This window comes from Flavobacterium hungaricum (genome assembly GCF_015182285.1).
Classification (GTDB): Bacteria; Bacteroidota; Bacteroidia; order Flavobacteriales; family Flavobacteriaceae; genus Flavobacterium; species Flavobacterium hungaricum.
Genome location: NZ_PRDM01000005.1, coordinates 172,137 through 287,479, shown reverse-complemented (window position 1 = coordinate 287,479; position 115,343 = coordinate 172,137). Strand labels below are relative to the sequence as shown.

105 protein-coding genes and 1 pseudogene (2 of these 106 cut by a window edge) are annotated in these 115,343 nt (G+C 34.5%); 62 read left to right on the top strand and 44 right to left on the bottom strand.

The genetic code is table 11. The annotated features are described in order from the left end of the window. The 4 genes from C4F50_RS20750 to C4F50_RS20735 all read right to left on the bottom strand — a co-directional run. Window positions 1–2,672, bottom strand: partial view of a TonB-dependent receptor gene (locus C4F50_RS20750; protein WP_194140558.1) — the 5' portion only. It extends 19 nt beyond the left edge of the window; 2,672 of the gene's 2,691 nt are visible here — the first part of the coding sequence; its start codon is at window positions 2,670–2,672; the stop codon falls past the left edge of the window. Window positions 2,673–3,035: 363 nt separating this feature from the next. Further along, on the bottom strand, window positions 3,036–4,031 hold the full coding sequence (locus C4F50_RS20745) for an NAD(P)H-dependent glycerol-3-phosphate dehydrogenase (RefSeq protein ID WP_194140557.1): 996 nt from the start codon (window positions 4,029–4,031) through the stop codon (window positions 3,036–3,038). Window positions 4,032–4,579: 548 nt separating this feature from the next. Beyond that, on the bottom strand, window positions 4,580–5,737 hold the full coding sequence (locus C4F50_RS20740; RefSeq protein ID WP_194140556.1) for an iron-containing alcohol dehydrogenase: 1,158 nt from the start codon (window positions 5,735–5,737) through the stop codon (window positions 4,580–4,582). A gap of 175 nt (window positions 5,738–5,912) precedes the next feature. Next, a complete protein-coding gene (locus tag C4F50_RS20735) occupies window positions 5,913–6,677 on the bottom strand; it encodes a type 1 glutamine amidotransferase domain-containing protein (protein WP_194140555.1) in 765 nt (254 codons plus the stop codon). An 85-nt stretch (window positions 6,678–6,762) separates the two neighbouring features. Here C4F50_RS20735 and C4F50_RS20730 point away from each other — a divergent pair, with 85 nt between their 5' ends. The 19 genes from C4F50_RS20730 (at window position 6,763) to C4F50_RS20640 (ending at window position 22,626) form a co-directional block, all read left to right on the top strand. Beyond that, on the top strand, window positions 6,763–7,668 hold the full coding sequence (locus C4F50_RS20730) for a LysR family transcriptional regulator (protein WP_194140554.1): 906 nt from the start codon (window positions 6,763–6,765) through the stop codon (window positions 7,666–7,668). Window positions 7,669–7,776: 108 nt separating this feature from the next. Next, window positions 7,777–8,469, top strand: a complete 693-nt coding sequence (locus C4F50_RS20725) for an NUDIX hydrolase (protein ID WP_194140553.1) — start codon at window positions 7,777–7,779, stop codon at window positions 8,467–8,469. Between the two features lie 74 nt (window positions 8,470–8,543). Continuing rightward, a complete protein-coding gene (prs, locus tag C4F50_RS20720; protein ID WP_194140552.1) occupies window positions 8,544–9,371 on the top strand; it encodes a ribose-phosphate diphosphokinase in 828 nt (275 codons plus the stop codon). Beyond that, the gene (locus C4F50_RS20715; protein ID WP_194140551.1) at window positions 9,368–10,186 is read left to right on the top strand and encodes a TIGR02452 family protein; all 819 of its coding nucleotides are present in this window, start codon (window positions 9,368–9,370) and stop codon (window positions 10,184–10,186) included. Before prs ends, C4F50_RS20715 begins: the two co-directional genes overlap by 4 nt. 24 nt (window positions 10,187–10,210) lie before the next feature. Further along, the gene (locus C4F50_RS20710) at window positions 10,211–10,678 is read left to right on the top strand and encodes a nucleoside 2-deoxyribosyltransferase domain-containing protein (protein WP_194140550.1); all 468 of its coding nucleotides are present in this window, start codon (window positions 10,211–10,213) and stop codon (window positions 10,676–10,678) included. A 13-nt stretch (window positions 10,679–10,691) separates the two neighbouring features. Then, a complete protein-coding gene (locus C4F50_RS20705; protein WP_194140549.1) occupies window positions 10,692–11,531 on the top strand; it encodes an ADP-ribosylglycohydrolase family protein in 840 nt (279 codons plus the stop codon). Between the two features lie 348 nt (window positions 11,532–11,879). Next, window positions 11,880–12,215: a hypothetical protein gene (locus tag C4F50_RS20700; RefSeq protein WP_163395432.1), complete on the top strand. Its 336-nt coding sequence runs from the start codon at window positions 11,880–11,882 to the stop codon at window positions 12,213–12,215. Window positions 12,216–12,217: 2 nt separating this feature from the next. Beyond that, window positions 12,218–13,087, top strand: coding sequence for a hypothetical protein (locus C4F50_RS20695; protein WP_194140548.1), 870 nt, complete (start codon window positions 12,218–12,220; stop codon window positions 13,085–13,087). Between the two features lie 158 nt (window positions 13,088–13,245). After that, on the top strand, window positions 13,246–14,331 hold the full coding sequence (locus C4F50_RS20690; protein WP_194140547.1) for an adenylosuccinate synthetase: 1,086 nt from the start codon (window positions 13,246–13,248) through the stop codon (window positions 14,329–14,331). 9 nt (window positions 14,332–14,340) lie between these two features. Beyond that, a complete protein-coding gene (ybiA, locus tag C4F50_RS20685) occupies window positions 14,341–14,868 on the top strand; it encodes a riboflavin biosynthesis intermediates N-glycosidase (protein ID WP_194140546.1) in 528 nt (175 codons plus the stop codon). 7 nt (window positions 14,869–14,875) lie between these two features. Further along, complete coding sequence (locus C4F50_RS20680; protein WP_194140545.1) at window positions 14,876–15,289, top strand: ADP-ribosylation/crystallin J1; 414 nt, start codon at window positions 14,876–14,878, stop codon at window positions 15,287–15,289. 111 nt (window positions 15,290–15,400) lie between these two features. After that, window positions 15,401–16,870: an O-acetyl-ADP-ribose deacetylase gene (locus tag C4F50_RS25860; protein WP_348537025.1), complete on the top strand. Its 1,470-nt coding sequence runs from the start codon at window positions 15,401–15,403 to the stop codon at window positions 16,868–16,870. Between the two features lie 65 nt (window positions 16,871–16,935). Next, window positions 16,936–17,406: a macro domain-containing protein gene (locus C4F50_RS20670; protein ID WP_194140544.1), complete on the top strand. Its 471-nt coding sequence runs from the start codon at window positions 16,936–16,938 to the stop codon at window positions 17,404–17,406. A 102-nt stretch (window positions 17,407–17,508) separates the two neighbouring features. Next, window positions 17,509–18,144 (top strand): DUF4291 domain-containing protein, encoded by a 636-nt coding sequence (locus C4F50_RS20665; RefSeq protein ID WP_194140543.1) that lies wholly within the window; start codon window positions 17,509–17,511, stop codon window positions 18,142–18,144. Window positions 18,145–18,149: 5 nt separating this feature from the next. Then, on the top strand, window positions 18,150–18,704 hold the full coding sequence (locus C4F50_RS20660; RefSeq protein WP_194140542.1) for an RNA 2'-phosphotransferase: 555 nt from the start codon (window positions 18,150–18,152) through the stop codon (window positions 18,702–18,704). A 63-nt stretch (window positions 18,705–18,767) separates the two neighbouring features. Next, window positions 18,768–19,328, top strand: a complete 561-nt coding sequence (locus tag C4F50_RS20655) for a prolyl hydroxylase family protein (RefSeq protein WP_194140541.1) — start codon at window positions 18,768–18,770, stop codon at window positions 19,326–19,328. A 3-nt stretch (window positions 19,329–19,331) separates the two neighbouring features. After that, on the top strand, window positions 19,332–20,063 hold the full coding sequence (locus C4F50_RS20650) for a metallophosphoesterase family protein (protein WP_194140540.1): 732 nt from the start codon (window positions 19,332–19,334) through the stop codon (window positions 20,061–20,063). A gap of 2 nt (window positions 20,064–20,065) precedes the next feature. Continuing rightward, window positions 20,066–21,007 carry an ADP-ribosylglycohydrolase family protein gene (locus tag C4F50_RS20645; RefSeq protein ID WP_194140539.1) on the top strand — a complete coding sequence of 314 codons (942 nt, stop codon included), beginning with the start codon at window positions 20,066–20,068 and terminating at the stop codon, window positions 21,005–21,007. A gap of 149 nt (window positions 21,008–21,156) precedes the next feature. Continuing rightward, window positions 21,157–22,626: a nicotinate phosphoribosyltransferase gene (locus C4F50_RS20640; RefSeq protein WP_194140538.1), complete on the top strand. Its 1,470-nt coding sequence runs from the start codon at window positions 21,157–21,159 to the stop codon at window positions 22,624–22,626. Between the two features lie 324 nt (window positions 22,627–22,950). Here the strand turns inward: C4F50_RS20640 and nadD are convergent, their stop codons facing one another. The 4 genes from nadD to C4F50_RS20620 form a co-directional block, all read right to left on the bottom strand. Then, window positions 22,951–23,532, bottom strand: a complete 582-nt coding sequence (nadD, locus tag C4F50_RS20635; protein ID WP_194140537.1) for a nicotinate (nicotinamide) nucleotide adenylyltransferase — start codon at window positions 23,530–23,532, stop codon at window positions 22,951–22,953. A gap of 109 nt (window positions 23,533–23,641) precedes the next feature. After that, a complete protein-coding gene (gmk, locus tag C4F50_RS20630; protein WP_053473399.1) occupies window positions 23,642–24,214 on the bottom strand; it encodes a guanylate kinase in 573 nt (190 codons plus the stop codon). A 92-nt stretch (window positions 24,215–24,306) separates the two neighbouring features. After that, the gene (locus tag C4F50_RS20625; RefSeq protein ID WP_194140536.1) at window positions 24,307–25,167 is read right to left on the bottom strand and encodes a YicC/YloC family endoribonuclease; all 861 of its coding nucleotides are present in this window, start codon (window positions 25,165–25,167) and stop codon (window positions 24,307–24,309) included. A 210-nt stretch (window positions 25,168–25,377) separates the two neighbouring features. Continuing rightward, window positions 25,378–25,728 (bottom strand): arsenate reductase family protein, encoded by a 351-nt coding sequence (locus C4F50_RS20620; protein WP_194140535.1) that lies wholly within the window; start codon window positions 25,726–25,728, stop codon window positions 25,378–25,380. A gap of 78 nt (window positions 25,729–25,806) precedes the next feature. Between C4F50_RS20620 and C4F50_RS20615 the strand changes: the two genes are divergently transcribed. Continuing rightward, a complete protein-coding gene (locus tag C4F50_RS20615) occupies window positions 25,807–26,262 on the top strand; it encodes a DinB family protein (protein WP_194140534.1) in 456 nt (151 codons plus the stop codon). 34 nt (window positions 26,263–26,296) lie between these two features. On the opposite strand, the gene C4F50_RS20610 is transcribed toward C4F50_RS20615, so the two are convergent. From C4F50_RS20610 to uvrC, 17 genes are all read right to left on the bottom strand, one after another. Beyond that, window positions 26,297–26,788, bottom strand: a complete 492-nt coding sequence (locus tag C4F50_RS20610) for a septal ring lytic transglycosylase RlpA family protein (protein WP_194140533.1) — start codon at window positions 26,786–26,788, stop codon at window positions 26,297–26,299. Window positions 26,789–26,879: 91 nt separating this feature from the next. Beyond that, window positions 26,880–27,302, bottom strand: coding sequence for a hypothetical protein (locus C4F50_RS20605; RefSeq protein ID WP_194140532.1), 423 nt, complete (start codon window positions 27,300–27,302; stop codon window positions 26,880–26,882). A gap of 107 nt (window positions 27,303–27,409) precedes the next feature. Then, the gene (locus tag C4F50_RS20600) at window positions 27,410–30,187 is read right to left on the bottom strand and encodes a TonB-dependent receptor (protein WP_194140531.1); all 2,778 of its coding nucleotides are present in this window, start codon (window positions 30,185–30,187) and stop codon (window positions 27,410–27,412) included. Window positions 30,188–30,508: 321 nt separating this feature from the next. Then, window positions 30,509–32,152: a glucose-6-phosphate isomerase gene (gene pgi / locus C4F50_RS20595; protein WP_194140530.1), complete on the bottom strand. Its 1,644-nt coding sequence runs from the start codon at window positions 32,150–32,152 to the stop codon at window positions 30,509–30,511. Window positions 32,153–32,277: 125 nt separating this feature from the next. Next, complete coding sequence (locus tag C4F50_RS20590; protein ID WP_194140529.1) at window positions 32,278–32,814, bottom strand: GNAT family N-acetyltransferase; 537 nt, start codon at window positions 32,812–32,814, stop codon at window positions 32,278–32,280. A 4-nt stretch (window positions 32,815–32,818) separates the two neighbouring features. Then, the gene (locus tag C4F50_RS20585; RefSeq protein WP_194140528.1) at window positions 32,819–32,974 is read right to left on the bottom strand and encodes a hypothetical protein; all 156 of its coding nucleotides are present in this window, start codon (window positions 32,972–32,974) and stop codon (window positions 32,819–32,821) included. An 88-nt stretch (window positions 32,975–33,062) separates the two neighbouring features. Then, on the bottom strand, window positions 33,063–33,683 hold the full coding sequence (locus tag C4F50_RS20580; protein WP_194140527.1) for a hypothetical protein: 621 nt from the start codon (window positions 33,681–33,683) through the stop codon (window positions 33,063–33,065). A gap of 26 nt (window positions 33,684–33,709) precedes the next feature. Beyond that, window positions 33,710–34,315 (bottom strand): SMI1/KNR4 family protein, encoded by a 606-nt coding sequence (locus C4F50_RS20575; RefSeq protein WP_194140526.1) that lies wholly within the window; start codon window positions 34,313–34,315, stop codon window positions 33,710–33,712. Between the two features lie 33 nt (window positions 34,316–34,348). Continuing rightward, window positions 34,349–35,572: a peptidoglycan DD-metalloendopeptidase family protein gene (locus C4F50_RS20570; protein ID WP_194140525.1), complete on the bottom strand. Its 1,224-nt coding sequence runs from the start codon at window positions 35,570–35,572 to the stop codon at window positions 34,349–34,351. 25 nt (window positions 35,573–35,597) lie between these two features. Then, the gene (locus tag C4F50_RS20565) at window positions 35,598–36,539 is read right to left on the bottom strand and encodes a tryptophan 2,3-dioxygenase family protein (protein ID WP_194140524.1); all 942 of its coding nucleotides are present in this window, start codon (window positions 36,537–36,539) and stop codon (window positions 35,598–35,600) included. Further along, on the bottom strand, window positions 36,539–37,309 hold the full coding sequence (locus C4F50_RS20560; RefSeq protein ID WP_194140523.1) for a DUF3108 domain-containing protein: 771 nt from the start codon (window positions 37,307–37,309) through the stop codon (window positions 36,539–36,541). The genes C4F50_RS20565 and C4F50_RS20560 overlap by 1 nt, the downstream gene beginning before the upstream one ends. Window positions 37,310–37,606: 297 nt before the next feature. Next, window positions 37,607–38,767 carry a 4-hydroxyphenylpyruvate dioxygenase gene (hppD, locus tag C4F50_RS20555; RefSeq protein WP_194140775.1) on the bottom strand — a complete coding sequence of 387 codons (1,161 nt, stop codon included), beginning with the start codon at window positions 38,765–38,767 and terminating at the stop codon, window positions 37,607–37,609. A 60-nt stretch (window positions 38,768–38,827) separates the two neighbouring features. Beyond that, window positions 38,828–39,190, bottom strand: a complete 363-nt coding sequence (locus tag C4F50_RS20550; protein WP_194140522.1) for a four helix bundle protein — start codon at window positions 39,188–39,190, stop codon at window positions 38,828–38,830. A 159-nt stretch (window positions 39,191–39,349) separates the two neighbouring features. Beyond that, complete coding sequence (locus tag C4F50_RS20545) at window positions 39,350–40,507, bottom strand: homogentisate 1,2-dioxygenase (protein ID WP_194140521.1); 1,158 nt, start codon at window positions 40,505–40,507, stop codon at window positions 39,350–39,352. 285 nt (window positions 40,508–40,792) lie between these two features. Then, the gene (locus C4F50_RS20540) at window positions 40,793–42,985 is read right to left on the bottom strand and encodes a patatin-like phospholipase family protein (protein ID WP_228012097.1); all 2,193 of its coding nucleotides are present in this window, start codon (window positions 42,983–42,985) and stop codon (window positions 40,793–40,795) included. Window positions 42,986–43,213: 228 nt separating this feature from the next. Then, the gene (locus C4F50_RS20535) at window positions 43,214–43,744 is read right to left on the bottom strand and encodes an XAC2610-related protein (protein ID WP_194140519.1); all 531 of its coding nucleotides are present in this window, start codon (window positions 43,742–43,744) and stop codon (window positions 43,214–43,216) included. A 6-nt stretch (window positions 43,745–43,750) separates the two neighbouring features. Then, complete coding sequence (gene uvrC, locus C4F50_RS20530; protein WP_194140518.1) at window positions 43,751–45,550, bottom strand: excinuclease ABC subunit UvrC; 1,800 nt, start codon at window positions 45,548–45,550, stop codon at window positions 43,751–43,753. 136 nt (window positions 45,551–45,686) lie between these two features. On the opposite strand from uvrC, the gene C4F50_RS20525 reads away from it, so the two are divergent. From C4F50_RS20525 to C4F50_RS20515, 3 genes are all read left to right on the top strand, one after another. Continuing rightward, complete coding sequence (locus C4F50_RS20525) at window positions 45,687–46,667, top strand: succinylglutamate desuccinylase/aspartoacylase family protein (protein WP_194140517.1); 981 nt, start codon at window positions 45,687–45,689, stop codon at window positions 46,665–46,667. Next, window positions 46,654–47,226 (top strand): 5-formyltetrahydrofolate cyclo-ligase, encoded by a 573-nt coding sequence (locus tag C4F50_RS20520; RefSeq protein ID WP_194140516.1) that lies wholly within the window; start codon window positions 46,654–46,656, stop codon window positions 47,224–47,226. Before C4F50_RS20525 ends, C4F50_RS20520 begins: the two co-directional genes overlap by 14 nt. Window positions 47,227–47,649: 423 nt before the next feature. Then, a complete protein-coding gene (locus C4F50_RS20515; RefSeq protein ID WP_194140515.1) occupies window positions 47,650–49,203 on the top strand; it encodes a YfbK domain-containing protein in 1,554 nt (517 codons plus the stop codon). 448 nt (window positions 49,204–49,651) lie between these two features. Here C4F50_RS20515 and C4F50_RS20510 read toward each other — a convergent pair whose 3' ends face one another. The 8 genes from C4F50_RS20510 to C4F50_RS20475 all read right to left on the bottom strand — a co-directional run bounded on the left by C4F50_RS20510 (window position 49,652) and on the right by C4F50_RS20475 (window position 59,161). Continuing rightward, window positions 49,652–50,398, bottom strand: a complete 747-nt coding sequence (locus tag C4F50_RS20510; RefSeq protein ID WP_194140514.1) for a tetratricopeptide repeat protein — start codon at window positions 50,396–50,398, stop codon at window positions 49,652–49,654. 85 nt (window positions 50,399–50,483) lie between these two features. Next, window positions 50,484–52,235, bottom strand: coding sequence for a BatD family protein (locus C4F50_RS20505; protein WP_194140513.1), 1,752 nt, complete (start codon window positions 52,233–52,235; stop codon window positions 50,484–50,486). A gap of 131 nt (window positions 52,236–52,366) precedes the next feature. After that, entirely contained in the window at window positions 52,367–53,134 is a 768-nt protein-coding gene (locus C4F50_RS20500) for a tetratricopeptide repeat protein (RefSeq protein WP_194140512.1), read from the bottom strand. 107 nt (window positions 53,135–53,241) lie between these two features. Further along, entirely contained in the window at window positions 53,242–54,276 is a 1,035-nt protein-coding gene (locus C4F50_RS20495; protein ID WP_194140511.1) for a vWA domain-containing protein, read from the bottom strand. Between the two features lie 143 nt (window positions 54,277–54,419). Beyond that, a complete protein-coding gene (locus tag C4F50_RS20490; protein ID WP_194140510.1) occupies window positions 54,420–55,421 on the bottom strand; it encodes a vWA domain-containing protein in 1,002 nt (333 codons plus the stop codon). Then, the gene (locus C4F50_RS20485) at window positions 55,421–57,055 is read right to left on the bottom strand and encodes a hypothetical protein (protein ID WP_194140509.1); all 1,635 of its coding nucleotides are present in this window, start codon (window positions 57,053–57,055) and stop codon (window positions 55,421–55,423) included. Before C4F50_RS20485 ends, C4F50_RS20490 begins: the two co-directional genes overlap by 1 nt. Before the next feature lie 144 nt (window positions 57,056–57,199). Continuing rightward, the gene (locus tag C4F50_RS20480) at window positions 57,200–58,063 is read right to left on the bottom strand and encodes a DUF58 domain-containing protein (protein WP_194140508.1); all 864 of its coding nucleotides are present in this window, start codon (window positions 58,061–58,063) and stop codon (window positions 57,200–57,202) included. A gap of 93 nt (window positions 58,064–58,156) precedes the next feature. Further along, window positions 58,157–59,161 carry an AAA family ATPase gene (locus C4F50_RS20475; protein WP_017497457.1) on the bottom strand — a complete coding sequence of 335 codons (1,005 nt, stop codon included), beginning with the start codon at window positions 59,159–59,161 and terminating at the stop codon, window positions 58,157–58,159. A 212-nt stretch (window positions 59,162–59,373) separates the two neighbouring features. Between C4F50_RS20475 and C4F50_RS20470 the strand changes: the two genes are divergently transcribed. The 3 genes from C4F50_RS20470 (at window position 59,374) to C4F50_RS20460 (ending at window position 62,404) form a co-directional block, all read left to right on the top strand. After that, a complete protein-coding gene (locus C4F50_RS20470) occupies window positions 59,374–60,249 on the top strand; it encodes an aldo/keto reductase (RefSeq protein WP_194140507.1) in 876 nt (291 codons plus the stop codon). A gap of 160 nt (window positions 60,250–60,409) precedes the next feature. After that, a complete protein-coding gene (locus C4F50_RS20465; RefSeq protein WP_194140506.1) occupies window positions 60,410–61,165 on the top strand; it encodes an SDR family NAD(P)-dependent oxidoreductase in 756 nt (251 codons plus the stop codon). Between the two features lie 93 nt (window positions 61,166–61,258). Further along, window positions 61,259–62,404 (top strand): ATP-binding protein, encoded by a 1,146-nt coding sequence (locus C4F50_RS20460; RefSeq protein WP_194140505.1) that lies wholly within the window; start codon window positions 61,259–61,261, stop codon window positions 62,402–62,404. Between the two features lie 215 nt (window positions 62,405–62,619). On the opposite strand, the gene C4F50_RS20455 is transcribed toward C4F50_RS20460, so the two are convergent. Continuing rightward, window positions 62,620–63,363, bottom strand: coding sequence for a DUF3298 and DUF4163 domain-containing protein (locus C4F50_RS20455; protein ID WP_194140504.1), 744 nt, complete (start codon window positions 63,361–63,363; stop codon window positions 62,620–62,622). A gap of 159 nt (window positions 63,364–63,522) precedes the next feature. Here C4F50_RS20455 and C4F50_RS20450 point away from each other — a divergent pair. Further along, window positions 63,523–64,674, top strand: a pseudogene (locus tag C4F50_RS20450) (cystathionine gamma-synthase); the annotation flags it as partial. An 81-nt stretch (window positions 64,675–64,755) separates the two neighbouring features. On the opposite strand, the gene C4F50_RS20445 reads toward C4F50_RS20450, so the two are convergent. Beyond that, on the bottom strand, window positions 64,756–65,550 hold the full coding sequence (locus C4F50_RS20445) for a THC0290_0291 family protein (protein ID WP_194140502.1): 795 nt from the start codon (window positions 65,548–65,550) through the stop codon (window positions 64,756–64,758). A gap of 325 nt (window positions 65,551–65,875) precedes the next feature. Between C4F50_RS20445 and gdhA the strand changes: the two genes are divergently transcribed. From gdhA to C4F50_RS20420, 5 genes are all read left to right on the top strand, one after another. Then, the gene (gdhA, locus tag C4F50_RS20440; RefSeq protein WP_194140501.1) at window positions 65,876–67,219 is read left to right on the top strand and encodes an NADP-specific glutamate dehydrogenase; all 1,344 of its coding nucleotides are present in this window, start codon (window positions 65,876–65,878) and stop codon (window positions 67,217–67,219) included. A gap of 128 nt (window positions 67,220–67,347) precedes the next feature. Further along, a complete protein-coding gene (gene porZ / locus C4F50_RS20435) occupies window positions 67,348–69,630 on the top strand; it encodes a type IX secretion system anionic LPS delivery protein PorZ (RefSeq protein WP_194140500.1) in 2,283 nt (760 codons plus the stop codon). A gap of 82 nt (window positions 69,631–69,712) precedes the next feature. Further along, entirely contained in the window at window positions 69,713–70,426 is a 714-nt protein-coding gene (gene recO, locus C4F50_RS20430) for a DNA repair protein RecO (RefSeq protein ID WP_194140499.1), read from the top strand. 130 nt (window positions 70,427–70,556) lie between these two features. Then, on the top strand, window positions 70,557–73,958 hold the full coding sequence (ileS, locus tag C4F50_RS20425; protein ID WP_194140498.1) for an isoleucine--tRNA ligase: 3,402 nt from the start codon (window positions 70,557–70,559) through the stop codon (window positions 73,956–73,958). Window positions 73,959–73,965: 7 nt separating this feature from the next. Next, window positions 73,966–74,346, top strand: coding sequence for a TraR/DksA family transcriptional regulator (locus C4F50_RS20420; RefSeq protein WP_110307084.1), 381 nt, complete (start codon window positions 73,966–73,968; stop codon window positions 74,344–74,346). Between the two features lie 241 nt (window positions 74,347–74,587). Here C4F50_RS20420 and C4F50_RS20415 read toward each other — a convergent pair whose 3' ends face one another. Next, on the bottom strand, window positions 74,588–74,968 hold the full coding sequence (locus C4F50_RS20415; RefSeq protein ID WP_194140497.1) for a hypothetical protein: 381 nt from the start codon (window positions 74,966–74,968) through the stop codon (window positions 74,588–74,590). Between the two features lie 32 nt (window positions 74,969–75,000). After that, a complete protein-coding gene (locus tag C4F50_RS20410) occupies window positions 75,001–75,357 on the bottom strand; it encodes a roadblock/LC7 domain-containing protein (RefSeq protein WP_194140496.1) in 357 nt (118 codons plus the stop codon). Between the two features lie 181 nt (window positions 75,358–75,538). Here C4F50_RS20410 and C4F50_RS20405 point away from each other — a divergent pair, with 181 nt between their 5' ends. The 8 genes from C4F50_RS20405 to C4F50_RS20370 all read left to right on the top strand — a co-directional run bounded on the left by C4F50_RS20405 (window position 75,539) and on the right by C4F50_RS20370 (window position 87,081). Next, window positions 75,539–75,754, top strand: a complete 216-nt coding sequence (locus C4F50_RS20405) for a hypothetical protein (RefSeq protein ID WP_194140495.1) — start codon at window positions 75,539–75,541, stop codon at window positions 75,752–75,754. A gap of 119 nt (window positions 75,755–75,873) precedes the next feature. Beyond that, window positions 75,874–76,470: a lipoprotein signal peptidase gene (locus tag C4F50_RS20400; RefSeq protein ID WP_194140494.1), complete on the top strand. Its 597-nt coding sequence runs from the start codon at window positions 75,874–75,876 to the stop codon at window positions 76,468–76,470. Between the two features lie 153 nt (window positions 76,471–76,623). Next, on the top strand, window positions 76,624–79,782 hold the full coding sequence (locus C4F50_RS20395) for a UvrD-helicase domain-containing protein (protein WP_194140493.1): 3,159 nt from the start codon (window positions 76,624–76,626) through the stop codon (window positions 79,780–79,782). Between the two features lie 82 nt (window positions 79,783–79,864). Then, window positions 79,865–81,058: a glycine C-acetyltransferase gene (gene kbl, locus C4F50_RS20390; RefSeq protein ID WP_194140492.1), complete on the top strand. Its 1,194-nt coding sequence runs from the start codon at window positions 79,865–79,867 to the stop codon at window positions 81,056–81,058. Window positions 81,059–81,171: 113 nt separating this feature from the next. Further along, complete coding sequence (locus C4F50_RS20385) at window positions 81,172–82,635, top strand: OmpA family protein (protein WP_194140491.1); 1,464 nt, start codon at window positions 81,172–81,174, stop codon at window positions 82,633–82,635. Window positions 82,636–82,698: 63 nt separating this feature from the next. Next, entirely contained in the window at window positions 82,699–85,464 is a 2,766-nt protein-coding gene (locus C4F50_RS20380; RefSeq protein WP_194140490.1) for a PD-(D/E)XK nuclease family protein, read from the top strand. Between the two features lie 903 nt (window positions 85,465–86,367). Continuing rightward, window positions 86,368–86,688, top strand: coding sequence for a roadblock/LC7 domain-containing protein (locus C4F50_RS20375; protein WP_194140489.1), 321 nt, complete (start codon window positions 86,368–86,370; stop codon window positions 86,686–86,688). A gap of 18 nt (window positions 86,689–86,706) precedes the next feature. Continuing rightward, on the top strand, window positions 86,707–87,081 hold the full coding sequence (locus C4F50_RS20370; RefSeq protein WP_194140488.1) for a hypothetical protein: 375 nt from the start codon (window positions 86,707–86,709) through the stop codon (window positions 87,079–87,081). Window positions 87,082–87,372: 291 nt separating this feature from the next. Here the strand turns inward: C4F50_RS20370 and C4F50_RS20365 are convergent, their stop codons facing one another. Continuing rightward, complete coding sequence (locus tag C4F50_RS20365; protein WP_194140487.1) at window positions 87,373–88,155, bottom strand: alpha/beta fold hydrolase; 783 nt, start codon at window positions 88,153–88,155, stop codon at window positions 87,373–87,375. 229 nt (window positions 88,156–88,384) lie between these two features. Here C4F50_RS20365 and C4F50_RS20360 point away from each other — a divergent pair, with 229 nt between their 5' ends. Then, the gene (locus tag C4F50_RS20360) at window positions 88,385–88,741 is read left to right on the top strand and encodes a hypothetical protein (RefSeq protein WP_194140486.1); all 357 of its coding nucleotides are present in this window, start codon (window positions 88,385–88,387) and stop codon (window positions 88,739–88,741) included. A gap of 88 nt (window positions 88,742–88,829) precedes the next feature. Next, on the top strand, window positions 88,830–89,348 hold the full coding sequence (locus tag C4F50_RS20355) for a ferritin (RefSeq protein WP_194140485.1): 519 nt from the start codon (window positions 88,830–88,832) through the stop codon (window positions 89,346–89,348). 60 nt (window positions 89,349–89,408) lie between these two features. On the opposite strand, the gene C4F50_RS20350 is transcribed toward C4F50_RS20355, so the two are convergent. After that, window positions 89,409–90,701, bottom strand: a complete 1,293-nt coding sequence (locus C4F50_RS20350) for an aminopeptidase P family protein (RefSeq protein ID WP_194140484.1) — start codon at window positions 90,699–90,701, stop codon at window positions 89,409–89,411. A gap of 648 nt (window positions 90,702–91,349) precedes the next feature. On the opposite strand from C4F50_RS20350, the gene C4F50_RS20345 reads away from it, so the two are divergent. Then, window positions 91,350–91,901: a hypothetical protein gene (locus C4F50_RS20345; RefSeq protein WP_194140483.1), complete on the top strand. Its 552-nt coding sequence runs from the start codon at window positions 91,350–91,352 to the stop codon at window positions 91,899–91,901. A gap of 451 nt (window positions 91,902–92,352) precedes the next feature. Here the strand turns inward: C4F50_RS20345 and C4F50_RS20340 are convergent, their stop codons facing one another. Further along, window positions 92,353–92,760, bottom strand: a complete 408-nt coding sequence (locus C4F50_RS20340; RefSeq protein WP_194140482.1) for a helix-turn-helix domain-containing protein — start codon at window positions 92,758–92,760, stop codon at window positions 92,353–92,355. 235 nt (window positions 92,761–92,995) lie between these two features. On the opposite strand from C4F50_RS20340, the gene C4F50_RS20335 reads away from it, so the two are divergent. The 12 genes from C4F50_RS20335 to C4F50_RS20280 all read left to right on the top strand — a co-directional run bounded on the left by C4F50_RS20335 (window position 92,996) and on the right by C4F50_RS20280 (window position 101,163). Further along, window positions 92,996–93,478: a hypothetical protein gene (locus C4F50_RS20335; RefSeq protein WP_194140481.1), complete on the top strand. Its 483-nt coding sequence runs from the start codon at window positions 92,996–92,998 to the stop codon at window positions 93,476–93,478. 16 nt (window positions 93,479–93,494) lie between these two features. Further along, on the top strand, window positions 93,495–94,130 hold the full coding sequence (locus tag C4F50_RS20330; RefSeq protein WP_194140480.1) for a hypothetical protein: 636 nt from the start codon (window positions 93,495–93,497) through the stop codon (window positions 94,128–94,130). A 67-nt stretch (window positions 94,131–94,197) separates the two neighbouring features. Next, window positions 94,198–96,186, top strand: coding sequence for a bactofilin family protein (locus C4F50_RS20325; RefSeq protein WP_228012096.1), 1,989 nt, complete (start codon window positions 94,198–94,200; stop codon window positions 96,184–96,186). Then, window positions 96,164–96,733 carry a hypothetical protein gene (locus tag C4F50_RS20320; protein ID WP_194140479.1) on the top strand — a complete coding sequence of 190 codons (570 nt, stop codon included), beginning with the start codon at window positions 96,164–96,166 and terminating at the stop codon, window positions 96,731–96,733. Before C4F50_RS20325 ends, C4F50_RS20320 begins: the two co-directional genes overlap by 23 nt. A gap of 14 nt (window positions 96,734–96,747) precedes the next feature. Then, the gene (locus tag C4F50_RS20315) at window positions 96,748–97,323 is read left to right on the top strand and encodes a hypothetical protein (RefSeq protein WP_194140478.1); all 576 of its coding nucleotides are present in this window, start codon (window positions 96,748–96,750) and stop codon (window positions 97,321–97,323) included. Window positions 97,324–97,352: 29 nt separating this feature from the next. Continuing rightward, a complete protein-coding gene (locus tag C4F50_RS20310; RefSeq protein WP_194140477.1) occupies window positions 97,353–97,964 on the top strand; it encodes a hypothetical protein in 612 nt (203 codons plus the stop codon). 3 nt (window positions 97,965–97,967) lie between these two features. Then, on the top strand, window positions 97,968–98,405 hold the full coding sequence (locus tag C4F50_RS20305) for a GNAT family N-acetyltransferase (protein WP_194140476.1): 438 nt from the start codon (window positions 97,968–97,970) through the stop codon (window positions 98,403–98,405). Between the two features lie 211 nt (window positions 98,406–98,616). After that, window positions 98,617–99,066, top strand: a complete 450-nt coding sequence (locus C4F50_RS20300) for a GNAT family N-acetyltransferase (protein WP_194140475.1) — start codon at window positions 98,617–98,619, stop codon at window positions 99,064–99,066. A 16-nt stretch (window positions 99,067–99,082) separates the two neighbouring features. After that, window positions 99,083–99,823, top strand: coding sequence for a LytTR family transcriptional regulator DNA-binding domain-containing protein (locus C4F50_RS25855; RefSeq protein WP_194140474.1), 741 nt, complete (start codon window positions 99,083–99,085; stop codon window positions 99,821–99,823). Window positions 99,824–99,922: 99 nt separating this feature from the next. Further along, window positions 99,923–100,471, top strand: a complete 549-nt coding sequence (locus C4F50_RS20290) for a hypothetical protein (protein WP_194140473.1) — start codon at window positions 99,923–99,925, stop codon at window positions 100,469–100,471. Between the two features lie 64 nt (window positions 100,472–100,535). Then, window positions 100,536–100,907 carry a hypothetical protein gene (locus C4F50_RS20285; protein ID WP_194140472.1) on the top strand — a complete coding sequence of 124 codons (372 nt, stop codon included), beginning with the start codon at window positions 100,536–100,538 and terminating at the stop codon, window positions 100,905–100,907. A 79-nt stretch (window positions 100,908–100,986) separates the two neighbouring features. Beyond that, entirely contained in the window at window positions 100,987–101,163 is a 177-nt protein-coding gene (locus C4F50_RS20280; RefSeq protein WP_194140471.1) for a hypothetical protein, read from the top strand. A 240-nt stretch (window positions 101,164–101,403) separates the two neighbouring features. Here C4F50_RS20280 and C4F50_RS20275 read toward each other — a convergent pair whose 3' ends face one another. Next, on the bottom strand, window positions 101,404–102,765 hold the full coding sequence (locus tag C4F50_RS20275) for a hydroxymethylglutaryl-CoA synthase family protein (protein ID WP_194140470.1): 1,362 nt from the start codon (window positions 102,763–102,765) through the stop codon (window positions 101,404–101,406). Between the two features lie 357 nt (window positions 102,766–103,122). Between C4F50_RS20275 and C4F50_RS20270 the strand changes: the two genes are divergently transcribed. From C4F50_RS20270 to C4F50_RS20250, 5 genes are all read left to right on the top strand, one after another. Continuing rightward, a complete protein-coding gene (locus tag C4F50_RS20270) occupies window positions 103,123–103,788 on the top strand; it encodes a succinate dehydrogenase cytochrome b subunit (protein ID WP_194140469.1) in 666 nt (221 codons plus the stop codon). A gap of 11 nt (window positions 103,789–103,799) precedes the next feature. Then, window positions 103,800–105,800, top strand: a complete 2,001-nt coding sequence (locus C4F50_RS20265; RefSeq protein ID WP_194140468.1) for a fumarate reductase/succinate dehydrogenase flavoprotein subunit — start codon at window positions 103,800–103,802, stop codon at window positions 105,798–105,800. 21 nt (window positions 105,801–105,821) lie between these two features. Continuing rightward, the gene (locus tag C4F50_RS20260; RefSeq protein WP_194140467.1) at window positions 105,822–106,196 is read left to right on the top strand and encodes a four helix bundle protein; all 375 of its coding nucleotides are present in this window, start codon (window positions 105,822–105,824) and stop codon (window positions 106,194–106,196) included. 46 nt (window positions 106,197–106,242) lie between these two features. Further along, complete coding sequence (locus C4F50_RS20255; protein ID WP_194140466.1) at window positions 106,243–106,989, top strand: succinate dehydrogenase/fumarate reductase iron-sulfur subunit; 747 nt, start codon at window positions 106,243–106,245, stop codon at window positions 106,987–106,989. Window positions 106,990–107,430: 441 nt separating this feature from the next. After that, window positions 107,431–109,881 carry a hypothetical protein gene (locus C4F50_RS20250; protein WP_228012095.1) on the top strand — a complete coding sequence of 817 codons (2,451 nt, stop codon included), beginning with the start codon at window positions 107,431–107,433 and terminating at the stop codon, window positions 109,879–109,881. A gap of 157 nt (window positions 109,882–110,038) precedes the next feature. Here the strand turns inward: C4F50_RS20250 and C4F50_RS20245 are convergent, their stop codons facing one another. Further along, window positions 110,039–112,336, bottom strand: a complete 2,298-nt coding sequence (locus C4F50_RS20245) for a family 20 glycosylhydrolase (RefSeq protein WP_194140464.1) — start codon at window positions 112,334–112,336, stop codon at window positions 110,039–110,041. A gap of 177 nt (window positions 112,337–112,513) precedes the next feature. Between C4F50_RS20245 and C4F50_RS20240 the strand changes: the two genes are divergently transcribed. Together C4F50_RS20240 and C4F50_RS20235 are read left to right on the top strand one after the other, a co-directional pair. Next, complete coding sequence (locus C4F50_RS20240) at window positions 112,514–113,287, top strand: DeoR/GlpR family DNA-binding transcription regulator (RefSeq protein ID WP_194140463.1); 774 nt, start codon at window positions 112,514–112,516, stop codon at window positions 113,285–113,287. Window positions 113,288–113,355: 68 nt separating this feature from the next. Next, the gene (locus C4F50_RS20235; protein WP_194140462.1) at window positions 113,356–114,123 is read left to right on the top strand and encodes an amidohydrolase; all 768 of its coding nucleotides are present in this window, start codon (window positions 113,356–113,358) and stop codon (window positions 114,121–114,123) included. Here the strand turns inward: C4F50_RS20235 and C4F50_RS20230 are convergent. Further along, the gene (locus tag C4F50_RS20230) at window positions 114,120–114,569 is read right to left on the bottom strand and encodes a cytochrome c oxidase assembly factor Coa1 family protein (RefSeq protein ID WP_194140461.1); all 450 of its coding nucleotides are present in this window, start codon (window positions 114,567–114,569) and stop codon (window positions 114,120–114,122) included. The genes C4F50_RS20235 and C4F50_RS20230 overlap by 4 nt on opposite strands. A gap of 21 nt (window positions 114,570–114,590) precedes the next feature. Beyond that, window positions 114,591–115,343, bottom strand: the end of a protein-coding gene (locus C4F50_RS20225) for an Ig-like domain-containing domain (RefSeq protein WP_194140460.1). Its footprint extends 936 nt past the window's final position; only the last 753 of its 1,689 coding nucleotides appear in the window; the start codon falls outside the window, past its right edge; it ends in the stop codon at window positions 114,591–114,593.

The following is a 115,343-nucleotide window of genomic DNA, read 5'->3' as shown; positions in this document are numbered from 1 at the left end:
CGGGTTCCAAAGGAAAAGTTTGCTATATCTGACGGATATCTTTCGCCATTTATATAGTAATAAGGCTTAAGATTTAAAAAATTGGTAGAATAGAATGAAACGCTGAATCCGTTTAAGAAATCTTTAGAAACTCGTAAATGAAAATTGTGCAGCATTTTATCAAGTTTATATTGCGTCGTATCATAATCTTGAATAAGATGTCCATATTTTTGTAGATCGGTACGTTCTTCTTCTGGAATTTCGTGATAAACCAATTCAGTGTCTAAGTAACCATTTGGGAAATTACTCGTAGGTGAATTGCTGGTTTTAAGTAAAATATGTTCACTTCTTAAAGACAAGACTAGCCCTGCTTTTGGAATATGATAATTGAAATTAAAACTTGCCGTAAAATTTTCATTTTTTACAGGTCGTGAATTGTAAATGCCATATTTTTCAGGAGATAGAAGATTTGATGATTTTACATAAATTGACGATCCGCTAAAATCACTCGATCTAACATAAGAAGTATTCATGCTTATGTCAAGATTTAACGCTTTTATCTTTTTGAAATTGATAATAGATTCGATACCAATATCTTCAGAAGTGTTATTGTTTGCTACACTGTTAGTTAAATAATAGAATTTTTCAGTTCCCTTGATTTCATAAGTTGGAGTTTCAGAACCAACAGCGTTTACAACGGCTTTTGGTACCTCTTTGTACACAGGAAGCTGCTGATTGATAAAACCGTCAAAAAGCTTATTATAATATCCCGTTAAATTAATATTAGCAAAAGGAAGACTGATATCAATTCCTCCCTCTGTTTTGTAAGATTTAGAAGATTTTAGATTTAAATTATCTCCAGGAGTTATAATGGTTTGAATCCATGCTTTCTGGTAAGCTCCAGGATAAACATAAATTCCATTCCCTACTAATCGATCAATATAGCGTTCTCCAGTATATAATTGATTCAGTGATGGGGCTTTTGATGATAAACCAAATCCACCTCTAAATCTAAAAGTTTTATTTATAGAATACGAAGAGTTTAAACGAGGCTGTAGTGATATATTTCCTCGCTGATTTTCATAACGCAATCCAAAATCAATGTTTAAAATCCGATCTTCTTCGAATTTTTTATAGATTCGATCTTCAAAGTAAGCCGATATTTGGCTTTCTGTTTTAACCCTATTAAAATCATAATCTCTGTACCCCAGTTTACTATCTTCTCCTTGATCCAAGGTGTAAAAATTTTGTAATCCGCTTACGCCGCTTTTCCTGCCTGCGCCTTTGTTAGAACTTGTTCTTCCAGACATACCAAAGACTAAACTATGAACCCACTGTGCCTTATTAGTAATTGCTTTTGTAGTTTCGATACTTACAAAAGAGGAAATAGGAATTCCTTCTACTGTGCTAACACTTGTATACTGTGAAGGAAGAATATAAGCTTCATGAATTCCTTCTTCTAATGAATTAGTTGCAGCCGAAAGTGATCTATTCATCCATTGCTCTTTTCGAGAGAATTGTTTGTCATAAGAAAAACCACTGTTTATGTTGATACCGTCAACCCATAAATTGTCCAGTTTCCACATAAAATTATCCGAGATAGAAATGCCTTTTTTATCATTCTTAACCACAGCATCACTAATATCATCTGGATCACTTTTAGCATCATCCAAATTGGTTCGAAATGTGGTGCTTAGTGTGTTTTTAACCTTCGACGAGTTGTTTTTGGTCTGCCATGAAAGATTTGCATTTACTCTTTGATAACTTAAAAGATTATTTCTGGGATCAGTTTTAGAATCCAGATAGTTAAAACCGATATTCATTGAATTGTTTGCATTGAATTTTACACCTTTTGTAAGGTTAAATTCTGTAGTTGCATCACGTATGGAAGCTGATACGCGATAAGGACTATAACCAACTTTTGTCGTTATCAACACAAGTCCAGAAGTTAAATCACCATATTTTGCAGAAGGAATTCCCTGTATAACTTTGATTTCTTCAATAGTATTAGTTGGAATTTCTCTTAAATCAACACCGTAATTGGCATTGGTAAACACATTTTGGTTTGATTCTGCGAAACTGTTTGGACGATGATAACCGTAAGGTCCAGTGGAATTTGGATTTAGGGCTTGCATATTTTCGTTGTTCGAAAGTGGAATGTCATTTATTACAAATGAAGTTCCGAAAGCCTTAGAATATTTAGAAGAAGATAAATCAGATGCTGTACGAAAAACGATATTTTTGAATTGATTCAAATTAAAATCTTCAGTAGTCTGTCCAGGAAGCTGCTGTAAAACATCATCAAGCGAAAAGGCCTGAACATTATTTATCGCATTTGTTCCAAGCGTTAATTCAGAATACTGGCGTTTTTTTTCGGCTGTGACGACGACTTCTTTTAGAAAAAGCGTATTATCTTCTAGATAAACCGTAATCGAGTTTTGATCGTTTTTTAAAGTTTGATTAATTTCTTTTTTTCCAAGAATAGAAAAGTTAAGCTCGATATCCTGAAAGTAGGGAAGTGTAATCGAGAAATTTCCATCTTTATCCGTAATGGCCCAATTTTCTGTTTTGGTATCGCGGACAAAAACGCTCGGTAAAGCCGCTGAAGTTTCTTTAGACAAAACTTTACCAGAAATTACCTTTTGAGAAAAAATGATTTGACTGAATAAGAAAAAGAATATAATAAAACGCATCTGTTTTTAATTAGAACGAATAAAAATAGTGATGCAAAACTATCATTTATTCTTTGTCACGCAATAACAAATAAGGAGTTTGTTACAATGTGTGCATGCTGATTTGTGAGAAATCAAGTGATTTTATATTTTAAAAATATGCTGTTATAATGTTGTGATACAGTTAGATGTTTTTTGCTGTTTTGTAAGATTAAAAGATTAACTTTTTTTTGGGAAGATGTAGGTTTGATGTGTTTCGAAGTAAAATATTTCTCGTTAATTCGTTTTGATTTATTGGCTGATTAAATTTTAAAGACACTTGTAAACAAAAAAAAGAGCCGGAAATACTCCGACTCTTTTTTGTATTCTATTCTCTAAAAAACTTTAATCTAAAGATTCTGTTAGTTTCTTAAATACCGATTTTGCATCTTTTCCTTCATATAAAACTGCATAAACGGCATCGATAATTGGCGTTTTTGCTCCGTAACCTTGATTTAGTTTATAGGCACTTTTTGTGGCATAATAACCTTCGGCAACCATGCTCATTTCCATCATGGCACTTTTTACAGTGTAACCTTTTCCGATCATATTTCCGAACATTCTGTTTCTGGAGAATACAGAATATCCTGTAACCAATAAATCGCCTAGGTAGGCCGAATCATTAATGTTACGTTTCATTTTGTGTACTTTTCTAATGAATTTTTTCATTTCACGGATTCCGTTACTCATCATCACCGATTGAAAATTATCGCCATAACCTAAACCATGAGCAATTCCGGCAGCGATAGCGTAAATGTTTTTCAACATCGCGGCATATTCCGTTCCGATAATATCATCTGAGATTTTTGCTTTAATATAATTTCCAGAAAGAGATTTGGCTACAATTTTAGCCTTGTCCGGATCACCGCAGGCAATTGTTAAATACGAAAGTCTTTCTAATGCCACCTCTTCGGCATGGCAGGGACCTGTAATTACACCAATATTGTAGTAAGGGATATCGTATTGAATGTGGAAATGCTCACCGACAATTAAGCTCGTTTCGGGAACAATTCCTTTGATAGCAGAAAAAATAATTTTATCCGCTAGTGAAACTGTAAGATTTTGAAGTTCAGCATCTAGAAACGCAGACGGAATCGCAAAAATGATATAGTCTGCATACGCTACAGCTTCGTTAATATTATTCGTTAATTTAAGTTTGTTAATATCAAATTCGACTGAACTTAAATAGTTTGGATTGTGTTTGTATTTCAGAATGTGCTCTATTGCAGCATCATTACGCATATACCACGAAATTTCGGAAAGATTTACACACAACATTTTTGCAATTGCCGTTGCCCAGCTTCCACCACCAATTACTGCAAATTTTAGATTTTCGCTCATTATTTTAATAATTTAAAACAAAAGTACTTAATAATGTGCCAATAAAGCAAAATCTGATTTAAGAAATTTTAAACAGCCCTTTAATTATAATAACATTAAAAAAGTTTTAGAATCCATGCAAAACCCTTTGGAGCAGTAATGTGTGATGTTCTCTAAACTCTAAATTGAACCGTAATCCTGAGGACTTTCAGAAGCAAAGTTTGATTATTATAACATTGTCATTGTAAATAAAGTTCGCCAGAAGAATCTAAATGAGTTTTTGCGAATTCCTTATGTTTTCTAGAGATTTATCTGGTAAATAAGCATTGCATTTCTTTGGGTTTGAAAAAAATAGAATTTTTTTAACGCTTTATACAATAAATATTTTTTTCCTGCGTTATTGCTATTGTACATTAAAAAATTTTAATGTTGACAAAAACTCAGTTAGTTAGTTTTGTTTAGTAGTATTAAAAAGGCGTTCTATAGTAGTATGAACGCCTTTTTTTATGAAAATTAGAAAATATTGAATCGAATATTCTCCTTAAGATTGAAACTTAGAATTTATCTTTTTAGTAACTAAGCTCAACAATCGATTTTACTTTGTCTAAAGTTACCAATTGTTTTTCTCCCAGACCTTTCCAGCCTCTTTCGTCAAAACGTTTTACGATAAAATCTGCTGTTTTAGAATAATCTTCTGTGTATTGCGAAAGTTTCGTATCCATTCCCATCGTGTGAAAAAATTCAACCGTTTTGCTGATCGCTTCTTTTGCCACTTCTTCATCAGAACCTGTAAGGTTGAAAATTCTTCTTCCGTATTGTGCCAGTTTGCCTTTTTTGCTTTCGAACATTACCGTATATAAACTTGGGCCGATAATCGCCAAAGTTCTCGCGTGATCAATTTCGTAAAGAGCTGTCAATTCATGACCAATCATGTGCGTTGCCCAATCGCTTGGAACACCTTTCTGGATCAATCCGTTTAAAGCCATAGTACAGCTCCACATAAAGTTGGAAGCCAAAGTATAATCGGTTGGATTTTTTACAATTCCAGGGCCGACTTCAATTAAAGTCTGCAGCACGCCTTCGGCAATTCTGTCCTGAAGAAAAGCGTCAGTAGGATACGTTAAATACTGCTCCATAACGTGCGTATACGCATCTACAACACCATTTTCGATTTGTCTTTTTGGTAAAGAAGCAATAACCGTCGGGTCGCAGATTGAAAATTGTGGAAACAAAGCGCTTCCGCCAGAAGACAATTTTTCCTGAGTCGCCTCAATCGTTACCACATATCCAGAATTCATTTCGCTTCCCGTTGCCGGAAGAGTCAAAACAGTTCCAAAAGGCATGGCATTTTCTTTAATCAGGATTCTTTTTTGAAGAATGTCAATCGGATTTCCTTCAAAATTAACAGCAGCTGAAATAAATTTCACACCGTCAATTACAGAACCGCCGCCAACAGCCAAGATAAAATCAATTTTTTCAGCTTTAATAACAGCAACCGCTTTCATCAAAGTTTCAAAACGCGGATTTGGTTCGATACCGCCAAATTCAACAATTTCAAAACCTTTTAGTGCTGCAGTTACCTGATCGTAAATTCCGTTTTTAAAGATACTTCCCCCGCCGTAAGCCAAAAGTACTTTTGCGTCTTTTGGAACCAATGTCGAAAGTTTTTCAATTTGTCCTTTTCCGAAGATTAAATTCGTCGGATTGTATAATTCAAAGTTGAGCATTTTTTTTTAAGGTTCTAAGCTGCTAAGATTGTGAGGTTCTAAGGTTTTCCTCTTTAAAGCTTAGCAGTATGTTATTTAATTTTTTTAAGATTCTGATTTGCAAAGATTCTGAGTTACTAAGCCACAAAGTTTGTAAAAAACTTAGCAGCTTAGCATCTCAGAACCTTAGTGTCTTTTATTTACCCAATTTAGCAAGCAATTTTCCAGCTACTAATTTAGACGAAGCTGGATTTTGGCCTGTAATTAAAAGACCATCTTCAACAGCATAAGGTGCCCAGTTTGGTCCTTTAGAAAAAACGCCTCCGTTTGATGATAAAGCGTCTTCTAATAAAAACGGAACCACTTTTGTCAAGCCGACAGCTTCCTCTTCTTCATTGGTAAAACCAGTTATTTTTTTGCCTTTTACCAAATATTCCCCTTTTACTTTTACGTTTTTCAATACAGCTGGTGCGTGACAAACAAAAGCGACAGGTTTATTGTGTGTATAAAAAGATTCTATTAAGGCGATAGAATTTTTATCTTCTACCAAATCCCAAAGCGGACCGTGTCCTCCTGGATAAAAAACAGCATCATAATCTTTCTGGTTAATTGTAGAAAGTTTTAAAGTGTTTTTTAATTTTTCTTGTAACGCTTTATCAGCGTCAAAACGTTTGGTGTCTTCTGTTGCAGATGACGGATCAGCACTTTTTGGATCAATTGGCGGCTGGCCTCCAAGCGGAGAAGCAATCGTAATTTCAACTCCCTGATCTAATAATTCATAATATGGCGCAGCAAATTCTTCTGACCAAAATCCTGTTTTCTCTCCTGTGTTGCCCAGTTTATCGTTGCTGGTCACAACAAATAATACTTTTTTCATACCTTTTTTATTTGATTTTTGAGCCAAAGCCGATGTGCTTACGACTGTAAATGCAATTATTGCGAGTAATGCTATTTTCTTCATAATATTAAATTTCGAACAAATTTACGTCTTATGTGATATCAGTAAAAATAAAATAAACTATGTTTGTTATAAATAAATTTATGTCATGGTAAATCTCGAATGGTACAGAACATTTAAGGCAGTCTATAAAAACGGAAATTTTTCGGTGGCGGCAAAAGAGTTGTTTATGAGTCAGCCTGCCGTTAGTCAGCAGATTTCAATGCTCGAAGCCCATGTTGGAAATAAATTATTCAACAGGAAATCAAAAGGAGTTGAGCCAACGGAATATGCTAAGTTACTGAATAATTTGATAATAGACGCGCTCGATCGTCTTGAAAGTGTCGAAACTGGTTTTCGCGCCAAAGCAGAAGATGCAAACCGATTAATTTCTATCGGAATCTCCAAACATCTTTTTGACTGCGTTGGAAATCTTCTCATTTCAAAATTTGATTTAATCGATTTTACTTTTGCAGAAAATGACGAACTTTTTGCTTTAGTAGATTCTAAAAAGCTGGATTTTGCCATTACCACAAAAAGGTTTGATACTTTTGATACGACTTATGAAATTGTCGGAAAAATTAAACTCATCATGGTTGCGCCCACAAATTTGGACATAACCGATTTCCGTTCTAAGTTAAAAGCAGATAATTATACCGAAATAGAAAAATGGCTTAACGAACAAAAATGGTACAGCCATGATGCCAGAATTCCGCATATCAAATTGTTCTGGTTACATGCTTTTAATAAAAAAAGACCATCAATGGTTCCTAATTATATCATTCCATCAGAATCTGAAATGTTACGGCTTTTAGCCAAAAATGAAGGTGTGGCAGTAACGTGGAACTGTAACGCGAGAAATTACATCAAAGAAAATAAACTGCAGTTAGTTTGGAATAGTTTTCACGTTCCAGAAGAATTTGTGTATTTGTTAGCTCCAAAAAACAATAATGTCAAATCAATTTTTGATGTGATAGAGAAAGAACTCAAATTGTTTTTTGGAAATAGATTATAGTTTTTTTAGCCACTAATTATACGAATTCCACTAATTTTTTTGCCATCAGCTATAATTAATTCGTGAAAATTAGTGCAATTCGTGGCAAACAATATAAATAGTATGATTATGGAAAATCTACAAAATATTCGAGTAGCTGTTGATGCCATTGTTTTTGGCTATCAAAACAGTCAGTTATATGTACTGTTGATTCAGCAGAAATTTGGTTCTACCAATTCGTATTGGGCTTTACCCGGCGGATTGGTAAAAAATGATGAGTCTCTAAAAGATGCGGTAAAGCGAGAGCTTAAAGAAGAAACCAATGTCGATGTTGATTATTTTGAACAATTGTTTACGTTTGGAGATGATGTTGAAAGAGATCCTAGAAACCGTGTGGTTTCGGTGGCGTATTTTGCTTTGGTTGATCCTTCAAAACTAGAAATCAAAGCCGATTCTGATGCCGAAAAAGTACAATGGTTCAAGATTAATGAAGTTCCCAAACTGGCATTTGATCATAACAGCATTCTTAAAAAAGCAGTAGAACGTTTAAAATCCAAGCTGACATATGAACCAATCGGTTTTGATCTGCTTCCGAAAGAATTCCTTTTTTCTGAGCTTGAAAACTTATACTGCACGATTTTAGAAAAAGAAATCGAACGCAGAAACTTCCGAAAAAAAATCCTCAGTTTCGGAATTGTCGAAGAAACAGAAAATTATTCGCCAATAAAAACAGGCCGTCCAGCAAAATTATTTCGATTTAACAAATTGAAATATAATGAATTAGCTAAAGAAGGGTTCCACTTCGAAATAAAGTTTGCGTAATTTTTACACAAAATAAATTGTTTATTAAAAATTAAATTCTACATTTGCGTATAATTAACGCAAACCTAAAAACTATGATACTAAATCTCGACCCAAAATTCGCTCCTTTTCAAAATCAGGAAGAAATCAAATTTCAAAGTTTTACTTTCTCTGGAGGAGAACCGCATATTAAAATCGCCCCAGATTTTGATCCCAACAGAAAAGTAACCATTACACACCGATTAAATTCTTTTAACGATTTAGGATTATTGTGTGTTACGGTGGATGCTTTACGCAGAATGGATGTTAAGATTATCGAGTTGTTTATTCCGTATTTTCCGGCGGCGAGACAAGATCGTGTTATGATTCCAGGAGAGCCATTGTCTGTAAAAGTGTATGCCGATATCATCAATGCGATGCAATTGCATAAAGTTTATGTTTTTGATGCGCATTCAGAAGTGACTCCAGCACTTTTAAATAACAGTACTGTAATTCCAAATTATAGTTTTATAAAAGAAGTGATAAGCAGAATTGGCGGCAATGTAAAACTGATTTCTCCAGACGGCGGCGCTTTAAAGAAAATTTATAAAGTATCTGAGTTTTTAGGCGGTGTTGAAGTTGTAGAATGCAGTAAAAGCCGTGATGTAAAAACTGGAAAATTATCTGGTTTTAAAGTGTATGAAGACGATCTGCAGGGGATCGATTGTTTAATTGTAGATGACATCTGCGACGGAGGAGGAACTTTTGTAGGATTAGCGGAAGAATTAAAAAAGAAAAACGCCGGAAAATTATACTTAGCGGTAAGCCACGGAATTTTCAATAAAGGTTTTGAAGTTTTAAACTGCTTCGACGGTATTTTCACAACCAACTCTTTTAAAGATTTTGAAGGAGAAAACGTCGAGGTTGTAAAATTAGAATTATGAATAAAAATGATAGAGCAGCAATAGCAAATAATACCTTAGAAATCATTAAAAATGGTTTTTATGAATACAAAGGAAAAAAGATCCTTATAGAAAAAGAACTCGAAGAGTCGAATAAAAATACGTTCACCATTGCGCCAGAGGATTGGAATGCAATTTTAAATACACCAATTGAAAATAAGTTTGAAACAGAAATTGTAATCAAAAACTGTTCTACAATTGAAGCTCTTGTCGAAGAGAAAATCGGTAAAATCGGGGTTTTGAATTTTGCTTCTGCAAAAAATCCGGGCGGCGGATTTCTAGGCGGGGCATCTGCACAGGAAGAAAGTCTGGCAAGATCATCGAGCCTTTATGAAACGCAGATTAAAGACAAAACAATGTATGACTTTAACAGAAATCAGTCTTCGTTTTTATATTCAGAGTACATGATTTATAGTCCGAAGGTTTTGTTTTGGAATGACGATAATGGCAATTATTTTGACAAACCATTTGTCGCAGACGTGATTACGGCACCAGCACCGAACAAAGGCGCGATGCTGCAGCACAACAGGAAAGAAGAAATTGCTAAAACAGAAGAGGTTTTTAAAAACAGAATGGATAAAGTCTTAGCAATTGCAGTAAAACAAAATATTGACACCCTGATTTTGGGAGCCTGGGGCTGCGGGGTTTTTAGAAATGAGCCTAAAGATGTGGCGAAGATGTTCAAAGAAATTATCACAGCAAAATATGCAGCTGCTTTTAAAAAGGTTGTTTTTGCAGTATTTGATAGTTCTGAAAAGAAAACAAACTTTAAGCAGTTTGAACAGATCTTCAAATGAAAAAATTGAATTAAATCAATTGTTATGAAAGTACTTTATCCAGTCAGTGAAATTGAAGAAAAAGGAATCAAAATATTTCTGGCTGGAACAATAGAAATGGGAAATTCTGAAGATTGGCAGCAAAAAGTAATCGATGATTTCCAGCATTTTTACAAAGAAAAAGAAATTGTTGTTTTAAACCCAAGAAGAACCAATTGGGATTCGAGCTCGGTTCAGTCCATCGAAAACAAACAATTCAGCGATCAGGTGAATTGGGAACTAGACGCCTTAGAAAAATCAGACTTCATTATCATGTTTTTTGATAAAAACTCTAAATCGCCTATTTCAATGCTCGAACTCGGATTGTTTGCCGATTCCAAAAAGATGCTGGTGTGCTGTGAAGAAGGTTTTTGGAGAAAAGGAAATATTGATATTGTCTGTAAACGAAAAGGAATTCCAACTTTTGAAAACTTAGAACAATTAACAACAGCATTAAAGAATTTAATCCATTAATAAAAGCCAAAAAATGATATTAGAAGCAGCAATAGGAGATGCATACGGTGCAGGATTTGAATTTCAGGAGTTAGATTACATAATTAAAAACAATGATGTAACGCAATATCTTAAACACGGTATGTATACTGAAATCTACAAAAGATATACTGATGATACACAAATGGCAATTGCGATCACCGAACTTTTGTTAGAAGAGGATAACTGGAATGAAGTTAAAGTGGCTGATAAATTTGTAGAAGTTTTTCACAGAGATAAAAGAAGAGGTTATTCTGATCGTGTTTATAATGCCTTAGATGCCAGTAAAAACGGAAATGATTTCTTGAAAATCATTGACAATAGAAGCAGCGGGAACGGCTCTGCGATGCGAGCCTACTCAATCGGATTACTGAAAGAGATACCACAGATACTTGATTTTTGCGAGATTCAGGCCAAAACCTCTCACAATACGGCAGAAGGGATCAGTTGTGCCAAAAGAATTGCTTTAGCCGTTCATTTTTACAAATATCAATTGGGAGATAAAAGTTCGTTAATCGATTTTGTAAACGATACTTTAAAAGAAAAAGAAATCTATAAAGTGACTTCGCCCATTGACATGCACGGTTATTTTACCACGCAGGCTGTTCTTAAAATCGTTTCTGAAGCCGATTCAATGCAAGATTGTTTGAAACAAGGAATTGATTTTGGGGGCGACACCGATACCGTAGCCGCTTTGTGCATGGCGATTTTAAGTCAGAAAAAAGATTGCGAAAAAACACTGCCACAGTTTCTGTATGATGAGTTAGAAAACGGCACCTACGGAAAAGATTTTCTGATCAGTTTAGATAATAGATTGGTAGAGAAGTTTCGATAAGAAAAATTCAAGTTTCAGGTTTTAGGTTTCAGGTTTCAGGTTTCAGGTTTCAGGTTTCAGGTTTCAAGTTAATCGGAGCATCTGAAACTTGAAACAAAGAAAATCTGAAATAGAACAAAAAAGCTATTAACCGTTTCAAGTTTAAAACCAATTTTCAAGTCATTTACACAACCTGAAACCTGAAACCTGAAACAAAGAAAACCTGAAACAAAGAAAACCTGAAACAAAGAAAATCTGAAACAAAACAAAAAAGCTATTAACCGTTTCAAGTTTGAAAACCAATTTTCAAGTCATTTACAAAACTTGAAACCTGAAACTTGAAACAAAATTTAAACAACCACAAAAGCTATGAGTGATGATTTAAAACCAAGATTTATTGAATCTTTAAAAAGAAACAATGATCAGATTAGAGAAGACAGAGCCAAAGTTATTGGCGAAGATTCTGAATTAATTTACAGAAGAAGAGTCGAAGATATTGAATTAAAAATCAAAAGACTCGAAAGAGAACAAGAAGGACTGATAGATATTAGTCCGCTGGATAAAAACAGTTTGACCTTTGCCGATTTTCAGCCCGAAGCCTTTGTGCAGAAAGATATGGAACTTTCGCTGACCATCAGAAATTTAAACATCCAGTTTGAAGTTACAAAAAAGAGATTTGAATATTTATTTGGAAAAACATTTTAGTCATGGGAGGAACAAGATATGATTTCGGTGCTCGCGAAAGCAGAGCAAAAAAAGTAGGTTATGCTAGTAAATCAGCTGGCGAAATTTTTACACAAAATGCATTACGAGTGGCTCACGAATCGATGAACCCAAACGGAGTGATTTTGAGAGAAGCAAGAGATTCTGAAGTGCATCCTAACACCGTTCCAATCATTTTAGGTTTGGACGTTACAGGAAGTATGGGACATATTCCGCATGAATTGATCAAAGAAGGACTGCCAAAATTAATGGGCGGTATCATTCAGGGTGGTGTTCCGGATCCAGCACTTTTATTCTTAGGAATCGGCGATCACGAGTGCGACAGATATCCGCTTCAGGTGGGACAGTTTGAATCGGGTGACGAAGAATTAGACATGTGGTTGACGAGAACCTATATTGAAGGTGGAGGCGGAGGAAACGCTGGAGAAAGTTACCTTTTGGCTTGGTATTTTGCAGCATTTCATACCAAAACCGATGCTTTCGAAAAAAGAGGCCAAAAAGGATTGTTGTTTACCGTGGGTGATGAGCCAGGTTTGAAAACACTGCCAGCTTCTTCGATCAAAGAAATTATGGGACAGGGACAGCAGACCTATACGCATCTTGAATTGCTGGCAGAAGCGCAAAAAAAATACGATGTGTATCACATTAGTGTTTTGCATTCAGGTCAAGCCATTAATGCCGATGTAGAATGGAAAGAACTGTTAGGACAAAATTGTCTTTCAATTGAAGATCACAGGGAAATTCCAAATGTAATCAAGAAAATAATCTGCGATAAACACAAAAGTACTGGATTAGGAACCATACCAGTTTCTGATGCAAATGATACAGGTTTAGATAATATTGAAATGCTTTAAAAACTTTGCGTCTCTGCGTCTTTGCGAGATTAACAAATAAAGTTTTTTAGCGAAAGAAAATTTGCTCGCAAAGACGCGAAGTCGCAAAGATTATTAAAATAAAAACTTAAAAAGACTTTGCGATTTAGCGTCTTTGCGAGATTAAAAAATAAATAAAAATGAAAACAGCGCAAATAGTTATAGGTTTAGGATTTGGTGATGAAGGAAAAGGCATAACAACAGATTTTCTGGCAAAACAAAACCCTGAATCTATAGTTATTCGCTTTTCGGGAGGCCAGCAAGCCGCACATACAGTTATGATCGGCGACAGAAAACACGTGCATTCGAGTTTTGCAAGCGGTGCACTTCGCGGTCTGCCGTCTTATTACAGCGAGCATTGTACGATTCACCCGCTCTTTTTATATAACGAAAGAGAAGAATTAAAAGAAAAAAATGCCAATCTGGATTTGTACATTCATCCCTTAGCAAAAGTTACAACGCCTTTTGACGTTTGGCACAACAAAGGAAATGTTCGCAACATTGATCACGGAACCTGCGGAAAAGGCATCGGTTCTACGATGAAAAGAAACGAAGGACCGTATAAATTATTCGCCATCGATTTGATTGCACCGCGCGAGATGCTTTTAGAAAAACTAAATCAAATCGCTAACTATTATGGTTTTTTAAATGAAAGCGAAATCGACGAGGAAGTAACACAATATCTGGAAGCGATTGATAAATTAGAGTGGAATATCGTTGATTATATGTTCCTGAACAATTATGAAAATCTAATTTTTGAAGGAAGCCAGGGAATTTTACTCGACATGGATCACGGCGTTTTTCCTAATGTAACCTATGCCAATACAACTTCAAAAAATGCAATTGAAATTTGTAATAAACTGAAAATTGAAGACGTAGCGGTATATTATGCAACCAGAAGTTATACCACCCGCCACGGACACGGCTGGATGCCGAATGAAGGAGAAATAAAATTAAAAAACAACGAAGAAGAAACCTGTGTTTTCAACGAATTTCAAAAACATCTGCGATTTGGACATCTAGATTACAAACTGTTGAATTACGCTCTACAACTCGATGCCGCTTACAGCCCAATGGCAAAACGAAATTTGGTTGTAACCTGTATGGACCAGTTAGAAGAGCAGGATTATGAGTTTGAAAGTCTTACAACAGAATTTAAGGAAATCTACGGATCATTTTCACCCGATTCAAAAGATTTCAAAAACATCACTTCTTTATATCAATAAATAGAAAAAATGAAATACAATATAGAAAATATAGCTCCAGAAAGTAAATTCTTGTTTTTCTGGGGACATCAGCCAACAAAAGACGGAAGCATATCTAAAACCTGTTTCAGCCAGTGGTGGTTAAGTTCTTTTGAAGTAGATAACGTGACTTACAACACAGCTGAACACTGGATGATGGCGAAGAAGGCAGAACTGTTTAAAGATCAGGAAATTTTAGCTAAAATCATAGCATGTAAATCTCCAGCGGAAGCTAAAAAACTGGGGAGAAAGGTTAGAAATTACGATGACAAAATCTGGCTGGAAAACCGATTTGAAATCGTAAAACAAGGGAACTTCCACAAGTTCAGTCAAAACCCAGACTTGAAAGAATTCCTGATTAATACAAATGAAAGAATATTGGTAGAAGCAAGTCCCGTAGATCCCATTTGGGGAATCGGCATGGCGGGCGATCACAAAGACGCGCTGAATCCTGAAAAATGGAAAGGCTTGAATTTATTAGGTTTTGCTTTGATGGAAGTTCGAGATGAATTGAAATAGATTTAATATGGAAACAACAAGATTATACCGTCCGGTTGGATTGAAAGAAATGGAATTAATTGCAGCGTTAGATTACAATGCATTTCCGCCAAGATTAGATTGGCAGCCTATTTTTTATCCCGTAACGAATCAGCAATACGCAGAACAAATTGCTTTTGAGTGGAATACAGTGGACGAGTTTTCAGGATTTATAGGAATCATTACAGCTTTTGAAGTCAAAACCGCTTTTTTAGAAAAGTATGAAATTCAAAATGTCGGCGATAAGAATCATAACGAACTCTGGATTCCATCAGAAGATTTAGAAGCTTTTAATTTTAACATAGTAGGCGGTATTCAAATAGTAAATGTCTATTTTACAGAGCGTTCATTGGTAAGTAAAAACGAAGAATTGAATATTAAATTAAACAGTTTTAGAAAATAAATCAAAAAAGATTATCAATGAGTAATTGTTCCGTAGGAACATCTCGTCGGTAGAAAAATATCCATCAGATTGATTTACGTTCCGTAGGAACGTTTGAATACATTAGAAAAAATGATAGTAGAAATTGTAAAAGGAGATATAACCGAACTAAAAGTTGATGCAATTGTAAATGCAGCCAATACATCTCTTCTAGGAGGCGGTGGTGTTGACGGAGCAATTCACAGAAAAGGAGGAAAAGCAATTCTAGACGAATGTGTTCAAATTCGTAATAAACAAGGAGGCTGTAAAACAGGAGAAGCGGTAATTACAACAGCGGGAAATCTACCTTCTAAATATGTTATTCATACGGTTGGACCTGTTTGGAATAATGGTAAAAGTCGTGAAGAAGCATTACTGCAAGATTGTTATTTGAATGTTTTACAATTAGCTGTTGATAATGATATCAAAACAATTGCTTTCCCAAACATAAGTACAGGAATTTATAAATTCCCAAAAGAATTGGCCGCGGAAATTGCAATGGATGTTATTGAACGATTTGAATACAAAGAACAGATTGAGAAAATCATTTTTGTTTGTTTTGATGACGAAAATTTCAAGATTTACAATGATATAGTTAAGGGTGATTTTGCTTATAGAGTTAAATCGGGTCTTTTTGGTCTTGCGGTTGGAGATGCTTTAGGCGTTCCCGTAGAATTTGAATCGAGAGCTTATTTGAAGGAAAACCCCGTTACAGAAATGTTGAGTTTTGGAACCCATAATCAGCCAATCGGGACCTGGAGTGATGACAGTTCGCTTACTTTTTGTCTGGCCGAAAGTTTATGCACAGGTTATGATTTGAATGATATTGCCAAAAACTTTGTAAAATGGTACAGCGCCCAATTATGGACGCCGCACGGAGAAGTCTTCGATATCGGAATTGCAACCAGAAATGCGATTCATAATATTGGAAAAGGGGAACAGCCGGAATTGTGCGGCGGACAAGAAGAAAAAGATAACGGAAACGGTTCTTTAATGAGAATTTTACCGTTGGTCTTTTATCTTCAAAACGAAAAAGATATTGAAGTCATTTATCAAAAAGTAAAAGATGTTTCGTCTATAACGCATGCTCATTTTAGAGCTGTATTTTCTTGTTTTATTTATGTCGTTTACGGTTTAGAAATCTTAAAAGGAATTGATAAAGTAGAGGCATATCAAAATATGCAGAAAAGGATAGGTGCTTTTTTAATGGATAAAAAATTTGATGCTGTAGAAATTAAATTGTTTGACCGGATCTTAAAAAATGATATTTCAAAATACCCAGAAATAAATATTCATTCTTCAGGATATGTTTTGGATAGCTTACAAGCTGGTCTTTGGTGTTTCCTAAATTGGAATACTTTTGAAGGAGCTGTTTTAAAAGCAGTAAACCTTGGTGAGGATACGGATACAACGGCGGCTATAACCGGAGGTCTGGCTGGAATTTATTATGGATTTAATGCCATTCCCGAAAAATGGATTGACGTTTTGGCAAGAAAGAATAATATTAATGATTTATGTAAAAGATTTTCATCAAAGCTGAAAATAGAAAAAAGCGAAAAGTAAAAGGTATTCCAAAAAAAAGAAAACCACATATTGTTCCGTAGGAACATTTCATCGGTAGAAAAAAAATGAAAGACATTCAATATACAAAAGGCGATGCAACGTCGCCTCAAACATCAGGAAATAAAATAATTGTTCACGTTTGCAATGACATTGGCGGATGGGGAAAAGGATTTGTAATGGCGATTTCGAAAAGATGGAAAAAACCAGAAAAAGAATATCGCGAGTGGTTCAAATCTAAAGAAGATTTTGAATTAGGAAAAGTCCAGTTTGTTCAGGTTGAAGAAGATTTATGGGTTGCGAATTTAATTGGCCAGCATAAAATAAATAAAGATGAAAATGGCGGCGCTCCAATTCGATACGATGCGATTGAAGAAGGATTAAAAGCCGTTTCTGATTTTGCACAAACAAACAATGCATCGGTTCACATGCCGAGAATCGGATGCGGATTGGCAGGCGGGAAATGGGAAATGATAGAACCGATCATTCTTAAAACGCTGTCTGATCAAGATGTGGAAGTCGTAGTTTATGACTTTTAAAAAAACAAAACAAATCAAAGGGTAAACCATAGAGTATACTTTATGGTTTTTAAATATTTTGTGTTGAAAATAAACACAATAAAGATATTGTGTACTTATAAAATGAAAATAGAATTAAAAAAATATAACGAGCAATTAACCGAATGGCCTCAGACAGGTTATCATATAATGGCTCAGCATGACGACGAAAAAATAATCGTTTATCAGTCCTACAGAAAAGAAATAGGCGATTTTGCCGTAAAAAATCAGTTTTTTGGAGGCGCTTTCAGTCTCGACAGAATGACTTGGATCAAACCCAATTTCCTGTGGATGATGTACAGAAACGGCTGGGGAACAAAAGAGGGGCAAGAAGTAGTTTTGGCAATTCATCTCAAAAGAGATGCCTTCGAAAAATATCTTCAAAACGCTGTTTATTCTTCTTACAGTCCTGATCTAGGAATTAGCAATGAAGAATGGCAGGATCAGGTAAAATCATCATCGGTACGATTACAATGGGATCCCGATCATGATCCTTACGGAGGAAAACTAGAAAGAAGAGCGATTCAGATTGGTTTGCGAAATGAATTTACGAGATCTTTTGCCAAAGAAGATTTATTGCTGATCGAAGATATTTCGGATTTTGTAAAGGAACAATACGAATTGGTTCAGAAAAATGAATTAGATAAACTGAATATTCCCGCAGAGAAACCTTTTCTTTTTAGGGATGAAAAATTGAATAAAAAATTAAAAATAGCATAGAAAAGATGAATGAAAAAACAGCAAAAAGCGTCAGCAAATTTTTGAGTCTGGTGCTTAGACATTCGCCTGAAACTATCGGATTGCAATTAGACGAAAATGGATGGGCAGATGTGGAAGAATTAATTGTAAAATGTAATAAGAAAGGGAGCCAGAATCAGATGACGGCGGAACTTTTGGATTATGTTGTAGAAAATAACGATAAAAAGCGATTTGCTTTTAACGAGGATAAAACCAAAATCCGTGCGAGCCAAGGACATTCTATTTCGGTAGAACTGAATCTGGCAGAAACGGCGCCTTCAGAATATTTGTATCACGGAACAGTGGGTAAATTCATGGAAAGCATTCGCAAAGAAGGTCTGAAAAAGATGAGCCGTCAGCATGTGCATTTGAGTAAAGACAAAGAAACGGCGGTCAAAGTAGGAAGCAGAAGGGGCGTACCGCAAATTTTAACCGTAAGAAGCGGTGCCATGCACAGAGACGGATTTGTATTTTATTTATCCGAAAACAATGTCTGGCTTACAGATGAGGTTCCGGTGAAATACATTGAATTTACATCCTGATAAAAAGACCATTTTAGAAATAAGACTTTCAAAAACTATTTTAATAATCCTAAATCTATAACCATGCCGACTATTATTAATGAAGAATTGGAAATTTATACCATCGATAATTTTCTCACCGTTGAGGAGTGCAACAAGTTAATAGAAAAAAGTGAGCAAATCGGTTTTCAAGAGGCAGCAGTTAGTATTGACGGCGCCCAAAAAATGATGAAGATGGTTCGCGATAACGAACGCATCTTATACGAAGATGAGGAATATGCTTCTTTATTGTGGAAAAAATTAAAGTCTTACGTTAAGTCCGAAGTAGAAAACAGTACAGCTGTAGGATTAAATGAAATGTTCCGATTTTATAAATATCAACCAGGACAGCGCTTTAAAATGCATCGTGACGGCAGTTATAAGCGCAATGAATCTGAATTTAGTTATTATACATTTCTAATTTATTTGAATGATAAGTACGAAGGCGGTGAAACAAAATTTGCTTCGGGCGAAGTTATCAGCCCCAAAACCGGAACAGCGCTTATTTTTGAGCACAGCCAGCGTCATGAAGGAGCAGCTTTGATTTCGGGAATAAAATATGTTTTAAGAAGTGATATTATGTATAAACGTAAAAGTGACATTTGATTAATGAAAAGAACATTTGTTTTTGGAGATATTCACGGCGGATTAAAAGCCTTGACTCAGTTAGTAGAAAAAATAGATTGGTCTGAAAATGACCGGCTGATTTTCCTTGGCGATTATGTAGACGGCTGGAGCGAATCGGCGCAGGTTGTTGATTTTCTTATTGATTTATCGCAAAAACAAGAATGTATTTTTATAAGAGGAAATCATGATGTCTGGTGCCACGAATGGCTTATGAGTGATTTTGTAAACGAAATCTGGTTTATGCACGGCGGAAAATCGACCATAGAAAGTTATCAGAATATGGAACTTTCAAGAAAGCAAAAACATCTGGATTTTTTCAGCGGGATGAAAGATTATTTCGTTGATGAAAACAACAATTTGTTTATTCATGCCGGTTTTTCATCCATGCACGGACCAGAGAAAGAACATTACCAAACTAATTTTTCCTGGGACAGAACGCTTTGGGAAATGGCGTTAACAATGGATAAAAGAATCCAAAAAAATTCTCTTTTATATCCAAAAAGATTATTGCTTTATAAGGAAATCTTTATCGGCCACACGCCGACACTTCATTATAATGTCGAAATTCCGATGCAGGGCTGTAATGTTTGGAATGTTGATACTGGAGCAGGTTTTTACGGAAAACTTTCCTGTATTGATGTCGAATCCAAAAAATATTGGCAGAGTGATGCTGTACAGACTTTTTATCCTAACGAAAAAGGCAGAAATAAATAAAAATGAAAAATACGATAAAATCAGGTTTTCTTGGTGTCGCAATTGGTGACGCACTTGGAGTTCCGGTAGAGTTTAAAACCAGAGATTATTTAAGACAAAATCCCGTTCAAGACATGCTGGAGTTTATGTGCTGGCATCAGCCTCGCGGGACATTCAGCGATGACAGTTCACTCGCCTTTTGTACCGCCGAAAGTTTGTGCCGAGGTTTTGATATAGAAGATATGGCACAGACTTTTGTAAAATGGATGCTGGAAGGATATTGGGGAGCACATCATAAAGTGTTTGATATTGGCGGTACAACCAAGCATTCTTTGCTGAGAGTTGCTAAAGGCGAATCGGCAGCTTTTTCTGGTAATTTTTTTGATGAGGATAACGGAAATGGCTCTTTAATGCGTATTTTGCCATTGGTTTTTTATCTTCAAAAAGAAAAAGATATTGAAATCGTTTATCAGAAAGTCAAAGCAGTTTCGTCTATAACGCATGCACATTTTCGTTCTGGTTTTGCCTGTTTTATTTACGTTGTTTTTTGTTTGGAAATTCTAAAAGATAAAGATAAATTCGAAGCGTACAAAGACATGCAAAATGTACTGTCGAAGTTCTTAGAAAATAAGAGTTTTAATCCAGTCGAAATTCAGTTATTTGACAAAGTTTTAAAAAATGACATTTCGAAATATGACGAAAGCAAAATAGAATCTTCGGGTTATGTTTTGCATAGTTTAGAAGCCAGTATTTGGTGTTTCTTAAATACGGATTCTTATGAAGAAACAGTTTTAAGAGCAGTAAATTTGGGCGGCGATACCGATACAACAGCTGCAATTGCCGGAGGTCTGGCAGGAATTTATTATGGACTGGATGATATTCCGCAAAAATGGATCGAGAATTTAGTCAGAGGAAATGATGTAAAAGATTTGGCAGAACGATTGGCTGAAAAGTTGAGGCAGTAAATAAGCAGATTTAGAAGAGGATTGGAATACTGTCATAGAATTGGAACTTTACAAGAAATTGCAATCTAAATCGACTGAAGTCAAGAATACTTGATTGGTCTTTGAAATTGGATGCTTTATACGAACATTTAAAAATAATACCGCAAAATATGAACCCATTATTATTAACCGACGGTTACAAAGTTGACCACAGAAGACAATATCCAGACGGAACAACATTAGTATATTCTAACTGGACACCGAGAAAATCACGTATTGAAGAAGTGGATGAGGTAATCTTTTTCGGATTACAGTATTTCATCAAAAAATATATCATCCATGACTTTGAAGAATTTTTCTTCAAAAAGCCGAAAGAAGAGGTTGTAAAAAAGTATTCCCGCAGGATTAATAACTATTTAGGCGAAAATTTAGTCGGAATCAAGCATGTCGAAGATTTACACGATCTAGGATATATTCCGATGGTTTTTAAAGCATTGCCAGAGGGAGCTAGCGTTCCGTTAAGAGTGCCAATGTTTACCATGTACAATACGATTCCAGAATTTTTCTGGCTGACTAATTATTTTGAAACCCTGCTTTCTGCAGTAGTTTGGCTGCCTTGTAACTCAGCGACAATTGCCAAAGAATACAGAAAAGTATTAGACAAATTTGCAGCAGAAACTTCTTCTGTTCCAGAATTTGTAGACTGGCAGGCACACGATTTCTCAATGAGAGGAATGGGTGGCATCGAAGCGGCATTGACTTCTGCAGCAGGACATTTATTAAGTTTTACAGGATCAGATACCATTCCGGCGATCGATTTCCTGGAGGAATATTACAACGCCAACTCAGACCAAGAATTAGTAGCAGGTTCAGTGGCAGCAACAGAGCATTCTGTTATGTGTATGGGAACTACAGAAGGTGAGTACGAAACTTTCAAAAGATTAATTACAGAAGTATATCCAAAAGGAATTGTTTCAATCGTTTCAGATACTTGGGATTTATGGAAAGTACTAACGGATTATCTTCCGAGATTAAAAGAAGCAATCGTTTCTAGAGAAGGAAAAGTTGTAATTCGTCCTGACAGCGGTGATCCGATTTTAATCATCTGCGGAAATCCAGATGGAAAAACAGAACAAGAGAAAAAAGGAGTTATCGAATTGCTTTGGGATGTTTTCGGCGGTACTACAAATGATAAAGGATTTAAAGAATTGGTTCCGCAAATTGGAGCTATTTACGGAGATAGTATTACAGTTGCAAGAGCAACTCAAATCTGTGAAAAATTAAAAGCGAAAGGATTTGCTTCAACAAATGTTGTTTTAGGAATCGGATCTTTTACATACCAATACAATACCAGAGATACTTTCGGTTTTGCCATGAAAGCAACTTACGGAGAAGTAAACGGGGAGGGAAGAGCGATCTTCAAAGATCCGATCACTGACGACGGAACGAAAAAATCGGCTAAAGGATTGATGAAAATTGATTTGATTGATGGCAAGTATCATTTAACCGATAATGTTTCTTGGGAAGAAGAAAAACAAGGCGAATTGAAGGAGGTTTTCAGAGACGGAAAACTTTTAATTGATCAATCGCTAAGTGAGATTCGAAACCGAGTAAAAAGTGAAGTTAATGTTGAAGCATAATTAAGACAAAAGATATATTTCGCTCCACTAGAGCTGTCTGAACTAAATAAGGAAAGCCTGAATTTTTAAATTCAGGCTTTTTTTTATGCTTAATCATATTCCGTCGGAATATCTCATCGGTAGAAAAAAAATAATATAGTTTGCGTTGTGTCCTGTAGGGACACTTGTTTTTATGGAAATGGTAAGCCCTATCAAACGTTCCTACGGAACGTATCATCATATTTCAAATTGAATTCTACCGATGATACATTCCTATGGAATGATTTTTTTGAAAATAAAAAACCTCCAGTTAAAACTGGAGGCAATTCAAAATTTTGATAATTTTTATTTCTTGTAAAAATTATTATGATCAATATATGCCCAGACTTTCGGAGGAAGTAACGGCTGAATATTTTTCCCTTCTTTAATGCTGTTTCGAATAAAAGTTGAAGAAATCTCTACAATCGGTGCATCGATTACATGAATTTTTGGGTGTGATTTTAATTCGGCGTTCTCAGGTTCATCAGAAATGCGAGGATACACGTAAATATCATGATTTTCCAGAATAACTTCATAGTTTTTCCATTTATGAAGCGTTTTCAGATTGTCTTCCCCCATAATCAATGAAAATTCATGGGTTGGATATTTTTCCTGCAAATGAGCCAGCGTGATTACAGTATAACTCGGCTGAGGTAATTTAAACTCAATATCCGACGGTTTTATCTTCGGATAATTTTCTGTTGCCAGAAAAACCATTTCCAATCGCTGATGATCGTCTAAAAGCGTTGATTTCTTCTTCAACGGATTATGAGGTGTAACGACCATCCAAATCTGATCTAAATCGGCAAATTCTGCCATATGATTGGCAATAATCAAATGCCCGACATGAATTGGGTTATATGTGCCGAAATAAAGACCTATTTTCATTTTTTGGAAGTTTCGCAGAAAGTCGCTAAGATAACACAAAGATTCGCAAAGTTTTTATTCAACTTGGCGAATCTTTGTGTTTTTGTTTTGTGAATTTCTGCGTAATAAATTACTTATTCACGAAATCTTTTACTAGCTGATGTGCTTCTTCTAAAGCTACAGGCAGATCATAATTTTTGATAATTACATCAAACTGAGGAGCAGTTGCCAATTCAACAGAAGCTTTTGCAATACGCATATTGATTTTGTCGTCACTTTCTGTAGAACGTTCTTTTAAGCGGCGTTTCAATTCGTCTACACTTGGTGGTTTTACAAAAACGGCTAATGTCTGTTCTGGGAATTTATGTTTGATACGCAATCCTCCTGCTACATCAATATCAAAAATCACATTTTTTCCTAAAGCCCAGATTCTTTCAATTTCCGATTTTAAAGTACCGTAAAAGTTATCGCGGTATACTTCTTCCCATTCCAGAAAATCTTCTGCTTTAATGTGTTTTTTGAATTCTTCCAACGAAATAAAATAATAATCTTTTCCGTGAACTTCCTCACCACGCGGATCACGTGACGCTGCCGAAATCGAAAATTCAAGATTTAAATCTTCTTGTCCTAATAAGTGTTTTACGATAGTTGTTTTTCCCGATCCCGATGGTGCCGAAAAAACAATTAGTTTTCCTTTGTTCATTAATTTATGCTTTAGGCTTTAGGCAATACGCTTTAAGCTCTCTTACTTTATGTTTTTTTTGCTTAAAGCCTACAGCTTAAAGCTTACGGCTTTTAAAGTACATTCAAAACCTGCTCCTTAATTTTCTCTAATTCATCCTTCATCATCACCACCAATTTCTGCATTTGCGCATGATTCGATTTAGAACCCATAGTATTGATTTCACGACCCATTTCCTGAGTAATAAAACCTAATTTACGGCCATTAGCTTCGGTGCCTTTTATGGTTTCTAAGAAATAATCCAAATGATTTGTTAAGCGCACTTTTTCTTCTGTAATATCTAATTTTTCGAGATAGTAGATTAATTCCTGCTCAAAACGATTTTCGTCAACATTCACTTGTAATTCCGCAATTGCAGTTTGCAGACGGTCTTTTATTGCCTGCACACGTTCTGGATCAAGCGCCAGAGCATCATTCATATACTGACGAATATTTCCAATTCTTAAGTTGAATTCCTTTTCAAGCGATTCTCCTTCGTCTTTTCTAAAATTTAAAATATTCTGCAAAGCCTCATTAATGATTACCTGAATTTGATCCCAGTCATTTTCATCAATTTCCTCACGCTCTGTTTTTAAAGTATCAGGCATACGAACCGCCATTTTCATCAGTTCTGTTTCATCTGCATCGGGATTCACCTCTTTAAGCTGCGCGATGTAATATTTTACAACAGGTACATTTACTTTCGTCGAAGTCTGCTCGGCAGTATTTTCTATATAAATAGCAAAATCAATTTTTCCTCTTTCCAGCTTAGTCGAAATAAGGGTGCGTAAACCAAGCTCCATTTCGCGGTAAACCGACGGCATTCTTACATTTAAATCTAAACCTTTGCTATTTAAGGATTTTACTTCAACGGTAATTTTTTTTGTAGGCAATTGCAAAGAAGCTTTGCCAAACCCTGTCATAGATTGTATCATATAATTGAGTATAAAGGCGCAAAGATACTAAAAAACTTTACAGCACGGTTTTCTAGTTTTTTACTGCCTAATTTTAATAGCGTTTGGGCGTTCCCTTCGGTCGGGCTATCCGTTCCAATTTTTTTTTTGTCTCGTAAAAAAACGAGACAAAAAAAAGGATTTCCACTGCTATCCCTAACGCATCAGCATCCAAAAGCACGTTTTGTGGAATTATTTTGTCAAAGCCGTAATGACTTCAGCAACATTTTTCTGGCTGTTGCCAATGTAAATTTTGCCGTCAATAATAAAAACCGGACGGCTTAAAAAGGTATAATGTTCCAGAATGTATTTCTTAAAATCAGCTTCAGTAAGCGATTGATCTTTTAGTCCCATCGATTTGTACAATTGCGCCTTTCTGCTGAACAACGCTTCGTAGCTTCCAGAAAGCTTGTGCATTTCTTCTAATTGTTCTTCGGTGATAGGATCTTGTTTGATATCCTGAAAAACCAAATCATTTTTTGGTAAACTTTTAATGATTTTTCTGCACGTATCGCAAGAGGCTAGGTAGTATATTTTGTTCATGATTTCTGAATTGAATTAGAATACAAAGAAAATCCATTTGAAATTGAAAAATGATTAATTTTAGAAAAAAAATAAACGATGAACCCAATTTTTGAAGTACAAAAAACGATTAGAGAAATCCTTTTAAAGATTTTAGACAATCATTCATTAGAGCAGTTAAATAAGATTCCGCAAGGTTTTAATAACAATATTATTTGGAATATTGGACATTGTGTTGCCGCACAGCAGGGATTAGTTTATAAATTGTCGGGGCTTCCTGCAATGGTAACCGAAGAATTTATTTCAAAATACCGAAAAGGAACCAGACCGGAAGGCGATGTTTCTCAAGAAGAAGTTGATGAGATTCGTATTTTATTAAAGGCAACATTAGAAAAAACTAAAAATGATTTCGAGAGCAGTCTTTTTGTTGATTATACTGAATATACAACCAGCATGGGATTTACGCTCCGAAATGTACAGGATGCTTTACACTTTAATAACTATCATGAAGGAACTCATACCGGAATTATAATGGCTTTGAGAAAGTTAGTTTAACAAAAAAACGTCCCGAATTTTCGGGACGTTTTTTTTATTCTATTATAGTTTCTATTGTAACTTTCATAGCTCCGGCACCTTTGTGTTTGGTGATTTCCATAAAAGCTCTTTTTGAAAGATCTATTTCACGGGTTTTTACAAACGGGCCGCGATCTGTTATTTTTACAATTACAAATTTGCCGTTGGCTTCGTTTGTTACTTTGACTCTTGTTCCAAACGGAAGTTTTTTATGAGCCGCGGTGTATTTGCTGTTGTTGAATCTGCTTCCGTTCGCCGTTTTTCTTCCGTTAAACTTATCGGAGTAGTAAGAGGCGTGAGCATTTTTTTTATACGTTTTTAGCTTTAAACCTTTGTCTGTAAATACCGAGTCTGTAGGTAATGCAATAATATTAGGTTTTACATTTTTTACTGTGTCCTGAATAATTTTGGGCTCAGTAGCAGGTTTGGTTTGGCTGATAACGTATGTAAAGCCGCTTAGTAAGGTTAAGGCAATAGTGGCGAATAAGATGTTTTTTTTGTTTCTCATGGGTTATTTTTTTTCAGACTTGGGGGAGTTTGTACAAATAATATGCCGAGATAAAAAAAGCCCTGTACGAGGGCTTTTTAATTGGTATTTTCTAGAACCAAAGGTTCCATGGAATTCTGCTTAAAATAAGCAATAATCCTAATCCGTAAAAGATAGCAAAGGTTTTAAATTTAGCTTCGCTGTTGATTAGTTTTTTATGTTTAGACCATCCAATAGTAATTAGGACGATAGCAATTAAATTAATTAAAGGGTGTTCTAATGATGTTAATCTCAATTCTGCATTAGACATTTGCCCGAAAGCTGCTTTTCCTAACGGAGAAACAAAATATAAAATCAGGCCAATCAATAATTGTGTGTGAGTTCCAATTAAAGCAAATAAAGCGATTTTACGATCTTTAGCAGTAAAGTCTTTTTTTGACGTAAATCCGATGATCGCATTTACAACCGCAACAAGCAAAAGAAGCAAAGCTAAATAAGCCCATCCGGAATGAAATTTTTGTAGAAAATTATACATAAACCTTGTTTTTTGTTTAAAAACAAATATAACAAAAAGGACCATAAAAAAACGGCATTAAACTTAAAAGTCAATGCCGTTTGTATTATTTATTTAGATTCTAAATTTTAGAAATCGTAACGTAGTGCGAAGTTCCAAGTTCTGCCGAAACCAAAATATACTTGGTTTGTAGTAGCAATACCTTTGTATGTTGGAACAGTAGGAACGTCAGCTGCAAATATATTTGTTTTTGCTTCAGCAATGTAAGTGTAATCAAAAACGTTGTTTACGTTTAATCTGAAACCTACTGAGTTGTCTTTGTTTTTACCAACTAACCATTTGTAAGATAATCCAGCATCAGCTGTACCGTAAGATGGTAATTGTAATGAACCTCTGTTAGTTGCAGATGTAAAGTTTCCTGGAGAAATTGCAGCGTATAATTTATCATTGTAGTTATAGTTTGCATCAACAGTAAAACGTGGTAAAATTTCGTAAACAGCTCCTACTGCAGCAGTTGTTTGAGCAGCATCTCCAACTCTTACACCATCAAGGTATAAAGTTATTGGAGTTCCTCCGCCAATTGGATTGTTTCCTGAGTCATAACGGTTACTAGTACTAGTTCCTTCATATTTCCAGTCTCCAATAGAGAACATTCCAGTAAGAGTAAGTTTATCAAGTAATTTTGCAGTAGCGTCAAACTCAATACCTGAGTGAATTTCTGTGATTCCAGCGAAATCAAAGTAACCTCCAGGGTTGTCAGCAGCTCCGTCATTTTGTCTTTGGTATCTGTCTTTCCAAGAAGTTCTGTATAAGTTTAAGTTTGCAGTAAACTTACTTGTACGTAAACCGTAACCAGCTTCGATACCGAAGATTTTCTCGTTTGTTAGGTTACCATTTACAAGTGAAGCATTGTTTGGGTAAACTGCATTAAAGAATGGTTGTTTTGAGTAGTATCCAGAGTTAACAAAAACGTTATGGTGCTCGTTGATGTTGTAGTTAATACCACCTTTTACGTTACCACCTAAGATGTTTTCGTAATCTGTACTTGCCAAAGGAGTTCCTGCTTCATATTTGAAATAGTCAACTCTTTTGAATCCTTGTTGAGAAAGTGCACCTTGTACGAATGCTGTAAATTTATCAGTAGAATACTCTAATTGAGTAAATCCTCCGTACCATCTTACATCACCATCGTTGTTGAAGTTGATTTTTTCTTCTTTGTCAGTGCTTTTAAATACATTCCAAGCTGGGTATGTAGTGTATGTACCGTATAAAACTCTGTTCGGGTTGTTTACGTCAAAATTATCAATGTATGCATCTGCACCCAATAGGTTGTTTACGTTTTGGTAGTGAAGACCTTTATATCCTCTTACATCAACTCCAAGATCCCAAGTTAACTGATCAGAGAATTTTTTGTTGAAGTTAACAATTGCTCCATACCAGTTGTGAGAGTTAACAGATGAAATCTGAGAAATACCTGAAGTATTGTTGAAAACATATGGAGAAGTTGCTGTTCCTGATCCAGTTCTTCCTGTGTTAGAACTGTTTTGGAATTGTCCACTTGTTCCGTTAGTTGCACGAGTATTGTTCGTGTTGTTGAATCTTATAACCTCTTGCCCTGTGTTCCAACGAACGATTTTGTCATAATCAACTAAACCATCTGCTGTTCTAAATACAGCACTAGCATAATTATTGTTTCCAGCACCACCTGCACCTCTAGATCCTCCTCCACGTCCGAAAGAAACATAACCTACAGTAGATAATTTTGAAGTTTCGTTAATAGTCCAGTCATAGTTTAATGAGATAACAGGTTTATGGTAGTAGTTTCTTACCATGTTAAATTCCTGCCCATCTTTATACCCCCAATCAGAGTTGTATTTGATGTTTGGATCAGATACTGAACCATATTGTTGATACTGTGCAATAGTAATGAATGTAGATCTTTGATCATGCCATTGTGGAGCACCAGTAACTGTAAATTGGAAATCGTGCTTGTTGTTTTTTGTAGTATAACCAAGAGCTACATAGTAGTTGTCTCCGTTAAAAGCTGTTCCGTCAACATAACCGTCACCTTGAGTATGGCTGTATAAAACAGAAGCAGAGAAACCGCTGTCTAATTTTCCAGTGTTGTAAGAAACGTTAGATTTGAAGAAGTTATCGTTACCAAAAGAAGTACCAACTGTACCACCTTGTTTCAAATCTGAAGCTTTAGTTACGTAGTTCATAGTTCCCCCAACAGAAGCAATAGCTAATTTTGAAGATCCTAAACCTCTTTGTACTTGAATGAAAGAAGTTACATCAGATAAACCAGCCCAGTTACTCCAGTAAACAGCTCCGTTTTCCATGTCATTAACCGGCATACCGTTTACCATTACAGCAACGTTATTTTGGCTGAATCCACGAACTGTAATTCTAGAATCTCCAAATCCACCGCCTGATTTAGTTACGTAAACAGATGGAGTACTTTTTAACATTTCAGGAAGTTCTTGGTTTCCTAATTTTGCCTGAATATCAGCAGCTTTAATTGTAGATACGGCAACAGGTGTTTTTCTGTCTTTTGCGATATCTACTGTACTACTTTTAACTACAATTTCTGATAATTCATTAGAATTTGAAGTTAAGACAATGTTACCTAAGTTTGTAGAACCTGAAACAGAAAATTTAACTGTTTTAGTTTCAAAACCTAAGAAAGAAATTACTAATTCGCCTGAAGCGTTTGGCGAGTCGATGGTGAACTTACCATCAAAGTCTGAAGAAGTCGCAGCAGATGAGCCTTTAATAACCACATTTGCCCCAGGTAGTGAACCTACACCGTCGGTAATAATACCACTAACTTTTCCTTGAGAAAATACGGTTGAAACTATCATAAAAAATAGTCCGGTAAGTAACCAATTTTTCATTTTCGTCATTTGTTTTTTTTGTTTATTGTTTTTGGCAAAATTATAACAATTAAATCAGTTAATGTTATCGAAATGTTAAGAAAAATCAGTTTTGTTTTTTATGCTGCGTATTAAAATGATTTTTTCTTTTTTCGTTAGAAAAAATCAGGTTTTTATGAATTTTAAATGGTGTTTTTTGTTAAAAATGCAACAATTTAAATGCTCTTGTAGTCAAAAAGTGTCAAATTAAGGGTGTTGCTGGGTAAAGCTTGGCTTTTTTATACGAAAAAACGCCTTAATTTTTGGTAAATCAAGGCGTTTGAGTTTATTAAAATGTTTTTTTTGTAAATCTTACTTGTTTTTTAAAAAATGATTTAACAAAAATGAAGTTGAACTGTCGTGATTTTTTACTGTTTTAGAATTGATTTCGTCTAAAATCGAGTTAGCAAGTTGTTTTCCTAATTCAACTCCCCATTGATCAAAGCTGAAAATGTTCCAAACAACACCTTGAACAAAAATTTTGTGCTCGTACAAAGCGATTAGAGAACCTAAACTTTTTGGAGTTAATTTTTGAATCAAAATAGTATTGGTAGGTTTGTTTCCAGTAAAAACTTTAAAAGGTTTTAGATACTCAGCTTTGTCTGCTGCAAGACCTTGTTTGCCAAATTCTGTCTGAACCTGATCTGCCGTTTTTCCGTTTAATAAAGCTTCGGTTTGTGCAAAGAAATTCGACATTAACTTGTCGTGGTGATCCTCATTTCCGTATAATGGTTTAACAAAACCAACAAAATCCGTTGGGATCAATTTTGTTCCTTGGTGAATTAATTGGAAAAAAGCATGCTGCGAATTGGTTCCAGGCTCTCCCCAGATAATAGTTCCGGTTTGGTAGTTTACAGGTTTTCCATCACGGCCGACACTTTTTCCGTTGCTTTCCATAAATGCTTGCTGCAAATAAGGAGCTAATTTGTGTAAATATTGTGTGTACGGAATCAAAGCTTCGCTTTCTGCACCATAAAAATTATTGTACCAAACGCTTAATAATGCTAAAATTACCGGAATGTTTTGGTCAAATTCTGCTGATTTAAAGTGCTCATCCATTTCGTAGGCACCTTTTAATAAATCATTATAATTATCAAAACTAACTGCCAAAGCAATGCTTAAACCAACAGCGCTCCAAAGCGAAAATCTTCCGCCAACCCAATCCCACATAGGGAAAACATTGTCTGGATTAATTCCGAATTCGGTAACTTTTTGAATATTGGTAGAAACCGCCACAAAGTGTTTTGCAATATCATCTTGCGAAGCCGATTTCAAGAACCATTCTTTAATAGTTTCTGAGTTTGAAAGTGTTTCCTGAGTAGTAAAAGTTTTAGAAACAATTACAAAAAGTGTCGTTTCTGGATCCAGTTTTTTGATTACTTCATTTACATGATCGCCGTCAACGTTTGAAACGAAATGTGTATTTAGGTGATTTTTGTAAAATTGTAAAGCTTCAACAGCCATTACTGGTCCAAGATCAGAACCGCCAATTCCGATATTGACAATATCGGTAAAAGCTTTTCCTGTAAAACCTTTTCTCTCTCCAGAAATTACTTCTTGTGTAAAGCTTTTGATTTTATTTTTTACTGCGTACACTTCTGGAATTACATTTTCTCCGTCTACTTTAATAACGGCAGATTCTGGAGCTCTCAAAGCAGTATGCAAAACAGCGCGGTTTTCGGTCTGGTTGATTAATGCTCCACCAAAATATTGCGCAATAGAATCTTTTAATCCAATTGAATTTGCCAATTCTAATAAAAGCGAAATAGTCTCCTGACTAATATTGTTTTTAGAATAATCTACTAAAAAGTCATTCCATTGCAGATTAAATTTTGCTGCACGGTCATTATCTTGATCAAACAATTCTTGTAGTGTGGTTTCGTGAATTGCGTTATAATGGTTTTGCAGATTTTTCCACGCTTCAGTCCCGGTTGGGTTGGTTGTGTTTAAAGCCATTTTATATATAATTGAGTTTATTTTTATCCAAACACAAAAATACTGAAATAACTTTTAATACATTAAAGGTTCACGATTATATAACAATTAGTTACGAAAACGTTTTTTTGATTTTATTACTTCTTTTATTCTAATCTCATTAAATCAAAATACATAAATCTATGCTTTTTGTTCTTATCAGAATCTAACAAAAATGTAAAATCATTTTTTTGGTATGTATTAAGTTGTATCGGTCTGTTGTAAGCATCTAAGATTAATAAACGGCAGGCCGGTTTGTGCTCAATAAATGTCCAGCCTTTAATGAAATCAAGTAATTGATGAGATAACCCTTTGCCTTTGTAATTTTTGTCAATGCCCAAACGTGCAATTTTGACGGCTGGATATTGTTTTATTCTTTTTTGGTTTGGTAATTTAATCTTGCGATGAAGTTTATTCCAAATAGAGTTTTGATAACCTAAATCATTAAGGCAGTCATTTGATATTGAAAAAAATGCAACGACTTTATTTTTTTCTTTAAATAGATAAGTATTTGTGATTTTTTCACTTTGAAATTTTTTTGAATCTTCTAATAAAAATTCATTTATTTCAATGTCTTCGCAGTCAAAATCATCTAAAATGTCTTCATCTTTTAATAATGAAAAAGAAAAATCAGATAAATCCATTTAATTAAGAATTTTTCGCCAAAACCTTATTTACTAAAGAAAATATTTTAGCTTTTTTTTCCTCAGAAATTTTATTTGTTTTACTTGAAGATATGGTAGTGTTGAATTTTTTAGATTCAAGACCTTCTACTACTGGAGTAATTTTTATTGTAGTTGCCATATTTTTTACTTTAAAATATAATTCAGGCACAAAGATACTAAATCTATATTATTGAAAAATATTTTATATAATATTTTTCTTATAATATTTACCAAATCTTCCACCAGGGTTTTTTATTAATATGAATAACTTTATTTTCAGTGTCAATTTCAATTCTTTTTAAAGTTTCGATTTTAATTTTAGAATCATCAAAAAACAATTCGCCGATGTCACTCATTCCAAGCGGAGATTTTGTTCTTTCTTTCCAATTTTCCGTTTGTAAATCTTGAATTAAAGCAATATCTCTTTTATCAATGAATTTTTTTCTTGCCTTTTCTGTAATTTCTTCTTCAAGATTGGAAGTTGAATTTTTAAAAAGCGAAATTGCATTATCAGGAATATTCAAAAGAAAGATTTGCGTTTTATCTCCAATTTTTTGAATATCTAAAACTTTAAAATAAGCAATTGAATCTAAGAGAAAGTGACCGATTTTTCCTGAATCAGGGTTGAATTTTGAAATGTCTTTTGCATGAGCACTTGCAATTAAATAGCGTAGATTTCCAGAAAGTCCGCCGCCCAAAGAACTCATGTCAGTAAAACCTTTTTCCTGAATTATTTGTCCGACTTTATATTTTGAAATTAAATCTTCTGAAAGATTGGTGTCTCGGTAAAATAATTTTAAACCAGAAAAAGTTTCATGATACATGGTTTTAAGACGCGAATTTTTCATGATTTTTTTATTTTTAGAATTGATTTTTAATAACGCCATTTTTTAACGATATCTTTTCCAAATAAATCTTCTATAATATCTTCAGTCCATTCTTCTACCTGCTGTTGTTTGACTTCTCCAAAAAGATCGGTTTGAGCAAAAATTAAGCAGCCTTTAATATAATCGTCAATACTATCAAACATTTTTGTTATAAAAGGTCTTGTGTCGTGGTCGTAATAATAGATTTCTTTTGTTTCGTTGTGAAAACAGAACATGTTTCCATTTCCTAAGTAGTCACTAAATGAAATTAAGTGCGGTAAAGAAATTTTATCCTCTTTTGTGAATTCTGGACCATACGGACTATCTTCTTCCCAAATATCTTTTAACCAAATGATATCATCAAATTTCTGTAATTCTTCGCCGATATCAGCAATTCCAAAAGTGTTGTAAAAAGTTTTTAAACCATAGGGAAGAGTTGTTCCCAAACGTTTTTCTAAATTTTCTATAGCTGCTGTTGAAATGGGATCTTTTAAGTCATTGCTCCAGTTTTCGGCTAAAGATTCAATGATGAGTTTTGATTTTACATCCCAGCAATTATCACCTATTTTATCAAAAGGAATAACAATGTCGCTTTTCTGATGTATAGTAATCATAAATGTTATCTGGTAAGGAAAAGGATTTATTCTTTATAAATTCCCGATGCTGTCCAATTCTCTTTTCAAAGGTTCGATATGCGCCATGAAAAGAGTTCTGTCGTTTCCTGTCAAAGATTCTCCTGTTGGCAGATTCAAACGAAGTGCATCAACCTGAACGCCGTTTTTCCAGAAGCGATAGCAAACGTGCGGGCCAGAGGCCAAACCTGTACTTCCGACCAAACCAATAGTTTGACCTTGTGTAACACGTTGTCCGCGGCGAACCAGGATTTTCGACATATGTAAATATTGAGTAGAGTAGGTTCCGTTGTGTTTTACTTTTACAAAGTTTCCGTTTCCTGCGGTATACCCAGTTGCTTCTACAATTCCAGAAGCAGTTGTCGAAATCGGTGTTCCTGTTGGCGCAGCGTAATCGGTTCCTTTGTGTGCTTTCCAAGTGTGCTGTACGGGGTGAAATCTATTCATTGTGAATCGTGAAGTGATTCGGCTGAATTTAATAGGTGTTTTTAGAAAGAAGTTTTTTAGTGTTTTTCCTTCGTCGTCGTAATATTCTACTTTTCCAGAAGTAGTGTCTTTTTCAAACGGAAACGCATAGACGATTTTGCCTTTGTATTCAAAAAATGCAGCTTCTAGTTCTTCAACACCGTCGTAAGTTTTTCCGTTGATGAATCTTTCGGTAAAAATTAAACCGTAACGATCGCCTTTTTTAAGTTTGAAGAAGTCGATAGACCAAGAAAATACTTTTGTGATTCTGCTGGCAAGAGCAGCTTCTACACTTTCATTTCCTAAAGTTTCGGATAATGAGCTTTTTAAAACACCTCCAATTATTTTTCGCTTCAGCGTAACTGGTTTTATTTTTTTATAAGCTTTTGCAGCGCTGTCTCTTAAATCAATAACATAATAAGTCAAAGCATCGGGCTGATAAATAAAAGCCTGCAGCTTGTTGGTTTTGTTTTTGGAGCGAAGTAAAGTAAAAGGTTTGTTGTATCGAATAGATCTTACATTAAAAGAATCTTTTACCTGCTCCACAATATCGTGCACTTTTTTGTCGCCAATGTTCTGGCTTTGAAGAATAGATCCAAAAGAATCGCCTTTAGAAATTGTGTCATTTACAACATTGAAATCTGCGTAATTAAAACCGAATTCTACTTTTTTTGTTTTTGGTTTAGTGATTTTGGCTTCGACTTTTTCTTCTGTTTTATTGTTACATGAGAAAATCGAAAACAAGACAATTAAAATTACGACTGCTTTTTTCAAACTTTTTAAATTTTTTTGTGGAGAATTACGCGATAGTTTCATTTCCCCAATTGGACAATTCTTCTTCGGTCCACAATTTAGGAAAAAAGATGCGTCTTTGGTATTTTGGATGCATATATTTTTGCCAGTCGCTGCCACCAGTCGCTTCACCGTTGCCTTTTCCGCTTTCTAAAATGTATTTTCTCGCAGTGTTTAAATGCTGCATCACCCAAGTAATATTTACCGTTTTGTCGTAATGACGCATGGCATCAATAAGTGCTGTATTTTGTTGGTCTTCAATTGGTAATTGTGTGAATTTCTGCCAAATGTTTTTCGTTTTAAATGATGACATTTGTCTTAAAAAAGACTCTTTGTATTTTTTTTCAAATTCATTTAGCAAATAAGATTTTTGTCCGGTGTGATAATCTTTTCCTGCTGCCTGCCAATACAAATGTTCAAATGAAGTTTCTAAGTCTGTATTTTCATCAAAACCATCTTTATATCTTCTGTCTGTTAAGTTGATAACGTCTGTAGATGCAAATTCGATCATTCTGTATTGAGCACTCTGAAAACCACTCGCCGGGGTCAATGTATTTCTAAACTTCATATATTGATCTACTTCCATTCCGTTCTCCATAATGCTGAACGAATTGGTAAGCATGTCAAAATATCTTGTAATTCTGGATAATCTTTCGCTGAAAAAATCGACTTGAATGTTTTCGGTATCCGCAATCTGATCAATTTCCCACAAAATCATTTTGAAGATTAATTCGTTAACCTGATGGTACATGATAAAAACCATTTCGTCAGGAAGTGTAGTGCGCTGTATTTGTAAATTTAAAAGTGCATCCGTTTGAATATAATCCCAATAGGTAATAAGTTTCGACCAAAGCAATCCTTCAAGCTGCACATCAGTTTTTTGATTTATAGCTTGAAATTTTTGTTCAATTTCTTTTAAAATTGCTTCAGAATGATCTGTGGTATTCATTATTTTTTTACTTTAAGTGGACTTTGTAATCCTTTATATTCGTCGAGATCTGCCTTTAAAGATCCAACTGCTAAATCTGCTTTGATTCTAATGGGAACTTTGTTTACATCGTCTGTAATCCAGAGTGTTAAACTTTCGTCTTCTTTAAAGACTCTTCCTTTTTGTACAGAGGGTTTAAAGACCATTGTATTTATCGTTCCAAATTTAGTCGTAATATCTTGACGACCTATATATTTTAACTTAAATTTTGTGATTTCATCATCAAAAAACATATCAATTATTATAGATTCCCCAGACTTTAATTTGTCTATGTTTGGATGATTTCTCAAGTAATAAAAAGACGAGACAATATCTTGTACATTTTCTGTTACAACAATCGTTTTTTCTGATTTTCGTTTGTAATCTTTTACTAAAACGCGATTTTCATTTTGATTAAAAAAACCTTCTTGATTTTTGGTATAACCGCCTTCGTCAATTTTTCGCACATAGCGATAAGGGTTGCCGCTTTCTTTGTCAAAATAACTTTCGTATAAATCTTCAACCTTAAAAAAGAATTTAGACATTCCCGTTGTGTAACCTTTGCCGACAGCATGGTATACTTTTTTATTATTGATGGTAGCGTCTTTTATTTCGAGTGTTGCGTAACCCGCATTGACGATTCCGTAGTGAATCCTAAATTTAAAAAATTCGCCGGTGTCAAAGGCATCTCCTTTGAAAGAATCAAAACTAAATGAAGAGAGAACTAGTATGATGAGGATGAGTTTTTTCATAGTACAATTTTTACATATCATTATAAAGATAAATAAATGCAAATTTTATTCCAAATGTACCAAAACAAAAAAACTCAGTCAAAGATGACTGAGTTTTTATGCTATTAACTAACCAAAAAACTATAAATTATGAAATTTATATCAATTCGGAAGGAAACCACCCCTTCCTTTTTGCGAGTGCAAAGATAGATAGAAAGTTCAAAAAATAAATAGCTAAAGTCAAGTTTAACATAACATTTGCAAAAAAAGCATCGTTTTTTAGAGAATTATACTGTTTTGTGAATTAAAATTAACATTTTATAGCGTTCCTCGCAATTCTTGTTCTCTTTCAATCGATTCAAAAAGGGCTTTAAAGTTGCCTGCACCAAAGCCTTTTGCTCCCATTCTTTGAATAATTTCGAAGAAAAGCGTCGGACGATCCTGAACCGGCTTCGTAAAAATTTGTAAAAGATACCCATCTTCATCAGCATCTACCATTATGGCCAATTTCTCAATTTCGTTCAAATCCTCTTTCATCATATCCATATGAACGCCCAATCTTTCTGGGATTGCTTCGTAATAAGCATGTGGAGGAGCTGATAAAAATTCAACACCGCGTGCTTTTAAAGCCGAAACGGTTTTGATAATATCGTCTGTTGCAATGGCAATATGCTGGATTCCAGGACCTCCGTAAAAATCTAAATATTCTTCAATCTGAGATTTTTTCTTTCCCTCTGCTGGCTCATTGATTGGAAATTTAATTCTTCCGTTTCCGTTAGACATTACTTTACTCATCAAAGCCGAATATTCTGTATTGATTTGTTTGTCGTCAAAAGATAAAAAGTTTACAAAGCCCATAACTTCTTCGTAGAATTTTACCCAAGTATTCATTTCGTTCCAGCCCACATTTCCAACCATGTGGTCAATATATTTTAATCCGGTTGGTTCTGGGTTAAAGTCTGATTTCCATTCTTTGTATCCTGGCAGGAAAACGCCGTTGTAATTTTTTCTTTCTACAAAAATGTGAACGGTTTCTCCGTAAGTATAGATTCCAGAACGAACCACTTCTCCAAATTCATCGCTTTCAACAGTTGGCTCCATAAAAGAACGAGCGCCGCGTTTAATAGTTTCTTCGTAAGCGCTTCTCGCATCTTCAACCCAAAGTGCAGCCACTTTTACTCCGTCACCATGTTTTCTTAGATGATCGTTTATTGGAGAATCCGCATTTAATGGCGTTGTCAAAACAATTCTGATTTTGTCTTGTTTAATTACATAAGAGGCTTTGTCACGAACTCCAGTTTCTAATCCGGCGTAAGCCAAAGACTGATATCCAAAAGCAGATTTGTAATAATGTGCGGCTTGTTTGGCATTACCTACATAAAATTCTACATAATCTGTTCCTAATAATGGAAGGAAGTCTTGTGCTCCTTCAAATATTTTTTCTAATCCGTATTCTACTGATTTTACTTGTTTCATAATTAGATAATTTGACAATGAGAAAATGAGATAATTTTGAAATGTTTTAATTTGATCAATTTTCTAATTCCTCATCTTAGATGTTGATATTATTTTATTTAAAATTTTTAAAATTTCTGATAATTCATTTAATAAGTCTTTGCAATTTGGATAGCTTTTGTGAGCATCGCACAGAAATAACCAATATTCGGTTTCATCTGCTTCTTTGATAGCTATTTTTAATTTATGTATAAAATCTGCTTTGCTTTCTGCGTTTTGTGACTCTCTTGAATTTGCTCCAATTGATGTTCCGCTTTTTAATAATTGATTTGCGATTACAAACTTTTTTTGATCTTGAAGTTCTGTTGTGTAGTCAATTATGTTTAAGGCAAAATTGAAAGTTTTAATTAAAAGAGCGTTATCCTTGTATTTTTCGTTGAATGTCATTTGTTTAATTTGATAATTAGAAAATGTGTAAATGAGATAAATTATTATGCTTGGCAAATATAACATTTGTAATCCAAAGACTACTTTTTAATCTCATTAGAAATTGTCATATTTTCTAACTTATAAATTATCTAATTATCAAATTGACACATTGACTCATTATTCACACCAAGATTTATAGTACTGTCCATCATCAAGTCCCATTGCTTCCTCAGTAACCATTAATGGTCTGAAAGTATCAACCATAACTGCTAATTCCTGAGTTTCTTTGTGACCAATACTGCGTTCCATTGCACCAGGTGCCGGTCCGTGCGGAATTCCCTTTGGGTGCAAAGTAATGTGGCCTTGCTCAATGTTGTTACGGCTCATAAAATCTCCGTCTACATAATAAAGTACTTCGTCAGAATCTATGTTGCTGTGATTGTACGGCGCTGGGATGGCTTTTGGATGATAATCGTAAAGTCTAGGGCAGAACGAACAAACGACAAAAGCAGCCGTTTCAAAAGTTTGATGTACAGGAGGCGGTTGGTGAACGCGTCCTGTGATCGGTTCAAAATTATGAATCGAGAATCCGTATGGGAAATTGTAACCGTCCCAGCCCACAACGTCAAACGGATGTGTGGCATAAACGACTTCATGAATCATTCCTTCTTTTTTGATTTTAATTAAAAAATCACCTTTTTCATCATGCGTTTCCAATTCGTTTGGCAGAATAAAATCACGTTCGCAAAAAGGCGAATGTTCTAAATGCTGACCCGATTGGTTTTTATATCGTTTTGGAGTATAAAAAGGAGAATACGATTCTACATAAAATAATCGATTGTCTTCTGTATCAAATTCAATTTGGTAAATGACGCCTCGCGGAATAATCAAATAATCGCCATATTCAAAAGGAATATTTCCGAGCATGGTGCGTAGTTTTCCTTTTCCTCTATGAATGAAAAGCATTTCGTCTGCATCGGCATTTTTGTAGAAGTAATTTCGAAGCGATTCTTTTGGAGCGGCCAAACCAATAATACAGTCTTTATTGACCAGCATGGCTTTACGGCTGTCCAAAAAGTCGTTTTCAGGTTTCAATTCAAAACCTTTAAATAATAATGATTTTATATTTTTTCCGATTGCAATTTTAGGTTCAACCGAATACGAATTTAAAATTTCTTTGACCTGTGTTGGTCTGTGTACATGATAGGACAATGAAGAATGTCCGTGAAAACCTTCGGTTCCAAATAATTGTTCGTAGTAAAAACCGCCTTCTGGCTTTTCGAATTGGGTGTGTCTCTTTTGCGGAAAATCTCCGAGTTTGTGATATAATGGCATGGCTTTTCAATTAGATAATTTATAAATTAGATAATTAGAAAATGTAAATTGTGAACAGATAATCAGCTTATTTTCTAAAAAGCTAATTATTCAATTCGATAGTATTACTCCGGATTTCTCTTGATGAGAAATTGAAGATACTCCAATAAACCTGTCCATTTTGTTTTCATCACAACAAATATCGTAATTTTTATTAATTAAAATTATAAATCACATTTTTTTAGCATTAATTTATTTTAAAATATTTGGTTTTAACGCTAAAATGATACGAAAAATAATTCTTTCTTAAAATAAGAAACCAATGCTGAACCAAGTAAAGCCTCTTGACATTTCTGGCGACCAAGATTGTTTAATTTCGATAGGGCCAATTATAGTTTCTAATCCGTAACCAACCGCATAACCTGTATATTTTGGCATCGAAATCCAGTCTACACCCGAGAAAATATCATTTCCTAAGTTGGCAAAATTGGCAGAAAGATTAATATGATTTTTTTTCAGTATTTCGTAATCTAAGGTAATTCCCGTTTTTATAAAACTATTTCCTGCAATGCTCAAAAAGTCGTAACCGTAAAAGTAATTGAAGTTGTTTATTTTGCTGTAGCCGTAACCGCCTAAGATATAATCAAAAAACCGTACACTGTTGTTTCCAAATGTGAAACCTGCGTCGGCTTCGATTTTAAAAGTGGCTTTTGTAAACAGTTTGTTGACAAAAGAAAGCTCCGCTTTGACCATAGAAAACGGTTTAAACGTATTGGTGTAATCCGAAGATGTGAGATAGGTTTGCAGATCGGTAGAAAAATAAACCCCAGAACTTGGATAATATTTCTCATCTAACGAGTCGTATTTTAAATAAGCGAATGCGCTAAAATAATTACTCTTATCAATTATGTTTTCTTCGTTTGCCAATGTTGGCGAATTTATTTTTAAGTACTTATATTCTAATCCGCCTCCCATTAAAAATTTCTGTACAAAGATGGTTTGAAAATAAGCCTGATTGTTGATGTCCATAAAATCAACATTGATTAAACTTACACCTGGATTTCCAGTTATCAGATTACTCAAACTGGTGGTTACATTTCGATTGAACTGATTTAATCTCGAGCGGAAACCAAAACTGATGTTAAATCCGTTTTCGACATAATAGTTAAAATCATATCTGAAATTATCCCCTAAAATAATGTCCAGCGAAGTAACATCGTTTTTTAAGAATGTTTTTTTATGCGTCAGATTGAGTAAAATCCCGCTTTTATAAAGTCCGTCATAATGTAAACCTAGTTTTAAATAGGTTTGTGTTGGATTTTCTTTTAAAACCAAATCCAAATCGTCTGCATTTCCGTTTGGCTGGAGACAATACGAAATAGCACTAAAATTCTGAGTGGCATCAAGATTGTTGATTCCGGTTTTCAGATCTTTGTAGGTAATGGTGCTTCCTGGTTTAAATCGCAATTTTCCACGAATATATTCTTTGGTGTAATTGTCCAGCATGTCTGTATTGATCTTTTTTATCTGCAGTGTATCGCTGACCAATTCTAATTTTGGTTTTTTGTAAAATTCGGTTTCCGGAACCAATGCTTTAATTTTTTCATAAACCGCAAAAGCAGCTTCTTCACCTTTTCGGATAATTTCTTCCCCTTTATCAAATGAAATTACACCAAAATCACGAATATCGGGTTTGATATAAACGTCGGTATTTTTGATCTTATTTTTCATTTTATCAATTGATTGCAGATTGGTGATCTGAACCAAGATACGGGTAGCATTTTTGAGGTTTTTCCTTTTCATTAGATCGTCCTGAACATCAACACCAATAATGATGTCTGCTCCAAGATTTCGAACCTCTTTGATTGGATAATTATTCACAACGCCTCCGTCGACTAACAAATTGCCGTCGATTTCTACGGGAGTAAACAGGGACGGAAAAGCAGCACTTGCCATCATGGCCTGAACCAGGTTTCCTTTATTAAGCAAAACTTCTTCGCCGGTTTCAATATTAGTTCCGATACATAAAAAAGGTGTCGGCAGCTGATTGAAATCGCGGACATGGCGAACATTTCTGGTAAGACTGCTCAGCAGATTGTAATTGTACATTCCTTTAGAAAGAGCTTCTGGAATCCCTACTCTTAAATTGCTGAACGGAAGTACAATGGCGTACAATTCGTCGTTGCGTTTTCCGTAGAAATTCTTAGAAGATCGCGGAATATAATCGTTTATTAATTCGTCAAAATTGGTTTTTTTAAAAATAGAATCGATCTGTGTAGCATTGTAGCCAGAAGCATAAAGTCCGCCGATGATAGAACCCATGCTGGTACCTCCGATGTAATCAATTTTGATTCCGGCTTCTTCCAGAACTTTTAAAACTCCGATGTGTGCAAAACCTTTGGCGCCGCCGCCGCTTAATACCAATCCGATTTTAGGTCTTTTGACACTGTCTTTTTTTATTTCCTGAGAAAATGTTTCCTGAGAAAATAAAAAAGCCATTATTAAAATAAGTGGTGTTACGCCCCAGATGGAAATGGAAAACTGCGAGTGGCAAAAGGTTATTTTTTCCTGACAAAAAAGAGCGACCCAAGAAGCTCCTTTTTTGGATTTGGAAAAAAATCCTTTTGACCGAGTATTTGTAATGGACAGCTGGAATAGGCGCATAAATACGTTTGTTAATTTTGTAAAAGTCGGAAATATTATTGAACTTATTTTGTCAATTTTCTTTTAATTTCTTTTATCGTTAATTAAGATTAATTTCTTGTTTTTGTTGAATTTCCATACATCGGTGTGCCATCTTGCACCGCCTCTGCAACTTGATGAAAACGTCTTTTTGATCTTGTCAATTTTTACATCACAAAACATACCGCATTTGGCATCGGATCCTGCAGGAAAGTGTAAATAATCAAATTGTTTTGTCTTGGGATTAAAAATAAAGAGCTGATAAATGTTGTATACTCCCATTCCGTCGTCTGAATAAAAACATGCAAAATCTGTGTAACCGTCAAAATTATAATCGTCAGCGGTTAAATGTGATGGTTTTCCGGTTACAGAAGCTTCGAGACTTGCCACTTGAATGTAATTGTTTTTGGAGTTTTTTATATCTAGTGTCTGCACCGGTATTTCGCTATCGTTCGGGTCTGAATTCAAGCTGATGGTGATTTTACTTTTATCTTTTTGTATAATGGAAATAGTGTTTTGACTATGTGAAATAGAAAAAACAAGCATTAAAAAAATAGATAAAAAATAGTTCTTCAAAATCAATTAATTAGGTTTGCTGTGATAAAAGTTTACAATTTTCTTAGCTCTTGAAACGCCGACAACAGCAGTAATTTCTTGTTCTGTTGCCAATTTTAATCGTTTGACACTTTTAAAATGCTGGATTAAAGCAAGCATTGTTTTTTCGCCGATTCCCGGAATACTTTCTACAGAAGAATTGAGCGCGGCTTTGCTTCGTTTGTCACGGTGAAAGGTGATTCCGAATCGGTGCGCTTCGTTTCGTAATTGCTGAATTACTTTTAAGGTTTCTGATCTTTTATCTAAATAGAGAGGAATAGAATCTCCTGGGTAAAATAATTCTTCGAGACGTTTTGCAATTCCGATAATAGTGACTTTTCCTCTTAATCCTAATTCGTCAATACTTTTTAAAGCGGCAGAAAGCTGTCCTTTTCCTCCATCAATAATAATCAACTGCGGTAAAGGCTCGTTTTCTTCTAACAATCTTTTATAACGACGGCCTACAATCTCGGTCATCGAGGCAAAGTCGTCGGGACCTTCAACGGTTTTAACGTTAAAATGGCGATAATCTTTTTTACTTGGTTTTCCGTCTTTAAAAACAACGCAGGCCGCAACGGGATTGGTTCCCTGAATATTCGAGTTGTCAAAACATTCTATATGGCGGGGCTCAACAGGAAGGCGTAGATCTTTCTGCATCTGCGCCATGATTCGGTTTACGTGACGATCGGGGTCTACAATCTGCAATTGTTTTAATTGTTCGATGCGATAGAATTTGGCATTTCTGATGGATAAATCTAAAATCTGTTTTTTGTCTCCGAGCTGCGGAACGGTGACTTTAATGTTCTCACCCAAATTCATTTCAAACGGAACAATAATTTCTTTAGATAATAATTGAAACCGTTCGCGAAGTTCTACAATTGCCAGCTCTAATAATTCTTCGTCGCTTTCGTCCAGCTTTTTCTTGATGTCTAAAGTGTGCGATCGAATTATGGAACCATGGGAAATCTGCAGAAAGTTGACATACGCCGCACTTTCGTCAGACACAATCGAGAAAACGTCAATGTTGGTAATCTTCGGATTGATGATGGTTGATTTGGATTGATAATTCTCGAGAATATCAATTTTTTCTTTGATCTTTTGCGCTTCTTCAAACTGAAGGTTCTGCGCATAATTGGTCATCAATTTCTTGAAATCTTTTAAACTTTCTTTGAAGTTTCCTTTCAAGATTTCGCGGATTGCATTGACTTGTCTTTGGTATTCTTCCAAAGGTTCCAAGCCTTCGCAAGGTCCTTTGCAGTTGCCAATATGATATTCCAGACAAACTTTAAATTTGCCCGAATTGATATTTGATTCGCTTAAATCGTAATTACAGGTTCTAAGCGGATAGAGTTCTTTAATTAAATCCAAGATTGTGTAAACCATCTTGAAATTGGTATACGGACCAAAATATTCGGATCCGTCTTTGACCATTCTTCGGGTTAAAAATATTCTGGAAAATGGTTCTTTTTTAATGCAGATCCACGGATACGTTTTGTCATCTCGAAGCAAGACGTTATAACGCGGCTGCAACGTTTTGATTAAATTATTTTCTAATAAAAGAGCATCGGTTTCTGTTGGAACTACAATGTGTTTGATCGTCACGATTTTTTTGACCAGAACATTCGTTTTGGCAGTATCGTGAATTTTATTAAAGTATGATGAAACCCGTTTTTTTAAATTTTTGGCTTTGCCCACATACAGGATTTTCCCGTCTTTATCATAATATTGATAAACACCTGGATTGTCTGGCAAGGTTAAAATTTGAAGATCTAAGGCCGGCTTTTGCATTCTGTTTTATTTCTGGAGATAGTCGAAAAGCTTTTTCAAAAACCATTCCGATTTCTAAAAGAAGCTTAACATTGAATTAGTTTCAAATTTACGAAATCAAAAGAATAATTTCTATATTTAGCTTTTATAATTCCAGATGAAAAATAATACCCCATTGGTTATTTTTGGCGAATCGATTCTGCCAGGAGAACACAGAACTATAAATGTCGAAATTGCTCGGCTGCATACTACAACCAAACTTAATATTCCTGTAATTGTACGCCGGTCTAAAAATGAAGGTCCGACTGTTTTATTCTCTGCAGGAATTCACGGAGACGAAATTAACGGTGTCGAAGTTGTTCGTCAGATCATCAGTAAAAAATTGAACAGACCTTCTCGAGGTACCATTATCTGTATTCCGGTCATTAATATGTACGGTTTTGTCAATAAATCGCGTGAGTTTCCAGACGGCCGCGACTTAAATCGTGTTTTTCCGGGAAGCAAAAAAGGTTCGCTTGCCAGTAGATTTGCCTATCATATTGTCGAAGAAATTCTGCCGATTTTAGATTATGCAGTAGATTTTCATGCCGGCGGGGCAAGTCGTTTTAATGCGCCGCAGATTAGAATCACAGAAAATAATCCCGAATTGAAAGTTTTGGCCGATGTTTTTAATGCGCCGTTTACTTTGTATTCTAAAAATATATCGGGCTCTTTTAGAAAAACTTCTGAAACAGCCAACGTAAAAATGCTGCTTTTTGAAGGCGGAAAATCGCTGGATATCAATAACGAAATTGCCAATGAAGGTGTTCTGGGGGTAAAACGTTTGCTCCATTATTTAGATATGCTCGATTCTAATCAAATAGTAGAACCGGCGCCTCAGGATTCTATTTATATTAAAAATTCGGTTTGGCTTCGTGCGAAATGTTCTGGACTGCTTCACGATTTTAATCTGGTTGGGAAATTTGTAACCAAAGGAACTATCTTAGCGATTATTACCGATCCGTTTGGAAAGTTTGAGCAAAAGGTAAAAGCCCCTCATGATGGTTACGTAATTAATGCCAATCATTCGCCGATTGTTTATGAAGGCGATGCCATTTATCATTTATCTAAAAGTAATACCGAAAATGCCGACGAGTAAAAAAGAACTTAGAATAGAATATAAAAGTCTTCGTAAAGAACTTTCTTTTGATGAAGTAGAAGAGAAAAGCCTGTCGATTGCAAATACTTTAATTACAATGCCGATTTGGGATAAAACATATTATCATGTTTTTCTTCCGATCGAAGAACAAAAAGAAATAAATACCGAATATATTCTGCACCTGCTGTCTGGAAAAGATAAAGAAATCCTGATCTCAAAAAGTGATTTTGAAACCAGAGAAATGACACATTTTCTTTTGACAGATAATACTAAAATCAAAAAGAACGAATACAATATCCCAGAACCTGTTGACGGAATCGAAGTTCCGGCTTCTAAAATTGAAGTAGTTTTTGTACCGCTTCTGGCTTTTGATAGTAATGGGAACCGCATTGGCTACGGAAAAGGTTTTTATGATAAATTTCTAGCGAAATGTAAACCTGAAACAATTAAAATTGGCCTTTCCTTTTTTGAAGCTGTAAGTCAGATTGATGATGTTTTTGAATCGGATATTAAATTGGATTTCTGTGTAACGCCAGAGAAGATTTACGATTTTCGTTGAGTTTTTTTGGCCACGAATTCACGAATTTTTTTACCGTTTTACAACTGTTTTTTACCGCAAATTCCACAAATTCTCACAAAATTTCCCATATTGTAAATCAATTTTCAGCCACAGATTAAATGGATTGAATGGATTTTTCTTTTGCCACGAATTACACGGAATCGCACGAATTAATTTTTTACAATTTCTAAAGAAAAGTTCGTAAATTCGTGTTGAAAAAAAACTTTCTACAAAATATTTCTTCACGCAATGCCTTGTAAAATATAGAAATACGAATTTTTGTTTCCTGTAAGAAAAACGTTTGTAATTTTTTGGCACGATTTTTAATCCTCGAAAATTGCAAATAATTACTTCTAGTGCATCCGGAATGCTAGTCCTTATTTGAAAGCAAAAATCTATTACTAATTTTAAAAAATTTACTTTATGAGAAATTTTAATTTCTTTATGATGGCATTCCTCGTACTTACTATTTTCGGCTGTAAGAAAGCCGATTATGCTACTGGCGAAATGCTGGACAATGCCGATGTTGCTGTAGCAACTACAGACTCTGTTTCAGGAGAAGAATATATTGCCGAACCTAATACAGAAAGTTATGCTGGGTTAGAAGAAAACGCGTTTGAATCACCGCTCAAAGAACCGCTCTCTACTTTTTCTATAGATGTTGATAATGCTTCTTATACCAATATTCGCCGTTTTATAAATGAAGGACAAAAAGTTCCTAAAGATGCTGTTCGAGTAGAAGAGATGATTAACTTTTTTAAATATCAATATCCACAGCCAGACGGTCAGCACCCGTTTTCTATCAATACCGAATACAGCGATTGTCCGTGGAATAAAAACAGCAGACTGCTGAAAATTGGCCTGCAGGGTAAAAATATTCCGATGACCAATTTACCGCCATCAAATTTGGTTTTTCTGGTAGACGTTTCGGGTTCGATGGATGAACAAAACAAATTGCCGCTATTAAAAGAATCAATGAAAATTTTGGTAAAAGAACTGCGTCCAATAGATAAAGTTTCGATTGTGGTTTATGCGGGTTCGGCTGGAGTGGTTTTAGAACCAACTTCGGGAGATCAAAAAGACGAAATTATGGATGCTTTTGACGATTTGCACGCGGGCGGAAGTACAGCCGGCGGAGAGGGAATTGAATTAGCATACAAATTAGCACAGCAAAATTTTATTAAAGAAGGCAATAATAGAGTAGTGATAGCTACCGATGGTGATTTTAATGTAGGTGTTTCAACTGATGATGATATGCTGAAACTAATTGAACAGAAAAGAGAATCTGGCGTTTTCTTAACGGTTTTAGGTTTTGGAATGGGGAATTACAAAGACAGTAAAATGGAAATCTTAGCGGATAAAGGAAATGGAAATTATGCTTACATCGATAACATTCAGGAAGCAAATCGTTTTCTTGGTAAAGAGTTTAAAGGCTCTATGTTTGCTATCGCAAAAGATGTAAAAATTCAAATCGAATTTAATCCGAAACACGTTCAGGCTTATCGATTAATTGGATATGAAAACCGTAAGTTGAATGCCGAAGATTTTAAAAATGACAAAATCGATGCGGGTGAATTAGGAAGCGGTCATTCAGTTACGGCACTTTATGAGATTGTTCCGACTGGGGTTGAAAGTGATTATGTACCATCGGATTTAAAATATACGAAAACTAAGAAAGACGACTCAAATTACAGTGATGAACTGGCTACAGTGAAATTCAGATATAAAAAACCTGATGGCAATAAAAGCATTGAAATAGTAAATGTAATTGCAGACAAGAAAAAGGATCTTGAAAGCAGTTCTCCCGATTTCAAATTTACAACTGCTGTTTCTTGGTTTGGATTAAAATTGCGTGAATCAAAATACATTGCAAACAGTTCAAGTTCTGATATTAAAAAACTGGCAAAATCGGGATTGTCAAACGACGATGAGGGTTATCGATCTGAATTTGTAAGATTGGTTGATGCAGTAAATTAAATTTAAAATACATTAAAGAAAAATTCCAAATTCCAAAAATGCTTGGAGTTTGGAATTTTATTTATGATCGCTGCTATAAAAAACAATCTAAAGAATCATTCCGTAGGAATGTCTTATGAATAGATTTAATTTGTTTTGTTTCGGGATCGAAGGAAATCTTCTTATCTATAATCTGCTCCTATAATTTAAAGCACTTCAAAGAATCATTCCGTAGGAATGTCTCATTGGTAGAATTTCATTTGTTTTCGGCGCATTACGTTCCGTAGGAACGTTTGAATTTACAGAGAACGTGTGAAATATTGATTTTGAATACCAATCAGCTATTCCTCTGGAAACTATTTGATTTCAAAGGAAATCTTTTATAAATCCCAAAAAATAGAAAATTCCCAAATTACAATTGCATCTAATTTGTAATTTGGGAATTTTCTATTTTTTGGGATGTAAAATCTTATTTGACTTCTTTAATAGTCGAAGCATCAATCCAGCCTTCTGTTCCATCGGTGAGTTCTACTTTTTTCCAGCCGTCAATGCTTTCTAAAACGTAAACTTTTGCTCCTTCATGCAATAAAATAACACCTGTTCCTGATTTGTGAGGTTCGCTGCGTACTTGGCTTAACTCAGAAAAAACAATTGCCGGGCGGTCGTTGTCAAAATGACTTTTTTCGGACATTCCCGCAGAAGCAGTTAATAGTAAAGCAACCAAAAGAATAAACATTCCGACGAAATAGATTCTTTTTACAACTGTAAGCTGCGAAAAATAATAACCAATAAAACACAGTAAAAAAGCAAAAGCAATTCCAACCGAAATTTTGGCCCACATATTATAATCAAAAATCGAAGTAAAGTTCTGAATCAATTTTGCAAAACCAACTTTTGGCACTTCTTTGATTTCGTCAATAGTTAGTTTTTTGGCAAATTTTAAATTGTTTAATGTTGCAGAATCGCTTGGTTTTAGTACCAGTGCTTTTTCGTAATTGTAAATTGACGGTGCTACTTTATTCAATTTATAATAGCTGTTTCCTAAATTAAAATAAAGCTCAGCCGAATGTAATTTGTCTTCTTTGATAATGTTTTCGTAAACCTGAACAGCTTCTTGATATTGCCCCTTTTGGTACAAATCATTTCCTTTTTCAAAGCGTCCCTGTGCTAAGAAAACCTGTGAAACCAATAAAAAGAAATATACTATATTTTTCATTTTCTAAATCTGTAATTAGATTTTAAACTTTGAATTTAAATTCAGTCTAAAATAATTCTTAGCGAACTTTACGGTTAATAAACAATTAAGCAATCTGCTTTTCTAATTCAGAAATAATCAAGACCGCTTTGTCATAATCCTGCTGAATTGATGCGCTCGATGCTGGGGCATAACGTGCAAATTCGCAGTTTTCTGTCAAATCAATAAAACTCTGAACCGTTTCGATACCAGCATTTCTTGACAGCAGTAATTCTCGAATATTTTCTTTACTCATTTCTGAAGTCTCAATATGCAGTTTTGCTTTTAAGAAATTATGCATTGCTTTTTCTAATGCGATATAGAAAGGTTCCTTATTATTAAGATGTTTTTTCGCCTGCGATAGATATTTCTTCGCCAGTTTATTATTCATTCTAATTCTATTTCCAGTAACATCGCTGTCCATAGCTTCTTTTTTCTTTTTCGCTAAAATGATTAACGGAATAATAATAAAAGGCGCAAATAATAAGCTTAGATATAGATTTGATCCGTAGAAATCATTTTTAGCAATAGTAACCAAAGTAGTTTTGGTTTTAATGTGCGTAAATTGATCTTTCTCTGGAGCTTCAGCTTTTGATGCTGTAGACGGATTGGCTTCTGCTAATGTCGGTCCGTCCAGAACATCGACCATAATTTCTTTTGAAGTGATTGTTTTATAAGAACCAGTACTCAAATCAAAATAAGAAAACTGCATTGGTTTAATCGCATATTTCCCTTTGTATTGTGGTACAATAGTATATTTATCTGTAATTCTTCCAGACATTCCAGCCAATGAATTGTTCACATTTTCATCATGAACAGGATCATACATTTCTAATGCGTTTGGAACAACAGGTTTTGGAAGTGTAAATAACTTCATATTTCCAGTTCCCTGCGCGCTGACAATTAAATCCAGACTTTCGCCGCTTTTAAGAGTCGTTTTTGATGGCGTAACAACAAAATTAAATTTACCGACAGCGCCCGTAAATCCTTCTGGTTTTGTGCTTTCAGGAAGTGGTCGTACATTGATTGTTTTGGCTCCAGCCGAAACTACTTTATTGCCTTCAGTAGTAATCATCTGTCCAAACATATCGCGGCGGTTGCTTCCCATTTGAACACCAATGTCCAATGACAGCGGTTCAATTGTCAATCTTCCCGTTTTTTGAGGATATAAAATCGTCTTTTTTAAGATTACATAATACGCCTGCTGTCCTTGATAACTTCCTTGTTCTACCGAAAGTTGTTTGATATCAATGTTCTGATTCCAGAAATCGTTATACTTAGGTTTTGCAAGTTCTTTGAACCCTGTTACGTTGATGTAGTTAAAATATAATTTGTAAACGACTGTAATAGGTTCGTTCAAATACGGATTTGTTTTTGAAATTTCGGCAACCAATTGCAGTAATTCATTTCCAGTACCTGCTTGCTGCGGTCTGTCATTAGGATCTCGTTCTTGTGCAACAGCATTGGTAACGGTAATCTTGATCGGTGAAGTTTTATAGATCTGCCCGTTATATTCAATTGCAGCCTGTTTGATTGTAAGAGTTCCTTTTCTGTCTGGCTGCAGGATATAGGAGTATATTTTTTGAAAAGAACTTCTTCCGTTTACCCAAGACTGACTGATCTGCTGACTTGGTCCTCCAACAATTTTGAATCCTTCAAAAGATGGCTGTTCAAAATTATCTCCGTCAACATTCATCATAAAATCAATGCGGAGTCTTTCATTAACTCCAAGCGTATTTTTGCTAACTCTGGCTTCAAATTGTACTTGAGCCATGAGTCCTTGAAAAGTGAGTAGAAATAGAATTAAAAATCTTTTCATTTAATGTTTAATCAGTTTATTGTTTGTTGTTTATAGTTTGTTGTTAATTGTTTAACGTTTTAATTTGTCTTTTTAATATTTTGAATCCAGAAAAAGCTGTAAACTTTGAACCAAAAACCACAAACAAACCTTTACCAGTCTTTTTCTGTTTTCTTCGGACTGCCTTTTACTTTTTGAGCGTTTACTTTGTCTTGAACTTTCTTTTCTTCGTTATTAACAGCATCTAATAAATTCTGAACACGATCTTTTGAGATTCCTCCAGGCTGTGGTTTAGGTTCTCCTTTATTGTCAGACTTGTCGTCTTTATTAGGATCGTCTTTGCCGTCTTTTTTGTCCTTGTCCTTATCGCCTTTATCGTCTTTTTTATCTTTATCCTTGTCTTTATTTTGGTCTTTGTCCTTGTTTTTATCTTTGTTCTTGTCTTTGTCCTTATCTTTATCTTTATTCTTGTCTTTCTGATCGTTTTTCGGCGGATTCTCTTTTAGCTTTTGTTTAGCGTAAGCGTAGTTATAACGCGTTTCATCATCAGTAGGATCATTGCGCAAAGCTTGTTTGTAAGCTTCAACTGCCTGCGTATAATCTTTCTCTTTCATGAAAACGTTTCCAAGATTATGAAAAGCTTTGTGTTTTTCGGGTCTTGTTTTGGCATTTTTTATGGCTTTCGCGTAAGCGTATTTTGCCTCCGAAACTTGATTTTGTCTGTAAATAGTATTTCCCAGATTGTAAGGCGCTGCAGTACGCTTCGTAAATTTTGATTCCGAAATTCTATAGTTAGCTTCAGCATCAACAAAATTCTTCTGCTTATATTCTTCGTTGGCTGCAGGCAATGTTTTGTCTTTCTCCTGGGCAGAAACCGCAAAAGAAACCGTTAGTAAAATATAAAGAAGTAAATTTTTCATTCTAATTTTTTATGTTTTTGTTTGCCCCGAATTGCGCTAATTTTTACTAATCCGTTTTTAGGAATATTTTTTTCTAGTAAATTATTGTAATCGGCGGCCAAACATTATTATTTCTTTTCGTTAAATAAATTCAACTCTTTGATCCAGTTTGTTTTTCTTTCTAAAAGGAAAATATCCAAGAACAACAGTAAAAAAGCAAATCCGATGAACCATTGAAACTGCGATTGAAACTCTGCCATTTGAGTCGCTTCAAATTCAGTTTTCTGAATATTATTCAAAGCATTTTTTATATAATCTAAAACCTCTTTCGTGCTTCCGCCGTAGACGTAACCGCCTTTTGTAGCTTTTGCAATGGTTTTCAAACCTTCTTGATTCAATTTGGTGATAACTGTTTCGCCGTTCTGATCTTTTTGATAGCCTTTTACAACGCCTCGTTCTTTTAGCGGAATTGTTCCTCCTCGTTCTGTTCCAACTCCGATAGTAATGATTTTCATTCCAAGTTTATTGGCTTCTTCTGCAGCTGTAGAAGCGCCTTCAGAATGATCTTCTCCATCAGAAATCAGAATTAGTAATTTGCTGGTTTTGCTTTTTTCATCAAAATATTTTGCCGACATCAAAATAGCTTCATCAAGTGAAGTTCCCTGCGACGAAACCATGTCAGGGCTCATACTCTGCAGGAACATTTTTGCAACGCTGTAATCTGATGTAATCGGCAGTACAGGAAAAGCACTTCCTGCATAAGCTACAATTCCGATTCTATCGCTTCCAAGATTGTTAATAATCTGCGAAACCAGCTGTTTACTTTTTTCTAAACGGCTTGGTGCCACATCTTCGGCCAGCATACTTTTAGAAACATCGACGGCAAAGACAATATCGATACCTTCGCGTTTTACGGTTTCCATCTTTGTTCCAATTTTCGGATTCACAAGTCCGATAATCAAACAAGTAAGTGCTAAAAGGATAACCGTGATTTTTAGAACTGGTTTAAAAACCGATTTTTCAGGGCTCAGTCTTTTTACCATTTCCAAGTCTCCAAATTCAAGCTGTTTTCTTCTTTTCCAATACATATTGAAAAGAAAAATACACACCACAATAGGGATTAATAGTAAGAGATATAAATATTTTTTTTCGTCTAATTCCATAAATTTTTTAAAATTCCAATCTCAAAACAGCTTTGAGATAAATTCCAAATTCCAATTTTTATTTTATCAATCTCAATATTCAAATTTCAAGTTCCAATTTGTTCTTTGGAATTTTAAAATTGGAATTTTTTAACCTTGAAAAATTAAATAAAGCTTCTGTAAACAGTATTTCTTAACCCCACTTCGAGTAACAATAAAAAGCCTGCAAATAAAACAAAAAACCTGTATTTTTCGTCGTAATCATAGAATTTCAATTCCTGAATTTCTGTGGTTTCCAATTTATTGATTGAATTGTATATTTCGGCTAATCTGTCGTTGCTTGTTGCTCTAAAATAAGTCCCGTCGGTTTTTTTTGCAATGCTCTTCATCAATCGCTCATCAATTTCAACTTTTTGCATTTTAAATAAAAAGCCTCCGTTTGGAGCAAAAGCATAAGGTGAAGAAGCCATGCCGTTTGATCCTAATCCAATTGTATAGACTTTTATTCCGTATTGTTTTGCGATATCTGCTGCTGTTTCTGGTTCAATAAAACCAGCATTATTAACACCGTCGGTCAATAATATGATAATGCGGCTTTTTGCTTTACTGTCCTTCAAACGATTTACCGCAGTTGCTAGTCCCATTCCAATTCCTGTTCCGTCTTGTAATGCGGTGTCGTATTTGATGTCTTTTATCGCTTCTAGAATAATGGCTTTATCGCTGGTAACTGGAGTTTTGGTGTATGCTTCAGAAGCATATAAAACCAATCCAATTCTATCATTTGGTCTTTCTTGAACAAAATCTCCGGCAACTCTTTTTAAAGCTTCCATACGATTCGGTTTTAAGTCTTTTGCCAGCATACTCCCAGAAACGTCAATTGCCATCACAATATCAATTCCTTTAGTGGTTTTGGTCTGGTTGCTTATATCTACCGTTCTTGGTCTTGCTAAAGCAATAACAAGCGAACTTAAACCCAATACTCTAAAAACGTATAAGCAAGGTTTTACTTTGACCCAAAAGGAGTCGGTGCTTTTGAAACCTGCTGTCGAACTCATTTTTAGAGTAGCCGACTGCTGATTGCGTTTCAATAAAAACCAAATTATTGCAATCGGAATTAAAAGAAACAACCAAAAAAATTCTGGATTTAAAAAAGTGATTTTGCTCATTAGTTGCTTGCTCTTTGAAGTTCAACAGAATTTAATATTCGGGTTGTGATTTCGTTCGCATACGTATCTCCCTCTTCGTGTAAAATCATAATTTGCTGTAAACCCTGATCTTGTTTAAAAAGCAATAATTCGTAATATGCTTTTGTACTCGTTTTAGTCTGCGGATTCAGTATTGTCATGGTACCATAACCTTTGACTCCTTGAATTCCTTCGTTTGTCTGAAAATCTTCCTGTTTTACAATGATATTTTGTCCGCCCTGCGCTTCAATTATTTTTAAAGAACCTTCGAGTGCTTTTGATAAATCAATTTCTGTGGGCTGTTTAAATTTACTAGTAGAAACAGTAATAAAGAAATTGTCAATCATGCTTCCGTATGCAAAAAGCTGCATTTCTTTAATAAGCGCCATCGCTTCTTTTGGAAGAACTTTTTGGGTATCCATACGTTTTAAAACCTTTGGAGTTTCAATAAGAACCGCAGGATTTCCGTAAGCACTTTTAACCCATTCGCCTTCTAATAATTCTTTTGACGGATGACCAATAATATTGTCTTTTACGTAATTAAAACCTTTTGTTGCCACAAAGAAAGTAGTAGTAACAAATAATAAAAGAATCACAGCTGCTACAGAATATCCGATACGGGCATTTCGTTTTTTAAGAAGCTGTAACTGAATTTGTTTTTGTCTTTGCGCCTCATTCAATAATTGATCTTCTATCTCTTCTGGATTTTCAGTTGGAATCGCATTATCAAGCGTTAAAATTACTTTCTGGATCTTATTTCTATCTTCTGTAATTTCAAAATCCAAGGGTTTGGATTTAGCAAATTTTACTAAATCGGCCTGACGTAAAACGCGTTCCAGATTTTCAACTGTTTCTGGAGTTAAGGTCATTTTCTTTTTAGTAGATGCCGTTCTGATAGCCAGAATTAATTCGGAAGTGGTGCTTTCCATTGCTGGAATATGAATCGCTTCTTCAATATAATTACGAGCAATATCAGTAAGTTCACTGTAGTATTCTTTGATTTCACCTTTTTGAACAAGTTCTTTCTGCTCTAAATTGTTTAAAAGGCTTGTAGCTTTCTCTATTGGTGTTTTATAAACCTCTTCTTCAATTTTCTTTTTCTGATGTTTTTTAATGTACCAATAAATAAATGCCCCGATTCCTAAAATCGCAATTACAATTAAAACATAAATCCACCAATTTCCGATTCCTTCGTCAATGGTGGTAATATCTTTAATATCGTACATTTTTTGCTGCAGCGTATCTACTTTTACATTCGCTACTTCGACTTTTAAAGAATCTGAGAAAACAGGTTTTTTATCAATTAAAATTTTGATGCTGGGAATCGTATAGCGACCAGAATCAAACTGTGTTAAACCATATTTTTTGATTAATTCATACGTTCCGTCTTTTTTTACAGTATCTATCGGATAAGATTGAATTACTTCTAAAGCACCAATGTTTTTCAGCTTTGGAAATTCAACTTTTTGTGTTGACGTCACAACGGTTTTCAGCGTCAGCTTAAACTCGGCACCAATCTTATTTTTTGTAGTATCTATACTAGTTTCTATCTGCTTGTTTTGAGCAAAAACAGCCGAAGAAAGTAAAAATAAAAATATATATAGTTTAAATTTCATTTGATTTGATTTTAGATTTTAGTCTAAAATGAATGCTTAAAAAAGAACACGGAGGAAACAGATCTAAGCGGGTTTTTATTTTGATATTTGACAGAGATTAGGATCATGAGTTTAAAAAACAAAAATCCCCAATCTAAAATTAATTTATCTCGATTTGAAATAGCCTAATAACTTAGTAACGTAATTTTCGTCAACTCTGGTATTGACAATTCCGGCACCTGATTTACGAAAAGTATCTTTAAAATAATTTAATCTATCTTGATAGTGTTTCTCATAATTCAGGCGCACTGTTTTAGAACTCGTATCAACTAATTGTATTTTCCCAGTTTCGGCATCGAGCATCGTTACCATTCCTAAATTCGGAATTTTTTCTTCGCGCATATCGTACACACGAACGCCTGTAATGTCATGTTTCTTAGAAGCAATTTTTAAAGTATGCTCATAAGCGTCAGACATAAAATCGGAGATCATGAAAATGATGGCTTTCTTTTTTTGAGTTCCAGATAGAAACTTCAAAGCTTGTGCGATATCGGTTTTGTGGCTTTTTGGCTCAAATTCGATCAATTCGCGAATAATACGCAAAACATGGGAACGCCCTTTTTTGGGCGGAATATATAATTCTACAGTATCAGAAAAAAGAATCAAACCAATTTTATCATTGTTTTGTGTAGCCGAAAAAGCCATCGTTGCCGCAATTTCGGTTACGATGTCTTTTTTGAATTGATTTTTAGAACCAAAGGATTCAGAACCCGAAATATCGACCATTAAAACCATAGTCAATTCACGTTCTTCTTCAAATACTTTAACGTGAGCTTCATTGTAGCGTGCGGTCACATTCCAATCGATGTTACGAATATCATCTCCGTATTGGTATTGACGCACCTCGCTAAACGTCATCCCTCGTCCTTTAAATGAAGAGTGGTATTCTCCCGAAAAGATATGATTACTCAGTCTTTTCGTTTTGATTTCTATTTTCCGTACTTTTTTTAAAAGCTCTTTTGTATCCATTTTTCGGATTGCAGATTTTAGATATTAGATTTTAGATTATTTTTAGATTGCAGATTTAAATCTAAATGCTGCAATCTAAAATCTAAAATTTTTTTAAGGTACTTCAATCTCGTTAACAATTTTGTTGATAATGTCTACAGAAGTAATGTTTTCTGCTTCTGCTTCGTAGGTGATTCCAACTCTGTGGCGTAAAACATCGTGAACAACGGCACGAACGTCTTCTGGAATTACATAACCGCGGCGTTTGATGAAGGCATAACATTTTGCTGCATTAGCCAAATTGATACTTCCACGAGGAGAAGCTCCAAAACTGATAAGCGGTTTTAAGTCGGCCAGTTTGTATTTCTCTGGGTAACGCGTAGCGAAAATAATATCTAAGATGTATTTTTCAATTTTTTCGTCCATGTAAACTTCACGAACAGCTTCTTGTGCACGTAAAATCTGCTCTACAGACACGACTGGGTTTACTTTTTCGTAAGATCCTTTTAAGTTCTGGCGAATTACAAAACGCTCTTCGTCGATTTTTGGATAATCGATCACAGTTTTTAACATAAAACGATCGACTTGTGCTTCAGGTAACTGGTAAGTTCCTTCTTGTTCAACCGGGTTTTGCGTTGCTAATACTAAAAACGGACGGTCTAGTTTGAATGTAGTGTCGCCAATTGTAACTTGTTTTTCCTGCATGGCCTCAAGTAATGCAGACTGCACTTTTGCTGGAGCACGGTTAATCTCATCGGCAAGGACGAAATTGGCAAAAATAGGTCCCTTTTTGATAGAGAACTCATTTGCTTTAATATTGTAAATCATGGTTCCAATAACATCGGCTGGTAATAAATCCGGCGTAAACTGGATACGGCTGAAAGAACCCTGAACCGCTTGAGACAATGTGTTAATGGCTAAAGTTTTGGCCAGACCTGGAACTCCTTCCAGCAAGATATGTCCTTGTCCCAATAATCCGATTAATAGACGCTCGACCATGTGTTTCTGTCCCACAATAACTTTGTTCATTTCCATTGTAAGAAGGTCTATAAAGGCACTTTCTCTTTCAATTTTTTCATTTATCGCTCTAATGTCTAAAGTCGTTGTATTTTCTTCCATATAAATATTTTTAAAACCGTGATTGGTACGCCTAATTTTTGAGAGTGCAAATTGACTATTTTTTGAGAAGTAAGATGTTAAAGAATGGTTAAAACTTCGACCAATGACCTAATTTTAAGGACTAATTGTGAATCTATTTTTATATTTTTAAGAACTTTGATGAATATGTTTTTGAAAAGCATATTTATTACCAAAAATAACGCATAACGATTATGAGTAAAACTGTCTTATCGCCTATAATTTCAGGCACTATGAATTGGGGAGTTTGGGATAAAAACCTTACAACCAAAGAAATGGAAAACATGATACAAGTGAGTATCGAAAACAAAATTACGACTTTTGATCACGCCGACATTTACGGATCTTATACCACCGAAGCCGATTTTGGAAAAGCTTTCCAAGCAAGTAAAATTTCTCGCGAAAAATTACAATTAATTACCAAGTGCGGCATTCAGATGATTGCTGAAAAACGCCCTGAAAACAAAATCAAACATTATGATTATTCTAAGGATTATATCATAAAATCTGTAGAAGGATCTTTAAAGAATTTAAAAACAGATTATGTAGATGTTTTTCTATTACACAGACCAAGTCCGCTGATGCAAGCAGACGAAATCGCCGAAGCGGTTGAGAAACTGAAAGGAGAAGGAAAAATTATAGATTTTGGTCTTTCGAATTTTACTAGATCACAAACAGATTTAATTCGCAGCAGAACCGAAGTGAGTTACAATCAGGTGCAATTTTCGGCTACACATTACGAAGCAATGACTGATGGAAGTTTAGATTATATGCAGACTCACGGAATTCGCCCATTATCTTGGAATCCGCTTGGAACTGTTTTTAGAGAAGATACTAAACAAACCCGTCGTTTGAAAAAATTGTTTTCTGAATTACTAGAAAAATACCATTTAGGATCAGATACCTTATTATTGGCTTGGATTTTAAAGCATCCTGCAAAAATAATTCCGATTGCCGGTACGGTAAATATTGCCAGAATTCAATCTTTGATTAAAGCAGTTGAATTGGATATGGATAACGAAGACTGGTTTGCGATCTGGACAGAAAGTATGGGGCATGATGTGCCTTAAATTTTAGTGTTCAGTGATCAGTTTTTTAGTGATTAGTTTAGCTGGATTATAATTTGCTTTAAGCTAAAAAAAATAGTTGCCACAGATTAAAAAGATTAAAAAAGGATTTTTCTAATCTGTGTGAATCCTTTAATCTGTGGCATAAAATAAAATAATAGTAATGAAAAAAACAGCTTTAATTACTGGAGCAACCAGTGGAATCGGGAAAGCGACGGCTCAGATATTAGCAAAAAACAATTATAAAGTAGTGCTTTGCGGCAGACGTAAAGACCGTTTGGAGGAACTTGAAAAAGAACTTGCTGTTTTTACAGAAGTACATTCTTTACAATTTGATGTTCGTGATAAAGTTGATGTTCTGGAAAAAATAAGTACTTTACCAAACGATTTTTCCGTTATAGATGTATTAATCAACAATGCAGGAAACGCACATGGTTTAGATCCGATTCAGACAGGAGATTTAGACGATTGGGATGCCATGATTGATATCAATGTAAAAGGGCTTTTGTACGTTTCAAAAGCAATTATTCCGCAGATGGTTGAGAGACAATCTGGGCATATAATAAATATTGGTTCAACGGCTGCTAAAGAAGTTTATCCTAACGGAAATGTGTATTGCGGTTCTAAACATGCGGTTGATGCTATTACGGCAGGAATGCGAATCGATCTGAATCCTTACGGAATTAGAGTCGGCGGTATTCATCCTGGGATGGTAGCGACAGAATTTAGTGAAGTTCGTTTTAAAGGCGACGCCGACAGAGCAGCAAATGTCTACAAAGGATTTGAGCCGCTGCTGGCAGAAGATATTGCAGATATTATACATTTTGTGGTTTCAAGACCGTATCATGTTAATATTACCGATTTGGTTGTCATGAGTACAGCGCAAGCTTCTTCTACGATTGTTAAGAAGACATTATAGATCTTTAGAATTTTAGACTTCTTAGATTTATTATATTTAGGAAGTCTAAAATTTAAGAAGTCTAAAAAACCAAAATCTAAGAAGTCTAATCAAATGATCAATAAACGCCTTTTAATAAAAAACCTGCTCGCTCATAATGACGAAAGCAGTTTTTATGATAAAAAAAGGCAGTTGAACCTGCATTCCCGAGAAGGGAAAGGCAAATTCCTGAAACATATCTGCGCTTTGTCGAATTCGAACCCAAACAATAATTCTTATATTGTGGTTGGAGTAGAAGACCAGGATAATGAAATTGTCGGAGATGATTTTTTCGACGACAGCAGAATTCAGAATCTTGTCAATGCTTTTTTGGAAAATCCTCCAAAAATTCAATACGAAAATGTTCCTTTTCCCAATCTTCCAAAAGACAAAGTGATTGGTTTGGTTACCATTAAGCCCAAAAGTAAAATTTCTTATTTTAAAAAAGGAATTCATACCATTCTCGCCAACAGCATTTTTATAAGGCGCGGCAGCAATTCTATTCCAGTAGAAGAACATGAAGAAGTAGAGAAAAATTACCAAAACACAGAAACTGTAATCGGGATCGAAAACAGCTCTCGAAACAGCATTCAATACACTTTAGATGGCGTAATCGATTTTATGAATTTCAGACATAAAGATATGTCGCCAAAATATCGTGTTTTCAAAGAATTATTTGTCATTTGCTGGGCTGGAGTCCCAAAAAAAATGCGGGATATAACGTATCTTTCCCGGGTTGATATTGAATTGATCAACGAACAGATTAAACTTTTTTATTCGGCACAAGACGTGGTTACTATTGTTTATGATGATGATAGTTTTACGATTACAGAATATGTGCCGCTGGGATTAAATGACAAAACAAGTTATTATCCGCTGGAAGAACAAACGATTCATTTTTTTGATAATGGTTATTACAAAATAGACCGGCAGATACTTTTTCAACCGCCAGAATTCAACCGTAAAATGTTGTTTCATATTTACAACTCAAATATGGCCTTGTTGGCAAAACTTCAAAAAGAAATAGCATTGTCTGACCGCGAAATGAAAGACTTGGAAAACCTGCCTTCTACTTTTATGATTTGCTATCTGAATGGTTTTGAAGATGCAAGACAAAAACTAATTGATGCAAAGTTACTTTTAAAGCCTTTTAAACCGGTTTATTCTTCTTTTAAAGAATCGCTTCGAATTTTGAGAAAGATGAAGTATGATGTGCAATAAAGGTTCAGGGGTTCTAAGTGACAAAAGTTCAAAGGTTTTTTGTGGAGCTGCACTGCAGTGTGTCTAATTTAAATGATGAGATTTTTTGCCCAAGTACAAATGGAATATTTAAGCGTAATTTTCAATAAATACGTTTTCAATTTTCTTTAAGCTGTCATTTTCTTCAAATTGCATATGACTCATTTCTTCGATGTAAAATTTAATTTTGTGTAGTATTATCTAAACTTTAAAAACTTACTCACTTCATCATAAGGAAATAAAATCTCTTTTGGACCGTCTGCGTATGAGGCAGCTTCATATGAATTATAATATAAAAGTAAACCTTCTGAAGTATAAAATATATTTTGAGGCAGTTGAAATTTATCATTTTCAAACATTAAACCTGTGGCATTGATATTAGATTTTTCGGGAATATGATATTTAGCTCTGAATTGTTTTTCGGCGAAAGCCTTAAAATCTTCTTTGTTTTTAAATAATTGATCGTTAGAAATAGTCTTTCCGGTTTTAGGATTGAATAATAGAGAACGATAACCTTGATAACCGTGTGCGCCGCCTGTAAAAGTATAATGATCCAACCTGATGTTTAAAATCTGATTCGACTCAAATTCTACATTTCCTTTAATTTTGGCCTCCCATCCAAAAGTCTCTACTGGAAACTTTTTGTGCAGTTCTTCATAAGATTTTATAAAAGCAGCTGCAAGGGAATTGTAGTCGGTTGTTTTTGCAGAATCTTCTTCAAAAAAAACAATTTCTCGTATAACAGAAAAGATTTTTTTGTTGATGCTGTCAGAAACAATTTTCTTGTTTTTCGCAATCGGAATATCCATCGTAATTGAGGGGCAGTCTTTTTCGCATGGAACCGTAGAATTTTGTTCAAATGATTCGTTTTCAAATGAAAGCTCTTTACTGCAGCTAATAATAGTCAATAACAAAAAGATTAAAAAAGGATATTGCTTCATGTCAAGAAATGTTAATTATATTAAAAGATAGAGAAGAGGAGCTTAAATAAAATAAATTAAAACGGTAAGTTTGTATTCTAAAATTACGATTTTAAAAACATAAATCAAAAAAAATGCGAATATCAACAAATTTGTTGAAACAAAAATTTAAAAACAAATTTTAATAATATGAAATTTAATACTAAAGTTATACACGGAGGACAACATCATGATCCATCAACTGGTGCGGTTATGCCTCCGGTTTATCAAACATCAACTTTTGTGCAGACAAGTCCGGGAAAACCTTTGGCAGATTACGAATACAGCAGGGCTTCAAACCCGACGCGTACTGCCTTAGAAGATGCTTTGGCAAGTATCGAAAACGGAACTAGAGGTCTGGCATTTTCTTCTGGTCTTGCAGCTACAGACTGCGTTTTAAGATCGTTTAAAGCAGGAGACGAAATCATTGCAATGGATGATTTGTATGGCGGAACTTACAGAATGTTTTCTCGTATTTATAAAGATTCAGGGATTAAATTCCATTTTGTAGATATGACGAATATCGAAAAATTGAATGCTTTAATTAATGAAAATACCAAATTAATCTGGGTAGAAACACCAACAAACCCATTGATGAAATTGGCTGATATTGCCGAAATTGCAAAAATCACTAAAGCTAAAAATATTCTTTTAGCGGTAGACAATACTTTTGCAACACCTTATTTGCAAAAACCTTTGGATCTAGGGGCTGATATTGTAATGCATTCTGCTACTAAATATTTAGGAGGGCATTCTGATGTTATTGCCGGTGCTTTAATCGTAAAAGACGCGGCGCTTGGCGAGCAATTGCATTTCCAACAATTTGCAACTGGAGCTACGCTTGGACCAATGGATAGTTTTTTGGTTTTAAGAGGAATTAAAACGTTGGCTTTGAGAGTGCAGAGACACTGTGAAAACGGAGAGAAAGTGGTGGAATACCTAAATAATCACCCAAAGATAAAAACAATTTATTATCCAGGTTTAAAGAATCATCCGTTTCATGAAATTGCTAAAAAACAAATGAAAGCGTTTGGCGGTATGGTGTCTTTTGATTTTAAATCGGGTAAAAAAGAAGATTCGATTGCGTTTTTAGAAAAACTAAAAGTATTTACTTTGGCAGAATCTCTGGGAGGTGTTGAGTCATTAGCCAATCATCCGGCCTTAATGACACATGCTTCAATTCCTGCAGATAAAAGAGCAGAAGTTGGTATTACTGATGATTTGGTTCGATTAAGTGTTGGTATTGAAGATGCAGACGATTTAATTGCCGATTTAGAACAGGCATTGTCTTAATAAAGAAATCCCAAAAAATAAAAATCCCAAATTCCAATAATAATTTTGGAATTTGGGATTTTTTATATCGTTTTTGTAAATCTAGAATTCTAAATAGTAAATGTATCCAAAGTTAAACCAAACCTGCCAGTCGTTAGATTTGTTTTCTGTATAGATATCTTTATTAGGATTTAATCCATCAATCCAGTCTGAGTTGTACATCTGAAAACGGGTTTCGAACATTAAATCACTCATTGTGCTTAATTTATAATGAACCCCAAGGGCAGCAGTTGCTGATAAAGCAACACCGTTTTCTGAAGAAAATCCGTGTGCGCGTCCGTCAGATGGAGTTAAATATTTTCCAGGAGTAACAGCAGGCAGTCTGATGTCTCCTAAATTAGAACCTATTTTAGTTGAATAATAACTTACTTGAAAACCAATACTTCCGTATGGGCTTAGAGCACCAATTGTATTTTCGAAGTCGTGAATTTTCATAAAAGGAGAAAATTCTAACTGGGTTCCAAGACCTAATATACTAGAACTTGCATACATGTTTTTTAACTGTTGAGCAAAAACACCATTTGGTTTATGTTCAACCCAATGTCCAAAATGTTTTAAAGTTGTTTTACTGAAAGAAAGATCAGTTCTAACTTTAAAATGCTCTGTAAAAAAACTTTCGCGGTTGTTGGCAGCAGAAAAGTTGATAAAGTGCATGATTCCGATGCCGAAACCAGTGTTTCCAACGTTTGTATCGAAGTTGTTTCTCTCTCCAAAATCAGATTGAAGAGTAACAGGTCCTGCGAAGATTCCTATCTCTTGAGCTAGGTTTAATTGAGCAGTTGCCGCGGTTGATATACCAAATAAGGCAAATAATGTGATAAATAGGTGCTTAGGCATGTTTTGGGGGCTTACAAATCTTGGCAAATATATAAAAAACATATTCTAATCAAAATATTAAATTAATCTATTAAATAATAAGTAACAAAATACTTAATTTACTAACTTTAACAATGGTGTTTGCGTGTAAACACCTACAGGTAAAATACAATTTTTTTCTATTGTTTGAAAAATACACAATTCAGTGCGAAAAGCGAAAAAATATAACAATCAATTGTATTTTAATCTATCTTTGTGCGTTAAAACGAAAACGTTTTCTTAAATACGGTTTTCCTATTTAATTGAATGAGAATCAAATTAAATTTGTCGATTAATTTATTTCAAAATGGAACAAAAAATAAATGAATTTATGGCTCTAGTTGAGTCGAAAAATCCAAACGAACCAGAATTTCTTCAGGCTGTTAGAGAATTTGCAGAAACTGTAATTCCGTTTATATCTGAGCGTAAAAAATACGATGGTAAAAACATACTTCTAAGAATCGCAGAACCTGAAAGATCAATTATATTTAGAGTTCCGTGGGTAGACGATAAAGGAGAAATTATCGTAAACAGAGGTTTTAGAATTCAGATGAACTCTGCAATTGGACCTTATAAAGGAGGAATCAGATTTCACCACACCGTTAATTTATCTGTTTTAAAATTTCTTGCTTTTGAGCAGGTTTTCAAAAACAGTTTGACAACACTTCCAATGGGTGGTGGTAAAGGAGGTTCTGATTTTGATCCAGAAGGAAAATCAGATGGTGAAATTATGCGTTTCTGCCAATCTTTTATGACAGAATTATGCCGTCATATTGGTCCAGACTTAGATGTACCTGCTGGAGATATTGGTGTTGGAGCTAGAGAAATCGGATATTTATTCGGACAATATAAAAGAATCAGAAATGAATTTACAGGAGTTTTGACTGGAAAAGGTCTGGCTTATGGAGGTTCATTAATCAGGCCGGAAGCTACTGGCTACGGTGTGGTATATTTTACAGATCAGATGCTGCGTACAATTGGTCATGAAATTAAAGGAAAAGTAGTTGCGATCTCTGGATTCGGAAACGTGGCTTGGGGTGTAGCGCTAAAAGTAAATGAACTTGGGGGTAAAGTAGTTACTATTTCTGGACCTGACGGTTATATTTATGATGAAGAAGGAATCTCTGGAGAGAAAATCGAACACATGGTCGAAATGAGAGCTACTGGAGACAATAGAGCAGAAAGATATTTAGAGAAATATCCAAATGCGGTCTTCCATAAAGGAAAAAGCCCTTGGGAAGTAAAAGTTGATATTGCGATTCCTTGTGCGACTCAAAACGAGTTGAACGGAGAAGATGCTCAAAAATTAATTGATAATGGTGTTCTTTGTGTTACTGAAGCTGCAAATATGCCTTCTACATTAGAAGCTATTAAGCTTTTCTTAGATAATAAAGTATTGTTTGCACCAGGAAAAGCGGCAAATGCTGGTGGTGTAGCGGCATCTGGATTAGAAATGACGCAAAACTCTATTCGTCTAAACTGGACAAGTGAAGAAGTAGATTTAAGATTAAAAGACATTATGGTTGGAATTCACAATCAATGTAAAAAATACGGTGCAGAAGAAGATGGTTATGTTAACTACGTAAAAGGAGCAAACATTGCCGGATTTGTAAAAGTTGCCGATGCTATGCTTGCACAAGGTGTAGTTTAAGACTTATTTACAATGATAAAGTGCCTTCGGTTATCTGAGAAGATAAATCGAGGGCATTTTTTATTGGATAGAACAAAAAACATATAATTCCGTTTGTAGTATATTTGTCTTTTTGAATACATTAAATGATGATGAGAAAACTCTATTTCGTTTTATTTTTAATGCTGCTGCAGCTTTGCTCTGCTCAAAACAATTTGTCTTGGCAGGGATATTTTTCATTTAATGAAATAAAAGATATTTCAGAATCGTCGGCTAGTTTTTTTGCGGCTTCAGAAAACGCTTTGTTTTCAAAAAACAATACCACAAACATTCTTAAAACAACCACAACTGTTGACGGCTTATCGGGACAGACTATTTCGGCTGTTTACCACAGTGAAGCTTTCAAAAAAACAATTGTAGGTTATGAAAACGGTTTGATGATTTTGGTTAATGAAACCGATGGAAGCATCTTAAAAGTAGTCGATATAATTAATAAACAGCTTTCGTCCAGTATTAAGAAAATCAATCATTTTATGGAACATAATGGTTTGCTTTATGTTTCGTGTGATTTCGGGATTGTGCAGTTTAATTTGAATACATCAAAATTTGGAGACACCTATTTTATAGGGGATAACGGTGCAGAAACGAGCGTAAGGCAGACAGCCTTTTTTAATGGTTATATTTTTGCGGCAACAGCAAACGGACTTCGCAGAGCAGACAGTACAAACGCAAATTTGATCGATTTTAATCAATGGCCGGTTGTTAATGCTGGAGATTGGTCTAGTGTTGAAACGTTAGATACAGAACTTGTAGCGGTAAATAATTCAGGATATGTGCATCGTTACAACTCAAGTGTATTTGTTGGTTTTGTTCAATTACCGCAGCCGGCAGTAGATCTAAAAGCGCGAAATCATAATTTGTATATTACCACAGCCAATACGGTTTATGTATACAATAATCAATTGATTTTGAACAGACAGATTTCGGATTCGCAAGTTTCGGACAATACAATAAGTTTTACCTGTGCAACAGCAGTCGGAAATCAGATCTATATAGGAACAAAAGACAAAGGATTGTTTTCTTCCAATTTGAACGGCAGCGCCGCTTTTGAAAATAGTACGCCTTTTGGACCCTTAAGAAATAACATATTTTCGTTAGACGTTACGCCAAATGTTTTGTGGGCTGTTTATGGAGATTACGATACCTATTACAATCCGTATGCTTTGGATAGTTACGGAATCAGCAGATTTAATACTTCAGGCTGGTTAAATATTCCGTATTCAGAAGTTTATGATGCACAATCGATTACCAAAATTATTGTGAATCCATCTAACGAAAAACAAGTCTATGCGAGCTCTTTTTTTTCGGGCTTGTTAAGAATTGAAAATGAAGTTCCTAATTTTTTATACAATGAAAAAAACAGCGGTTTAGAAACACTCACTTATGAAGGTCCGAGTTATATCGATGTGCGTATAAATGGAACCGCATTTGATAAATCTGGAAACCTCTGGGTTACAAACAGCCGAATTAAAAATGGTTTGAAAGTTTTAAGAACCAATGGTCAGTGGGGCAGTTATGCCACGTCTTCTGTCTTGAGTAATGCAGAAAATACCAGCTATGCAAATTTGGTAATCGATCAAAATAATGTAAAATGGATTGCAACCAGTAATGAAGGTGTGTTGGGTTTTAGTGAAAACGGAAATGTTTTTAAGAAAATTACATCTGGTTCTGATGCGGGAAATCTACCGACGGCAGATGTACGAACAATAGCACTGGATGCCAAAAATCAACTTTGGATTGGGACAGATAAAGGTTTGCGTGTTTTGTCTAATGTAAGCAGTTTTCAGTCAGATAATCAATTAAAAGCAAATCCTATTATTATAATGGAAGATGATGTTGCACAAGAGTTAATGTATGAACAATTCATTACCTCCATTGCAGTAGACGGCGCCAACAATAAGTGGATCGGAACAGCAGATTCTGGTGTTTTTATGGTTTCGGCTAATGGTCAGGAAACCAAATATCATTTTACAATAAACAATTCGCCGCTGCCAAGCAATACCGTTAACGATATCAAAATTAATAGTAAAACAGGAGAAGTTTTTATTGCTACCACAAAGGGAATGATCTCTTTTAAAGGTATTGCAACCGGAGCAAACGAAGATTTGAATAATGTGTATGTCTATCCAAATCCAGTTCGTCCTTCTTATACCGGAACCGTAAAAGTGGCAGGGTTAATTGATAAAGCCAATGTAAAGATTACGGATATTGAGGGGAATTTAGTTTACGAAATAACGGCGTCCGGCGGTACAATAGAATGGGATACCACTGCTTTTGGTAAATACAAAGTCGCTTCTGGAGTTTATATGGTTTTTATTTCTGCTCAAGACGGCGGCGAAACCAAAGTAAAGAAAGTGATGATTATTCGTTAGTGATCAGTGTTTCGTTTTTTTAGTGATCAGTCGCAGTAATTAGTCTCTACAAAATCTAAAATCTAAAATCTAAAAATAACCCGTGCTCGTCAAAACCAAAGCCATAGTAATTTCATCTTTAAAATTTCAGGAAAAAAGCTTGATTGTAAAATGCTTTACACTTTCCAGCGGGCTGAAATCTTATTTTGTGCGCGATGCTTTTTCAAGTCGAAAGGCGAGCCAGAAAATGGCTTATTTTCAACCTTTTTCAATTATAGAAATAGAAGCCGTTCATAAAAACAAAGGCACTTTAGAAAACTTTAAAGAAGTAAAAGTTGCTGTTCCTTTTCAGAGTATCCACACGGATATTGTTAAAAGCACAATGGTGATGTTTTTGTCCGAAATGCTGCATCATTCGATTCAGGAAGAAGAAAAAAATGAGTCCTTGTTTTTGTTTCTAGAAACTGCGCTTACCTGGCTGGATAATCATGATGAAATTGCTAATTTTCATTTGATTCTACTTTTGGAAATGACAAAATATCTGGGGTTTTATCCTGATGTTTCGGATGTTAATTTTTCTTTTTTTGAAATGAATGAAGGCGTGTTTACGCTTTTTCAAACTGGAAATGTGCTTTCTGAACAAGAAACCAGTCTGCTTAAAAAATTGATAGATTTAAAGTTTGATACTAATCAAAAAGTTTTTCATGTAGTAGAAAGGCAGCTTTTGCTGAAAATTCTGATTGACTACTATAGTCTTCACTTGGAAGGATTCAAAAAACCTAAATCTTTGGATATTTTAAAAGAAGTTTTCTCTTAAATAGTCCCAGCTGTCATTATTTGTTGCAGAATCTACTCGAAATTTCCTGAAATCAGTCTTTTTTCCTTCATCTTTTATCTATTTTCCTCAAAATTCCTTACTTTCGCACCTCGTTTAAGAAAAGGATAAAATGAGCACAAAATTTACTGAATACAAAGGACTTGACTTACCAACGGTAGCGTCTGAAGTTCTTGATTTTTGGAAGAAAGAAAATATATTTGAAAAGAGTGTAACAACCCGAGAAGGTGCAGAGCCTTTCGTGTTTTTTGAAGGTCCTCCTTCAGCAAACGGATTACCAGGAATTCACCACGTGATGGCACGTGCGATTAAAGATATTTTTTGCAGATATAAAACTCAAAAAGGTTTTCAGGTAAAAAGAAAAGCCGGATGGGATACTCATGGTCTTCCTGTAGAATTGGGAACCGAAAAAGAATTAGGAATTACAAAAGAAGATATTGGTAAAACCATTTCTATCGAAGAATATAACGAAGCGTGTAAAAAAACCGTAATGCGTTATACCGACGTATGGAATGACTTGACCGAAAAAATGGGGTATTGGGTTGATATGGAAGATCCGTATGTGACTTATAAACCAAAATATATGGAATCTGTTTGGTGGCTTTTGAAACAAATCTACGATAAAGGTTTGTTGTACAAAGGATACACAATTCAGCCGTATTCTCCAAAAGCCGGAACAGGATTGTCTTCTCACGAAGTAAATCAGCCGGGAGCTTACAGAGATGTTACTGATACTACAATTGTAGCACAGTTTAAAACTTTGCCAGAAACACTGCCTTCATTTTTGCAAGGCTTTGGTGATATCCACATTTTAGCTTGGACGACTACTCCTTGGACACTTCCGTCAAATACCGCTTTGACAGTTGGTCCAAAAATCGATTACGTTTTAGTTAAAACTTTCAATCAATATACTTTTGAACCTGTAAATGTTGTTTTGGCTAAAAACTTAGTTGGAAAACAATTCGGAAAAGGATTTTTCTTAAGTGAAGACGATGCTGATTTTGACAATGTGAAAAACGGCGACAAAAAACTTCCGTACAAAATCTTAACTGAAGCAAAAGGAGCAGATTTAGTAGAAATTCGTTACGAACAATTATTGCCGTACGTATTGCCTTATGAAAATGCTGAAAATGCATTTAGAGTAATTTCAGGTGACTTCGTAACTACAGAAGATGGAACCGGAATTGTGCATACAGCTCCTACTTTTGGTGCAGACGATGCTAAAGTAGCAAAAGAAGCAAAACCAGAAGTACCGCCAATGTTGGTTTTGGATGAAGATGGAAATGCAGTTCCTTTAGTAGATTTACAAGGAAAATTCACTTCGCATTTAGGTGATTTGGCTGGTAAATATGTGAAAAACGAATATTACGATGCAGGTCAGGCGCCAGAGAAATCGGTAGATGTTGAAATCGCGATTCGATTAAAAGAAGAAAATAAAGCCTTTAAGGTTGAAAAATACGTACATAGTTATCCACACAGCTGGAGAACAGATGAACCGTTATTATATTATCCCCTAGATTCATGGTTTATTAAAGTAACCGATGTAAAAGATAGAATGTTCGACCTGAACGAAACTATCAACTGGAAACCTAAATCTACTGGTGAAGGACGTTTTGGAAACTGGCTTAAAAATGCCAACGACTGGAACTTATCTCGTTCTAGATATTGGGGAATTCCGCTGCCAATCTGGAGAACCGAAGACAAAAAAGAAGAGGTTTTGATTGGTTCTGTTGAAGAATTATATAATGCGATTGAGAAATCTATCGAAGCAGGTTTTCAAAAAGAAAATCCGTTTAAAGGTTTTGAAATTGGAAACATGTCTGAATCTAACTATGATTTAATCGACTTACATAAAAATGTAGTGGATCAAATTACCTTAGTTTCAGCTTCTGGACAACCAATGAAACGCGAAAGCGATTTAATTGACGTTTGGTTTGATTCTGGAGCTATGCCTTATGCACAATGGCATTATCCTTTTGAAAACAAAGATAAAATTGACGAGAACAAAGATTTTCCAGCCAATTTTATTGCCGAAGGTGTCGATCAGACTCGTGGCTGGTTTTATACTTTGCACGCAATCGGAACTTTGGTTTTTGATAAAGTAGCGTACAAGAATGTAGTTTCTAATGGATTGGTTCTGGATAAAAACGGAATCAAAATGTCTAAGAGTAAAGGAAATGCTACGGACCCATTTAAAACTATTGCAGAACACGGTCCTGATGCTACGCGCTGGTACATGATTATGAATGCGAATCCTTGGGATAACTTAAAATTTGATATTGAAGGAATTGCTGAGGTTAAGCGTAAGTTCTTTGGAACATTATACAATACGTATTCTTTCTTCTCGTTATATGCTAACATCGATGGGTTTAAATACGAAGAGGCTGAAATTCCTTTAAACGAAAGACCAGAAATCGATCAATGGATTATTTCTGAATTACATTCATTAATCAAATTTGTTGATGAATGTTATGATGATTACGAGCCGACAAAAGCAACCAGAGCAATTTCAGACTTCGTTCAGGAGAATTTAAGTAACTGGTATGTTCGTTTATGCCGCCGCCGTTTCTGGAAAGGAGAATATGCAAAAGATAAAATTGCAGCTTATCAGACTCTTTATACTTGTTTGCTTACAATTAGTAAATTAAGCGCTCCAGTAGCTCCATTTTTTATGGACAAATTGTACCGAGATTTAACTGCTTCGACAGGAACCGAGGATTTTGCTAGTGTTCACTTGGCAGAATTTCCAAAATTTGTCGAAAACTTTGTTAATAAAACGTTGGAAAGCAAAATGCAGAAGGCGCAAACCATCTCATCTTTGGTTTTATCACTTCGTAAAAAAGAAATGATAAAAGTGCGTCAACCTCTGCAAAAGGTAATGATTCCGGTACTTGACGAGAATCAGCGTGCTGAAATTTTAGCGATTTCAGACCTGGTAAAAGCCGAAGTAAATGTTAAAGAGATCGTACTTTTGGATGATGATTCTGATATTTTGGTAAAGCAGATTAAGCCAAATTTCAAAGCTCTTGGACCGCGTTTTGGTAAGGATATGGGGTTGATTTCCAAGGAGATACAAGGTTTTTCTGCAGAACAGATCAATCAGCTGGACAAGCAGGGAACGCTGGATATTGTTATTAATGGAAATAATGTAACTTTATCATTAGAAGACGTCGAAATAACATCACAAGATATCGAAGGATGGCTGGTAGCAAATTCAAACGGAATTACAGTCGCTCTTGATATCACAATCTCTCCAGAATTAAAAAATGAGGGGATTGCGAGAGAGTTAGTAAATAGAATTCAAAATATCAGAAAAGATTCTGGATTTGAGGTTACAGATAAAATTAAAGTTCAACTTAAAAGAAACGACCTATTAGAAGAGGCAGTTTTAAAAAACCAAGACTATATTAAGTCAGAAACATTAACAGACGACTTGACTTTTGCAGACGTTTTAGAAAACGGCACAGAAATTGAGTTTGATGATATTAAAACAATGATATTAATTTCAAAATAAAAATATAATGATAGATGAAATTACAAGATACTCTGATGCTGATCTAGCGGAGTTCAAAGAAATAATTCAAGCAAAAATAAAAAAAGCACAAGAAGATCTAGACTTGATCAAAAGTGCTTATATGAACGATTTAAATAACGGAACAGATGATACGTCTCCAACCTTCAAAGCTTTTGAAGAAGGAAGCGAAACAATGTCTAAAGAAGCAAACTCTCAGTTGGCTATCAGACAAGAAAAATTCATCCGTGACTTAAAAAACGCATTATTCCGCGTTGAAAATAAAACCTATGGTATCTGCAAAGTAACAGGTAAATTAATTGGTAAAGAAAGGCTTAAAATCGTTCCTCACGCAACGATGAGTATTGAAGCAAAAAATTTACAACGATAGGTAAAACTACGTAAGACAAAAACGCTCCTTAAAAAGGAGCGTTTTTTGTTTAATCTTTACTCTACTAATGTTTCTGCTGGGGAATTCCTTTTTTGAAAGAAATGGATTATGTTTAGTAGTCTGGAGCTAAAAAGAATCTCTTTTGTTTTTGTAAGAATATAAAAGGTTCTAAAAAAAAATGCAGTGCATAAAAAAACTGCTTCAAACGAAGCAGTTTTGTAATGTTTTAAAAGTAAAATTGTTACGCTAGATTTTTTTCTACATCCGCTTTGTGTTTTCTCAAAATAGCTCTTGTCATACCTAAATTAGCTTTCGAAGCATCTGCAGCCAAGTAGATCATGAATTTTTTGTTTGGAGAAATATCAATAATGTGAATTTGATTTGATAGAGTAATTAAAATATCTTCAATATCTTGATTTAAATTGAGTGCTTTTACGGCGCTTAATTTTGCTTTTACTACTTCTAAATTATAGGCAGCGGCAAGTTCTGGGTCAAAACTTGGGTCAACAGTTAAATTTCCAAAACTTAATCCAGATTCAATTTCTGTTACAGCGACAGCGATAAAGCCGTTTACGTTCGTTTTCATTTCATGTAAAAACACGTTTAAAAAATCATTACTCATAGTTCGTTGGGTTTGTTTGTTAATAGATTATGTTATTTCAGTAGGGAGTTTTTGCTCAATTCGATAGAAACTTCTTCTGTTGAGCGCATTAAAAGAGCAAGATTGCTTCCTTCGCGTGAAAATGCAACAATGAAGTTAGAGCCGCTTATTTTGTTTCCAACAACCACTCCCTCTGAGCTTTTAAGAAAAAGTTGCTTTAATGATCCTTTTTCAAGATCAATCAAGAATTTTTCGCTCATTGATAGTATAGCAGCGCTCATTGCTGCAATGCTGTCTCCATAATCTAGATGTAAAGAAGTGATTAGTTTTCCTTTTCCGTTTAAGATTAAAGCCGCGGTAGATTTTGTAGTGACTAAGAAGTCGTTTAGGGTGGTTGTAATTTCATTCATGATTTTGTAGGATTTAGGGAAGTTAATAGAATTTACTTCATTTGTTGTGGTGTTTTTGGATTTTTTATGAATTTTGCCTAAACAAGTGTTAATTTTCTTTAACAAATATAAATTAAATTATGTATCATTGTAATACCAAATCGGTAATAATTTTAATTATTTACTATAAAAAACTTACACGATGGCTAAAGTATTGAAATTCAAAGAGGTAAACTCCGATGTGGAGCGCAGAATGAAAGATTTTGAAAAACTGCGAATTAAGTTTAAAGCTGATTTAAAGAAAGGCGAGGCCAAAAAAGCGGCTGCCGGAAAAGAAAGCAAAGGGATTTTTAAATCTATTTCTGATTTTTTTTCCGACAGTCCCAAGACGCCTGCAAATGCAGCTGTAAAAAAGTAACTTTATTGAGTTTAGATTAGCAGACAAACTTAATTAGTGTTATTAAAAATGAATTAACGTCTCTTCGGAGGCGTTTTTTTTGATTTAATTGTTATTTTTGCCCATCAAAAAAATATAAAATGTCATTAAGAAAAGCATACCTTCTTATATTCTTAGTTCTAATTGTTGATCAGCTTACCAAAATCTATGTCAAAACAAATTTTATTCTTGGAGAAGAGTTTGTGATTACAGATTGGTGCAGAATTCATTTTATAGAAAATGAAGGAATGGCTTGGGGAACAAAAATTCCTGGAGAATATGGGAAATTGATTTTGACTGTTTTCAGGATTTTTGCTGTATTCGGAATTGGCTGGTGGCTTGCTGATTCTGTTAAGAAACGTCATTCGAATTATTTAATTACGGCTATTGCATTAATTTTTGCTGGAGCAGCAGGAAATATTTTTGATTCTATTTTTTACGGAGTTATTTTTGATGACAGCACCCATAATCTGGCAACAATGTTTTCTTCAGAGCCATACGGAACATGGTTTCATGGTCTGGTGGTTGATATGTTTTATTTTCCAATTTGGGAAGGAAATCTTCCGACATGGCTTCCTTTTTTTGGAGGTAATCGTTTTGCATTCTTCAATGCTATTTTTAATGTAGCTGATGTGGCGATTTCTACAGGTGTTGGAATTTTGCTGGTTTTTAATAAAAGAGCATTTCCGAAACATTAAATATTAAAATTCCAAAATAAGTAAATTTCAGAATAAATAAATTCCAAATTCCAATATCTATAATGCGTAAAGCTTTAGGTGTTGGAATTTGGGATTTTCAATTATTGGGATTTAATTTTAATGTGCTATTTTTACAATATTAAAGCCAATCTCATGCAAAGTCCGTCTTTTTCTATTTATGATGCCTCTGCGGGTTCAGGAAAGACGTATACTTTGGTGAAAGAATATCTTAAAATTATTCTTTCTTCTCCCAAAAATGATGCTTACCGAAATATTTTAGCGATCACTTTTACCAACAAAGCCGTTCATGAGATGAAAAGCCGTATTGTGGGTAACTTGTCTGAATTTGCAAAAGACGAACCTTCGGTTAAAGCAGGTGAGTTAATGGAGGATCTTTCGCGCGAAACAGGGCTTTCGATTATTAAAATCAAAACAAAATCGCAGCAGATCATAAAGCACCTAATTCATAATTATGCGGCTTTTGATATTTCTACTATCGATAAATTTACCCACAAAGTAATTCGTGCTTTTGCGCACGATCTGAATCTTCCAATGTCTTTTGAGGTTACTTTGGATACCGAAAATTTATTGATAGAAGCAGTTGATGCAATTATTGCGCAGGCGGGTGAGGATGAAACGTTGACCAAGCTTCTGATCGATTTTACAATGGAGAAAACCGATGACGATAAAAGCTGGGATGTTTCTCGTGAAATTTTGGAAACAGGGCGATTGGTTTTGAATGAAAATAATCGAAATGAAATTTTGCATTTTCAAGGAAAATCTATTGAAGAGTTTGTGCAGATTAAAACAAAAATGCTTGTCCTTTGTAAGGAGCTGGAAGCTGCAAATGAAAAAGCTGCAACGGAGGCGCTCTCTTTGATTGAACGAAACGGAATTGATTTAAAATCGTTTTCCAGAGGAACTTTTCCGAATCATTTAGAAAGTATTCGGGACGGAAGATTTAATCCAAAAAATAAAACATTCCACGAGTTTGAAGATATTGCCATAAATAAAACAGCAAAGGACCGAGCTTTAATAGAAAATATTATTCCGGAGTTGCTGCAGATCTTAGAGGGTATTTATAAAAAGTTTGAGAAAAGAGATTTTTATAAAGCTTTTTTGAAGAATATAACGCCGCTTTCGCTCTTGAATACGGTAAGTAATGAACTTGCGAAAATTCAAGAAGAACAAAATATTCTTTCGATCTCAGAATTCAATGCAATTATTTACCGCGAAATTCAAAATCAGCCTGCTCCATTTATTTACGAAAGACTTGGGGAGCGCTATCGTCATTTTTTTATAGATGAATTTCAGGATACGTCAGAAATGCAGTGGCAGAATTTAATTCCGTTAATAGATAATTCACTTTCTGGATTGGATGATTTTGGAAATAAAGGAACCCTTATGATTGTCGGTGATCCAAAACAATCTATTTATCGCTGGCGCGGCGGAAAAGCAGAACAGTTTATAGAGCTGAGTAAAGATAATAACCCGTTTAATAATCCCGAAAAAGAATTAAGACATTTAAATACTAATTATCGAAGTTACAGTGAGGTAATTGAATTTAATAATGCTTTTTTTAAATTGATTTCCTCAGAGTTTGAAAATGCAGATTATAAAGATTTATATGAAAATCACAGCTTTCAGAATGTAAATTCAAAAAAAGGCGGTTATGTAAATGTTTCTTTTCTCCCTGTAATAGATAAAAATGATTCTGTTGACGAAGAAGATGCGATCGAAAAATCGGATTTGTATCTTTTGGCGGTTTTAAATTGTATTCAGAAAGTACTTCGAGATGGTTTTGAATACAAGGATATTGTAATTCTTACTCGAAAAAGAGGTCAGGGGATTTTGGTGGCGAATTATTTAGCAGAACAAAATATTCCGCTGCTTTCATCGGAAACCTTGATGATTAAAAATGCGGTAGAAGTTCGTTTGATTATTTTTCTTTTGAGATACTTAAACAACAATGCCGATTTAGATGCAAAAGCTAATTTTCTTTATTTTTTATCCTCTAGAAAAGAAATAAATATGCCGGTGCATGATTTTATTGCGACAGGAATGGGGTATAGATTTGAAGCTGATTTTGAAAGCTGGCTCTTAACTTTCGATGTTTCCTTTTCTTTTGAAGATGTTCGTAAAAAATCATTATACGAAGCGGTAGAAATTATTATTTCTAAATTCATTCATGAGAAAGAAGGAAATGCGTATGTTCAGTTTTTTATGGATATTGTTTTGGAAAGAGATATTCGGAATCAGGCTGGTGTCGCAGATTTTTTGAGTTTTTGGGATAAAAATTCAGAGAAATTCAGTATTCCTTCTCCAGAAGGAACCAATGCTGTTCGAATTATGACTATTCATAAATCAAAAGGACTTGAATTTCCGGTTGTCATCATGCCTTTTGCCGAAGAAGATTACAGTCGCAAACCAAAAGATAAATTATGGCTTGATGCAGAAGAAGAGTCTTTAGGGGTTCCAAAAGTCTTAATTGATAATAATAGTTCTGTAGAGAATTTTGGAGAAAGTGCTTCGGCGCTATTTAATTTAAAAAAGCAAGAAGAGTTACTAGATAATATTAATGTTTTGTATGTGGCATTGACTCGCGCAGAAGAACAGCTTTATATTATTTCTCAATCGTTGAAAGAAAAGAAAGAGGGCGATTATCCGTATAATATGGCTTCTTTTTTTATTAAATTTTTGATTCATGAAGGAGTTTATGATGAAGAAAAATTAGAATATGAATTTGGCAGCAGTATAAGATTGTCAATTTCTTCTAAGCAGACCGAGATAGTAAAAACTATTCCGTCTGTTCAAGATGTTTTGGATCCTAAAAATATAAAAATTGCCCAACGCGAAGCGCTCATGTGGGGAACACATCAGCAGGAGGCAATTTCGTACGGAAATATAGTTCACGAGATTTTGGCTTTTGTTAAAGATAAATCGGATGTAGATCTGGCCATTACCAAAGCATTAGAAAATGGATTGATTATTTCTGAACAAGTTGATAAGGTTGCTTTTACATTACATGAAATTGTCAATCATCCTGAAATTAGTGACTGTTATAACGGAAAGTATACTATTTTGAACGAGCAGACAATTGTGCAGAAAGAAGGAAGGATTCTGAAACCCGACAGATTGGTGCTTGCTCAAAATGGAGAAGCTTATCTTTTGGATTATAAAACGGGAGCTGTTAATACAAAATATGCACAGCAAATTCAGGAATATCAAGATGCTGTTGAGGATTTAGGATACAAAGTGTTAAAAAAGGCATTGGTGTACATTGGGACAGAAATTGATGTAGTAAATTTGTGAAAAAATTAATCAGAAGTTAAAGAAATAACGAAGCTTAATATTGGTTAAGCTGTTAATTTTTAACGTTTTAAATAGGTAAAAAATGTACGGAAAAATTAAAGAGCATCTGCAGGGTGAGTTGCAGGCTATTGAAGAAAATGGAATCTTTAAAAAAGAAAGAATAATTACTTCTCCTCAAGGGGCGGAGATCACAATTTCGACAGATGAAACTGTTTTGAATTTTTGTGCTAATAATTATTTAGGATTGTCCTCACATCCAGAAGTAATTCAGGCAGCAAAAGATGCATTGGATACGCATGGCTTCGGGATGTCATCGGTTCGTTTTATCTGCGGAACCCAAGATATTCATAAAACATTAGAGCAGAAAATTGCTGATTTTTACGGAACAGAAGATACGATTTTGTATGCGGCAGCTTTTGACGCAAACGGTGGTGTGTTTGAGCCTTTGCTTGGGGAAAATGATGCTATTATTTCAGATAGTTTAAATCATGCTTCTATTATCGACGGAGTTCGTTTGTGTAAAGCGGCGCGTTATCGTTATGAAAATAGTAATATGGAGGATTTGGAACAGCAGTTGATTAAGGCAAATGAGGCTGGAACTCGTTTTAAGCTGATTGTGACAGACGGTGTGTTTTCTATGGATGGTCTTGTTGCTCCATTGGATAAAATTTGTGACCTGGCTGATAAATACGATGCTATGGTTATGGTTGATGAGTGTCATGCTGCTGGTTTTATCGGCGCAACGGGAAAAGGAACACTTGAGGCAAAAGGAGTTTTAGGAAGAGTAGATATTATTACCGGGACACTAGGTAAAGCTCTAGGCGGTGCTATGGGTGGTTATACTACAGCAAAAAAAGAAATTATTGAAATTTTACGCCAGCGTTCGAGACCTTACTTATTTTCAAATTCTTTGGCTCCGGCAATCGTGGGAGCTTCGATAAAGGTGTTTGAATTATTAGAAAAAGATACTGCTTTACGTGATAAATTAGAGTGGAATACCAATTACTTTAAAGAGGGGATGAAAAAAGCCGGATTTGATATAATTGATGGGGATTCTGCAATTGTGCCGGTGATGTTATATGATGCAAAATTATCCCAGACTATGGCAGATGAACTTTTAAAAGAAGGAATTTATGTTATTGGGTTCTTTTTTCCTGTAGTTCCAAAAAATAAGGCTCGAATACGTGTACAGCTATCTGCGGCGCATACTCAGGAACATCTTGACAAAGCTATAAATGCTTTCACAGTTGTCGGTAAAATGTTAAAAGTTATATAATTACCACTTTGGTCAAATTTTTGTAGGTTTTTTTTAACATTTCATTTTGTATTTAAAAAATTTGGTGTTACTTTTGCTTGTAATTAACTAAATTGTAATTAAAAAAATTAAGTATGAAACATCTTAACAAACTTTTAGTTGCTGTAATGATGGCGATGGGTTTAAGCTCTCACGCGCAAGACAGTAACAATCCATGGGCGATCTCTTTTGGGGTTAATGCCGTGGATACTAGAACAAGTTCTGGAGCAGGTAGTGGTTTCTTTGACCAACACTTCTCACAGCCTTTCGCTGTAAAAGACAACTGGAATATTCTTCCTTCTTTATCTTACATTGGTGTGTCTAGATATGTAGGTAGTGGTTTTTCTGTTGGTTTACAAGGTTCTGTAAACAAAATTGATAAATATGTTACTTTCGCTCCAACTGCTGCAGGGCACGATGGAAGAGGTAATGTTGTTACTAATCCTGGTGATTTAATGTACTACGGAATTGATGCTACTATCAAATACAGCTTCCAAGAATTGATTAAATCTAAAGTAATCGATCCTTCGTTATCTGTTGGTGGAGGTTATACATTCTTCGGAGACAGCAGCTACGGAACAGTTAACCCAGGTGCTGGTTTAACTTTCTGGTTTACTGATGCTATTGGTCTTGAATTAGCTACAAGATACAAATGGGCAGTTAGTGGAGACAGACAAGATGCAGCTGGTGTTCCAGATGCTCCATCTCACTTCCAACACACCGCAGGTTTAGTTTTCAAATTCGGAGGTAAAGATACTGACGGAGACGGAATCTATGACAAAGATGATGCTTGTCCAGATGTTGCTGGTTTAAAACAATTCAACGGATGTCCTGATACTGACGGTGACGGAATCGTTGATGCTTCTGACGCTTGTCCAGATGTATTTGGTTTAGCTGCATTAAACGGATGTCCTGATACTGACGGAGACGGAATTGCTGATAAAGATGACGCTTGTCCAGATGTTGCTGGTCCAGCTGCATTAAAAGGTTGTCCTGATACTGACGGTGACGGAATCGCTGATAAAGACGATAAATGTCCTACAGTTGCTGGTCCTAAAGAAAATGGTGGTTGTCCTTTCTTAGACGCTGATAAAGATGGTGTTCTTGACAAAGATGATGACTGTCCTACAGTTGCTGGTCCTGCATCAAACAGAGGATGTCCAGAAGTTACTGCTGAGGCATTAGAAGATCTTAAAGTTCAAGCTAGAGCGGTTTACTTTAACTCAGGAAAAGCTACTTTCAAAACTGGTGACAAAGAAACTCCAGCTAGATTAGATGCTATTAAAGAAATCCTTAAAAACTATCCAAACGCGAAATTCTCTATTGAAGGACACACAGATAGTACAGGTTCTGCTAAAATCAACCAGAAACTTTCTGAAGATAGAGCAGCTGCTGTAATGAACGCTTTAATTGAAAGAGGTGTTAATCCAGAAAACTTAGAGTCTAAAGGATTTGGAGCTTCTCAACCAGTTGCAAGTAACAAAACTGCTGCAGGTAAAGCACAAAACAGAAGAACAGAAATTAGACACATTGGTTCTAAATACCAAGGTAAAATCTAATTTACTTTCTAAATAAATACTAAAAGCCATTCTTAATTGAATGGCTTTTTTTATTTTTATCCTATGATAAATACTTCTTTCCTAGAAAAAATTGCTGCGGTTGTAATTCAAGATTATGGACATAAATTAATTGAAACAACTATTGTACTTCCTAATAAAAGAGCGAAGGTTTTCTTGATTGAAGCTTTAAAAAAAGCAACCAGCAAAACAATACTTTCGCCAGAAATTATTAGTATTGAAGATTTTGTACAAGATGTTGCCGCTATTCGTTCAATAGATTCAATTGAGCTTTTGTTCGAATTTTATGAGGTTTATTTATCCATTACAGAAAAACAGCATCAGCAGTCTTTTGAGTTGTTTGCGAATTGGGCAAAAACCTTACTTCAGGATTTTAATGAAATTGACCGATACCTTTTAGAACCTTCTCATGTATTGTCTTATTTAAAAGATATTGAGGATATTAAAAAATGGGGATTAGAGATTGATCAAAAAACAAAACTTCTAGAGAATTATATAGATTTTTGGAAATTGCTTCCGTTGTATTATGAGTCGCTTTATGCACACTTATTGCATAAATCTATTGGTTATCAAGGTTTGATTTACAGAGAAGCGGTAAACAATCTTAATCATTTTTCGAATTCGGCAGGTAATCGAAATTTTGTTTTTGCAGGATTCAATGCTTTGAACGCAGCCGAAGAAAAAATTGTACAACATTTAATGGCTCTTGGCCAGGCCAAAATTTTCTGGGATTCTGATCAGACTTTGCTAAACGATCCTTATCATGATGCAGGGTTGTTTTTAAGACGTTTTAAGGAAAGTTGGAGGCATTATAAGTCAAATCATTTTGAATGGATTTTTGACGACTTTTCGCAGTCTAAAAACATTAAAGTTATTGGTACACCCAAAACAATAGGTCAGGCTAAATTAGCTGGAAGTATTTTGGAGGATCTAATACAAGATAATCCGGAGATGTCATTGGATAAAGTTGCTGTCGTACTGGGAGAAGAAAACCTTTTGGTGCCTTTGTTGTATGCGCTTCCATCATCTGTAGGAGCTTTGAATATTACCATGGGATATTCGGGTAAAAATAATCCCTCTCAAATTCTGATAGCAAAACTTTTTAAAATGCATACCAATGCCCTTTCTCGAAAAGGAGCGAGTTATGTTTTTTATTATAAAGATGTTTTGGATGTTTTAACGCATCCTTTGATCGAGCCGTATGCCGGCGTTTCTGTTTTAGTTCGAATCATTAAAGAGAATAACTATACTTTTATTACCCAAAGTAAAATTTTAGAACTTAATCCGAAGCATACTGATTTGTTTACGTTGCTTTTTAAGAAATGGGAATGTTCATCTATAGAAGTACTTCAGAATATTTCAAGTCTGCTGTTAATGATCAAGCAAAATTTCAGCAATGATAATGAACAAGAAAAAATTGCAAAAGCTTTTGTGTATGGTGTGTTTAAAGTGGTAAATAAGTTAATCAATTATTACACTAAACACTCCCATATAGATAACATAAATACACTTCATGCAGTGTATAAACAAATAATTGATCTTGCAGAAGTTTCTTTTGAAGGAGAACCGCTTCGAGGACTTCAGATTATGGGAGTTTTAGAAAGTCGTGTTTTGGATTTTGATACTGTTATTGTTACTTCTATGAATGAAGGAATATTTCCGGCAGGAAAATCTCAGAATTCTTTTATTCCATATGATGTTAAAAAAGAGCTGGGGCTTCCTACTTTCAAAGAAAAAGATGCTATTTATACCTATCATTTTTATCACTTATTACAAAGAGCAAAAAATATTTTTCTGATTTATAATACAGAGAATGATGGTTTGGGTGCCGGCGAAAGAAGTCGTTTTATCACACAGCTTGAGGTCGAAAAACAACGTAACCACACCCTGACTTTTGATATTTACAATCCGATTCTGCCAGCTTCTGCCTATACGCCCACGATCGTTCCTAAGTCAGATGCCGTGATGCAGCGATTAAAAGAAATTGCTCTAAATGGTTTTTCGCCTTCGGCATTAACCAGCTATATTCGTAATCCGATTACCTTTTATTTTCAGAAGATACTTCGAATTCGCGAGGTCGAAGAAGTTGAAGAAAATATCGCCCTCAATACGTTAGGAACCATTATTCATGAAACTTTAAAAGCATTATATGAACCTTTTATAGGTAAGTTTATCTCTGAAGAAGCTGTTTTAAATTGTTTTAAACTTTTGGATGAAGAAGTATTGAATCAGTTTAAATTGGTATATAAAGAAGGTGAGATTAAAAAAGGACGAAATCTTTTGGCGTTTGAAGTCGCAAAGCGTAATGTTTCTAATTTTTTGAAAATGGAATTGGAAGCAATAAGAAAAGATGAAGCGATACAGATTATTGCACTAGAGAAAACATTTGAACGTTTATTAGAACATCCTAGTCTGCCTTTTCCTGTTTTAATAAAGGGTAACGTGGATCGAATTGAAAAGAGAGACGGAAAAATCAGAATTATTGATTATAAAACAGGAAAGGTTGAAAAGTATAATGTTGTTCTTAAATCATGGCAGGGTTTAACAAAAGAGATTAAAAACGATAAAATTATCCAGGTTCTTGCTTATGCTTTTATGTATGAAGAACATGCCGGCGGTCTTCCGATTGAAGTGGGTATTATTTCATTTAAAAATTTAAAATCAGGTTTTCTGCCTTTCGGTTTTAAAGAAGAAAAAGAGTTGAATTCGGTTGTAACAACTCAAATATTAAATCAATATTTAGAGGAAATTGTGCTGCTTTTGAACGAGATTTTTGATACTTCAATTCCGTTTGAAGAGAAATTAGATTAATATTTCTAGCTTTGATTTTTCAGTTTTACACTTTTGTTTAATCTTTTGAGAATAGAAACTATTTCATTTATAGTTGTTTGGCTTTTTTGAGAATATTTTTTTTTTAAAGCGATAAACAAAATGTGTATTTTTAGAAAGACGAAATTTCTAAGTTTTTTAAAAACTAATAAAAGCGAATTTATTTTTTTGTAGAAAATTCTCTCACTATTTATTCTCAGAAGTATTTCTTATTTCTTTTGAAGTTTTTCAGCAGTATAAAAAATCAAACAAATTTTTTATGAAATTTCGCCTTTTTATGTTTTCAGGGAAATAAAGCGAATTAGGAAAATGTAGTAAAAAGATTAGTTACTATTGAATAGGGATTTTGTAAAATAAAAAATATTTTTAAATTATTTTTTAAATGTAAGTTGCAGTATATCAATAAAAAGGCCAGATTTTTTGTTAAGAAATCTGGCTTTTTTTATACAGGTATCAGCTGAATATTTTTTTGAAAAAACCTTTCTTAGGGCTTTCTTCAGGGATCGTATTATTGATCGGTCCATTTTCAATACGAAATCTTCTAAATTTCATTAGTTTGACATTTAAGTCAAATCGTAATTCGTCAACAGTTTTCATTTGGATGATTTTTTTGCAAAGCTATATAAAAACTTTCGTGAAATGCAACAAAGGGCAAATGTTAATTTTAAAATTCAATTTTATGAAACGAAATGTTAGGATTTTGATAAGATTTGTTTTTTATGTTAATTTTTTTTGAATATTCTATTCAAAAAAATCCGTTTAATTATACTCTAAACAAAAGTGATTCAATGTGTTGAGACAGTATGTTTTTTTAACAAGTGTTTATCGAACAATTGTGTTTTATTAAAATAACTTTGACCTTCCAAAACATGACAAAAGTAGAATATGATTGATTTACAAACACTAGTACAAGAGACTGGGGCTGAATCTGGATTGATCTTTAATATTGACGGAATCTTAAACGAATCTGTTAATTTAGAGTATGACGGAAATGTAGCCGCAATGATCGGAATGATTTTGAAGATGTGTCTAGAGATGTCTGAAGATGTTAACAATGGTGACCTTAAACAGGTAATGATTAAGAATAACGATGGTATTGTAGTGGCTAACAAGGATCAAGATGATAATTGTGTGGCGCTGCTTACTAAAGATATAAGTAAAATGGGACTTCTGCTCCGTAAAATGGACACCATTTTTAATAATTAATTTAAACCAATAAAAAACATGTCAGATTTTTTACAAAATTTTCAAAATGATCTAAAAGAAAATATTAACGGGTTTATTGCTGTTTCAGTAACTGAAGTTGAAACAGGAATGGCGTATTGCTCCTTGACAGTTAATCCTGATTTTGATCCGGAATTAGCGTCAGCATATAATTTAGAAGTTGTAAAAGCAAAAATGAATGCTATTAAAGCTTTAGGGCTTAATCAACAAATCAACGACATTTTAATCTCTCTAACAGATCAGTTGCATATTATTGATGTTTCTGATGATGGAAGATATTTTATTTATTTAGCGGTTGATTCTACGAAAGCAAATTTAGGCTTGACTAGAGCAACTTTATCTAAATATAAAAAAGATATTATTTCGAAGTTATAACAATATTTTGCCCCCAAGAATGAGAAAAAGGCTATTTTAACCTCGGTTAGAAATGGCCTTTTTTGATTCTGATCATATAGTTTTTGTTCTAAGAAATGAGATCAGTATTTGTTATTGGCTTGGTTATCTAAAAACAATGGCACAAATGTTTTTATAAAACTAAAACGAGAAAAGTTCGCAAAACTATATTTATTACAGCCTTGCGAACTTTGCTTTTATAAAGATTCTTCTAAAAAACTTTGCAATTCATGCGGAACGCTCAGTTTTTTAATTTCTATTTCTCTGCCAAATTTAGTCTTCGTTCAGGAAATCTAATAAAATAGTTTTCAGCTCTTCTTTGTTTTCAATATGACTCATGTGTCCGTCTTCAAAAGAAACCAATTCTGCTGTTGTATTTTCTATCTGTGCCAGACTTTCTTCATAATTTAAAACAGGATCTTTTTTACCCAAAATTAGTAAAACAGGAAATAAGTTCTGCTTTAGCAATGCTTCTCTGTCTTTTCTAATTTTCATGCCTTCCAGCGAAGCCACAATCCCTTGCAATGGTGTTTTGAGCGCTTCAGTTTTTGCTTTTTCAATTTCGTCTGTTAAGCGCGTTCTGTTGTTCTCGCTGAATAAATTTGCGATCGCCAGACTCACAAAGTTGACATAGTTTTGTTTAACCGCTTTAATCGCCCGGGTTCTATTTGCTTTTTTCTCGGCGCTGTCTTCTTTAGAAGTAGAATTGAGTAAAATCAGTTTTTGTATTTTTTCGGGATACAATTCGGCGAAAGCCAAACCAACATAACCTCCCATAGAATGCCCAAGGATAATCGCTTTTTTAATGTTTAAGTGATTCAGAACTTCTTTGACAACATTAGCGTTATCTTCTATTTCATGAACATAACCTAAAGAATCTGTTTCGCCATGACCCAATAAATCGATTGTAATGACACGATTTTTTTTTGAAAAAAGATCGACATATTCTTTCCACATTTTTTTGTTTTCCAAAAATCCATGCAGTAAAACAACTGTAGTTCCTTCTCCAGAATCGGTAAAAGAGATATTGATGTTTTTATATAAAATACTTTTCAAAATAATAGTTTTAATGTGTGGACACAAAGGTAATAATTGAGGGATCATATAAGAAATATAAGTTTATTGCAGTTAAAATTATTCCTTATTTGAGACAATATTTGATGAATTTAGACTGCTTGTTTCCTAAAAAGAACCCTGTAAAAGATTTTGTTATTTTAAATTAGTCTTAATTACGTGTTTAATTGATTGAAATTCTATATTTTTGCATCGTTAATAATTTATCAGAATGGCATTAGTTAGTGATTCGACCAATCAAGTATTATTTGAAACCGAAAAAGGATACAGTTATCAATGCGATGTAACTAATAGTATAGTTATCAATTTTGTGGATACAGTATCAAGTTATAGAATTCATGATTTTTTGATTTTTCAAAGAAAAGTCAATAACGTTGATATTCTTAATATGCTTTATGACTTGTCTGATAAGTCGGATGCACAGCTGATTGAAACTACTAAAAGAAATTTTTCCAGAAATCTTACCATCTGCGAAATAGTGCAGCTTAGAGAATTATTAAACGGAACCAAATTTACCCTCACTTTACATTCTATGCTTTGTAATGTTTTAAAAGGCGAGCTTATTTAGATTCTTACTTAGATTAAATCCAAATTTTCAATGAGTTAGAGCTGCGTCCTTTAATTTTAGTACTTTTACAGTTCTAAAAATAAAGGTTATGAAAGATTTACTAAGAACAAGCACTTCATTGACTGAAGGCGTAGAAAATATATTGAATTTACAGGCAAAATTAGAAAGCGACGCTTCAAACAAATATTTAGCTATGGCAGCATGGCTGGATAGAAACGGTTTTGCTCATTCAGCATCGTATTTATACAAACAAGCTGAAGAAGAAAGAGAGCACTTTCTAAAAATTTTCAAATTCATTACAGATATGGGAGGGATTGCAGTAACGCCGTCTGTTCCAGAAGTACAACAGGAATTTGCTTCTTTTAGAGAAGTGTTTGAAATTGCTTTGCAAAACGAAATTGCAGTTACTCAGGCAATTAATAAAGTAATTGCAAAATGTAGAATTGAAAACGATTATGCTACAGAAGATTTTATGATGTGGTATGTAGCTGAACAAAGAGAAGAAGAGAAAAATGCAAGAAGAGCTTTAGAGCTTTTTGAATTGATCAACGAAAATGAAGCTACAGGCAAATTTGAATTGGATGTGCAAATAGCAAAAATCGGATAATTAAATCGGATTTATAGAAACAAAAAGCCCTTAATATTAATTATTAAGGGCTTTGTTTATTTATGAATTCATTAAAGTCTCAATTTCATCAGCTTCAACCGGAATGTTTCTCATTAAGTTAAAAGGTTCTCCTTTTTCCTGAACCACCACATTATCCTCCAGACGAATTCCGAATTTTTCTGCTGGAATATAAATTCCAGGTTCAACGGTAAATACCATATTCGCTTTCATCGGTTCGTGCAATAATCCATAATCGTGCGTGTCAAGTCCCATGTGATGAGAAGTTCCGTGCATGAAATATTTTTTGTAAGCCGGCCATTCTGGGTTTTCGTTCTGCACATCAGCTTTGTCTAATAAACCTAAACCAAGCAATTCTGAAGTCATAATTTTACCCACTTCAACGTGATATTGTTTCCAAAGCGTTCCTGGAGTAAGCATTTTTGTCGCTTCGTTTTTAACTCTTAAAACAGCATTGTAAACTGCTTTTTGACGATCTGAAAACTTTCCAGAAACTGGAATCGTTCTCGTCATATCGCTTGAATAATTCGCGTATTCTGCTGCAACGTCTAATAAAATCAAATCTCCCGCTTTACATTGCTGGTTGTTTTCGATATAATGCAAAACATTCGCATTATTTCCAGAAGCAATAATCGGGGTATAAGCAAAACCTTTTGAGCGGTTGCGGATAAACTCGTGCGCCAATTCAGCTTCCACTTCATATTCGGTAACATTTGGTTTTACAAACGAAAGTAATCTGCGGAAACCTTTCTCTGTGATATCACAAGCATGCTGAATCAAATCGATTTCTTCACTTTCTTTTACAGAACGAATTCTTTGTAAAATCGGGTTGCTTTTTGCTACGTTGTGCGCTGGGTAACGCTCTTTCCACCATTTTACAAAACGAGCTTCGCGGGTTTCTGTTTCAACAGATGCGCGGTAATGTTCGTTGGTATTAATGTACATTGTGTCGGCATACGTCATCATCTCGTTCAAAACTTTATGAAAATCCTGTAACCAATAAACAGTTCTAATTCCCGAAACCTGAAAAGCACGTTCTTTAGTCAATTTTTCACCTTCCCAAACTGCGATATGATCGTTAGTTTCTCTCAAGAAAAGAATTTCTCTCTGGCTTTCGTAAGGCGCATCTGGAAACAAAAGCAAAACACTTTCTTCCTGATCTACACCGCTCAGATAAAAAATATCTCTGTGCTGTGCAAACGGTAAAGTACTGTCGGCACTGATTGGGTAAATGTCATTAGAATTAAAAACGGCAACCGAATTAGGTTTCATTTCTGCCATGAACTTTCTACGGTTTTTTACAAAAAGACCGCTGTTTATTTGATGATATTTCATAATTATTTCGTTTTTGAACTTCGAATTTCAAAATTACATATTTTAAATAAACAGCGTGAAATTGATTTATTAAAGTTTTCTTATTTGTTTATTATTTGCCGCGAAGACGCTAAGACACAAAGTTTATTTTTAACCGCGAAGTTCTTAAAGTTTTCTTATTTGTTAGAAGTTTTGAAGATTTTGCAGCGAAGACACAAAGGCACAAAGTTTATTTTTAACCGCGAAGTTCGCCAAGAGTTACGCAAAGTGCGCAAAGTATTTCACTCCGTTCGATAGCGCGGATTTGCAATCCGTGCCCGCAACGTTAAGACACAAAGTATTTCCGCAATCCGATAGCGCGGATTTGCAATCCGTGCCCGCAATGTTAAGACGCAAAGTATTTCTTTAATCTTGTCATCTCAACGAAGGAGAGATCTCCGAAAATAACTCCTCAACCAAAATAACCAATCCTTGTTGATGAGTTTCTTGCAAAGATTTCTCGTTCCTAGAAATGAACAGTGGCGAAAATTGGAATTAATAAGCCCCTTCAGGTAGGTCTTTCGTCTGTATCTTCCTTCACACAACTCGTTTAAGTAATTAAAAAAATAAGGCATTGTAGTTAAAGCATTTTGTATATTGCTTTGGAATGTTTTAAACCTGAAATTTAAAATGAAAAAGCTATTTCTGTTTTTAATTTTTACAAACTTATTGTTTTCACAAACAAATAAAATAAACTTAGGGTTTCCAAAAGAGCCGAAAATTTCTGAAAAATTTCAAGCTAGTATTGATAACAAGAAAAATGAAGTTTACAGTATCTATCAAAACAATGTAGAAGGTATCAAAAATTATACAGTTGAATTTATTTTAGATAAAATAGATAACAATAAAGAATATGGTTATTTAATGGAAGCTGAATATTGGATAGCTTTTAATTACGATAAAATAATTCCTCAGTTAATAAATAGAATTGTAAATAAAAAAGAAGTTGGTCTTGTTAACAGTGCAGACTTAATAATACTTGAAAGGATAGAAAGCGGAGATTTACAAAGTTACGGGCATGGTTTTATTGTGAATGATGATTTCTTTACAATTGCTGGAAGAGCAAACAGATTATTGACAGTAATAACTGGAGAAAATTTTGGTTCAGTTTCTATGAACTCATCACCACAAGATTTGCTGATGCTTCAAAAAAAATGGATAGCTTGGTTGCAAAATATTTAGAATCAGATAATCAGATTTATTAAAGTTTTCTTATTTGTTTGTTATTTGCCACAAAGACGCTAAGACACAAAGTTTTTCCACAATCCGTCCGATAGCGCGGATTTGCAATCCGTGCCCGCAATGTTAAGACACAGAGTATTTCCGCAATCCGATAGCGCGGATTTGCAATCCGTGCCCGCAATGTAAGACACAAAGTATTTCCGCAATCCGATAGCGCGGATTTGCAATCCGTGCCCGCAATGTTAAGACACAGAGTATTTCCGCAATCTTGTCATCCGTCCATCCGATAGCGTATTTCCGCAATCTTGTCATCCGTCCATCCGATAGCGCGGATTTGCAATCCGTGCCCGCAACGTTAGGACACAAAGTATTTCCGAAACGATAAACAAGAACACATAAAAAAAACCGAAGCATCTAAAACTTCGGTTTTTTCTATAAAATAAATATATCTTTAAATCTTATCCAACATCTTCTCCAAAAGCGCTACTTTTTCTTTTTCAGCCTGAATCAATTGCTGATAAAGTTTTTTATTTTCTTCAAAAGCTTCCAAAAGTTTATCAAGTGGATTAAATGTACAATTATTATGATTTATTGATGAAGATCCATTGTCATAACTATTCCCTATAATATTAAAAACAGCTTCTTCAGAAAAGTTCCTGATTACGTCAGCTGGGACACCTAAAGCTTCTGCAATTCTGCTTAATTTTTCATCGTCAACGCTTTCGCTTCCTTCAATAATTGAGATAGACTGCTGCGTCGTGCCAATTGCAATAGCAAGAGCTTCTTGTTTCATATCTCTCAATTCTCTTATTCGGCTGATATTTCTACCGATATGTCTGGGTTTTGGTGCTGTGCTCATGATTCAAAGATATTTAAAATTCTTTTAGGTTTTTTAATTTTGGTTCAAAACAAGGTTTTAGTTGTGAGATACAATTTCTAAAAAATCTGATTTTGTAAAAATACAACTTTTCGACTGTTTAGGTTTTTCAATTTAGAGTTCTATTAAATCAAACGAGTAACAAAAAATAGTCTCATTTCTAGTTTTTATTGCTTATGTTTAATTTTTAATGTACTAATTTTAAAACAAAAGTAAAATGGGATTTAATTTTTCTGGAATTGCGATAAACAAGAGTTACAAAGATAATTTTGAAGAACTTCAAGAAGAATTAGGCTGGACTTTGGAGAAAACCGAAGATATAGATTTTGAAACCGCTTCGGCAAACTGGAAAGACGAAGGTATTTGTGACGTTTCTTTTTCAGACACTGCAACTTTGTTATTTGTGAGTATGGATTTATGCACGCGAATGCATTATCTCGAAAATGCCAATGTTTTTACTTTTGCGCTTTCAGAAACTTCTATGGCTTTTTATATCGGATATACAGAAAACGGAGAAGAAAAACGAGAGATCATGGAAGTTGAGGGCGATCGAATGACGGACGACGGTGAGCCTTTAACGGCAGAAGAAAACCAAGACGATACTTCTGAGATAATTTGGAACCAAATTGGAGTAGTATTGGGAGAAGATTTCTGGGAACGTGCCCATGATGAAAAAGCATACCGATACGTTTTCAAATAAAAATAGAAAGATACTAATGGAAAAAATAAACAATTCGATTTTGAAAACTCTTCAAGAAACGGAGAAAGAAATGAATGAAATTGTACTGGAAAATTTAAAAGAATCAGAAAACAAAACCTTTCTGGAATTTTATAGTTTATGGAAAAACCAAAACAGAAGCGAGCATAACGATTTGATGTTTGAAGAATTAAAATTGAATATTGAAAAATATTGGCTTTCAGAAAAATATAATAATGATATTGAGAAAAGTTTCAATATGCTGTATTTTGAACACGGCGGTTTGTACGGCGGCGATTTAGAAGCGTACGCTATTGATTTGGATTATTCGGATAACGAACTGCCTGATTTTGAAATGTTGGATGATAAATTAGAATATCTGGATAACATTGCGTCGATGCCGTCTTTTATCTCGCCAACGTTGTATCATTTAACCGAAAACATACAAGGGAGAGAAAAAGAATTTGATGATTTTCTGGATATAAATGATCTTTATAATCTTTATGAAGCTACGGCTTTAATAGAAATTAATACATTGTTTGAAAGAGCAGAGAAAGAGAATTTGTTCGAAAAATTTAATTTGAAAAAGCCATTTTACATTGCAGTTGGTGAACATGACGCAGGAGCGCCAAAATTAATTTACGTAATGGAATAGATTCAAATCTAGAATTTCCGTAATCTTGATGATAGAAAAAATTACAACCCCAGATAATAAAAAATAAATGAACTTTTTCGCTTTTAAATTAGTTGCTATTAAAGAAATTAAAGTCAAATATCCTTTTTTATTGGATCGTGAAGGTTTTGATTATTTTGACGAATGGGACGATGAAGACTTTTTTTTGGCATCCGATGAAGATGTATATGTTGACGGACTTTTTAGTTTGGATATTTATGAGGAAAAGATCAAAAAAATGTACATCCGGAATTTTAATCTGCCGATTAAGAACCCTGACGAATTGCGAATTGAAGGCATTTTGGTTAATGGAAATGTCTTTGCAAGCGGCTCAATTGTAAATGCAGAGGGCGATTACGGGCCGTATGTTTTTATAAAAGGAAATGTTTCCTGCCAAAGTTTGCTTTTAGGAGGTTCGTATTTAGAAATAGAAGGAAACGTAAAAGCAAAAGAAGTAGTCATGAGCTCTTACAATCACGGAAATTTTAAATGCTCGGGAACAATTGAAGCGCCTGTTTTTATTGTTGACGATCATTATACCACTTTTGGAGACCGCAAAAATGATTTGTTTTATTACAACGATAAAACAGGTGATACGGATCCTGAAAATGAGTGTACCTACGACGAATATTCAGGTGAAAACATTATTTCAAATCAATTGCAAAAACACCTGCTGTACCCGTTAATAGAAACTTTTGAAGAATTAAAACGATTCTTAGAACGCGGCGAATTCATTTTAAAACAAAGCAATCCTGTACCCAAAACGTTTGCGCAGTGGGAACATTTAGTATTTCTCAATTACAGAGATTTAAAATTAGTACCGCCTGAGTATAAAACAAAAGAATTATGCGATGCTACATTAAAGGCGACATTTTACGCTTTGCCGTATGTAAACCCCGAATTTATTACGCCAGAACTTTGCGAGAGATTGGTCAAAAAAGACGGTTTTGCAATTCAGGTAATTCCAGACAAATTCATTACGCTGGAACTTTGTTTTCAAGCAGCCGAAAGCGGTACGATGCTGCGATTTATTCCGGCCGAATTTTATTTTGAAGAACTGATTATTAGTGTTTTTAAAAACGGAAAACACGAACCCGATATTAAAGATGTTCCGTCAGAATTAATCACGCAAAATCTTTTGCAGGAATATGTAAAGATCGGAAAAGGATTGTGGCTCGACAAAGCGTGTACAGAAAACGGTATTGATAAATGGAATGTTCTACAACAAGTAATCGATTCGGGAATAGAGCATTTGGATGTTGTTTTGGGGAATCATTTCAGTAAAGAAGTTGTGGAGTATGCTTTTTCGGTTTATGGTGTTCAAAACAAAGAAAAATGGGAACGAATAGTGCACAAATACAAATCGAAGTTTGAACGATTAGGTTTGAGTGAATACTTATCTGATCAACCCCAAAAACTACTAATTGAGAGTAAAGGAATAAAAACGGATCAATATTTTATACCGCCTTTTGAAGTAAACGAAGGTGATTTTGTTTTAATTCATCTGGACAATCATATTGCTTCTTGTTATGTCGAAGATAAATTAATCGCTATTTTGACAGGAAAAGAAAAACATGAAAATGTTACGATAAATCAGCAGCATACTTTTGTAAAACATTATAGAGAATCAAAATTCAGGTATCGATTTTTTCCTGTAACAGTAGGAGAATATATGTCTAAAAATGTGCATCCAGAGAGTAAATTTGCTGATAAGATTTACGAAAGTGCGTGGATAAATAAAAACACGCCAATAAATAAACTTGGAGGAAATTCCCGAAAATTGCTTTCACTGTATTCTGTATTATCAAAGACAAATAACATTATTTTTGATTTGACAGCACAAGATTGGGATGGGATGGAACATGCTGCCAAAATTGTAAAAGATGAAATAGCAAATAAAGGATCGGCTGTATTAATTGATAGAAGTGATTTTTTGAAAAAGTACAGCACAAAATATATAAGAATTGAATGGTTTATAGATTTGGATGAAACAAAAAAATCAGAAAAAATAGAAAATGAAACTAAGCACAGATATTAAATATTTTACAATTAAACAAAACGCTGTTTTTTTATTGGTTTCGCTTTTTCTTGTTTGGATATGGATGTTTATTGCTTCAAAATATGATAGAGAGAACGATCGTGGATTAATGACTAGTTTTGGCTATACAATTATTTTGTGTTTTATTTTAGTGAAATTCTTTGCACAACAAAAATCAGGACAATATTTGGCAACATTTTTTCATTTGGTTGTCGGTTGGTTTGCTGTTTTTCTTTTAACGCTAACACTTGGATCTGTTATTTCGATTATTATAAAAGCTAGTTGGGCTTGGTTTTTAGTCCCATTATTTTCAACAACAGTATTACTTTATTTTATTCTTAGGCGATTGTTTTCTTTTGCCGATAATTTTATAGCATTTTGGGTGCTGTTTACACTGCCGATTTTAACAGCTGTAACTTTAAAATTACTGCCATTTTATGATGATATTATTAAGTATGAATTAGGCATTGGATTTCCGATTTCAATATACCTAAGTTCTGTTTTTATCGCAATTGCAATCCTGTGCAAAAAGCCGTCTGAAGAATAATAAAAAAGACAAAAATGGAAAAACGGCTAATAGAAAGTAAAGGGATAAGAACCGATGAGTATTTTATTCCTCCATTCGAACTCAGAAAAGGAGAACTCGTTCTTATTCATTTATTTGGAGGGGCTCATTTTTATGAAATGAAAGAAATGCTGACGGATATTTTTACAGGAAAAACGCGGCATGAAAATGTAAATGTATTCAAGCCTTTAACTTTTGCAGAAAATTTTAAAGAATCAAGATTGGAGCGTGTTTTTAATCCGGTAACAGTCGGTAAATATTTAAAAAGAAACGCAGCTTTATATGATGAATCAGAACCAGGAATTTTTGAAGAAAATGGTTTTTCTAAAAAGGATAAAGTGAAAAATCTTGATTATAGTCAAAAAAAGTTACTTTCTTTATATTCAGTTTTTACCAAAACAAGTGATATAGTTTTTGATTTGAGTGGAGAAGGTCCTGTCGGAGCACTAAAAACATTTGATTTTGTAAAAGATCAAATTAAAAATGATGGCGCTGCAATTTTAATTGATTGGGCAGGAGATGATGTAAAAGATAAATGTTCAAAATGCATTACTATTGAATGGCTTATTTGAAGCATATAAGACGTTGTTAAATTTTTGATATGAATCCCGAAAGCATAAAAATATTAAGAAGCAAAATTTCAATTCCTTTAAACAAAGCAATTGAGCTTCTTAAAATGAACAACGGAGATGTGGCGCTTTCCGAACAAAGTTTTCATACCGAAAATATCATCGAAATTTGCAAAGTCACAGAATGTGATGAAGAAACAGCGCAAAAAGAATATCAAATTTGTAATTGCGATGTAACAAAAGCTGTCGAAAGAATCAATCAAAAGCTGGTTGTAATAGGTACAGGGAAGTTTCAGGATTCAAAAATCGGGTTTATTTTATGGCCCGAAAATGAAAATGGAGAATTTTATAAAACCGCTAAAAGAAACGATGCTTTTATTACTGCAGAAGATTTTGATCTTGTTTTAGAAGTTTTTCAATCGGTTTTTCCGTTACAAAATCCTTGGAATAATAGTAGTGAAGATAAATTTGACAAAGTCGGAAATAATTTTTTCGACAAGAAAAAAGCTTTAATTATTCTGCAGAAAATAAATGAGATAAAAAGTAAAGATGCAAACGAAACTCGTTTTCTAAAAGAGCTTACAGAATGGTTAAACGATAAATTAAGTTATGCGGCTTATATTGTCGTATATGGTAATTTGTAGATTATGCAATCAATTGTTACAATCAGAAAAATAGAAAAACTAGATTTAGATTTTGTTTATAAATCAATATGCGAACTCGAGAATGAAGTTTTTGATCTGGAAACTTTTGAAGCAATTTTCAATGAAAATATTTCAAACCCCAATAACCTGTATTTGATTGCCGAAAACGAAGGCCAAAGTTTGGGGTTTATCACGTTCCATATTCAAAATCTTTTACATCACTGCGGAGTTGTCGGCGAGATTCAGGAGTTTTTTATTGACAAAAATCATCGCGGAAAAGGTGTTGGACGTTTATTGATCAATGAAATCAAGCATTTTGCAGATCAGAATAACTTAAAAAGTATCGAAGTAACCACAAATAAAAAACGAGTAGAGAATGTGGCAATTTATGAAAATCTAGGTTTTACCTTGAGTCATAATAAGTTTACGATTGATATGTAAAGATATGTTTCAATAGCCCCCAGTTTTAACTGGGGGTAATTATTGAAGGAGATGCTCGGCTTTAGCCAAAAAATGCGTTTTTCGGCTAAAGCCATTTGTATTGAAGATTTCTTAGCCTCCAGCTAAAGCTGGAGTCAAGTCATATCTATACTGATAGCTTTGTCAAAGTTTTAAACTTCGACAAGGCTTTATCTTTTTTAATTTTAAAATAATGATAATAGAAAAAGCCAAACTAACCGACAACGAAATCCTCACAGTAATAACCAAAAAGTCAAAAGCCTATTGGGGATATTCTGCGGAGCAAATGTACAAATGGGATAAAAATTTAACCATTTCTCAAGATTATATTGAACAACATAACGTGTTCAAATTAATTGATAATGATTTAATTGTAGGTTACTATTCGTATATTTTCGAAAATGAAAAGATTGTAGAATTGGACAATTTATTTATCTTGCCTGAATATATTGGGCGCGGATTTGGAAAGTATTTACTTGTAGATTTCTTAAACCGAATGAAAGAAGAAAAAACAGAAAAAGTAATACTCAATTCAGAACCAAATGCAGAAAACTTTTACTCCAAAATGGGATTTGTGAAAATTGGAGAGTTCGAAACTTCAATAAAAAATCGTTTCATGCCCATTATGGAAATGAAACTTTAAATCTAACTAGAACCAAGTGAAACAGCTCAATATATCCATAAAACAAAATTTAATAGTTGGAATTCTAATTGGTGTTTGGCTTTTCATTTTTGCCTTTATCATCAAACCTTTTGATGATGGAACGATCAATTTTCGATCTTGGCTTTTAATAAGTATTGGTTTTAGTTCGATTGCTTTTGTGTGTTATGCCGTTCTTTCTTTTATTCAGAAAACGGTGTACGAAAAAATCTCAAAATGGAATCTGGGTTTAGAAACAGCAAGTATTCTTTTCTTTTTTTTAATCTATCTATTCGGGATTTATTCGTTTTATAAAAGTCCAATTTTAAATGGAGGTTATAGCTTTGCGGAGTTCTTTTCTATGGTTTTTATTAAAGTCACTTTGGTTTTAACGCCTGTAATCATTCTTACTAGAAGATATTTGCTTAAACTCATTCCCATAAAAGATGATTTATTGATTTTTAGAGGAGAAAACAAACACGATGTTTTAAAGATCAAACAAGTCGATTTGATTTGTATTTCGAATGCCCAAAACTATGTAGAGATTTTTTATGCAGAAAATAATATTCTTAAATCGAAAATAATTCGTTCTTCGCTCAAAAAAGTACAGCAGGATTTTGATTTTTTAGTTCAAATACACCGTTCACATTTAATAAATCCGTTTCATTTTAAATCTTGGAAAGATTCCAATACAATTCTTTTGACGCAAATGGAACTTCCAGTTTCTAAAAATTATAAAGAAAATATATTGGTCTTATAATTTCGTACCTAAAACAATGCACTTTGTACCTAAGTCAGTAAAATCAGTGTTTTAGAAACTTTCTTAATCTAGTTTTGTTTTCAACTTAAAAATCAATTTATGAAAACAAAACACCTTAGCCTCCTCGGATTATTCTTTTTTCTTCTGAGTTATTTGTTCTTTTCTAAAGTTTTACCCGACTTTCAAACTTCGATAGATTTAGCACATTGGTTCAATTTAATCGGCGCTTGTTTGTTGTTGTCTTTTAATGATGTGTTTCCAAAAAACAAACTAAATTCTATTGCTTCATTCGTTACTTTTTTAGGTGTAATAGCCCATGCAGGACTTTGTACAATCGATTTTATAATGTTTAGTTTCGGAAATGATGATTTTGCAAGAGAACAATTAAGTCAGAATATCAGCAATTCTTCTTTTATTTTATATCCTTTTATAATAATTGGTCCGTCTTTACTCTTCATTGGTTTAGCAATGCATGCATTCAATTTTATTAGAACAAGTACAATAAGTGCTTTGATGGTAATTATTGCTGCGCCGGCAATTGGTATTTCCTTTTTTATTTTGAAAGATGGAGTTTGGATGCTGTTGAGTTGTATTGTTTTTACTTTCGGATTGGGTTTATTGCTTTTTAAAGTAAATCCGAAAAAGTAAAATTGTAAGTTTTATTTTAATTTGTATTTTCGTTTAATAATTATTTCCAAAGATTTATTTAACATTGAAAAACCATCTAAAATACCTAATCACGCTCTTTCTGGCTTTTGCCGTGATTGCTGGTGATGGTACTTTAAATTTTCAATCTAAATCAGCGGAGTTTTATCAATCTTCGAATGTAATTGTAAATCGCGAATTAGATTTTGCAACTTTACGACTATACAGATTTAGCTTTTCAAAATCATTCGGAAAATCTTCATTTTCGATATTTATAATTTATAAAAGCGTAAAAGAAGTTTTAAGTCTTCAAATCAAAGTTCTTTTACTATTTTGTGAATCACTTCACCAAAAAATAAATTCATTTGTAAAACAAGCTGTTTTTGTGAATGAAATAATCCATTCCAGAAACTTTCGTAAAAGTTTATACACCGCTTAAGAAATTTCTTTTCTGAGCAATTATGCTTTCTCAAAGCGTAAGATGATACAATAATGTCTAATCATTTATCATTTACAAAATGTATAAACAAAATAAAAAACGTTTAGAGCAATCTAAGCGACCGCTTCATTGGGTCAAAAGAAGATTACTTTTAATAATAACTGCTTTCATGCTCGGAATCGCAAACGGAATGCACACAGAAGATACCAGAATAAAAGGAAATCAAAACTATACCGAACAGCATAAGAAAGATTGAGTTTTTTAAAATTAGATAATTTGGCAATTAGAGAATGTTGTAATTATTTTCTTGTTATATAGCCTTTGTCAAAGTTTTAAACTTTGACAAAGGTTTTTGCGCAATCTTGTGATTTCTCCTTTCACTCGAAATAACAAACTGTACGGGTATGAGAATAAAAAAGCCGAAGCAATTTGCTTCGGCTTTTTATTTATTGGAATTTGGTCCCGAAGCCTCGGGATAAAAAAATGGAATTTAAATTTATTCCACCCATTTATAATATCTCGCCCCAATCAAAACAGGGATTTCTTTTTCGATTCGGTCTAAAACCCATTCTTGTTTTGGAGTTCTAACGCTTGTTTTTTGTTCTTTTTTATGAAGACTTTCGTAAGTATTAAAGTCGATTTCTACGCTTTCCGCTAAATTTTCAAAAAGCTTCACATTTGCCAATGCTGATTTCCATTCTGGCTGAATTGTTCCTTCAAAAACTTTCGATTTTGATCCACTGCCGTAAGCCAGGAAACCGAATTTTTCTCCTGCTACTTCTTTATTAGTATCGTAAAAATGAGCCAAAGTCGATAGCAATCCCATGAAAATAGAACCTGTGTAAAGATTTCCGATTAAAGAGGAAGCCAATTCTGCAGGTTGTAATTTCTCAGTTACAAAACTTTTATAATCATCAGATTTTGCTACTTCTTTAATTTTAGTCTGATAATCTGCGGGTGCAATATCATCTGCGATAATTTTTTCTGCACTGTCTAAAGCATAAATTTCAGACAACATTCTTCGCCCCTGAAAAGAATACGGCAAGTGCATTACGATACTGTGCCATGTATTGTATAAAGTTTCGGTCGTATTTTTTAATTTTTTAAATGAAAAGTAAGCATTACGCGTACGATCCATATAACATTGATTAGAATATTGACCGTCAAAAACCGGCTGGTCTTTATGAATTTCGATTTCGGCTTCCAGATTGTCAAACCAAGAATCGTTGTTGGTATTTTGAGTGATTTCTTCTTTAGAAATAGTTCTGTAAGGTTTAAAGAAGTCAAAAACCCCTTTTGTACTCGTTGCCCAATTGTCATCAAAAGCAATAATTCTTGGGTTTGCAGTTACTAACATCGCTGCGGCTCCAGCACCTTGAGTATATTCTCCGCCAGAGTTTAAATCGTATTTTGCAAAGTCGCTTGTAACCACAATTGCTTTTTTAGCTGGATTCAATTTTACAAAATCAAGACAGTTTTGCAAAGCGTCTACACCGCCAATACAGGCAAAAGTAAAATCGACAACATCACATTCGGCAAGAGAATCTTCGCCAAATTTCTGCTCCATTAAACTGATTAAATAAGAAGCAATTGGTTTAGAGCTGTCAATGCCGCTTTCTGTTCCAACATAAATTCTGCTGATTTCGTTAAGGTTTAAATTGTTGTCCTGTATAAGTTTGGTCAAAGCATTTGCTCCAAAAACAACTGCGTCCTGATGAACGTCTGGGAAAGTCATTTTTAATAATCCAAGACCTTTTTCTAATTTTTCTGGTTCAATATTTCTGGCTGCGGCCAAAGTTTTTATGGGTAAATGTATGTTGGCTACATCAAAAGAGATAGCGTCAATTCCTGTTTTCATTCTTATTTTTTTGAGCCGCTAAAGGTAAAACTATGTGATGGACTGACAATTTTTTACTTTGATAAAATAACGGGGCAGAATCACTTTTGAAGAAAACAGATCAAAACTTTGAATAAAATAACAATATGATAAATTTTCGGGAAACTCTTTAGCGTCTTTTTTTCTTCAAAAGCGCTATATAATAGTTTGTTGCGGGTTTTTATACTAAAATAATCAATATGAAAAATAATTTTATACGTAAAAATACGTATACGTAACCTATTTTAAAATCATTATAAATAACAGCGAAATGGTTGTAGTTCTTTTGTAATTGAGTTATTTTTGTCTAATTTTTTAAAACAAACTACTTAAACACTTATGGCACAATCTGCACAGTTGAATGCTTCCATCTTAAAGAAAGTAGCTATGGCTCTTTCGGGAATATTCTTAATCACGTTTTTAGCGCTGCATGTTTCCTTAAATTTTATTTCTATTTTGAGTGAAGACGTTTTCAACGAAGCTTCTCACTTTATGGGATACAATCCGCTGATTCAATATGTAATGCAGCCAGTTTTGGCGTTCGGGGTAATTTTCCATTTCGTTATGGGATTTGTACTAACAGCTCAAAACAGCGCAGCAAGACCAATTGCGTATGCAAAATACAACGGAGCGGCAAATGCTTCTTGGAGTTCTAGAAATATGATTATTTCTGGATTGGTTATTTTGGCTTTCTTAGGATTGCACTTTTATGATTTCTGGTTTCCAGAGGTAAGCTACAAATACATAGCTGGAACTGCGCCGGATGCTACAAGATATTATGGTGAGTTAGTTCACAAATTTCAGGACCCAATCCGTACAGGTTTATACTGTATTTCTTTTATCCTATTAGGATTTCACTTATGGCACGGGTTTGCATCTTCTTTACAATCTATGGGAATGCACAACAAATACTCTAGATTTTTAGCAAAAGTAGGTTACGGTTTTGCAGTTGTAGTTCCAGCTGCTTTCGTAATTATCGCATTATTTCATCATTTCAATAATTAATATCAATTATAATGGCATTAGATTCAAAAATTCCGAATGGTCCTATAGCGGACAAATGGACAAATTATAAAGATCATATTAATTTAGTAAACCCTGCTAACAAACGTAATCTTGATATTATCGTAGTTGGTACAGGTTTAGCTGGAGGTTCGGCTGCGGCTACTCTGGCAGAGTTAGGATATAACGTAAAAGCATTTTGCTTCCAAGATTCACCACGTCGTGCGCACTCTATTGCAGCACAAGGGGGAATCAACGCAGCAAAAAATTATAAAGGAGACGGTGACTCTGTTTACAGATTGTTTTATGATACTGTAAAAGGAGGAGATTACCGTGCACGTGAAGCAAACGTTCACCGTTTGGCTGAGGTTTCTGCTAACATCATCGACCAGTGTGTGGCTCAAGGGGTGCCATTGGCTCGTGAATACGGAGGACTTTTGGACAACCGTTCGTTTGGAGGAACTTTGGTTTCTCGTACATTTTATGCACAAGGACAAACAGGACAGCAATTATTGTTAGGAGCTTATTCTGCAATGAACCGTCAGATTGGCCGTGGAAAAATTAAAATGTACAACCGTCACGAAATGCTTGATATTGTAATCGTGAACGGAAAAGCGAGAGGTATTATCGCTCGTAACTTAATCACTGGAGAAATAGAAAGACATTCTGCTCACGCGGTAGTAATTGGTTCTGGAGGATACGGAAACGTATTTTTCCTTTCAACAAATGCTATGGGATCAAACGCAACAGCAGCTTGGAAAATTCATAAAAAAGGAGCGTTTTTCGCAAATCCTTGCTACACACAAATTCACCCAACATGTATTCCGGTTTCTGGAGATCACCAGTCAAAACTGACTTTGATGTCTGAATCGTTGCGTAATGACGGTCGTATTTGGGTTCCTGCAAAATTAGAAGATGCTCAGGCAATTCGCGAAGGAAGAAAAAAAGCAACTGATTTATCTGAAGCTGAGAGAGATTATTTCTTAGAAAGAAGATACCCTGCTTTTGGTAACTTAGTACCTCGTGACGTTGCGTCTCGTGCGGCTAAAGAAAGATGTGATGCTGGTTTTGGAGTTAACAAAACTGGAGAAGCAGTTTACTTAGATTTCGCAGCAGCAATCAAACGTTACGGAACTGAAGAAGCTTACGTAAAAGGTTTAGATGCTAATGATGCAGCTTTGGTTACTAAATTAGGAACTGCAATCGTTAAGAGTAAATACGGAAACTTATTCCAAATGTACTTGAAAATTGTAGACGAAGATCCTTATGTAACACCAATGATGATTTATCCTGCGGTTCACTATACTATGGGTGGAACTTGGGTTGATTATAACTTAATGACTACAATTCCGGGATGTTTCTCAATTGGAGAATCTAACTTCTCTGACCACGGAGCAAACAGACTTGGAGCTTCTGCTTTAATGCAGGGATTGGCTGATGGATATTTCGTATTGCCTTATACTATCGGAGATTATCTTGCTCCAGATATTAAAATGGGAGAAATTTCTACAGACTTACCAGAATTCGTTGAAGCTGAAAAAGCGGTAAAAGATCAAATCGAGAAATTTATCAATAACAACGGTAAACATTCTGTAGATTATTTCCATAAAAAATTAGGGAAAATCATGTGGGATAAAGTAGGTATGGCTCGTAATGCTAAAGGTTTAACTGAAGCTATCGAAGAAATTGCCGCTTTACGTGAAGAGTTTTATAGAGATGTAAAAGTACCAGGAAGTGCTAACGAATTTAATCAAGAATTAGAAAAAGCAACTCGTGTTGCCGATTTCTTAGAATTAGGAGAATTGTTCGCAAAAGATGCTTTACACCGTAACGAATCTTGTGGAGGTCATTTCCGTGAGGAATACCAGACAGAAGAAGGAGAAGCACTTCGTGATGACGATAACTTTGCATACGTTGCAGCTTGGGAATATAAAGGAAAACCAAGTGATGCCGTATTACACAAAGAACCTCTGAATTACGAAAATATTAAATTGGTACAACGTAGTTATAAATAAAAAAGTTAAGAGTTAAGGGTTATGAGTTTAAAGTCTTTCGAAGATTTAGAGTGCTGGAAAGCTGCACGTGAATTAAGAATCTTTGTTTCTCAAAATATTATTTTGAAATTTCCAATTGACGAAAAATATGCCCTAACTAGCCAGCTTAAACGATCTTCTAGGTCTGTTAGTGATAATATTGCCGAAGGGTTTGGAAGATATCATTATCAAGAAAATATTCAATTCTGCAGAATTGCCCGTGGTTCATTAAGTGAATCTTTAAATCAGGTTATTACTGCTTTAGATGAGAATTATATTGAAGAAGATTTGTTGCAAAAATTTAGAGAAAGGTTCGAAAGAACCAAAGCAATATTAAATGGATATATAAATTATTTAGCTAGGACTAAAATGGAGTAGTAACCCTATGACGTTTAACTCTTAACTTATAACCCATAACAAAATTATGAAACTTACATTAAAAATATGGCGTCAGAAAAACGCACAAGATAAAGGAGGGATTGTAGAATATCCTATAGATGGAATTGAACCAGATATGTCTTTCCTTGAAATGCTTGATGTTCTTAACGAACAATTGATCAACAAAGGAGATGAGCCAGTGGCTTTTGACCACGATTGTCGTGAAGGAATCTGCGGAATGTGTTCTTTATTTATCAACGGTGAAGCACACGGACCAGACAGAGGTGTTACAACTTGTCAGTTACACATGCGTATGTTTAAAGATGGTGATACAATTTTTATCGAGCCGTTTAGAGCAAAAGCTTTCCCTGTAATTAAAGATTTAGTGGTTGACAGAAGTTCTTTTGACAGAATTCAGCATGCAGGAGGATTTATCTCTGTAAATACTTCAGGAAATACAATTGATGCAAATACAATTCCGGTTCCTAAAGACGATGCAGATAAATCATTTGACGCTGCAGCTTGTATTGGCTGCGGGGCTTGTGTTGCAACTTGTAAAAACTCTTCAGCAATGTTATTCGTTTCTGCAAAAGTTTCTCAATATGCATTATTACCACAAGGTAAAGTTGAAGCAACAGACCGTGTATTAAACATGGTTCACCAAATGGATTTAGAAGGTTTCGGTAACTGTACTAACACAGGAGCTTGTGAAATCGAATGTCCAAAAGGAATTTCTCTTGAAAATATCGCACGTATGAACCGTGAATATTTGGCGGCAAGTTTGAAAGGATAATACATCCAATCATTATATCAAAAAACGCATTCATTAATTTGAATGCGTTTTTTTGTTTACTACTAAAAACGATTAAATCTTTTATCACAGTATATTTTCGGATTAGCAGCAAAAGGTTTTTTTATATAAGATTTATAAAATGTACACAATTCGCAAAGCTAGATCTGTCGATGCTTTGCGAATTTTTGATTTGTAAAGAGGGTGGGAAATAAAAAAACTTTGCGATCCTTGCAGTTAAAATTTGTAAGCCAGAAAAGATACTGTTCAATTTTTCTTGTAGCATTTTATAATTTGAAACCAAGTAATATTCTCATTTTTTGATTTTTTATACGTCAAAGTATAATTTTAACTTACAGATTTTCAACTTGATATTTTTGAGTTAATATCATTTCAAAAAGTAAATAAGTTTTCAATTTATACAGTAATCTAATGCTAATACTTATGAAAAAGATTTTTCTACTAATGAGCTTATGTGGTCTTTTTATTTTTTTATCCTGTAAAAAAGACAAAGAAACCGATAAACAAATAGCAGCAGTAACCGATCAAAAAAACGATTCGACTGATATTGGTGATGATGGCTGGCCGAGAGAAGCAGCAAATAATGGAACAAAGCTGGTTTATTATCAGCCACAGGTTGACAGCTGGGACGATCAGAAAGAAATTAAAGCAAGAATAGCTTTTTCTTTAACACCAAAAGACGGAAAACAAGTTCTAGGTGTTGCTTCTCTGCAAGCGGCAACTTTGGTTGATAAAGATTCCCGAAGCGTCTTTCTAAAAAATATTCAAGTAACAGATGTTCGGTTTCCAGCTCTTGATCAGAAAAAAGTACCTGAAATGGAAAAACTTTTCAAAGAAACACTTCCCAAAGGAGGAGACCCAGTTTCTGTAGATCGTATTTTGGCAGACTTAGACACAACAACAAGTCCGGCAAAAGGCATTGCGGCTCAAAACAGCGCGCCGCCAATTTTTTATAGTTCCAATCCGGCGATTTTACTTATTATACAAGGAGAACCCGTTTTAGTTCCAGTAGAAAAATCAGATATACAATATGTCGTAAATACGAATTGGGACTTATTTTTTGATAAAGCAACAAACGATTATTACCTCCTTGCCGAAAATATTTGGCTTACTTCTAAAAAAGTCGAAGGTAAATGGATCAAAACAACTAAAGTTCCCGAGGGCTTAAAAAATCTTCCGTCTGGACAAAATTTTGATGAGGTTAAAAAGATGATTCCGCCGCCATCTTCAGGGAATGCGCCAGAGGTTTTCTTTAGTAAAGTGCCTGCAGAATTAATTTTAGTAGAAGGTCCTCCAAAATTTGTTAAGATACCAGGAACCCAGTTGTTGTATATTGACAATACAGAAAATGATGTTTTTGCAAATGAAGCGCAGGGACAATATTATGTACTCTTGTCTGGGAGATGGTTTGGTTCTAAAAGCTTAGAAGGGCCTTGGAGTTATGCTGGGAATAATTTACCAGCCGATTTTGCCAAAATTCCAAAAGATTCCCCGCGTGCAAGTGTTTTGGCTTCTGTACCTGGAACACAAGAAGCAAAAGATGCTGTAATGCTGGCACAAGTGCCGACAACTGCAATTATAAACAAAGCCGACGCTGAAGCAAAAGCCAAAGTAACCTATGACGGAACTCCTCAGTTTAAACCCATCGAGGGAACCAAAATGCAGTATGCAGCTAACACGCCAGATAAAGTCATAAAAGTTGGTGATTTGTATTATTTATGTTTTCAAGCTGTTTGGTTTATGTCTACAAGTCCCAATGGACCTTGGAAAGTTACCAATTCTGTTCCGAAAGAAATTTATACCATTCCGCCAAGTTCACCAGTTTATAATGTGACGTATGTGACGCAGACCAATGTGACCGATACAACAGTAGAAAGCAATACAACCGCAGGCTATTTTGGAGCCTTTATTATAGGGGCAACAGTTGGGGCGATTTTAACTTATGGTACAGGATTTTATTACCCGCCTTATTTTTATTATGGAGGCTTGTATCCTTATCCGATTTACCGACCTTGGCCGTGTACATACGGTGCAGGCGCAGTGTACAATCCGTGGACGGGCGGATGGGCGGCAGGACGAAGAGTCTACGGTCCTTATGGATCTGCAGGAACTTCTGCTTGGTACAATCCGGCGACAGGAAGATACGGTCGTTCTGCCAGTGTGCAGGGTTGGTACGGCGGCAGAACAGCTGCGAGTTCTTATAATCCGTGGACAGGAAATTATGGAAGAACTGTTCAAGGTCATAATGCCTATGCACAATGGGGGCATTCGGCAGCAACGAATGGACGCGATTGGGTACAATCTGGACATGTGACTACCAGACGGGGCACAGCAATTGGTTATGAAACTTCTGGCGGCAATAAAGGGGTAATTACGCATAGAAGAGGCGGCGGTACTACTATTCATACCAATAATAATATGTATGCCGGACACGACGGTCATATTTACAAAAGAGATCAAAATGGTAATTGGAGCCACTATAATAATGGCAATGGCGGATGGACTCAAGCAGGAACTTTAGGTTCATCTCAACATAAAATTAATAAGCCTGATGGCACTAATTTACCGAAACCAGATAGAGATGCTGGATTAGCCAACAAATCGCTGGGAGAAAACAATCGTCTCGGCGGTCGAACCGATAACTTTCCAAAAGCTGATCAAACACTTGGCAGACCAGAAAAACCATTGGGCGAAGGAGGCAGTCAAAATGTGACCAGAGATCTGGATCATTTTGAAAATTCCAGAATACAGGGCGAAACAAGAAATCATGATTTTCAAAACTTTAGAAATAACAGTAATTTCAGAAGTGGCGGCGGTCAATTTGGCAGCGGCGGATTTAGAGGCGGTGGAGGCGGTTTCAGAGGCCGAAGATAATTGAAATCAGATCTTGTTTAGTATTTTAATTACAAAGCAAGCTAAGATATAAATACAAAGTTCTCAAAGCGCTATAAATAAAGCTTTGAGAACTTTGTATTTTGTAAATCTTTAAAAATAAAGACCTTTTCGTTCTTTGCTGTTAAGTTCCTTTTACTTAATCATAGAATAAATCGGATGCTTTTATTTCTATTTTTTCTTTTCCTGCTGATTGTATAAAAGCGTTTAAAATAGTACCGCCTGTTAGATCAAAATAAGAGATCTTGATTTTATGAAAACCTTTTTCCAATTTTACAGCGCCATAAGCTTCATTTGCCCAATGTATTTTATCGTTGTCCACAATTAGTTCATCATCAATAAAAAGCTTCGATCCGTCGTCTGAAAGGGTAGAGAAAGTATAATTTCCTGTTTCTGGAACATATACATATCCAGTAAGTTTTAAACCAATATAGCGCTCTAATTTCGTTTTCCATTTTTCAGCGCTGATTTTCCCTTCCAGAATTCCAGAATTGACTGGTTTTGCTAATTCTAAATCCTGAGTCTGTTCGAATAATTTTCCTGTAAAATACTCATATCTCAAACCGTTTTTCTTGGGCTTTATGTTTAAAGCTGGTTTTAATTCAGGATTTCGAACGATTATTTTACTAATGGAACTTCTTTTGCCGCTTTCGCTGATTTGAATTGTTTTAATAGTCCTGAATTCTCCTTTCGGAATAGTGATTTGTACCGGACTTTGATACAGATTTGCGGTTTCATCTGGATTATAGCCGTCAATTGTATAGAATATTTTTCCGTTTTTAATGGTGGGTTTTAAATTTAAAAGATAGTTTGAAGCAATTAAAGCCGTTTCAGCAGCTCCAAAAGGGATGGGAGCTTTATACAATCTTTTTTGCTGTTCTAATTTTGCTAAATGATACGGCAGTTGATTTTGAATAAAATGCTCATAATTTTTGTTTTGAGATTCTGTCCAGGCAATTTCTGCCAAAGCAAACATTCGCGGATACAGCATATAATTCAGTTTTGCCTCGCTTGTCAAATATTCTGACCAAAGATTGGCCTGAACGCCCAAAATATATTTTTGTTCTTCAATGTTCAAACTATCAACAGGAGTGGGGTTGTAATGGTATACTTTTTCTAAAGTACTCAATCTTCCGACAGTCAGCGGTTCGTTAGGAGAATAACCTTGATTATAGTCCAAATAAACTGTTCCTTCTGGTGTCATCACGACAGGATGTTTTTGTTTTGCAGCATTTATTCCTCCAGATTCGCCTCGCCAAGACATTACTGCGGCGTTTGGAGCCAATCCGCCTTCGAGAATTTCGTCCCAGCCAAAAATCTGTCTTCCGTTTGCATTGAGAAATTTTTCAATTCTTTTAATGAAATAACTCTGTAATTCGTGTTCGTCTTTCAAAGCTAAATCTTTGATTCTTTTTTGGCAGTTCGGGCAGACTTTCCATCTTGTTTTCGGACATTCATCGCCTCCAACATGAATATAATTACTCGGAAACAAAAGCATTACTTCTTTTAAAACCTCTTCCAGAAAAGTAAACGTTTCGTCTTTTCCAGCGCAGAAAACATCTTCAAAAACACCCCAGGATGTAACCACTTTATAATTTCGATCTGGAAAACAAGCCAAATTCGGATAAGCCGTAATGGCAGCAGAAGCATGTCCCGGCATTTCGATTTCGGGAATAATATTTACATAATGTTCTTCGGCAAATTGTACAACTTCTTTAATTTCTTCCTGAGTATAAAATCCTCCGTAGGGATTTCCGTCGAAAAAAAAAGGTATTCGTTCAAATTTGTTCCCCACTAAAGTCTGTGCTCTTTTAGATCCGATTTCGGTAAGTTTTGGATATTTTTTAATTTCAATTCGCCAGCCCTGATCGTCTGTTAAGTGCCAATGAAAATTGTTTAATTTATAGCGAGACATTTGTGTGATAAAATCTTTTATAACAGCAACAGGGAAAAAATGACGGGAGACATCCAGGTGTAAACCGCGATAGCTATATCTGGGCTGGTCTCGCACGATTAGGCAGGGTAATTTGATTTCATTTTTGGATGGATGGTCTGGTAAAAGTTGTAATAAAGTCTGCACAGCATAAAACAATCCTTCTTCTTGCCCTGAAACTAAAATTTTCTCGGGTGAAATTTCAATTTTATACCCTTCTTTTGATGGGAATTTTTCGTTTGTATCGAACTCAATTTTGAGATTTGATTTTTTTGAAGCAGTAATCGAATTTACAGCCGACTCAAAAATTTTGGCAGACATTATTTCTTTAGAACTGTAGGTATTATTCTTAAAAATGATTTTAATTTTTCCGTTTATTACAGTGCTGTCTCCTTTGGCTTGATAAAAATTCGGCTGCGGGATAATAGAATTGTTCGTGCTGGTAAATTGTGCATTTACAGCAGTGTAAATAAATACGAAAACGAAAAATAAGATTTTGTTCATACTGGTACTATTATTTTTAACGTACAAGAAAAAGTCCTTTGCAAAAAAAATGCAGGGAGTAATTTTTTTTAACACTCTAAAATTAAGGTTTTTCCAAAGTTAATCCTTTGTTTTAGAAATTGTTTCGCAATATTATTGCATTATTTTTTACTTTTGTTCTTCTAAATACGATTCGAAATGAATGAAAATGAATTAGTAAATCTTACAAAAGAAGAACGTAAAAATCATATTTTAAAAGAAATCAACCTGCATACCAGAGTAAGTTTTGAAACGCTTTCTGCAAAACTGGGTGTTTCTGAAGATACGGTAAGACGCGATATAAATGAACTTGAATCGGAATCGTTATTGATTAAAGTGAAAGGCGGAGCTATGGCCAAAGGCTATCATTACTCGTCTTCTAACCAAACGTATGCTATAGAATCTAAGCAGGTAATTGCTCAGAAAGCAGTCGATTTACTGCATGATGGTATGGTTTTAATTGTGGACGGCGGTACTACCATTAGGGAGTTTATCAGATTGATTCCAAATGATTTGAATCTGACTATTTTTACCATTACGGCTCTTTCTGCGGTACAGCTTTTAGACAAACCCAATATTAAGACAATCATGATTGGCGGCAGTATTTCTTCGTACAGTCAAATGTGTGTGAGTGGAGAAGTATTTCATCAATTGGCCAACATCAAAGCAGATCTTTTGGTTTTTGGAACCAATGCGCTTGACGTGCAAGGAGGTTATTCAGATTCTGACTGGGAAACGGTGCAGGTAAAAAAAGCGATGATTCAGGCCGCAAAAAAAACAGCGGTTTTAACTATTTCTGAAAAGCTCAATACCGTATTAAAAATGAAAATTGCCAACTTATCCGAAGTCCATTATATTATTACAGAATTGAATCCAGACGACGCAATGCTGCAACCTTATAGAAGTTCAGATCCGCATTTAGTGCTTATTTAATTTTAGATAGAGTACATTTGAGACAGATTAGATTAATCTGTGCTTTAGAAAATTAAAATTTTTATGTTATGAAAATTGCTTTGATACAATCGGATCTTTTTTGGGAAGACACCGTAAAAAATCTTGAAAATTTTGATTCAAAAATTGATGCGATTAATACCGATGCAGCTTTAATTGTACTTCCCGAAATGTTTTCTACAGGTTTTACCATGAATGCTCCGGCAGTTGCAGAAACGATGGACGGAACCGCCGTACAATGGATGCAATTAAAAGCAAAGCAAAAAAATGCCGCCCTGACAGGAAGTTTAATTATTGTTGAAAATGGACAATATTATAATAGAATGCTGTTTGTTTTTCCTTCTGGAGAAATTCAATTTTACAACAAGCGCCATTTGTTTACTTTGGCTGGCGAAGACCAATTTTACATGGCTGGAGATAAAAAAGTAATTGTAGATTATAAGGGCTGGAAAATTTGTCTTCAAGTGTGTTACGATCTGCGTTTTCCGGTTTTTGCCCGAAATGTAGAAAACTATGATTTGCTTCTGTATGTGGCCAATTGGCCAAAAGTCCGCACCAATGCTTGGGATGCATTGCTTAAAGCTCGAGCAATAGAAAATTTGAGTTATACAATCGGCGTAAACAGAACGGGTTTAGATGCCAATAATTACGAACATATCGGACATTCGCAGGTTGTTGATTTCTTAGGGAATTATATCTTAGAACCGCAAGAAAAAAATGGTGTTTTTATCGTAGAGTTAGATAAAAACAGTCTGTATGAAACTCGAAAAAAACTAGATTTTTTGAGTGATAGAGATAATTTTGAAATTTCTTTTTAAAAACTTCTTTGTTGAGAATTTAAAACAATAATTTTTCTTTTAGTAATCTTATCTAAAATAGTGATTTTTGTATATTTCCAGACCTCTTTATTCTTAACAGCTTCAAAATTAAGTTTCCCTTTTCTTTGACTTCCGTTAATTCGTACAGATACAATAATAGTATTATAATTGTTTGAATAAACTGCATTTCCTTCTAAAAGAGCTAATTTGTCAAGTGGCTGAACTGTTCCAAAAAAGGCGACAACTTCTTTATCTGAATTTATTTTTTTTACTATATCTTCATATAAAGCAGTTTCCGTATAGGCTTTTGTTGTGCTGATGATTACTTCTCCAGAATTTGGTACAATTGATATTAATAAAATTAAAATCGACAGACCTGAAATAGGAAACAGCCATTTCCAATTTCTTTTAAGCCAGTTTTTATGTTGAATCAATTCATCAGACATACCCAAATTACGGATTAATTTTTAAAAAGCTTTCCGTTTCTTTTCAGCTTGTTTTTTCTTCTTTTCATCCGTCTTTTTCTCTACTTCCGGATTAAATGGAATGATTAAATCGATGGTTTCGTTACGGTCCCAATTGGCGCGCACATCAAACTCTTCCTGATTGTAGAAAACTTCTTCAGAATAACGTTTTTCGAGATAACTGCCAGAATCGTATTTTTTGTTTTTATTATCATCATAAATAACCCGTACGGTAAAAACTTCGGGCTGTACCAGATTAAATTCTAAAGTTGTTTTTCCTTCAGAGTAATCACTTGCCAGTACAACATCACCTTTTTTATTGGTCAGTTCAACAATAATTGGGAAACGTTTTACATTTTTTAGATTTAAAATAAGATTCCCATAATCAGATAAATCCTGAGTATTTAATTTATAAGACAAAGTATCGTTGCTTTTTTCAAATAAGTCAGTAAGAGCACCCGGTAAAAAGGTGAAATTATATTTTTGTAAAGGCTCTTTGGTAAAATCAAGATACAATTTTTGATCAAAAACATCATAGTCTGTTGTAAACTCTACTGCGGTAGAATCTTTGTTGACTAATTTGATTTTAGTTTTGTCAAATTTTACCAGCGGAGTTGTTGTTTCTAAGGTAAATCGGTCTCTAAAATGCAAAGTTCCGTTTTGAACCGCGGTAATATTCAGCGTATCTTTTTTCTGGTCTTTTATTCGAACGTTGTATTTTTTCTTGTACTGGTCTTTTTCTACTTCAAGAGAAAG

What these genes read in the sequence shown, in the direction of transcription:
- C4F50_RS20745 (WP_194140557.1), bottom strand. Translation starts at nt 4,031, where the DNA reads ATGAGCGAAAATCTAAAATTTGCAGTAATTGGTGGTGGAAGCTGGGCA.
- C4F50_RS20740 (WP_194140556.1), bottom strand. Translation starts at nt 5,737, where the DNA reads ATGCTCAACTTTGAATTATACAATCCGACGAATTTAATCTTCGGAAAA.
- C4F50_RS20735 (WP_194140555.1), bottom strand. Translation starts at nt 6,677, where the DNA reads ATGAAGAAAATAGCATTACTCGCAATAATTGCATTTACAGTCGTAAGC.
- C4F50_RS20730 (WP_194140554.1), top strand. Translation starts at nt 6,763, where the DNA reads ATGGTAAATCTCGAATGGTACAGAACATTTAAGGCAGTCTATAAAAAC.
- C4F50_RS20725 (WP_194140553.1), top strand. Translation starts at nt 7,777, where the DNA reads ATGGAAAATCTACAAAATATTCGAGTAGCTGTTGATGCCATTGTTTTT.
- prs (WP_194140552.1), top strand. Translation starts at nt 8,544, where the DNA reads ATGATACTAAATCTCGACCCAAAATTCGCTCCTTTTCAAAATCAGGAA.
- C4F50_RS20715 (WP_194140551.1), top strand. Translation starts at nt 9,368, where the DNA reads ATGAATAAAAATGATAGAGCAGCAATAGCAAATAATACCTTAGAAATC.
- C4F50_RS20710 (WP_194140550.1), top strand. Translation starts at nt 10,211, where the DNA reads ATGAAAGTACTTTATCCAGTCAGTGAAATTGAAGAAAAAGGAATCAAA.
- C4F50_RS20705 (WP_194140549.1), top strand. Translation starts at nt 10,692, where the DNA reads ATGATATTAGAAGCAGCAATAGGAGATGCATACGGTGCAGGATTTGAA.
- C4F50_RS20700 (WP_163395432.1), top strand. Translation starts at nt 11,880, where the DNA reads ATGAGTGATGATTTAAAACCAAGATTTATTGAATCTTTAAAAAGAAAC.
- C4F50_RS20695 (WP_194140548.1), top strand. Translation starts at nt 12,218, where the DNA reads ATGGGAGGAACAAGATATGATTTCGGTGCTCGCGAAAGCAGAGCAAAA.
- C4F50_RS20690 (WP_194140547.1), top strand. Translation starts at nt 13,246, where the DNA reads ATGAAAACAGCGCAAATAGTTATAGGTTTAGGATTTGGTGATGAAGGA.
- ybiA (WP_194140546.1), top strand. Translation starts at nt 14,341, where the DNA reads ATGAAATACAATATAGAAAATATAGCTCCAGAAAGTAAATTCTTGTTT.
- C4F50_RS20680 (WP_194140545.1), top strand. Translation starts at nt 14,876, where the DNA reads ATGGAAACAACAAGATTATACCGTCCGGTTGGATTGAAAGAAATGGAA.
- C4F50_RS25860 (WP_348537025.1), top strand. Translation starts at nt 15,401, where the DNA reads ATGATAGTAGAAATTGTAAAAGGAGATATAACCGAACTAAAAGTTGAT.
- C4F50_RS20670 (WP_194140544.1), top strand. Translation starts at nt 16,936, where the DNA reads ATGAAAGACATTCAATATACAAAAGGCGATGCAACGTCGCCTCAAACA.
- C4F50_RS20665 (WP_194140543.1), top strand. Translation starts at nt 17,509, where the DNA reads ATGAAAATAGAATTAAAAAAATATAACGAGCAATTAACCGAATGGCCT.
- C4F50_RS20660 (WP_194140542.1), top strand. Translation starts at nt 18,150, where the DNA reads ATGAATGAAAAAACAGCAAAAAGCGTCAGCAAATTTTTGAGTCTGGTG.
- C4F50_RS20655 (WP_194140541.1), top strand. Translation starts at nt 18,768, where the DNA reads ATGCCGACTATTATTAATGAAGAATTGGAAATTTATACCATCGATAAT.
- C4F50_RS20650 (WP_194140540.1), top strand. Translation starts at nt 19,332, where the DNA reads ATGAAAAGAACATTTGTTTTTGGAGATATTCACGGCGGATTAAAAGCC.
- C4F50_RS20645 (WP_194140539.1), top strand. Translation starts at nt 20,066, where the DNA reads ATGAAAAATACGATAAAATCAGGTTTTCTTGGTGTCGCAATTGGTGAC.
- C4F50_RS20640 (WP_194140538.1), top strand. Translation starts at nt 21,157, where the DNA reads ATGAACCCATTATTATTAACCGACGGTTACAAAGTTGACCACAGAAGA.
- nadD (WP_194140537.1), bottom strand. Translation starts at nt 23,532, where the DNA reads ATGAAAATAGGTCTTTATTTCGGCACATATAACCCAATTCATGTCGGG.
- gmk (WP_053473399.1), bottom strand. Translation starts at nt 24,214, where the DNA reads ATGAACAAAGGAAAACTAATTGTTTTTTCGGCACCATCGGGATCGGGA.
- C4F50_RS20625 (WP_194140536.1), bottom strand. Translation starts at nt 25,167, where the DNA reads ATGATACAATCTATGACAGGGTTTGGCAAAGCTTCTTTGCAATTGCCT.
- C4F50_RS20620 (WP_194140535.1), bottom strand. Translation starts at nt 25,728, where the DNA reads ATGAACAAAATATACTACCTAGCCTCTTGCGATACGTGCAGAAAAATC.
- C4F50_RS20615 (WP_194140534.1), top strand. Translation starts at nt 25,807, where the DNA reads ATGAACCCAATTTTTGAAGTACAAAAAACGATTAGAGAAATCCTTTTA.
- C4F50_RS20610 (WP_194140533.1), bottom strand. Translation starts at nt 26,788, where the DNA reads ATGAGAAACAAAAAAAACATCTTATTCGCCACTATTGCCTTAACCTTA.
- C4F50_RS20605 (WP_194140532.1), bottom strand. Translation starts at nt 27,302, where the DNA reads ATGTATAATTTTCTACAAAAATTTCATTCCGGATGGGCTTATTTAGCT.
- C4F50_RS20600 (WP_194140531.1), bottom strand. Translation starts at nt 30,187, where the DNA reads ATGACGAAAATGAAAAATTGGTTACTTACCGGACTATTTTTTATGATA.
- pgi (WP_194140530.1), bottom strand. Translation starts at nt 32,152, where the DNA reads ATGGCTTTAAACACAACCAACCCAACCGGGACTGAAGCGTGGAAAAAT.
- C4F50_RS20590 (WP_194140529.1), bottom strand. Translation starts at nt 32,814, where the DNA reads ATGGATTTATCTGATTTTTCTTTTTCATTATTAAAAGATGAAGACATT.
- C4F50_RS20585 (WP_194140528.1), bottom strand. Translation starts at nt 32,974, where the DNA reads ATGGCAACTACAATAAAAATTACTCCAGTAGTAGAAGGTCTTGAATCT.
- C4F50_RS20580 (WP_194140527.1), bottom strand. Translation starts at nt 33,683, where the DNA reads ATGAAAAATTCGCGTCTTAAAACCATGTATCATGAAACTTTTTCTGGT.
- C4F50_RS20575 (WP_194140526.1), bottom strand. Translation starts at nt 34,315, where the DNA reads ATGATTACTATACATCAGAAAAGCGACATTGTTATTCCTTTTGATAAA.
- C4F50_RS20565 (WP_194140524.1), bottom strand. Translation starts at nt 36,539, where the DNA reads ATGAATACCACAGATCATTCTGAAGCAATTTTAAAAGAAATTGAACAA.
- C4F50_RS20560 (WP_194140523.1), bottom strand. Translation starts at nt 37,309, where the DNA reads ATGAAAAAACTCATCCTCATCATACTAGTTCTCTCTTCATTTAGTTTT.
- C4F50_RS20550 (WP_194140522.1), bottom strand. Translation starts at nt 39,190, where the DNA reads ATGACATTCAACGAAAAATACAAGGATAACGCTCTTTTAATTAAAACT.
- C4F50_RS20545 (WP_194140521.1), bottom strand. Translation starts at nt 40,507, where the DNA reads ATGCCATTATATCACAAACTCGGAGATTTTCCGCAAAAGAGACACACC.
- C4F50_RS20540 (WP_228012097.1), bottom strand. Translation starts at nt 42,985, where the DNA reads ATGGCTTTTTTATTTTCTCAGGAAACATTTTCTCAGGAAATAAAAAAA.
- uvrC (WP_194140518.1), bottom strand. Translation starts at nt 45,550, where the DNA reads ATGCAAAAGCCGGCCTTAGATCTTCAAATTTTAACCTTGCCAGACAAT.
- C4F50_RS20525 (WP_194140517.1), top strand. Translation starts at nt 45,687, where the DNA reads ATGAAAAATAATACCCCATTGGTTATTTTTGGCGAATCGATTCTGCCA.
- C4F50_RS20520 (WP_194140516.1), top strand. Translation starts at nt 46,654, where the DNA reads ATGCCGACGAGTAAAAAAGAACTTAGAATAGAATATAAAAGTCTTCGT.
- C4F50_RS20515 (WP_194140515.1), top strand. Translation starts at nt 47,650, where the DNA reads ATGAGAAATTTTAATTTCTTTATGATGGCATTCCTCGTACTTACTATT.
- C4F50_RS20510 (WP_194140514.1), bottom strand. Translation starts at nt 50,398, where the DNA reads ATGAAAAATATAGTATATTTCTTTTTATTGGTTTCACAGGTTTTCTTA.
- C4F50_RS20505 (WP_194140513.1), bottom strand. Translation starts at nt 52,235, where the DNA reads ATGAAAAGATTTTTAATTCTATTTCTACTCACTTTTCAAGGACTCATG.
- C4F50_RS20500 (WP_194140512.1), bottom strand. Translation starts at nt 53,134, where the DNA reads ATGAAAAATTTACTTCTTTATATTTTACTAACGGTTTCTTTTGCGGTT.
- C4F50_RS20495 (WP_194140511.1), bottom strand. Translation starts at nt 54,276, where the DNA reads ATGGAATTAGACGAAAAAAAATATTTATATCTCTTACTATTAATCCCT.
- C4F50_RS20490 (WP_194140510.1), bottom strand. Translation starts at nt 55,421, where the DNA reads ATGAGCAAAATCACTTTTTTAAATCCAGAATTTTTTTGGTTGTTTCTT.
- C4F50_RS20485 (WP_194140509.1), bottom strand. Translation starts at nt 57,055, where the DNA reads ATGAAATTTAAACTATATATATTTTTATTTTTACTTTCTTCGGCTGTT.
- C4F50_RS20480 (WP_194140508.1), bottom strand. Translation starts at nt 58,063, where the DNA reads ATGGATACAAAAGAGCTTTTAAAAAAAGTACGGAAAATAGAAATCAAA.
- C4F50_RS20475 (WP_017497457.1), bottom strand. Translation starts at nt 59,161, where the DNA reads ATGGAAGAAAATACAACGACTTTAGACATTAGAGCGATAAATGAAAAA.
- C4F50_RS20470 (WP_194140507.1), top strand. Translation starts at nt 59,374, where the DNA reads ATGAGTAAAACTGTCTTATCGCCTATAATTTCAGGCACTATGAATTGG.
- C4F50_RS20465 (WP_194140506.1), top strand. Translation starts at nt 60,410, where the DNA reads ATGAAAAAAACAGCTTTAATTACTGGAGCAACCAGTGGAATCGGGAAA.
- C4F50_RS20460 (WP_194140505.1), top strand. Translation starts at nt 61,259, where the DNA reads ATGATCAATAAACGCCTTTTAATAAAAAACCTGCTCGCTCATAATGAC.
- C4F50_RS20455 (WP_194140504.1), bottom strand. Translation starts at nt 63,363, where the DNA reads ATGAAGCAATATCCTTTTTTAATCTTTTTGTTATTGACTATTATTAGC.
- C4F50_RS20445 (WP_194140502.1), bottom strand. Translation starts at nt 65,550, where the DNA reads ATGCCTAAGCACCTATTTATCACATTATTTGCCTTATTTGGTATATCA.
- gdhA (WP_194140501.1), top strand. Translation starts at nt 65,876, where the DNA reads ATGGAACAAAAAATAAATGAATTTATGGCTCTAGTTGAGTCGAAAAAT.
- porZ (WP_194140500.1), top strand. Translation starts at nt 67,348, where the DNA reads ATGATGAGAAAACTCTATTTCGTTTTATTTTTAATGCTGCTGCAGCTT.
- ileS (WP_194140498.1), top strand. Translation starts at nt 70,557, where the DNA reads ATGAGCACAAAATTTACTGAATACAAAGGACTTGACTTACCAACGGTA.
- C4F50_RS20420 (WP_110307084.1), top strand. Translation starts at nt 73,966, where the DNA reads ATGATAGATGAAATTACAAGATACTCTGATGCTGATCTAGCGGAGTTC.
- C4F50_RS20415 (WP_194140497.1), bottom strand. Translation starts at nt 74,968, where the DNA reads ATGAGTAATGATTTTTTAAACGTGTTTTTACATGAAATGAAAACGAAC.
- C4F50_RS20410 (WP_194140496.1), bottom strand. Translation starts at nt 75,357, where the DNA reads ATGAATGAAATTACAACCACCCTAAACGACTTCTTAGTCACTACAAAA.
- C4F50_RS20405 (WP_194140495.1), top strand. Translation starts at nt 75,539, where the DNA reads ATGGCTAAAGTATTGAAATTCAAAGAGGTAAACTCCGATGTGGAGCGC.
- C4F50_RS20400 (WP_194140494.1), top strand. Translation starts at nt 75,874, where the DNA reads ATGTCATTAAGAAAAGCATACCTTCTTATATTCTTAGTTCTAATTGTT.
- C4F50_RS20395 (WP_194140493.1), top strand. Translation starts at nt 76,624, where the DNA reads ATGCAAAGTCCGTCTTTTTCTATTTATGATGCCTCTGCGGGTTCAGGA.
- kbl (WP_194140492.1), top strand. Translation starts at nt 79,865, where the DNA reads ATGTACGGAAAAATTAAAGAGCATCTGCAGGGTGAGTTGCAGGCTATT.
- C4F50_RS20385 (WP_194140491.1), top strand. Translation starts at nt 81,172, where the DNA reads ATGAAACATCTTAACAAACTTTTAGTTGCTGTAATGATGGCGATGGGT.
- C4F50_RS20380 (WP_194140490.1), top strand. Translation starts at nt 82,699, where the DNA reads ATGATAAATACTTCTTTCCTAGAAAAAATTGCTGCGGTTGTAATTCAA.
- C4F50_RS20375 (WP_194140489.1), top strand. Translation starts at nt 86,368, where the DNA reads ATGATTGATTTACAAACACTAGTACAAGAGACTGGGGCTGAATCTGGA.
- C4F50_RS20370 (WP_194140488.1), top strand. Translation starts at nt 86,707, where the DNA reads ATGTCAGATTTTTTACAAAATTTTCAAAATGATCTAAAAGAAAATATT.
- C4F50_RS20360 (WP_194140486.1), top strand. Translation starts at nt 88,385, where the DNA reads ATGGCATTAGTTAGTGATTCGACCAATCAAGTATTATTTGAAACCGAA.
- C4F50_RS20355 (WP_194140485.1), top strand. Translation starts at nt 88,830, where the DNA reads ATGAAAGATTTACTAAGAACAAGCACTTCATTGACTGAAGGCGTAGAA.
- C4F50_RS20350 (WP_194140484.1), bottom strand. Translation starts at nt 90,701, where the DNA reads ATGAAATATCATCAAATAAACAGCGGTCTTTTTGTAAAAAACCGTAGA.
- C4F50_RS20345 (WP_194140483.1), top strand. Translation starts at nt 91,350, where the DNA reads ATGAAAAAGCTATTTCTGTTTTTAATTTTTACAAACTTATTGTTTTCA.
- C4F50_RS20340 (WP_194140482.1), bottom strand. Translation starts at nt 92,760, where the DNA reads ATGAGCACAGCACCAAAACCCAGACATATCGGTAGAAATATCAGCCGA.
- C4F50_RS20335 (WP_194140481.1), top strand. Translation starts at nt 92,996, where the DNA reads ATGGGATTTAATTTTTCTGGAATTGCGATAAACAAGAGTTACAAAGAT.
- C4F50_RS20330 (WP_194140480.1), top strand. Translation starts at nt 93,495, where the DNA reads ATGGAAAAAATAAACAATTCGATTTTGAAAACTCTTCAAGAAACGGAG.
- C4F50_RS20325 (WP_228012096.1), top strand. Translation starts at nt 94,198, where the DNA reads ATGAACTTTTTCGCTTTTAAATTAGTTGCTATTAAAGAAATTAAAGTC.
- C4F50_RS20320 (WP_194140479.1), top strand. Translation starts at nt 96,164, where the DNA reads ATGAAACTAAGCACAGATATTAAATATTTTACAATTAAACAAAACGCT.
- C4F50_RS20315 (WP_194140478.1), top strand. Translation starts at nt 96,748, where the DNA reads ATGGAAAAACGGCTAATAGAAAGTAAAGGGATAAGAACCGATGAGTAT.
- C4F50_RS20310 (WP_194140477.1), top strand. Translation starts at nt 97,353, where the DNA reads ATGAATCCCGAAAGCATAAAAATATTAAGAAGCAAAATTTCAATTCCT.
- C4F50_RS20305 (WP_194140476.1), top strand. Translation starts at nt 97,968, where the DNA reads ATGCAATCAATTGTTACAATCAGAAAAATAGAAAAACTAGATTTAGAT.
- C4F50_RS20300 (WP_194140475.1), top strand. Translation starts at nt 98,617, where the DNA reads ATGATAATAGAAAAAGCCAAACTAACCGACAACGAAATCCTCACAGTA.
- C4F50_RS20290 (WP_194140473.1), top strand. Translation starts at nt 99,923, where the DNA reads ATGAAAACAAAACACCTTAGCCTCCTCGGATTATTCTTTTTTCTTCTG.
- C4F50_RS20280 (WP_194140471.1), top strand. Translation starts at nt 100,987, where the DNA reads ATGTATAAACAAAATAAAAAACGTTTAGAGCAATCTAAGCGACCGCTT.
- C4F50_RS20275 (WP_194140470.1), bottom strand. Translation starts at nt 102,765, where the DNA reads ATGAAAACAGGAATTGACGCTATCTCTTTTGATGTAGCCAACATACAT.
- C4F50_RS20270 (WP_194140469.1), top strand. Translation starts at nt 103,123, where the DNA reads ATGGCACAATCTGCACAGTTGAATGCTTCCATCTTAAAGAAAGTAGCT.
- C4F50_RS20265 (WP_194140468.1), top strand. Translation starts at nt 103,800, where the DNA reads ATGGCATTAGATTCAAAAATTCCGAATGGTCCTATAGCGGACAAATGG.
- C4F50_RS20260 (WP_194140467.1), top strand. Translation starts at nt 105,822, where the DNA reads ATGAGTTTAAAGTCTTTCGAAGATTTAGAGTGCTGGAAAGCTGCACGT.
- C4F50_RS20255 (WP_194140466.1), top strand. Translation starts at nt 106,243, where the DNA reads ATGAAACTTACATTAAAAATATGGCGTCAGAAAAACGCACAAGATAAA.
- C4F50_RS20250 (WP_228012095.1), top strand. Translation starts at nt 107,431, where the DNA reads ATGAAAAAGATTTTTCTACTAATGAGCTTATGTGGTCTTTTTATTTTT.
- C4F50_RS20245 (WP_194140464.1), bottom strand. Translation starts at nt 112,336, where the DNA reads ATGAACAAAATCTTATTTTTCGTTTTCGTATTTATTTACACTGCTGTA.
- C4F50_RS20240 (WP_194140463.1), top strand. Translation starts at nt 112,514, where the DNA reads ATGAATGAAAATGAATTAGTAAATCTTACAAAAGAAGAACGTAAAAAT.
- C4F50_RS20235 (WP_194140462.1), top strand. Translation starts at nt 113,356, where the DNA reads ATGAAAATTGCTTTGATACAATCGGATCTTTTTTGGGAAGACACCGTA.
- C4F50_RS20230 (WP_194140461.1), bottom strand. Translation starts at nt 114,569, where the DNA reads ATGTCTGATGAATTGATTCAACATAAAAACTGGCTTAAAAGAAATTGG.